The sequence below is a fragment of the Corynebacterium sp. KPL2838 genome (assembly GCF_040225455.1).
In the GTDB taxonomy this organism is placed as follows: domain Bacteria; phylum Actinomycetota; class Actinomycetes; order Mycobacteriales; family Mycobacteriaceae; genus Corynebacterium; species Corynebacterium rhinophilum.
In genome coordinates, this window is sequence record NZ_JBEHFT010000006.1 from 1 (window position 1) to 100324 (window position 100324).

Below are 100324 nucleotides of genomic sequence, written 5' to 3' on the forward strand. Positions count from 1 at the left end.
AAGTGAAATAATCCTAATACCAGCACGCCAGACCGGCTAAACATATAACTTCACCAACACATCCTGTCGTTTAGGCCGCAGGGCATGGGTTGGAGTCCGAGCTTGGCTACGCATTACACTGGCTAAGACAATAGATTTAAATAAGAAGGGTGTGGCACATCATGGCACGATTTATTGACCGCGTCGTCTTGCACTTGCAGGCTGGCGACGGTGGGCATGGCTGTGTGTCTGTCCACCGCGAGAAATTCAAGCCATTGGGCGGACCGGATGGCGGCAATGGCGGCCACGGTGGCGACATCGTTTTGGAGGTCTCTGAGCAAATCCATACCTTGATGGACTTCCACTACCGCCCGCATATTAAGGCCGAGCGCGGTGGCAACGGTGCCGGCGATATGCGCAATGGCGCGCGCGGTGAGGACCTGATTCTGGAGGTTCCCGCAGGTACGGTTGTGCGCACGGAAAAGGGTGAGACCTTGGCGGATCTCACCGTGCCGGGCACGCGTTTCGTCGCGGCCGAGGGCGGTTTCGGTGGCTTGGGCAACGCGGCGCTTGCGTCTAAGAACCGCAAGGCACCGGGCTTTGCGCTGCAGGGAGAGCCCGGCCAAGCTCATGATCTGGTGCTCGAGCTGAAATCCATGGCGGATGTGGGGCTTGTGGGATTTCCTTCGGCGGGCAAGTCCTCGTTGATCTCTGTGCTCTCTGCAGCCAAGCCGAAGATTGGTGACTACCCGTTTACCACCCTGCAGCCCAACCTGGGTGTGGTGGATATGGGCGATAGCTCCTTTACCATTGCAGATGTCCCTGGTCTTATCCCTGGCGCCGCCGATGGCAAAGGCTTGGGGCTAGACTTCTTGCGCCACATCGAGCGCACGGCCGTGCTGGCCCACGTCGTTGATACCGCATCCATCGAGCCGGGCCGCGACCCGGAATCCGATATTGAGGCGCTGGAAAATGAGCTGGCCAAATACCAGGAAGCGCTAGAAAGCGATACCGGCTTGGGTGACCTGCGCGAGCGCCCGCGCGTTATCATTTTGAATAAGGCCGATGTGCCGGAGGCAGAAGAGCTTGCGGAGTTCGTCAAGGATGACCTGAAGGAAAAGTTTGGCTGGCCGGTGTTTATCATTTCTGCGGCAGCGCGTAAGGGTTTGGACCCGCTGAAATTCAAGCTCATGGAAATGGTCACCGAACACCACAAGGCACAGCCTAAGCCGAAGCGGGATCCTTCCCATACCGTTATTCACCCCAAGGCCCAAGCGCATAAGAAAAACACCGGCAGCTTCGCAGACTTTAGCGTGCGACCAGACCCAGAAGTGCAGGGCGGATTCATCGTGGAAGGCGAAAAGATCGAGCGCTGGATCACCCAGACCGACTTTGAAAACGATGAGGCCGTGGGCTACTTGGCGGACCGCCTGGCCAAGGCCGGGGTGGAAGACGAGCTGCACAAGCAGGGCGCGGTGGAAGGCTGTCCCGTGACCATCGGCGGCATTACCTTCGAATGGGAGCCGATGACCGGCGGCGATCCCACTATGGCCAGCCGCGGCGAGGATGCCCGCCTCAAGGGCACTAATCGCGTGTCGGCTGCGGAGCGCAAGCGTGCTTCCCAAGCCCGGCGTGGCTTGGTTGATGAGCTCGACTACGGAGACGAGGAAGAGATCACCCGTGAAGGCGCTAACCGTGACCGGTGGCAGGGTTAGTCGTTAACTTCTAGGGAAGGGAAGTGGGGGCAATTCCACCGGATGATTGCCCCCAGTTCAGACGCATTATGCTGCGCACATGGGGGAAATGTGCCCCAATGAAGGGGGCGGGCGGCATAAGCTTTGTACACTATTGAGTTATGTCTGCTGATCAACAGAAAGAGCCCATTCTTCCGCTCCCCGTAGAGCCGTTTGATGGCCCTACCGCTGATACTCCGTTCCCCGAAGCCCTTGATGAAAACCCGATAGCCTCCGGGTTTGAATCCGAATTGCGCAACTCTATCGCTGAGGCCAAGCGCGTCGTTGTAAAGATTGGTTCCTCGTCGCTGACGGATGAGAATTTCCGCGTGGCGCAGGAAAAGATCGATCACATCGTTGATGCTGTCCACGCACGCATGGGACGCTCCGATGTCATCATCGTTTCCTCCGGTGCGGTTGCTGCCGGTATGGGCCCGCTCGGCCTGCACCAGCGCCCCACCGACCTCGCTACGAAGCAGGCCTCGGCGTCTGTGGGCCAGGTTCACCTAGCCTATGAGTGGGGCCGTTCCTTTGCGCGCTACCAGCGCACCATCGGTCAGGTGCTGCTTACGGCGTCCGATGCCGGGCACCGCGACCGCGCCCGCAACGCGCAGCGCACCATTGATCGCCTGCGCCAGCTGCGCACCATTCCCATCGTGAACGAAAACGACGCCGTTGCTACCTCGGAGATGCACTTTGGCGATAACGACCGCCTATCGGCCTTGGTCGCAAATTTGGTGGGCGCAGACGCGCTCTTCCTGTTCTCTGACGTTGATGGCCTCTATGACAAGAACCCGGCCGAGCCGGATGCGAAGTTCATCGACGAGGTGCGCACCGGTAAGGATCTTAAGGGCGTTGTTGCAGGCGATGGCGGCAAGGTTGGCACCGGCGGTATGGCCACGAAGGTCTCGGCCGCCCGCCTGGCCACCCGCGGCGGCATTCCAGTGCTGTTGACCTCCACCGATAATATTGGCCCCGCGCTTTCCGATGCCTCCGTGGGCACCGTCTTCCACACCCGCGAGGAACGCCAGCTTTCGGCCTGGAAGTTCTGGGCACTCTACTGCGCCGATACCGGCGGAGCCGTGCGCCTGGATGAGGGTGCGAAGGAAGCCGTGACCAAGGGCGGTACCTCCTTGCTTGCCGTGGGTATTACCGATGTCCGCGGTGAATTCAACAAGGGCGAGATCATCGATATCTTGGGCCCGAAGGGCGAGGTTATCGGCCGCGGTGAGGTCCGCTTCGATTCCGAGGAATTGAACGCGATCAAGGGCATGCAGATGAGCGAGCTGCCAGAAGATAAGCGCCGCTCCGTCGTGCACGCGGATTACCTTTCCAACTTCGCCTCGCGCATCTAGTCGCGTGCCGTACGCTGGTCCCATGAAGTATTTTATGGGACCAGAAACCTGGCAGCCGATGGTCGATGACTTAAGCGCTGCCGGCCACGAACGCGTAGAAAACCTCGAAGACGCAGAGGTCTATGTCAATAACACACCCAGCCCGCGCCGCATTCCAGAGATGCCGGACAATATTCGCTGGGTGCAGCATTGTTTTACCGGTGTAAACCAACTCATTGATGCTGGATTGATTACCTCTGAGGGATTGCCGTGGTGCAATTCCGCCGGTGCCTTTGCCAAGCCGGTGGCCGAATGCGCCTTGGGCCTCCTGCTCTCCCAGGCCCACCAGCACAAGGCCTTTACACAGGCCGGCACCTGGTCGGTGGCTAAGGAGCTGGATGAAGCGCAGGAGTGGATCTATGACCAGCAGGGGCCGAAGAAGGTGGCGATTTTGGGTGCTGGGGGCATCGGCAAGCAGCTCATTGCTCTGCTCAAGCCCTTTGGGGTCCACATCACCGCCGTGAATCGCTCTGGACGCCCCGTGGAGGGCGCCGATGAGGTGGTGGCCATGGCTGATGCCGCGCACGTGTGGGGCGAGGCTGATGTTATTTTCTGCATCCTGCCCGCCACGCAGGAAACGGAGGGGCTAATCGATGCCGCGAAGTTCCGCGCCATGAAACCGTCCGCGCTGTTTATCAACGTCGGGCGCGGCAGCACCGTGGTTACCGATGGCCTCGTGGATGCCCTGCGCGAGGGCGAAATTGCAGGCGCTGGCTTGGAAGTCGTGGACCCAGAGCCGCTTCCTGATGGCCACCCGCTGCTCTCCCTGCCCAATTGCACCATGACCCCGCACATCGGGGCGACAAAGCACGTGGCGCAGCACCACATGGGCGATATTTTCAATGCGAATGCCGCCGCGTGGGAGAAGGGAGAGTCCATGCCCACCCAGGTAGATCCGGAGGCGGGATACTAGAAAAATCAAAAGCCACGGACAGCGAAGGCTGAGTGCGTCGTGTGTGTACCGAAGAAAGGACGTACCGCCCACTGTCCGTGGCAAGTGAAATTAAAAGTTCAACGTGTTGAACTGCTATTAATTTAACACTTATCCCAGGACGACACAAGCACGATTACTAAGATGGTGGACATGCACCTAGAAGAACTCCCTACCCGTAGCCAGGACTACCTCAAGGTTCTGTGGGACTTATCGGAGCACTCCGGGGGTGCCCCAGTGGCGCTGAAGGATGTGGCGGGCCGCCTGGAACAAAAGGTGCCCACTGCCTCCGAGGCGATTAAAAAGCTCGCCGCCCAAGGTCTGGTGGAGCATGAGCGCTATCAGGGCGTCTCATTGAGCCCTGCGGGCCGCGAGCTGGCGATGCAGATGGTGCGCCGCCACCGGCTTTTAGAAACCTTCTTGGTAGAGACCCTGGATTATTCCTGGGACGAGGTGCACGAGGACGCCGACCGCCTCGAGCACGCCTGCTCCGATCGTTTTATTGGCCGCATCGATGCGCTGCTGGGGTCCCCCGACCGCGATCCACACGGCGATCCCATTCCCGATGTTGGCGGTGGCATCGAGGATCTCGGCACGCTCACGCTCGCCAGCGCCCCGCTCGATGCGCCCGTGACCGTGGAGCGCGTCTGCGATGAGGATCCAGGCCTGTTGCGCTACCTCGACCGCTTTGGGGTGGAGCTGGGCAATGAGCTGCGCGTAAGCGATAGCGTTGCCGGCTTATTGACGGTGCAGACCGAAGCTGGCGAGATGTCGCTGGCGGAGGTGGCCGCCCGCGAGATCACAGTCCGCCTGGCTTCGAACAATTAACCTGCGACGCAGTGCTGTGTTGCTGCGTCGCGCTGCGCCGTGCAGCGCCGCACGCTAGGAAACTGCCTTATAGGCCGTCATGCTGGCGAGGTAGAACACGCCGGCCACAATGGCGATGGTGCCGCCGGCCGAAAGGCTCAAGTGTGCGGCGATAAAAAGCCCGGCAACCGCGATGGTGATGCCAATGATGCCCGCCCCGATAAGCAGCGCCTCCGGGCGCGATACCCACGGGCGCAGACCCGCGGCCGGGGCCACGAGCAAGGCGATGGACAAGATGGTGCCGACGGCGGGGATGACGGCGGCCATCGTCAAGCAGATAAGGCCGAGCGTCAGGGCATCGTAAAGCCCGCTATGCGGGGACGTGGTGGGGTCGAAATACGCCTGGAAGAGGCGGCGCCGGCAGGCTAGTACCGCAAGCAAACAGATAATGACCAGGCCGGCTGCGACGGCGACATCGCGGTGGTTAACCGTAGTAAGCGAGCCCACCAGGAAGCTATCGACGTGCAGCGGCAACGGCTGAAACCAACGTAGCAGCAAAATGCCCAGCGCAAAGCCCAGAGTGAGCGTGGTGCCCGCCGCAGCGGTAGAGGATACGCCATGCACCCTGCCCAGGTAATGCATGAAAATCGCCAGCGGAATGCAGACCGCCACGGAGCCGAGCATGAGCCCATCGCTCAAGTTGGCGCCCAGCGCATTGGCTACGACGACGCCGATAACCGCGCCGGGAAAAGTGCCGTGAGAAAGGCTCTCTGCAAAAAAGACGCGGTTGCCCAGCACCATGAGCGTGCCCACCAGCCCGGAAAGGCAGCCCACCGCGATGGCTTCGAGGAATGGCAATGTTAAGACCCCCATATGCGCCTGCCTAAAAGTGCGAGCGGAACGGTTAGGGACAGCGACAGCGCGACGATGGCCTGCGGGGAAATCTGGTGGGAGGTTACCGAAAGCATGAGCCACAGGCCCACGCATACGGCTAGCACCGCGCCGACCAATGCCCACAGGAGCATCTGCACCGGGGTGCTGGCTAAGACGCGCCCGACCAGGCCTGGTACCACGACGAAACCCAAGACGAGCAACACGCCAATGGCGGAGCTCGCGGCGACGACGATTAGGCCCACCGCTACGTTGGCAGTGACATCGATTAGCCCCACGCGGATGCCGGTGGCGCGCGCGGATTCGCGGTCAAAGGCCACGGCTACTTGCGAGCGCCAGGTGGCCAGGATGAGCAGGGCGGCAACCACGCACAAGATGATCGAGGGGATCATGCGGTCAGTGGTGATATCGAGCAAGCGGCCAAACATAAGGGCCTCTAGCTGGCCGGAACGATCCCCTACGGCGAGGCTGATGACCACGCCGATGCCATACATCAAGGTCAGCACCACGGCGGTGCCGGATTCATGATCGTGGCCATCGCTGCCGGAATTAAGGCGCGCCAAAATGAGCACTGCGACGCCAGCAGCTATGGCGGCGCCGGGCAAGATGCCGGGAAAGCCCGCCACGGCCAGGCCAATGACGATGCCCGGGAATACCGAGTGGACCAGCGCCTCAACGCTAAATTCCATGCGGCGCAGGTTGACCACCACGCTGATCACCGCGCCGGTCAGGGCTACGCACAGCAAAAACAGGGCCGCGCGCTGCATAAAGGGAGCAGTAAGCAGAAGCGTCACATGTCCCCCTGAAATACCGACGTGGCCTCCAGGTAGCGCTCGACTGCATCCTCGGTATCAAGGACCTCGCTGTGACCGTCCACGATGAGCATTCCGGCATCGCAGGCGCGCTGCGCCAAAATGGGATCGTGGGTGGAAATGAGCAGGGCAACCCCGCTTTCCTTAAGCTTGGCGATGATCCCTAAAAGCACCTGCCTGCTATCTTGATCCAGGCCATTGAAGGGCTCGTCCATGAGTACGAGGTCTGGGTGTGCGGCGAGCGCGCGGGCGATAAATATGCGTTGGCGCTGCCCGCCCGAGAGCTTGTCCCAGCGCGTCTTCGCCTTTTCCGCCATGCCGACGAGCTCTAGCGCTTGGGTGATCTGCGGGCGCAGGCGGCGCATGCTGCCCATACGCTCCCACCACGAGGCCTTATTGAGCAAGCCCATTTCCACGACCCGGCAGGCGGTGACGGGGAAGGTGGGATCGCAGGTGTGGTGCTGGGGAACATATCCCAGCGTCGCCGTGCGCTCGTGCTTGCCGCGCAGGGTGGCAAGGCCAGCGATGGCCTTTAAGAGTGTGGACTTACCAGCGCCATTAGCCCCCAGCAGCGCGATGGCCTCACCTTCGTGGATGGACAAGGAGACATCGTCCACGATGGTGGTGGTGCCATAGCCGCAGGAGGCATGGGAAAGCTTTAAAAGCGGTGCACTCATTGCGCGGCGTCCAGGCTTTCTGGCAGATCGGCCACTTCACCGTCCCAGGCATCTACCAGGGTGGTGACGTTGTGGATGATGGAGCCGATGTAGGTGGCGCCGTCGCTATTTGGCACGCCCAAGGAATCGCCGTACAGGGCGTCTTCGTCCGTAATGGCCTTGACCCCAGCTGCCCGGGCGATGGCCTCGATGGACTTAGAGTTATTGGAGTTTTCCGCGAAGATGGCCTTGGCGCCGGAATCGCGGACCTCCTTGGCGGCATCCTCGATATGCGAGGAAGTAGCGTCCTGCTGGTTGTTGAAGTCCGTGAGCGCGGATCCGATGAACTCTACGTCATAGTCGTTGGAGAAGTAGCCGAAGGCATCGTGCGATGAAAAGAGCACGCGTTCCTGCTCAGGGACGGTCTCCAGGGACTCGGTGACCCATTTATCCAGCTCGTCGAGCTGCTTGGTGTATTTTTCACCGACTTTCTTCACGGATGGTTCCTTATCGGCCAAGGCATCCACGATGTTTTGTACCTGGATTTTGGCGTTCTTGGGGGAGGTCCATACGTGTGGGTCGTGGGTGAATTCTGGTTCCTCGCCGTCCTCGCCGGGGAAGGGCCACGGGCGAAGGTCTATCTTGTGGTTGGAATCGTCATCGCCTGCGGTGACGATAGTCTCGCCATCGAAGCCGGAGGACTCCACGGCGTTATCGAGAAAGTGCTCGAGGTCAACGCCGTTTTTAAAGAGGAAATCCGCATCCGCCATGGCACTCATCTGCTGCGGGGTCATTTCGTGTTCGTGAGCGCTGGCATTCGGCGCCAACAGACAGGTGAGATCGAGGGTGGTACCACTATCGCCCTCGGTGGTTTCCTTGCCGCTGGAATCCACCTTGTGCAGCGTCATGCCACCCTGAGCAATTTGAGTGAGGTAATCGCAGATCTGCGTGGTGGTGGCAACAGCCTTGATGGTCTGATCATCGCCCGAACCGGAGCCCGCGTCTGAATCGTTTCCGCCGTCATTCGTGCTGCAGGCGGTGAGGGCGAGCCCGCTCAGAGTCAGCATCAGGCCCAGCTTGGCCACGTTCTTTTTCATAAATGCTCCTTTTTGCAGTGAAACCTATCAAGCAAAGAATAAACATACCCAAGTATCCTTTTCAAGGTAATGAACATTAGGGTTTGAATTTGTGAGCTTTACTGCAGTTTCGGGTGAGGGAGGGGGAGGAGATTTCACTGCGTAGCCCGCACAATTGAGGAAAAGTGTGAGGTAAAAGACGGGCGGCTGAAAAACTCGGGCAGGTACGTTACTCTGGTATGACATGAGCAACACTGAACGCGAAGAAGTTCTGTCCAAAGCCCGTGCTGCTAAGGACGTTGCGCCCGTCGTGGCGCAGCTGTCCACGCCGCGCAAGAATGAAATCTTGCAGCGCGCAGCCGAAAATCTTATTGCCCACACCGATGACATCCTTGCTGCCAACCAGCAAGATATTGAGGCAGGCCGCGAGCGCGGCATGTCCGATTCCCTCATTGACCGCCTGACCCTGGACGCTGCCCGCGTCGAGGGCATTGCAGATGGCCTGCGTCAGGTCGCTGGCCTGCAAGACCCAGTAGGCGAGATCCTGCAGGGCCGCACCATGGATAACGGCATCCAGATGAAGCAGGTGCGCGTCCCGCTCGGCGTGATGGGCATGGTCTACGAGGCTCGCCCGAACGTTACCGTGGATGCTTTCGGCCTCGCCCTGAAGTCCGGTAATGTGCCGCTGCTGCGCGGTTCCAAGTCCGCGCGCAACTCCAATACCAAGCTGGTGGAGCTTCTGCAGGACACCCTTGCAGAGTTTGATCTGCCACGCGAGGTAGTCCAGCTACTGCCGTGTGAGACCCACGACTCCGTCCAAGACTTGATTACCGCCCGCGGCCTGGTGGATTTGGTTATCCCCCGCGGCGGCGCCAAGCTCATCGAGGCCGTGGTTACCGGCGCTACTGTTCCGGCCATCGAGACCGGTACCGGCAACTGCCACTTCTACATCGATGCCTCGGCCGATATGGACAAGGCCATCGACATGGTCATCAACGGCAAGACCCGCCGCACCTCGGTCTGCAACTCCACCGAGTGCGTGCTTATTGATGCCGCGCTTGATGATGCCACCAAGCTGCGCATCGTCCGCGCCCTCCAAGATGCAGACGTCACCGTCCACGGTGACGTTGACGAGCTCGAGGGCTTCGGTGCCACGGACGTTGTCCAGGCCACCGAGGAGGATTGGCGCGAAGAGTCGCTGTCCATGGACATCTGCGCCAAGGTGGTTGACGGCGTTGACGCTGCCATCGCGCACATCGCGGAATTTACCACCGGCCACACCGAGGGCATCGCGGCCCAGGATGCGGACGTCTTGGTTAAGTTCGGCAACGAGGTCGATGCCGCAGCCGTTATGCTCAACGCCTCCACTGCCTTCACCGATGGCGAGGTCTACGGCATGGGTGCAGAAATCGGTATTTCCACCCAGAAGCTGCACGCTCGTGGCCCAATGGCCCTGCCGGAGCTGACCTCTTCCAAGTGGGTCCTCCAAGGCACCGGTCACGTACGCCCATAAGAATATGCGTCTTTTTCCTCGCTCTCGCGCCGCCGCTGGTTTCGTAACTATCGCCGCCACGGCGGCGCTTGGCATGTCTATGCTCGCCCCTGCCGCGGCGGCGGGTCAGCCCCACCCGCAGGCCGAGACCTGTCCCGATTACGTTTTCCTTGCCGCACGCGGCTCGGACCAAAACGAGGAACACGGTGAGTATTTCGGCCCACAGCGCTACTCGGAACAGGGCGCGGAATCCAATGGTTATGAAGGTCCCAACCTCGCAGCGCTCTTCCACCTGGTAGAACAACGTCACCCCGGCACCATGGATAATGCCTACGTGCTGGCGCTGGATGCAGATGCATATCCAGCCTCGATGAACCTGCCACCGCTGGCCCAAGAGGGCGAAAACCTGCGCCCGCTGCAGCTGATGCGACGCCTGGGCGGAGTGCTGTTGGAGCACCCCTTGCACGAGTTGATCTATCAGGTCACCGTTGGCTTTGTGCAGAGCCTGCGCAGCGGCATGAACAACGCGCCGCGCGTGGTGGAGCAGTACGAAGAGGAAACGGGTTGCAGCCCGCGCTATATCACCGCTGGGTATTCGCAAGGAGCCATTATCGCCACCAGCGCGGAGCGCTACCTCGCGTCCAAGGACAAGCTCGCCGGGGCGATCTAACTGGGCAATCCCTTGCGGCGTCCCGGCGGCATGGCCGGGCCGATTCCGCGATATCTCATTCCTCACAGTGCCGCACTGTCGGCCGATCGCCGTATCGACTACTGCCTTGCCGGCGACTTCGTTTGTGATCTCAACCTGCGCAATGCCAAAGACGCCCTAGCCACAAAGGCCGCCCACCACGCGTCGTATTTCCGCGAAAGTGAGGGCGATGCGGCGGTGGAACAGGACAATGCCCGCGTGGCCGATACCGTGGCTGGCTGGCTTAACTCCCCAGCAGGGTAGCGGCTATACTCTCCAGCCATGACTAATTCCCAGCGCATTGGGATCATGGGCGGCACCTTTGATCCAATCCACAATGGCCACTTGGTCGCCGCCAGCGAGGCGGCGCACCGCTTTGCCCTCGATACCGTAGTCTTTGTGCCCACCGGCCAACCGTGGCAGAAGGCCTCCCGCGAGGTCACTGCCGCGGAGCACCGGTATTTGATGACCATGGTGGCAACGGCCTCCAACCCGCGTTTTACCGTCTCCCGCGTGGATATTGACCGCAAGGGCCCTACCTATACCATCGATACCCTGCGCGATCTGCGTGACCTTTTTCCGGGGGCCGAATTTTACTTCATCACCGGTGCGGATTCCCTGCAGTCCATCATGAGCTGGCATAACTGGGAAGAGATGCTGGAAATGGCGCATTTCGTGGGTGTTACGCGCCCAGGCTACGAGCTGAGTACAGACATGCTGCCGGCCGGCTCGCGGGAAGATATCAACCTCATCGATATCCCCGCCATGGCCATTTCTTCCACGGATTGCCGCGAGCGGGCCGCGCAAAACCGGCCGGTGTGGTACCTGGTTCCGGATGGAGTGGTGCAATACATCACCAAAAATAATCTCTACTCGGCGCAGCCGGATAAACCTTTATAGTTCAAGTTTGGGCACAATCGCGCCGAACGTGCAAGAATAGACAGCTAAAAGAGACTTCCTCACCAGACGCGAAAAGGGAATTTTTATACATTGTCTATTTCTGATCTCGCCCGCCGCATGGCGGCAACCGCGGCGCATGCCGCACAGGACAAGCTAGCTGGCAATATTGCAGCAATCGATGTCTCCGATGTCCTCGCCATCACCGAGGTTTTTGTGCTGGCTTCTGCTGATAATGAGCGCCAGGTCGGCTCCATCGTGGATGAGGTGGAGGACCAAATGACGGCCCAAGGCTTCGAACCACAGCGCCGCGAGGGCAACCGCGAAAACCGCTGGGTGCTGTTGGATTATGGCAATATTGTCATCCACGTGCAGCGCACCGATCAGCGCGAGCACTACGGGCTTGACCGCCTCTACCACGATTGCCCGTTGGTGGACATTGAGGGCATTGAGCCACCCGAGCGCCCTGGCGATTGGACTAATGGCGTTAACCCGCGCACCGTGGATTCCATTGATGAGCTGCCATTGGCGCAAAAGGCCCCTGGCGAGGACGAGGAGCTTTAACCCCACCATGAGCCGCCGCCTGATTCTGATCCGCCACGGACAAACCACCTACAATGCATCCGGCCGCATGCAGGGCCACTTGGACACTGAGCTTTCCGATGTCGGATATGAGCAGGCCCGCGCCGCCGCGCGCCTGCTCCGGGATCAGGGCGTGGTAAAAATCGTTGCCTCCGATTTGCAGCGCGCGCGAGAAACCGCGCGGGTGGTGGCAGAATCGCTCGGCCTGGACTTTTCTACGGATCCCCGCCTGCGCGAGACCAATCTGGGGCAGTGGCAAGGCAAGAGCTCTGCCGAAGTGGATGCAGAATTCCCTGGCGCCCGCGCAATCTGGCGCCACGATCCCACTTGGGCGCCGCCAGAAGGCGAGTCCCGCGTAGATGTGGCGCGGCGCGCACGCCCGGTCGTCGACGAGCTCATGCAGGAATTTTCCGGCTGGGATGACGGCGCCGTGCTCATCGTCGCCCACGGTGGCGCCATCTCCGCGCTGACGTGCCACCTGTTGGGTCTGGATCACGGCCAGTACGGCATTTTGTCCGGTCTGAAAAATACCCACTGGTCGCAACTGACCGCCCGCCCGGATTTCAATCCGGAAACCCCCGTGACCTCGCTGGAATTTACGCCGCAGACGGTGACGAGTGCGCAGTGGTACTTCGATGGCTGGAATATGGGTGGCGAGGTCACCGGTGATGGAGGGGCAGATACCTAGTGACCGTTCGCGTCATTACTGACTCCGCGGCCAGCCTGCCCCCAGAGATTGCTGAAGAACTCGATATCACCGTCATTGACCTGCACGTGATGGATAGCGAGGATAAGGGCGGAAAGCTTCGCACCACTTCGGGCCTGTCTTCCCTCGAATTGGCCGCCGCCTACGGCCGGGAAATGGAAAAAGCGCAGGATGATGGCGTGATCGCGATCCACCTGTCCAAAGAGCTTTCGTCCACGTGGTCGGCGGCGGTGGCCGCGGCAGGGGTTTTCCCCGATACGGTGCGCGTTATCGATTCCGGCTCGGCCGGCATGGTCATGGGCGCGGCGGCGATGGCGGCTGCCACTAAGGCGGCACACGGCGCGGCGCTGGAAGAATGCCACGCGGCGGCGCTAGACAGCATCGAGCGCGCGGCTACCTGGGTGTACCTGCATTCCACGGAGGACATGCGTCGCTCGGGCCGCATGTCCGCGGCCACCGCCATGCTGTCCACCGCGCTTTTAGCCACCAAGCCGATTATGTCCATCGTGGACGGCAAGCTGGAGCTGGTGGGAAAAACCCGCACGCAGACCAAGGGCTTTACCAAGGTGGTAGAGATCATCGCCGCCCGCGCCGCCGGGGAACCCGCCTTCATCGCCATTCAGCACAACCAGGCTGGCGAGGCGGCAGACAAGCTGCAGGGCCTCTTGCGCGATGCCCTGCCTGAAGGCACGTCTTTTATCACCACGCCCTTAACCGAGGTGCTTGCCGTGCACGCCGGCCCCTCCGCCATTGGGGTCTCTGCCGTATTTAGCTCCTAGGCCCTCGCACGCACGGGCGAAGCCCTACGGCCTGTGCGCCCCTGATTGTGGATAACTATCCCGCCAGGACCCGTTTGGTTGCCTCCTACAACGACTTATCCACAGCGCCTCTGCCCACGTTCTCGCACCGCACGCGGCGGCTTCCTAGCCTGTGGGCTATGGCGGCACCCAAGATCAGCGAACGACTCCGCGAATATACTCAACCCACCGGCGAGGAAGAACTCCTCCAGGTCGATTACCCGCGCCCGCGAGTGCGCATCAGCCGCTGGCAAGCCTGCGCGGTAGCCATCATCGTGGTGGTGGGCGTCATTATCTGGCTGGGCCTGAGCTCCCGCAATTCGGATGAGTCCGGCATGCCCGAACCCGCGGCGATGGGCAGTACCACCGCCGAGCTCAGCGCGGAGGCTAGCGAAATCGTCGTATCCGTCGTCGGCGAGGTTGCAGCACCTGGCCTGAAGACCCTCGAGCCCGGTGCCCGCGTCGCTGATGCCCTCGCGGTCGCCACGCCTTTGCCGGAGGCGGAGACCATGACGCTCAACCAAGCGCAGCGGCTTGCCGATGGCCAGCAGCTCCACATCCTGCCCCAAGGTGCTCCGCCCGACCCCGCGCTTGCCGATGCCCCCATCGCAGCACCCGCCGGCGGCGATAAAGTCAGCCTTAATTCCGCGACCGCCGCCGATCTCATGGATCTCAACGGGGTAGGGGAGGTCACCGCGGAAGCCATCGTCTCCTTCCGTGAAGAGCGCGGGGGATTTAAGGACGTCGAGGAACTCCTCGAGGTCAGCGGGATTGGTCCCGCCAAGTTTGCCAAGCTCAAAGATAGCGTGCAGCTGTAAGCAGAAGAGGCCACGCCGCGATGAAAGAACTCCGCCTGCTGCCCGGCGCCTTGACCGCATGGGTGGCGGTCATCGCGGTGCTGGTTTTCGGGCAGGGGTGGGCCGTGGCGTGCATCGGCAGTGTCGTAGGAATATGCCTGCTCGCCCGGCACTGGGGCCAAGCCATCTTTTGCGGCGTGCTTGCCAGCGCCGCCGCCTTCGTAGCAGGCGTGCGACAGGCGCGTGCGGCCGCCTTTGACTTTGGCCGCGAGATTACCGGCCGCGTGGTCACCGCGCCGACCCAAACGAGCACCGGCGGCTGGCTCATCCGGCTCGATGTCCCGGGCTACCCCGCGCAGCTTCCGGTCTTTAGCCCCGAGCCACTGAGCGTCCCTGCCGGAACGCAAGTCACGGCAGCGGTACAGCTTTCCGAGTCCGACCAACCCGGAGTCGGGAACGTGATAGCCAACGCCTCCCACCTGCGTATCGACGCGCCCCCTTCGGGCTTGGCCGGCTGGGCCGCGCGGGTGGCCGATAACTTCCGCGCGGTCGTACTAGAGGCGGTAGGCCCGAGCAGCCAGGGGCTCATCCCAGGCATGGTGCTTGGCGATACCTCCCTGCAAAGTCCCGCCGAGCGCGAACTCTACATCGATACCGGGCTATCGCACCTCAGCGCTGTATCCGGTGCCAATGTGGCCATCGTCTGTTCCTTTGCCGCCATCGTCTGCGCCGCCTGTGCGGCCGGACCGCGCACTAGGGTGGCGGTCTCGCTGGCGGCGCTAGCTACCTATGTTGTTTTGGTAGGCCTTGAACCATCGGTGCAGCGCGCGGCCGTCGCCGGGGTAGTAGGCCTGCTCGCGGTCCTGCAGTCTTCCACCATGGAACCCATCCACGCGCTCAGCCTCGGCATCCTCACCCTCCTTTTCGTTGATTCGGACCTCGCGGTGCACTTTGGCTTCGCGCTATCGTGTGCGGCGACCTTCGGCATCGTCATGCTAAGCCCGCTTATCTATTCGCAGCTCGCGGTCACCGGCTGGCCCGCCATCTTCCTGCGCGCTATCGCGGTGGCGATTGCCGCCGATATCCTCACCCTGCCGCTTATCGCCCTCATGTCCGGCGAGGTATCCGTCGTCTCGGTCCTCGCCAATGTCTTGGTAGCACCCGCCACCGCACCCATTACCGTGGTAGGGCTGCTCGCGGCCATCGCCGCGCAGCTAGGCCCCTTGAGCATCGTCGCCGCGGGATTATTAAAACTCATCGAACCCGCAGCGTGGTGGATCAATACCATCGCCCACGGCGTGGCTAGCCTGCCCGTGGTCACCATCACCGCCCACCCGCTATTTACGCTCCTCGCGTACGGATGGGTCATCGCCGGGCTGCTGTATTACCGGCCATGGCTGACCTTGGCGGGGGTTATCGCTTGTCTGGGTCTGTTTGCCGCCTAGCGCTAAAATGATGGACATGCCTCCCGTACACCTCATTCTCGGCGACGATGAATTCCTCACCGAACGCGCCCGCCACACCATTCACAAGGCCGCGGCCGAAGGCGAGGCCAATCGCCCCGAATTGATGATGCTCAAGGCCTCCGAGGTTTCCGAGGGCGAAATCCTGGAGGCCACCAGCCCGTCGCTGTTTGGCGATAACCGCGTCATCGTCATCACGGACTGCGAACGCGCCGGGAAAGAGGTAGTCGATATCATCCTGCGCGCCTGCGCCAATCCCGCGCCGGGCATGACCATGGTGGTGGTCTACTCCGTGGCCGCGAAAACGCTGAAGAAAAAGAAGAAGGCGCCCGAGCTAGTGGCGAAGCTGCGCAAGATTGCGGAGGTGCACGAGGTCTTTTCGCTCTATCCCAATGAGCTGGGGCAGTGGGCCACCCGCGAGTTTGCCTCCCATGGCGTTCGCCCCACCCCGGACGTCGTGCACGCGGTACTCGACGGCGTCGGCTCCGACCTCCGCGAGCTTGCCTCCGCCATCTCCCAGCTCGTGGCCGATACCGGTGGCAACGTGACGCAGGAAGCGGTGCGCAATTATTACGTCGGCGTGGCCGAGGTTGCCAACTGGGACATTGCCGATGCCGCCGTCGCCGGCCGCGTCGAGGCCGCCGTCTCCACCTGCCGGCGCGCCCTCCAGCTCGGCGCCAGCCCCGTGGCCATCGCTGCGGCCTTGGCCAATAAGGTCGGCGCCATCGCGCGCCTGTATTCCGCCCGCGGGGACCAGTACACACTTGCCAGCCAAACCGGGCTTGCCCCGTACGTTGTAAAAATGACCCAGCCCGTAGCCAGGCGCTGGACCGCCGATGACATCACCGCCGCCGTCATCCTCGTCTCCGAACTGGACGCCGCCGTTAAAGGCCAAGGTGGTGAGCCCGAATTCGCCGTTGAGGCGGCCGTAAAACGAGTCGCGGAATTGGCACGTTAAGCTAGAGCCCATGTCTGAGGAACAAGTGCAAGAACTCGCCGGTCGGCTCTTTGACATGGCGCGGGAGGGAAACCCGGATCTCCTGAACTATATTGACCAGGGCGTCAATATCAATCTGGTCAACCAAGACGGCCAGTCTTTTCTCATGCTTGCCGCCTACCACGGCCACGCGGATCTCGTTACCGCGCTGGCGGGCGCCGGTGCCGACGTGAACTTGCTCAATGATCGCGGCCAATCGCCCCTGGCAGGTGCGATCTTCAAAAAAGAAGACGCGGTTATCGATGCCCTCCTAAACGCCGGCGCCTCCGCTACCGCCGGCCAGCCAACCGCCATCGATTCGGCCCGCATGTTTGGCCGCGAGGATCTGCTCAGCCGCCTGGAAGGCGAGTCCGCGCAGTGAGCTGGACTTCCTTTTTCACCATTCTCCTGATGAACCTGGTGGGCGTGGCCTCGCCAGGCCCAGATATTATCCTGGTCACCCGCTATGCCACCAAGTCGCGCCGCCACGCCATCGCTGCGGCCGCGGGCATTCAAATCGGCGTGTTGTTCTGGTGCGGTGCCACGGTCTTTGGCGCGGCCGCCCTTCTGACCGCCTTCCCCGGAATCTTAGGGGCGGTCCAGGCCATCGGCGGCAGCTTCCTCGTCTTCATGGGATGGCGGGCGCTGCGCAGCGGCCTCGAACAGCGCACCAACCCGCCCGTTGATTTGGAGGACGCCGAGGCCAAACTGGGCCGGCTGCGCCATTCCTTCAAGATGGGGCTGGCAACGAACCTGTCCAATCCGAAGATCGTGTTGTTCCTCGCCGCCATGATCGCCCCGCAGCTGCCGGCATCCCCACCGTTGTGGTTGGCCATCGCCTTAACCCTGGCGCTGGCGCTATCGGCCTTCGCCTTCTTCCTCGTGGTGGCCACGGTGATTTCCACGAATGCGGTGCGCCGCAAGCTCATCGCTGCCGGTCCGTGGATCGATATCGGATCGGGCCTGTTCTTCATCATCGCCGGCGTCGCGCTCGTGGTCGCTGGTGTACAACAGCTCGTGGCTTAAAGCCCCGGCAGAGTCTCAGGTTCGCCCTCTGCCACCACACCCAGCGCCCACTGGATCCACCGCGCCACCGTCGAGGCCCTCCGCCTCGCCGTGCCAGCGCCCAGGCCGAGTCCTTCTATCGACGCCGCAATCTCGTGCGTCTCGGCCACCTTCCCGCGCCGCAGGCTCATCTCCAGAGCCTGGCGGAATACCCGCCGCGCCGCCAACGCGCGCAGCAGGGCAGCATTGCGCCCATCGCGCCGCGGCTGTGTGATGGCCTTTTCGCCGCGAGGGGTGAGCTGATAGTGGCCATCGGCAAGCGCCAGCAGCCCGAGATAGCAGGCCGCATTGGCATAATAGTCCGCCTGGCGCAGATGGAAATCGTACTGCTCGGCGATGTCCTCCTTGCTCATCGGCTGCTGCGCGATGAGCTCCACCAGGTTGACCACGCGCTCGAAGCTATTGGCCTGCGGGAAGGGAATCCCCGCCGGCTCCGGCTCGGCCTCGACGGAGCCAATAATGCCCAGCGCATCCTCCACGCTGAGGTGCGAAGCGCTAAGCGCGTAGCGGGCGTGGTCTACCAGCGCGATGCTGCGAAAATCCGCGGGATCGCTGAAATCGTACCGATACAGGTGGAAAATCCCATTCGAGTAGACCAAAAACACGGGCACCACGGCCTTGGATAGCCATTGCTGGAAGCGTCGGTACGGAAAATACAATTGCCGGATATTGAAATCTTCGGAGATGTGATTTTTCGCCTCCACCAGCACCAAATGCTCGAGCGATTCGAAGCCGCCGTCGATTTCCATCTGCGTGCGGTCGACCTTGACTTCCAGCCCCAGATCCGGCACTGGAATCGTCATTTCCAGCGACGACATGCGCCCGGCGACGGTGGCCTGCAATGGTTCGCATCCCAAGAAGTGCTCAAGCATGCCGCTTGCCGATGCCACATTTAACGCCATCGATTCCGAGTTCACGCTCTCGATGTCAAGGGTGTCAAGGCCGGCTGGCATGTCCAACGTGCGCACAGAACCCGACCCGGCGTGGGTGGGATCCGGGAACCGTTCGTACAGGTCCAATGGCCCGATGAAGTATTTGCTGCGGCTCACCGGGAGGATTCCCAGGCCCAGTTCCTTGAAAATCCACGGCCGCGAGGTAGAAAAATCGTGCTTGGCCATCAGTCGCGGTTCCCGGCCGGAAAGCTCCTTGAGCTCCTTGGCCGTGAGGTAGAAGTATCCGTTTTCTTCCAGCTCCTCGCCACACCCTGCGGCCATGATGCGCAGCCATCCCCAATCATCGAGGCCAAGCTTTTCGCCTGCTGGGACGCCGAAAAGCGCGCGAAGCTCCCGCTGCTCCTGGGTGCTCGGTGCTTTACTCATGGCCCACCTCGTAATTGCGCACGAGCACTTCATCTACCTTGCCGCGGCGTGATCCCACGGAATTGATGGCGCGGGTGGCCGCAACGGTGTCGATGGAATAATCCGCGTATAGGTCGCGGATGAACTCCGTGGCGGAATTGGACAGGAGGAATTTCACGCCGCGGGCATTGAGGTCATCGCACACCGCCTTCAAGCGCTCTTGCTCCGCGCGGTCAAAACCGCCCTTTTGATAACCGGTAAAGGAGCTGGTGACGTTGACCGGGTCATAAGGCGGATCGAAATAGACAAAGTCACCTTCACCGGCATCTGCTACCGCCGCAGCGAAATCGCCCTGCGTGAAGGTGATGTCATTGTCCCAAAAATATTGCTGGACCCCGCGCAGCGTATCCGCATCACAGATGGTGGGGTTCTTATAACGGCCAAAAGGCGCGTTGAATTGCCCCGCGGAATTTACCCGGTACAGGCCGTTATAGCAGGTTTTATTCAGATACAGCGTCCGCGCGGCGCGCTCTGTAGCAGATAGCGCCGCGAACCGTTCTGCATCGCGGTCTACCGCACGCAGCTGATAGAAAAAATCCGCGTCGTTCGGGTAGGTCGATACCAGGCTAATGAGTCCTTCGACGCCTTCGCGCACTACCTTATATAAATTGATGAGCTCCGAGTTGAGGTCATTGACCCGCGCTGCGGCCGGAGTGAGCGAAAATAAAACCGCGCCACCGCCGATGAAGGGTTCATAATAACGCCGCGGTGTCCCAGCGGGCAGGGCGGCGTGAATATGCGGCAAGAGCTGGCGTTTCCCGCCGGCCCATTTCACCAGAGGCTTGACGTTGTTCATTGGTCACCTATCTTAGCCGCCCCCGCAGACACGAACACCATCACCCTTTCGAACATACAAGCTCATAAACTAAGCGTTGCAGCGCAAAATATCACGGCGATCAAGCACCTGCTCCAGCGCCTGCTTTAGTGCTTGATTCGGCGTCTGGTTCGCCGTCGTGGGTTGGGAACGCCGCGTTGACATGCTGTAACTTCGGCGATTTAAGGAGGTTAGGGAAGCCTACCAAGGGTCGGTTTTCTTGGTGGGCAGAAAGACTATAAAGTGAAGAAAAATACCATATTTATGGGGTTGAATTGTTGGGTTTCCACGGGTTGAATATCGTGAGGAAGAGGGGAGAGAGTATGCCGCGCATTTCAGAGATCCGCGTCGCAGCGCTGCGGTTCGTCATTGACCGCGGGTATGAGGGGTTCACCATGGAAGAGCTTGCGCACGACGTCGGGATATCTCGGCGCACCCTCTTTAACTACGTTAAGGACAAGGAGTCAGCGGTACTCGGCCCGGAAGTTTCGGAAAAGTTCGACCAGCAATTGCAAAACTTCGCCGCTGGCCTGCCCACCGGCAGCCTGCGGGAGGATTCTGCAATAATGGCAAACGCGGAATTCGAGCACGCTGTGGGCAACGATCATTTCCCAGAAATCTCCCAATTGACCGCCCGGGCACTCTCCCAGGATGGGAAATTATTGTCCATGTACTGGCGCCGAAACGAGCGCGTCATGATGCACATCCGCCGAGCATTGCAAGCCCGCGAGGGGTGGAAGGCCTCGGATTCTCGGCTCATCCCGGCGGTCAATATCATCCACACGCAGTTTCAAACCGCCATCCAGACTTTTGTGGAAACCCATGGCCGGACATCATTGTCGGTGGCCTATGCAGATGCAGGCAAGATCTTCGAGGCCTACTTTGCCGATGATCTAGCCTAGGCCCATCACGAGCAATGAAAACGGCGCAATAAAAAATCCCCCGAACAAGCCGCTGCACGCAGGCAGCGCTTTGTTCGGGGGAGACAAGAAGGCTAGTTACTAGTCCATCTTGTTGAAGGCGGTAGCCAAACCGGACTTCTTGTTAGCAGCAGCATTGCGGTGGAAGACGCCCTTGGAAACGGACTTATCCAGCGCACGGGAAGCAACGCGCAGCTGCTTTTCAGCTGCAGCCTTGTCACCAGTCTCTACGGCTGCGTGGAACTTGCGGATCTCGGTGCGAACCGCGGAACGCACGCTCTTGTTGCGCTGACGAGACTTCTCGTTGGTCAGAACGCGCTTCTGCTTGGACTTGATATTAGCCATGAAAAATACCTCTTGATAATCGAAGATGATTGATTCAGAAACAAACCCGCCGGACGTGTCCCGCGATCCCCGCCAAGGGCGGGAAACCGCTCGGCGTTGGTATTCGAAGAGCGAACCCAAGGTCCTGCCCGCCCCGACCAACGCGCCCGGAAAGTAAGTAACTTGCAAATAATAGCAGCGCAACCGCGCACGAGCCAAGTCTGCGGGCGCCGCGCCGCAGAACTACGCCCAGTGATAGCGCGAGCGCAAGCGGTTGGCAATCCTTTCGAACCTGCGTTCTGGAAAAAGGATGCCCTGCCGGCGCACCTGCTCCTCGGAAACCTCCAATAAACGGTCCAAGCGCACCCAACAATTGCGCCCGGAGGCGTCCCATTCGCCGCAGCCGATTTCCAACCAGGCATCGTCAAGCGCATGCTCTGGGTTGGCGGAAATGAGCAGGCCGGTCACGGTGGTGCGGGTGCGCCCGACCACCAAGATAGCGCGCTCGCGGGGAGGGGACTGCTTGCCTTCCGAAGGCGTCCACACCCACACGACCTCGCCAGAATCGGCCTGGCCGTCCATATCGGGGGAGAAGAAGATGGAACGGGGGTGCGCCGCAGTGGCCTCGACCTGGATGGAGGCGGCCTTGCGCGGCTCGTGGCTCTGGGAGGACCTATCCAGCCCTAACTGGGAGTTGATGCGGTTGAGGCCGGAGTCCACGGGCTCGCGCTCGCTGATTCCGAGCGCCTCGCGCAGACGGGTGAGCATGCCGGAATTCATGTCGACTATTGTAGACGTATGTCTGAAAACTTTGCGGCCACGACGTTTACGGATCCCTCCCGGATCCGTAACTTCTGCATTATTGCTCACATCGACCACGGAAAGTCGACGCTGGCAGACCGCATCCTGCAGCTATCTAAGGTGGTTGCGGAGCGCGATATGCGTGACCAGTTCCTCGATAATATGGATATCGAGCGCGAACGCGGCATTACGATTAAGGCGCAGAACGTGCGCCTGCCGTGGGTGCCGCAATCTGGGGCATCGGCAGGCGAGCAGATCGTCATGCAGATGATCGATACCCCCGGCCACGTGGACTTTACCTACGAGGTCTCCCGCGCGCTCGAGGCGTGTGAGGGAGCCATCCTGCTTGTCGATGCCGCCCAGGGCATCGAAGCCCAAACCCTCGCCAACCTGTACCTGGCGATGGAAAATGACCTGGAAATCATCCCAGTGCTCAATAAGATCGACCTGCCTGCGGCCGACCCAGATAAATATGCGCTGGAAATCGCGAATATCATCGGCTGCGAGCCCGAGGAAGTGCTGAAGGTATCGGGCAAGACCGGCGAAGGCGTGGTTGAGCTGCTCGATAAGGTCTGCGAGCTGGTTCCGCCGCCCTCCTCGGAGCATGCGCCCGATGCGCCCGCGCGCGCGATGATTTTTGACTCCGTCTATGACACCTACCGCGGCGTGGTGACCTATATCCGCATGGTGGACGGCAAGCTCACCCCGCGCCAGAAGGTGACGATGATGTCCACCAACGCCAACCACGAGCTGCTGGAAATCGGCATAGTCTCGCCCACGATGCAAAAGTGCGAGGGGCTGGGCCCCGGCGAGGTGGGTTACCTGATTACCGGCGTGAAGGACGTGCGCGAGACCAAGGTGGGCGATACCGTCACCTGGTCCCACGGCGGCGCCGAGACCCCGCTGAAGGGCTACAAGGACCCTGAGCCGATGGTCTATTCCGGGCTTTTCCCCATCTCCCAGGCCGATTTCCCCGACCTGCGTGATGCGCTGGAAAAACTGCAGCTTAACGATGCCTCCTTGACCTTCGAGCCCGAGACCTCCGTCGCCCTTGGTTTTGGCTTCCGCTGCGGCTTCTTGGGCCTGCTGCACATGGAAATCACCCGCGACCGCCTGGAGCGCGAGTTCGGCCTCGACCTGATTTCTACCGCCCCGTCCGTGACCTACCGCGTGGTGGCAGAAGACGGCGAGGAAAGCTGGGTTCACAACCCCTCGGACTGGCCGGAAGGCAAGCTCAACGAGGTCTACGAGCCCATTGTCTCCATGACCATCATCGTGCCCGAGCAGTTCGTCGGCCCGACCATGGAGCTCTGCCAATCCAAGCGTGGCCAGATGGGCGGGATGGATTACCTGTCCGAAGACCGCGTGGAGCTGCGCTACACCATGCCATTGGGTGAAATCATCTTCGACTTCTTCGACATGTTGAAATCCCGCACCAAGGGCTACGCCTCGCTCAACTACGAGGAGGCCGGCGAGCAGCAGTCTGACCTCGTTAAGGTCGATATCCTCCTCAACGGCGACCCGGTGGATGCTTTCTCCGCCATCATCCACCGCGATTCCGCCCAGTGGTACGGCAATAAGATGACCAAGAAGCTAAAGGAATTGATTCCACGCCAGCAATTCGAGGTCCCCGTCCAGGCGGCCATTGGCACCAAGGTCATCGCCCGCGAAAACATCCGTGCTATGCGCAAGGATGTGCTGGCCAAGTGTTACGGCGGCGATATCTCGCGTAAGCGCAAGCTGCTGGAAAAGCAGAAGGCAGGTAAAAAGCGCATGAAGACCTTGGGTTCCGTGTCGGTGCCGCAGGAGGCCTTCGTGGCGGCGCTGTCGACGGATGCGGACGACTAGGCACTTCAGCTAACAATCGCCGTGGCGTCCGCTACCTAAACGCGAAGTTGAACTGCACCTAAAGGGCATTCCTGAGACTGGGAATGCCCTTTTTGAGTGTTTGCGGTTTATACTTTCGCGGCGTTTAATTTCGATTCGAAAGCGACCGATGACTCTTCGGCGAGTCACAGCCACTTTTTCCCTCTTTGTTTCACTTGTTTAACTTAAGCCGGAAAACAAGATGAAGTTTCGCTCTCGCGCTGTGACAGTGTGCGCCGTAGCCGCTGCAACGCCTTCTTTGCTCCCCGGTATCGCGCAGGCAGAATCCAAGACCCCCATCGATCACGTCGTGGTCATTTACTCCGAAAACATTACCTTCGACCACTACTTCGGTACCTATCCGAACCCGCTCAATGACGAGACGAAAAGTTGCAGGGAAGCGAGAAACCCGCCCCTAAGTTCACCGCCAAGGCTGATACCCCTAAAACGGATCATCTCGAAAACAGCGGAAGCCGAAGGACAACCCGAATTCCATCGATCCTTTTCGCATCGCGCCTGAACACGCCGTGACCACGGACCAGAACCATCACTACGCCGATGAGCAGGAAGCCTACAACGGCTGCAAGGTGGACAAGTTCCCGGGGACGGTTTCCACGGACATCGATAAGAGCAATGAGGGTGCCTTCGCACCCCCAGCATGACCAGGGATACTACGACGGCAATAGCGTGACCGGCATATGGAACTACGCGCAGAACTTCGCGCTGAACTCGATTTCTGACTCCGTTGCGGATGCCACCATGCACGACCCAGCCACGGGCGACCCGCAGAAAATCGAGGACGGCACCACCGCCACCGTGGTGGGCGACCCTGACCCGCCCACCTGCGCGCGATGGAAGCGTTTGCCGATGACACCCTGCAAGAAGAAAAATGTCACGGTGACCTTGCTTTACAGATTTGCGCCGATGAACGCGATACTGTTCTCCACGCGCTGCGCGATATTTTGCGCCATACCCGCGGCGATGTGGCAGTGCGCTGGCGGCAGAACGGTTATATGAATTCCCCGCGGCCGTCGGGTACGCAGCGCAATCATTTGGGGTTTAAGGATGGCATCGTCAATCCCGGCCCTGATGACTACGATTCGCTCGTGTGGGCCGGTTCGGATGAGCCCGATTGGGCTGCGGGCGGTAGCTATATGGCGGTGCGGCTTATTGCCATGTACACCGAGTTTTGGGATCGCATTTCCATCGCCGAGCAGGAGCAAATCTTTGGCCGCGACCGCGTAACCGGCGGCCCACTATCGGGCGGCGACGAGCACGCCGAACCAGATTACCTCGATGATGCCACCGGCGATGTGATTCCCACCGATGCCCACATCCGTCTGGCCAATCCTCGCACCCCAGAAACCGCTGACCAGTTGATGCTGCGCCGCGCTTATAACTATGACAATGGCGTGCGCGATAATGGCACCCTCGACGTGGGCCTGGTGTTTATCTCCTTCCAGCAGGACTTGAAGCGACAGTTCATCACGGTGCAAAAACGCCTCGAAGGCGAACCGCTGGCTGATTATATCCGCCCCTACGGCGGCGGCTATTTCTACGCACTTCCCGGCGTTGCCGATGATTCCGATTATTTCGGCCGCAGCCTCCTCGAAGCCTAAAATCCCGCTGCCCAGCTAATCTCTGGCCAACCACGCATTTGCTTCCACCGCAGTGCAAAGGGCGTGGCATTGCCTCGATCTTGCGAGAAGGCACACCAAAACGCACCACCACACAGGGCCCACGACACGCCAAACTGGCAACCGCTGGACCAGTGATTGCTAAAAGTGGTGGCAAGTTGAAGAGTGACAGCAGGCGGAGCGCCGCTTTCCAGGGGAGCACCTAGCCGGGCGGCGAGGCCCAGGGCGGGAGCCATTCGATGCGGCCGCGGTGGCGATGCAGGCGGCCACGCACCGGTGGGGCGTGCGGATCATCGTCATTGACGCCGTTGTGATAGGGACAAGCAATGGTCAGGTTGTCCATATTCGTCTCGCCGCCGTGTTTCCACGCCTGGAGATGGTGGACCTGGCATTTATCGGCAGGATAATTGCATTCTGCCCACGGGCAGGAGGGGTTTTCGGCGGCGGCCATCAGGCGCTGCTTTTCGGAAGCGAACCGGGAGGTCCTGTAGAGGTTGACTGGACCCTCGAAGGGGTGAATGAGGGTGATAAGGCCGACCTCGGCAAGCTTTTTCTCCACCAGCTTGGCCCCGGAAATTTCGGCACCATTGGTCATCTGCAGCGTGACCTCTTCGCCGCCGCCGCTTAAGATTTTATCCAGCTCATCGAGGTGGATGACGATATTGGTGCTAGCCACCGGGCGCGTGGCACCACCGCGGAAGAAGATGCGGTCGACGGCCTCGAGCGGGGAATCCTCCCCAATGGTGGAGTGCAGGTCGGCGATGAAATCGGAGTCACCGGTAATAGACAGCGTGGAGGGCCCGCCCTTGCGCCGGGTCATGCGCACCCCGCGCTGGGGCTGGCGGGGAGGATACATCTCCTTGAGGCGGGTGCGTGCCAGCTTGTCGATGTCCCCCGAAGTCCCACACAACTCTGCCCGCAGCGCCCAAGCATCCCGCTTCGTCTTGGTGCGGGAGACGTATTTTTCAATCAACTTGAGCGTGGTTAAGCAGTGCTTCGTCGCCCGGCACGTGCGCTGGCGGCGGGTGAAGGAGGTGGGGCTGAAGTAGGCATCGGCAAGCAGCAGCAATTCGCGCGATTCCTGCCGGGAAATGCCGAGCCGCCGCAGGTCCGCCTCGGCAAGGCCGAAGACCTCGCCGAGAAGCTCCATCGGCGAGGTTAATTGGCGGGCGTAGTCCTGCAAGCGGGTCATGCCTGCGAGGTTAAGCCACCGTCCACCCGCGAGAAAGCCCGCGACGCCCCGCCTGTGGATAACTCGCCCCACGCGTCACACCTGACGTCTCGCCGCCCATTCACCCTGTGGATAACCTGCGGTATTGTCGAATACGACAGCGAGTAAAGGAGCCCACATGACTGATCCCACGAAAATTGTTCGCCCCAACCACCCCGGACGTAAGTCCGTCCCGCGCCAGGCGCAGGAGTTGCCGCCGCTGCCGGTGACAAGGGCGCGCATCGGTAAGCAACCGGCGACGGAGATTTTTCAGGACATGGGCGAAAACATGGTGGAGGACCTGCAAGAAATTCGCCGCGATTTGCACCGCCACCCGGAAATCGGGCTGCACCTGCCGCGCACCCAGAAAAAGGTCCTTGAAGCACTCGAGGGCCTGCCTCTGGAGATTCATGTGGGGCAGGATCTCAGCTCCGTGGTGGCGGTGCTGCGCGGTGGCAAGCGCGGCGAGCGGCCGGTTTCGGTGCTGCTGCGCGCGGATATGGACGCGCTGGAGGTGCATGAGCAGACCGGCAGCCCCTTTGCGTCGATCAACGAATACATGCACGCCTGCGGCCATGACCTGCATACCGCGGGGCTGATTGGGGCTGCGCGCATGCTGTGTGAGCACCGCGAGGAGCTGCATGGCGATGTCACCTTTATGTTCCAGCCCGGCGAGGAAGGCCCGGGCGGTGCGCAACCGATGATCGAGGAGGGTGTGCTCGATGCCGCTGGCAGGCGCCCAATCGCCGCCTACGGCCTGCACGTCGGCCCGCAGGACCGGGGCACGTTCCACTATGTTCCCGGGCCGATGATGGCGAGCTCGTCCAACCTGACCATTACGGTGCTGGGCAAGGGCGGGCACGGTTCCCGCCCGCACGATGCCATTGACCCTGTCGCGGCGCTGGCAGAAATCCAGATGGCGCTGCAGACCGCGCTGACGCGTCGCTTCGATGCGCTGGAGCCCATCGTGATCACCGTGACCAACCTGTGGGCAGGCAATGGTGCGTATAACGCCATTCCGGATCGCGCGGCGCTGGGGGCGACGGTGCGCGTGCTTCGCGACGAAAAGATCGACGCCGTCCGCCAAATGATCACCGAGGTCTCCAGCTCGGTGGCTGCCTCGCACCGGTGCACCGCGCAGGTGGATTTCGAGGTGTTGTATCCCACGACTAAGACGAACCCGCGGGAGAATCAATTCGCCGCCACGCTGTGGGGGCAGATGTTTGGCGCGGAAAACATGCAGCCTTTCGAGGCCCCGATGATGGCCTCTGAGGACTTCGGCTATGTTCTCTCCCAGGTGCCGGGCACGTTTATGTGGATGGGCACGGCCAATCCCTCAACGCCCGAGAACCAGCGCGAGTGGAATCACTCGCCGATGATGCGTTTTGATGACTCCGTGCTCGGTATGCAGGCGGCGGCGCTCGCCGCCGTGGCTTTCGAGCGCCTGGCCACCGAAAACGAGCACCCCTCCGCACAGACCAAAGCCATGCGCGAGGCCGCCGGCGTGCAGAAATAATTCCGGCGCCGGCTTCGGTGGTTAATGCCGGCGGATAATGGCAGAGGCGAGGCCAATGAGCGCGATGGCGCCGACAATGATGGAGGCTACCGGCCAGTACTGCGGGAAGTACTTGAGCGTATAGCCAAAGACCTGGCCGTCATCGAAGTGCCGTGCCAAGGCGAAGGACATCCACCACAGCTTGCTGACTGCGAGCACCGCGCCCAGTACACCGGCGATGACCCGCCCGCGCCCGCGTAGAAATATGCTGGCGGCCACGAGTACGATACCGGCGATGGTGAGTGCGAAGAGCAGGGGAGTGTTCGTGCTAAGTGGTGAGCCGCGCAATAAGAATTCGTGGTCAATCTCGTGCTGCTCGATGAGGGTGTAGCCGTCGAGGACGACCTCGCTGGGAAGGCCCATTACTTCTCCTTATCCTCTGGGTCGTAGCCATCGGACCATTTACCAGTTTCGAAGTCATAGTCGACGTTTCGGCCGTCTTCGTCCGTGCGCTGGTACCACTCAGTATAGATAGCGGTCTGCGGCGGAGTCGAAGTCATGCCCGGCCCCGCGTCCGTCCTCGGCGTGCTGGACGGTGAACTCGAATTCATCGCCATGCTCTGCGATGCCGCGCATGACCGCATTGTCCATCGCCGAACGGGCATAGGTGCGGCGGATGAACATCGGATCAGAGCGCAAATCCTTGATGAACGCCACCATCATGGTCAGCAGCACGAGGCAGAAGGGCAGGGCGGCCAGAATGGTGAGGTTTTGTAGGCCAGTGAGCACGTCCTCGCCGCCGGTCAGCAGCATGACGATGGCGATGCCCATCATGCACAGGCCCCAAAAGATGACAATGAGCTTATTCGGGGTTGGGTCGCCCTTGGAAGACATGGTGCCCATGACCACGGAGGCAGAGTCAGCCGAGGTGACAAAGAAGACCGCGAGGATGACCAAAAGGATAAACGGGGTGATGGTGCCAAGGGGGAGATCCTGGAACATTGAAAAGAGCACCTGTTCATTGGAGGATTCACCGTCGAAGCCCTCTACACCGTCTTGGTTGAAGGAAATGGCGGTGCCACCAAAGATGGTAAAGGCCAACGCCAGAATGGCGGTGGGGGCGAAGATTGTCACGGCGGCGAATTCGCGAATGGTGCGGCCGCGGGAGATGCGGGCGACGAACATGCTCACAAAAGGCGTCCATGCAATCCACCAGGCCCAGTAGAACGCCGTCCAGTAGGACTGGAATTCAATGGTTTCATCGCCCCAGGACAGTCCCTTGGCCATCATGGGCAGGAATTGATCGATATAGACCACGATGCCCGAAGGAATCAGGTTCAGCAGCAATAGGGTGGGTCCGACCAAGAATACGAAGGCAATAAGCCCCAAGGTCAAGGTGATATTGAAATTGGACAGGTAGCGCACGCCGCGCGCGACGCCAGAGACCGCGGAGATGATAAACGCGCAGCCTAAGACGGCGATGACGATGATGAGCGCGGAATTGGTCATGGGTCCTGCGCCGCGAATGATGCTGACGCCTTGGCCGATTTGAATAGCAGAAAGCCCCAGGGTAGCGGCGGTGCCGAAGAGGGTGGCGATAAGCGCCATGACATCGATAAGCTTGCCCAGCGGGCCGTCCGTGGCGCGGGAGCCGAAGAGCGGCTGGAAGATGGAAGAGATGAGGGGAACGCGGCCGCGCCGGTAGGACGAATAGGCAATCGCCGCGCCAACCAAAGCATAGGCCGCCCACGGGGAAATGCCCCAGTGGAAGTGCGACTGGGCCATGGCTTGGTGCAATGCCTCGACGGAGTTACCGTTATCCACGGTGTGCGGAGGAGGGCTGAGGTAGTGCGATAGCGGCTCGGAGGGGCCGTAGAAGAAGATGCCGACGCCGATGCCGGCACCAAACATCATCGCTACCCAGCTGAAGTAGCTGAATTCGGGCTTTTCTGTATCCGTGCCGAGCTTGATGCGGCCGAGGCGGGAGAACCCGATATAGGCCATGGTCACGGTGGCCAGCAGCATGGTGATGTTCAGCAGCCATCCGGTATTGGTAATGGCCCAGTTAAAGGCGGTGGAGGAGGCGGCGGCCAGGTTATCGGGCATGGTAATGCCCCAAATGATGAAGGCTACGATGAGGACGGCGGTGATGGAAAATAGCGATTTATCCAGGCCGAAGCGGTTGCGTTGGTCCTCAACGCTGATGCCGGGCACCAGCCCGGGGTGCATATTGTGCGGGTAGAGCCCGACGGCGCTGCCCTTATCGTGCGGTTCGAGGGAGCGCTTATAGGCGCGGGAGGAAGAAGTCACGGTGTCCTTAGCTTGGCGGGAGTCGTGGCCTCAATTGTTCAGCACCGCAGCGCATTCCACAAGCTAGCGCTGTTGGGCATGCGCGGCGTGAATCTGCTTGACGATGCCATCTAGTTCTTCCCTGCTTGCCATCCTGAACGGGTGCGTGGAGCAATAGTCGAGCAAGAAATAGCCCGCGTGCTGGATGGCGATGTGCCGCTGCCACAATTCACGGGCGGTGGCGGGGTTATCGGCGGCGAGGGATTGCATGGCGCGGCGCTCGGATAGCAGCTCGTATTGCAGGTCGCGGCGGCTGGCAAGGACCTCTTCGGGGGTATTGATAAACAGCAGACCGAGCAGGGTGGACATGGATTCCATGGCGCGGGTTTGCAGGCGGTGCTGGTTGCGGATGGGTGCGGAGCGCTGCCAGAACCACAGTACGATGGTGGCCACGATGATGGAGATGAGGACCTCGCTGATGCGCGCCTGGATGGTGGGCCAGAGGGGGCGCTGGGCGGAATTGCCCATCAGCAGCGCGAGCGGGGTGGAAAAGATGACGCAGATGGCATAGTTCTTGGCCACGAAAATCTCTGCGCAGAATTGGCAGGCGGCGAGGGCGAAGAGCAAGCTCCATCCGGACACGCCGAAGTAATGGAAGACCGAAAACAGCATGACGCCGACGATGGATCCGAGCATGCGGTGGATGCCGCGGACGGTGCCGGCGACGTGGTCCGGTCCCCACTGCAGCATGAGGAAGGCGGAGACCACGCCCCAGTCCGGGCGGTCAAAACCTAAAGACAGGCTGACTACCGTGGTAATGGCGGCGGAGACCACGATCTTTTGCGTGGTCACCATGGCATGCGAGTCCCGCACCGCGGCGCGGTAGATGCGGTAGCGCCCGGTGGGGCGGGTGTGCGGGATGGCGGTGCGGTGCGGATCCACATCGGTGGCGTGGTCGGTAAGCAAATCCGAAGAGGATCCCAAATCCAACGCGCGGTTATGCGCGACGATGCGCCCTTGGGCCTGCAAGGTGCGATTCACCAAGCCCGCGGCGGCGGAGTTGATGATGCGGCCGCCGCGGATGATGCCGGCATCGGCAAGCGCTTGCCACGCCGTCGACAGCGCCGTTTGGGCCTGGTGGTGGCGGGCGAGGGAATCGTCCTCGCCGGAGACAAACGCGGCGGTGGCCTTCTCCAAGGCTGCGACGGCGCGGCGTTCGGGGCCGTGCACATCAATGAGCGCGGGCGCCATGCCCAAAAGCAGGCTGGCCAGCACACCGGTCAGGGACCAGAGGAACAGCTGGCTAACACTCGTATCCGTCCGCGCCAACATCACCGAACCGCCGCCGACCAAGACGAGGAAGAAGGCGCCCGGCGGCGGCAGGCGCAGCGCGTTCTGGGTAAAGCCGCAAAGCGCGGCGAGCAGGAGGGAATAAAGACCGGCGAGCAGCAGCCACCAGTGCCCGTGCCCGGGGACGAAAATGAGGTGGCCGACCAGCACACCCACGGTCGCCACGGTGGTCAGGGCCAAGCCTGCGGTGAGGATGACGCGGGGCCGGGTGCGAAAGGGGTGTCCCTCGCCGAAAATCACGGCGAAGGCGCCGGTGGCCAGCAGCAGGATGGCGTAGTCGTGGCCGGTGAGCATGGCGAAGGCGCCGGGAATCAGCAGCGCCAAGGCCGCGCGCAGGGCACCGGGCCAGCGCACGGAGGCGGTATTAAAGGCGGTCAGCAGTTGGGTGGTGCTGGGGCGTTGCGGGATAGGGTGGTCGGTGCTCACGAGCCTGCGGGACTCCTTTCGCTAGAAATGTTTACCGCAACCACCCTACGCCGCGCGAGCTTATTGCCCAGCGGCGGCGATGAGCCGGCGGGTGTAGTCGCTTTCTGGCGCAGACCACACGCGCTCGGTGGGTCCGTGTTCGACGAGCTCGCCGCGGTTGAGCACGGCGACCCTATCGCAGAGCCCGCGCACCACGGAGAGGTCGTGGGTGACAAACAGCAGAGTCAGCCCGCGGTCCTCGATGAGGCGGGCGAGCAATTCCAGCACCTGGGCCTGCACGGACATGTCGAGGGCGGAGACGGCTTCATCGGCAAGCAGGATATCCGGTTCGCCGCATAGGGCGCGGGCGATGGAGATGCGTTGGCGCTGCCCGCCGGAAAACTCGTGGGGATAGCGGTCGAGCGCCTCGCCGGAAATGCCCACTTCTTCCAGCGCGGCGGCGGCGCGCTCGCGCTGCTCGGCCTTGGACAGGCGCCCGGGAATGGCTTCGGCGATGGATTTCCAGATCTTCAGCCGCGGGTTCAGAGAACCTTGCGGGTCTTGGAAGACCATCTGCACGCGCCCATCCACGGTGCTGGTTCCAGAGGTCGGGGCATCCAGCCCTGCCACGATTTTTAGCAGGCTGGTTTTGCCGGAACCGGAGCCGCCGACGATGCCGAGCCGCTCGCCGCGGCGCACGCGGAGATCGATCCCCGCCAGTGCGGCTTGGGAGCCATGCTGCTTGCCGATGCCCTCCAGCATCACCACATCCTTCCCCTCACCCGCCGGGGTGAGGGCGAAGTCCGGCGGCTGCGAGGCCGAGACCAGCTCTTGGGTATAGGCGTGGCGCGGCTGAGTGAGCACCCGCTCGGTGCGGCCTTCCTCCACGATGTCGCCATCGCGCATGACCAGCACCCTCGGACACATGCGCTGGATGACGTTGAGGTCGTGGGTAATAAAAAGCAGTGCAGTGCCGCGTTGTTCGGTAACGCGTTCGATGACGCGGAGGACCCCGTCCTGCGTGGTGGCATCGAGGGCGGTAGTGGGCTCATCGCAGATGAGCAGGTCGGGGCTGCCTGCCATCGCCATGGCTAAGAGCACGCGCTGGCGCTGCCCGCCGGAGAGCTGGTGGGGAAATCTCGAGGCGAAGTCGGCGTCGAGATCGACTTCTTCTAGGGCCGCGGCGGTATCGTGCGCGCCGGCGTGGGTGAGCTGGGCGCTAATGCGCATTAAGGGGTCCAGCGCGCTCATGGGTTCTTGGAAAACCATGGCCATGGTCTTGCCGCGCAGCGGGCGGATGGCGGAATCCCGCGCGCCGATGATCTGGTGATCGGCCACGGTGACCTCGCCGGTGGCGGAAATCCCCGTGGGCAGCAGGCCCATGATGGACAGTGCGGTCAGTGATTTACCGGAGCCGGATTCGCCGATGATGCCGAGCTTTTCGCCCGCCTCGAGATCGAAGCTAAGCGGGCCGACGAGGGGGGATTCGGAGGCGCTGAGGTTGAGATCGCGCACGCTTAAAAGGCTCATCGCGTGGCTCCTTTCATGCGGGGGTCGAGGGCGTCACGGAGGGCATCGCTAAGCAGGTTAAAGCCCAAGACCGTGGCGGCGATGGCGAGGCCCGGCCACAGGGCTTGGAGGGGATCGGTGCTCAGCAGCGATTGGGAATCCTGCAGCATGCGGCCCCACGAGGCGGCCGGGGGAGGGGTGCCCAAACCGAGGTAGGACAGGCCCGCCTCCGCGAGGATGGCGAGGGCAAAATACACCGACGCCTGGACGATGATAAGGCCCGCGATATTCGGGAGGACATGGCGCACCGCCACCTTCCATCCCGGCACGGCGGAGATGCGGGCGGAGGCGATATAGTCCTGCGTGACCACCTGCAGCGTGCCTGAACGCGCCACGCGGGCAAAGGACGGGATGCCGGAAATACCGATGGCGATCATGGCCGTGAGCGTAGATGGGCCCCAGACCGCGCCGGCGATAATGGCGAGCAAGAGCGCGGGGAAGGCGATGACGACGTCGGCGCCGCGCATGACCACCGCTTCTACCCAGGTGCCGCGGCGCATGCCCGCGAGAATCCCCAGCGGGATGCCGATAAGCCCTGCGATGCCGACGGCGATAAGGCCCACGAAGACCGTGATTTTCGCGCCCGCCATGATGCGCGAGGCGGTATCGCGCCCGAAGCGATCCGTGCCCAGGATGTGATCCGCGGTGGGGCCAGACAGCCGGCTACCCGGCTGCGCGAGGGTGGGATCGTACGGCGTCCACACCAGCGATACGAGGGCGATTACGACGACCGCGCCGACGAGCACGGCACCTAGCCAACCAGAAAAACGCATTTTCATCGCGCGTCACCTGCCTTGATTCGGGGGTCGATGAGGCGGTAGGCGACATCGGTAAGCATGTTTACTGCCAGCGCGAAGGTGACCAGCAGCATGACGAGGGTCTGCACCGTGGTCAGATCGCGCACGGAGACCGCATCAAGCAGCATGGAACCCACGCCGGGAATGACGAAGACGGATTCAATGACCACGGCGCCTACCACCATCGAGGTCAATTGCAGGCCAGAGACCGTAAGCACCGGCAGGGCGGCATTGCGCAGGCCATGGCGGTGCAGGGCCTCCCGCGGGGAATCGCCCAGGGCGCGGGCGGTGCGGATATAGTCCTGGTCCATAACGTCGAGCACCGAGGAGCGCATATAGCGCGTAAGCATGGCACCCTGGACCAGGGCCAAGGCGATGACCGGCAGAATCAGGTGGCGCAGGAAATCGCCCACGCCGCGGTTGGGCGGAACCCAACCATTGGCCGGCAGCCAGCCCAGGTGGACTGCAAAGATGGCCACCAAGATGATGCCGACCAAGAAGCTCGGCACGGCGATGCCCAGCTGCGTTCCCGCAGAGACCAAGCCGGCAACCCGCGAATTGCGGTTGTGCGCCAGCCACATACCGATGGGAATCGCGCAGGCCAGCGCCAAGGCCATGGCCAGGCCGATGAGGATGAGCGTGACCTGCAGGCGGTCCACAACCAGCGGGGTGATGTCCTGTTGTGAGGACAGCGACTTGCCAAAATCGCCGGTGGCAAGGCCCTTCATCCACTCGCCGTATTGCGCGATGAGCGGCCGGTCGAGGCCGAGGTCTGCGCTGAGCTCGGCGATGGCGTCATCAGTGGCATTAACCCCCAACGCGACGCGCGCCGGGTTGCCGGGCACGGCGCGCATGAGCGCGAAGATGATGAGGGAGGCGAGAAAAAGCGTGAGCACGAAGCGCAGCAGCGGCCGGATTATGGCCTGTGCCCGAGAACTACTCATTGGTCCTCCTTGTCGTCGGTGAGATCGCGCAACACGATGGCGTCGGTGACCTGATCGGTGTGCAAGCCGCCGATGCCGTGGCGCGTTAGAACGACATTCGGCATATTCATCACGGTCAGCGCGCCGGCATCGGCCATGATTTGGTCCACAACCTGCGTCATGCGGCGGGGATAGTCTTCAGGCTTGGCGGTATCTGCCTTTTCGAGCAGCTCGCGCGTGCGGGCGGAATCGTAATTCAGGTAATAATCCGGGTTGCCAAAAAGCGCCGGGATATCGCGGGCCTCCACGTGGGAGATAATCGACATTTGGTAGTCCTTGGCACCGTGAACCTGGGCCAGCCACACGGCGGGGAACTCGGCGCTTTCGAGGGTGACGTCGAAGCCGACATCGGAAAGCTGCGAGTACAGCAACTCAGAGATGGCCTGCGCGTAATAAAGCGTGGGCACGGTGATGGTGAGTGGGGTACCCTCAGCGCCGGCATCGGCAAGCAGCGAGCGGGCCTTATCCGGATTGAAGTCGTAATAGTTCTTGCCCTCGAACCAAGGATCGGTGGGCGCCATGGGCGCGCCTCCGGTATCGGTGGCCATGCCGGACCACACGATGTCATTGGCCGCCTGACGGTCGACGGCGTAAGAAACGGCCTGGCGCACCCGCGGATCGTCGAAGGGGGCGCGGTCATTATTCATCGATAGCAAGACCTCACCATTGGTGGTGCCAACGTTGGTATCGATGGAATCATCTAGGGAATCGAGGATTTCGGGGTTGCCCACGCCCCAGACGACGTCCACACCGCCAGAACGCAGCGCGGTGACAGAGGAAATGGCATCGGGGAAATAGCGCACCGTGACATCGTGCTCAGACGGTGTGCCCCAGTAATCATCGCGCTTGTGCAAGGAGACGAATTCTGAGGGGGAAAATCCCGCCACCTCGTAGGGGCCGGTGCCGATAGGCTTCGCTGCAAGGTCATCCATGCCCTTAGGTGACATCATCGCGCCGATGGTGGTGCCCATGGACCACAGCCAGCGGTTAGAGGGCTTTTCCAGGCGCACCTTGAGGGTGTGGTCATCTACCGCGGTGGCGCTATCGACGGGATCCATGGCGGAGGAAATGCCGTTGGCCCAGTCATTTTTTACGTAATTAATGGAAAAGGCGGCGGTCTGCGCGGTGAAGGGATCGCCGTTGGAAAAAGTTACGTCATCGCGCAGGTGGAAAGTATAGGTCTTCGAATCTTCACTGATGTCCCAGTCCTTGGCCAAGCCTGGGGTGATGGAGCCATCTTCATCGATGCGTACCAAGGTCTCATAGACGTTATCCATCAACACCGAGGGCGCGGCGGCCCCACTGGTAGTGGTGAAGTCGAGCGAGGTGGCTCCCGAACTAGACGCCACCGTTAGGGCGGCGTCATTTCCGGAGGTATCTACCACCGCCGTATGGCCCGCTGAACAAGCTGTTACTGTACCCAGCGCTGTCGCCATCGCGAGACAGCCCAGTGCTGAGCGCGCACGAAAAAGTTTCATGAATGAAGAATAATGCGTGTGTTGTTCAACACAAAACGCCGTAAAACCATTCGAGGGGAGGCATATGTTGCCATAAATTAGGGCAATCCCAGCGGGTTGTTTTGCTGCGGATTCGGTGGCGCTGCGCGACCAGCGTTGAGGCCGAGGGTGGCCCAACGCGGCACTGTGTAGCGCAGCGAGGCGGGGTTTAGCGCGGGGTGCCCGCCACGTTGGCTGGATCGAGCTGCCAGCCTTCGGCAAGCACGTGCATGTTCTTAATGACATTCTCGTGCGAGCTGGACTGCAGGGAAATCATGAGCTCATCGGCCTTGGCGTGCTCTTGGAACTTCTCCAAGTATTCGGTGACTTCCTTGGTGGTGCCAACCGCGGAGTAGCGCAGCATGTCCAGGATTTGCTGGCCTTGGTAAGACTCGATGATTTGCTCTACCTGCTGGTCGGTCAAGTACTTGCCGCGGCCGGCGAAAGACTTCACGCGGTTGAAGCACACGCGCTCGTACTCGGCTTCTGCCTCTTGCATAGTATCGGCGGCAGTGACGTTTACTCCGGCGATGACGTAGGGCTCGCTAAACCGCTCGGAAGGCTGGAAGTTTTCCCGGTAGTAGGTGGTTGCTTCCTCGAGGTGCTGCGGGGCGAAGTGGGAGGCAAAGGCATAGGGGAGGCCGAGTTTTGCCGCGAGCGAAGCGCCGAACATGGACGAGCCTAGAATATAGATAGGAACGTTCGTATTAGCACCGGGAATCGCGCTGACCCCGGGGATATAGGCCTTGCCCTCGAGGTACGCATTGAGCTCTTTGACGTCTTCTGGGAAGCGCTCGGCGGACTGCCCATCGCGGCGCAGCGCACGGCCCAAGGTATTCATGTCCGTGCCGGGGGCACGGCCGACGCCCAAGTCGATGCGGTCTGGGTACATCTCTTCCAGGGTGCCGAATTGCTCAGCGATGACGTACGGCGAGTGGTTGGGCAGCATCACCCCGCCGGAGCCCAACCGGATGCGTTCCGTCTTAGCGCCGATGTGTGCGATGAGGACGGCGGGCGCGGAGGACATAATGGACTTCATATTGTGGTGCTCGGTGTACCACATGCGGGAATACCCCAGTTTTTCGGCTTCTTGGGCTAATTCCACCGACCGGTTAATGGATTGGGCGGGGGTTTCACCGTCATAGATGGTGCAAAAGTCCAATACGGAAAGTGGCGCGTGATCGGTCATGGGAAAATAATCCTTTTCTCGCGGGGATAGTACCTATAGTGCAACGGTACGCGGGGCGGGGCTATTCCGTCCTTTTTTGTGCGACCATGCGCATCCCGGCGACCCAAGCTGAGTTGCACCGCAGACAGAAACCCCGCCGCGGAACCCGAGGAATGCGGGCCCACGGCGGGGTGTGGAAGGAGAGGGGGATCTTAGCTCTTTGGCGATGCCGCTGCATCGAGCGGCGAGTCAACGACGGCATCGCCGTCAGCATCGGCAGCCGCAGTCACGGAGTTGGAGTGCTTCTCGCCGGCCTTGGTGGAGATATCGACAATCAGGCCAATGACGGCCGCGATGACGGTAGGTGCAATCCAGCCGAGATCCACCGCTTGGCCCGGCGCCAGCGACAAAATGGGATCCAAGGCGGCGGTGCCCCAACCCTGCGCGGAAATGACGGTCAGGGCGGACCAGATGACCGATACCCACAGGGCAAGGCGGTAGGTCCAGTAGAACACGACGGACCTCTTTACCACCGGCTGGATAAGCGTGAGCAGGATAAGGGAGATAGCCGGTGGGTACAGGAAGGTAATAAACGGCACCGCGATGGACAACACGGTGTCGAGGCCCTGGAAGGCGAAGAGGATGGACATCGCGGTAAAGATGCAGGCCCACAAGTGGTAACTCGTCTTCGGCACCAGCATCTCGAAGAACGCGGAGGTAGCGGTGATAAGGCCCACCGCGGTGGTCAGGCAGGCGAGGACAACGATGGCGGAGAAGAGGGCCTGGCCGAAGGTGCCCATGGTGAGATTGGCGGCCTCGGCAAGCAGCGGCGCACCGGATCCATAAGACTGGCCATCGGGCAAGGTCTGGCCCACCCAGGCGAGGCCCAGGTAGATGGCGGCAAGCAGGATACCGGCGACCAGCGCTGCGGTAATGGTGCCCTTCACCAGGGATTTTTGGGTTTTAAAGCCCTTAGAGCGCAGGGAACCCACGATGACGATGGAAAAGGCCAAGCCAGCGATGGCGTCCATGGTGTTATAGCCCTCGAAAAGGCCGGTGACCATGGGGGAAGAGACGTAATCTTCGGTGGGCATCTGGGGATCGCGCGGGTGATTCAGTGCCGCCAAAGTAATGAGGACGACCAGCAGCGCAACCAGGGCCGGGGTGAGGAATTTGCCCAGGGTATCGATGATGGAATTGGGTTTCCACGCCAGGCCCAGCGCGATAAGGAAGAAGACAGTATTGAATGCACCGCTGGCCATGGTGCCTTCCCAGCCCAACAGGGGAGTAATCGCCGTTTCCATGGATACCGCGCCAGTACGCGGGAGCGCGTAGAAAGCACCGATAGAAAGATAGGACAGGGCGGAAAAGACGACGCCGAAGATCGCGCCGCCATTTGCTCCTAAGTCACGGACGGAACGGCCGGAAATCGCGACCGCGATGATGGCCAGGACGGGCAAGAGCACGCCGGCGGCAAGGAAGCCCAGCACGGCGGGCCAGAAGTTGGTGCCGGCGGAAACGCCCACCATCGGTGGGAAAATGAGGTTGCCGGCGCCGAAGAACATCGAAAAGAGCATGAGCGAGGCAATGACAACGGTGGCCTTGCTCTTGGGGGTGCCTGAGGCAGTGGTGGTAGCCATCCTGGCTCCTTAACATTGCGTACTAAAACCATCAGCCGCGCCGAGAGCCGAGGTGGCGAGGGCGCGACCAGGAATGTGAATTCTGTAGCCCTATAGGGGCTATTCATGTAATGAGATATTACTGCCCACCTGTTGAGAAATCAAAGCATGGTGAAAATACAATAAATGCCCCATCGCGTGTGCGATGGGGCGAGGAGAAAGGGTGGCTGCGAACTAGTCGAGCTCGGCGAAGGCCTTTTCCATGCGGTCGAGTGCCTCGCTCAAGATTTCGCGGGAAGTGGCGAAGTTCAACCGGGCATGGCCTGGGCCGCCGGTGCCAAAGGTATCGCCCTCGTTGAGGGCCACGCGGGCGTTTTCGCGCAGCCACTTGGCAGGCTGGGGATTGCCGGCGATGGCGGTATCGGAAAAGTCCAGCCACAACAGGTAGGTGGCTTGGGGCTGCGTAGTCTTCAGTCCAGGGATGCGCTGCGGCAGTTCTTCTACCAGCCAGTCGCGGGTCTCGCGCAGGTACTCAATTTCCTCGTCCAAGAAGCCCCCGCCGTGGCGGTAGGCGGCCTCGGCGGCAAGCACGCCCAAGGTGCCGGTGCCGTCTTTGGCCACGCCGGTAAGCCCGTTCCACTTCTGGGCATCGGCGGCATTGGAAAAGATAATCTGCGCGCACTTGAGGCCCGCGGTATTAAAGGCCTTGGAGGTGGCGGTGACCGTAATGGTGCGCTGCGCTGCTTCCTCGCTTAGCGATGCCACCGGAATATGCTTTCCTTCATAAACCAGCGGGGCATGGATCTCATCGGCCAAGATGCGGCCATCGTATTTCTCCGCCAACTCCACCAACCCGCGGAGGTAGTCCTCCGACAAGACGTGGCCGTGCGGATTATAGGGGTTGGCCAAAAGAATCGAACCGGCGCCGTCTTTGAAGGCTTGCTCGATTTCATCTAGCTCGAGGCTGGTTTCGATCTTCTCGCGCCCCGCCGTGCGGGGGAGTTCGAGCAGCGGTGGGTAGGAGGGTACGGGCACGATGACGGGGGAATCATCGCGGGTAAAGTACTGCACGCCGAGCAAGAGGCCGCGGACGACATCGCCTATCCAGAAGATGTGATCGGCATTGGGGCGCCAGTCGTAGCGCTCCGCATAGAAATCGGCGACTGCCTCGCGCAGCCCCGAGGCCTTGGGGGAGGGGGTATAGCCGAAGGTTTCATTATCCACCATCTCCTGCAGCGCCTTTTTGACGGCGGGGGCGGTGGGGAAATCGGACTCCGCGATCCACAGCGGGAGGATGTCCTCATCAAAGACGGTCCACTTGCGGGTACCGCGGGCTTGCAACTCTTCTAGGCTAGGAAACTGCATGCACACAAGCTTAACGCTTTAAGCGCAGCAGTCCCAGTGGATTTATTCACTTTCTTCGCCGTGCTGGCTGTGGGAGTTGGTGCCGGTGACAAAGCCGTACTTTTTCAGCCGGCGGCGGTCCGCGGCGGAGCTGGATTGGGTGAGTTTGAGCAGCTCGGCATAAATGCCGCCGGATTGCGCGAGTTCGGCAGGCGAGCCCATTTCATCGATCCGCCCTGCCTCGAGGGTGATGATGGTATCGACATCCGCGATGGTGGATAGGCGGTGCGCGATAATCAGCGTGGTCCGGTCCTTCATCAGCTCATCCAGGCCGGCTTGGACGGCGCGTTCGGCCTTGGTATCTAGCGCGGAGGTGGCCTCATCGAGTACCAAGATAGGGGCATCTTTCAGCATGGCGCGCGCGACGGACACGCGCTGTTTCTGCCCGCCGGAAAGTTTTAGCCCGCGCTCGCCGATGACCGTGTCATAGCCATCCGGGAAGGCCTCAATGAAGTCATGGGCATTGGCGCGCTTAGCGACGTCCACGATTTCTTCCTCCGTGGCCCCGGGCTTGCCATAGGCAATATTGTCGCGGATGGTGCCCGAAAAGAGGTAAGACTCTTGGAAAACCACGCCAACAGAGGCGCGCAAGCGAGACGCAGTGAGGTCATCGACGCGGTGGCCCAGCACATCGAGGTGGCCAGCCGAGGGGTGATAAAGGCCCAGCAGCAGGTTGACCAGGGTGGATTTACCGCCGCCCGATTCGCCCACGAGCGCGACCTTCTGGCCCTCGTGGGCGGTAAAGGAGATGTTGTTGACGACGGGCTTTCCTTCTTCATAAGCAAAGGAGACATCATCAAAGGCAAAGACCGGCGCGCCGGGCGTTGGCTCTAATGGGGTGATGGGGGTGAGGTTGAGCTCGGGGGTGCCGGAATCCGTGATGGCGGCGACCAGCTCGCGTGGGGCGGTGGGCTCCAAGTCTTCTTCCATGACCTTGAAGTAGTCGCGTGAACCGGCGATAGCGCGCTGGGCCGTATCGATCATCCAGCTCATCATGAATACGGGCTGTTTGGCCATGGTGACCATTTGCAAGAGCATGACCATATCACCGATGGAAAAGTGGCCTTCGAGGGTGCGCCAGAAAATGACCGCATAGATGCCCAAAAAGATTATGGCCATGGCGATGCCGCGGAAGGTATCCATCATGTGCCACCAGCGGGACTGCGGCCGCGTGGTGTCAACAACGGTGCCATAGCGCTGGGCAAAATGGTCCAGCTCGCGGGATTCGGCGACGAAGGATTTGGTGACTTTGACCTGGCCTATGACCTCAGCAAAGCGACCATTGGCTTGGTCGATGTTTTCGTTTTTAATGGCCTCAAATTTTTGCCAGCGCTTCGAAGTCAGCGCGGTTAGCCACATATAAATGGGGAAAAGCAGCGCCAATAATATGGTCAGCGGCCAGTAATACCAAGCGGTAATGGCTAATACCGCGATGGTCTGGATGATCATCGTGAAAAAGTTATTGGCAAAGGACTGGATAAACTGCGTGATATTCGCGATGGAGCGATCCAGCCGGGCAATGATCGTGCCGGTGACCTGATTATCGTAATAACCCTGCGGCAGCGCCAAGAGCTTGGCAAAGTAGCGATTGGATAAAATCTGGCGCAGGCGCGAGACCATGACATCGCCGATATAGCTGCCGACATTCCGGAATAAAGCATTGGCGGCATCGGCCAGGAAAAGGGCGAGGGCTAGGAAAAGGACGGCACGGAGGGCATCGCCAAGCGGCTCATTTGCTTGTAGCGCCTCAACGATAATGTCGGTGGCTTCCCTGGTAAGGAAGGGTGAAATCAACGCAAGGACGGCAGTGACCGTCGCTGCGAGCAAGACGCCGAGATAATAAGGCCACAGGGCAGAAGCGCTGCGGGTAATGCGTACGAGGGATTTCATGGGGGGATGCTCAATTCAAAGACGCGTGGAGGGAGAGTACCTTAAAGAGACAGTTCAGTATGCCACAAGCCACGGCGCGCAGCCCAGATGCATACCTTGGGCGGGCTTTCGGCTAAAGTATCTGTGCAGAAATAAAGTTATCTTCGCGTGCAAAGGATCCATCCACGGTGAAAATTTCTCACACTTTAGGCGCAGGCGTGGTCAGCCTTCTCGCCGTGACCCTGGCCGGATGCAGCATTCTCCAGCCGGAAGAGACCGGGTTGGGGGACAATATCACCGTCTCCAGTTCGGAAGAAGCGCCTTATCAAGCGGAAGACACCGACGATAAGGAAGTTACTTCCAACTTGGCGAGCCCGGTGAAAGATGCCGGCCTCGGCGTCAGCTGGGAGCTGCAGGGGGTTTATACGGATAGTAATTCCGGCGGTTCCGTGGTGACCATTTTGCTCAAGAATGAAAACGAAATGGCCCTGCCCACCGATGCTTTCGACGACCCCGTCCTCGAGCGCGCCGACGGAAATGGCGGTTGGTCTAAGGTAAAAGCCCTGCCGTTTGACGAGAACTCCGCGCCTGGCGTGGAACCCCCGGGCCTCGATCACCCGCTGGGCGCGGGTGCCGCGGTTAACCTGCAATATCGTTACGATGTCGCACCGGGCAACCTCTGGAATGCCCGCCTACACATTGGAAACGTCACGTGGGTGGGGGATCTGAACCTATGACGGAACGGGTAGTCCTGGCGGGTGCTGATGGAAAAGCCATTGGTACTGCCCTCAAATCCGAGGTGCATACCACCGACACTGCCTTGCACTTTGCCTTTTCCGCGTGGGTTACCTGCCAAGGAAAAGTACTCATCACCCGTCGGGCGCTGAGCAAACAAACCTGGCCCGGCGTGTGGACCAATTCCTTCTGCGGGCATCCTGGTCCGGGGGAGTCGACTGCCGATGCCGTCATTCGCCGCGCCGAATTCGAGTTAGGGATTCCGGCAGACGCGCTGTCCAACCTGCGCGAGGTGCTGCCCACCTTTTCCTACCGCGCGGTAGACTCCTCCGGCCTTGTGGAAAATGAAATCTGCCCCGTCTACTGCATAGAGCTCGATTCCCAGGCGCAGTGGCAGCCGAACCCGGACGAGGTCGACTCCTGGGAATGGGTCGAGCCAACCCGCCTCATCGCCGCAGCCGATGCCGTGCCGGCGGTATTTAGCCCGTGGATGTGCGAGGAACTGGCGGAAGCTGACTTGCGCACGGCGCTTCAGGCGTAGGTGTAGCAGCAGTTAGTCCTCTTCATAAAACGCCGCGGCCACGTAATCCAGGGTGGCATAGGCAATGCGCCGATCCCCGGTATCCAAATCAAATTCGAGCACGCGGTGGTCGCTGCCATAGCGGGGGAAGCCCGGTTCGCCTGTGGTGGCGAAGTGGCAGAGCCACTCATTTAGCTCGCAGTCGGTGCCGAAGAGCGGGTAGAGCTCATCGCAGTGCAGCGCCGGCTTAAGCTTCCTCGTAAACTCCATCATCCAGGTAGGCCCCGGAGCGCCGGAGGCTACCTGCGCCGTCCAGCGGCGAACGAGGGAATCGCCTATCATCCGGCCCATGAGGCGGTCCGGGTCCACGTACTGCGCGAGCTGGCGCCATTGCGTGTAGCGCCCGTGTGGGAAGCCGAAGCGCTGGGAAAGGTAGTTACAAATAAACTTGCCCAGGGCCATATTATCGATGCGCTTGCCGGCTGGAAGATCGTAAAACTCATCCCGGGTGGAGCTCACCACGATGGGGATATCCGCCAATTCAGATGCCTGCATTGGTGCCGGGCCGAGGGCCAAGTCATAGCGGTGCTTCTTGCGGAACTTTTTGTAGCCCTTTTCTAGTGCCTCGGGCGACAGCGATTCCAGGGCATTGGGCTCGATGGGTACCGAGAGGCACCTGTGCAATCCCGCCACGCGGTGCTCAAAGGTATCGCGGGGATAGGCAGGCGATAGGGCGAGGACGCGCCGAAAAGCACCGCGGTAGTGATCGCGCCGGGCAAGCCATAGGCTAATCGCCGCACCGGCGGATTGGCCTACCAGGGTGATATTCGTTTTATCCCCGCCAAAGGATTCGATATTGTCCTGTAACCACTCCAAAGCCAGCACGCAGTCATCGATGCCGCGGTAGCGGTCCGCTTCATCGTCAGCAAAGCGAGCAAAACCGGCCAGGCCCACGCGGTAGCCCACCCGCACCTGGATGATGCCCTTGCGGGCCGTCACCGTGCCTGGCACCCGCTCGTCCTCATGCGAGCCGCCTTCAAAGCTTCCCCCGTGGATATAGACCACCACGGGGCAATCCGCAGCGTTGTCGGGGGCGGTGATGCTGAGTGCTACCTCATCCGGTTGCGGTGTGCGTGCATCCTGGTCGAGGGGTTTTTCCAGCGGTCGCGCTGGGGCAAAGCGGCTAGGTATTTCGCAAAAGCGCAGCGAATGAAAATAGGAGAGGCCATCGCGGCTAAAGCCGGTGATACGTCCAGATGGGGTGGCAATGGTGACGGGTATCTGTGCGCTCGACATACCTGCCAGATTACCGTGGGGCAGTAATATAAGGACCCATGGAGTGGTTGACTGACGTGAGCAGCGCATTTTCGCAGTTCCTGGTGCAGGCGCCCGTGTGGGTACAGATGATCATCGTGGTCATCATCGTGGTTCCCATCATGATTGGCCTGGCCTGGTGCCTGATGTGGGCCGTGGACCGCAGCGCCGTCCTAATTTCCCAGTTTCGCAATCGCGGCACTACAGTAAAAGACCATGGCTGAACAACATTCGGAGGGCGCGGGCGATAACGCAGCGAGCGGCGACGTGCCTGGCGCCAGCTCGGATAGGATCCAGCCGGTAGATCCCCGCGAAGGCCTGTGGGATCCAGAGCGCAAAAAAGATGAGCGCGCCGCAACTACGCCGGTTGTCGGCACCTCCCAGCCCGTTCGCCGCAAACGCTCTCTGCCTAAATCCCGGGTCTCGCTCACGCTGTGGTCCATGATTGCGTTGGTTCTCATCGTTGCGCTAATCGGCAGCCTGTGGCCCTAGGGCAAATTGGTGGATTACTCCAATAAATGGACCGCTTTGGTGCTATAAGCCCTGAATAATTACCACTTCGATCGTGGGTGAAACGCGTTGATTCGCCATCCGGTTGGTACAGTAGGCAGAGATTATTATTAGCTGTGCGAAAGGATATCGCGTGACCCTGCAACAAGTGCACACCCCGGCGGAATTTACCATTGAGCCGGGGGAGACCTGCCTCACCGCCCTGATGGATACCGCGAAGAAGCGCCCGCACGGCGTCATGTTTACCCGCCCAGCTAATTATGAGTGGGTCAATGTCACCGGTAAAGAATTTATCGATGAGGTCTTTGAAGTAGCCCAAGGCTTAATCGCGCTAGGCGTGGAGCAGGGTGACCGCATCGCCCTGATTTCTGCTACCCGTTACGAATGGTCCCTGCTGGACTATGCTATCTGGGCCGCCGGTGCGGCATCGGTTCCGGTTTATCCTTCCTCGTCCGCCTCCCAGGTGCGCTGGATTATCGAGGATTCCGGGGCGGTGCTGGCGATTACCGAAACCCGCGAGCACTCCGAATTGGTTGAAAACCTGGTCCTGCAAGACGATGGGGAACCGAATCTGAAGGGCTCGCCATCGCAGCTGCGGCGCGTATTGGAGATTAATTCCTCCGCCATCGATACCTTGAAATTTGAAGGCCGCAGCGTTGGCACCGACGAGGTGTCTGCCCGCATCGCCGCCACCAATACCGATGACCTGGCCTCCTTGGTTTATACCTCCGGCACCACCGGCCGCCCGAAGGGCTGCATCCTGACGCACCGGAACTGGCTCTCGGAAGCTAGGGCGCTGACCACCAACCCCATCGGCGTCTTCGCCGTGCCGGGCAGCCATACGCTGACATTTTTGCCCTTGGCCCACGTCTTTTCCCGCGCCGTATCGATTGCCGTGGCTATTCGCGGTGCCTCGCAGAACCACTGGTCCGATTTTTCCACCATCTCCATCGAGTTCGCCCGCTCTCGCCCCAACGTGATTTTGGGCGTGCCGCGCGTATTTGAAAAGGTCCGCAACTCTGCGGCCTCAAAGGCAGCGGATTCTGGCATTAAGAGCTTCCTTTTTGAGCAATCCGAAAAGATCGCCATCGAATACTCCAAGGCACTCGATACGCCGGACGGCCCAGACCGCCTGCTGAAAATTAAGCACAAGCTCTTTGACAAGCTGGTCTATTCCACCATCCGCCAGGGCGTGGGCGGCAATGTTCGGTACTGCATTACCGGTGGCTCCGCGATGGGCCACGATTTATTGCACTGGTTCCGCGGCATCGGAGTTCCCGTTTATGAAGGCTATGGCTTGACCGAGACCGCTGCGGCCGCGGCCGTGGACTACTTGGACCAATCCATTGGTACCGTCGGACCGCCGCTGGGCGGGGTGACCATGCGTATTAACGATGACGGCGAAGTCTGTATCAAGGGTGGCATGGTCTTCCAAGGGTATTGGAATAACCCCGAGGCCACGGAGGAAGCCTTCGAGGATGGCTGGTACAACACCGGTGACTTGGGGGAAATCGACGATGATGGCAAGCTCACCATCACCGGCCGCAAGAAGGACTTGATTGTCACCGCGGGCGGCAAGAATGTATCGCCTGGCCCGATGGAGGATATTCTGCGCGGCCACCCCCTGATTTCGCAGGCCATGGTCGTAGGCGATGGCAAGCCGTTCGTGGGAGCACTAATCACCTTGGACCCGGATATTCTCAAGCGGTGGAAATTGGACCACAATATCCCAGAAAACCGCTCCATGAGCGATATCGCTACCGATGCCACCCTGCGCGCCGAGGTGCAAGACGCCGTCAACAAGGTGAACTCCACGGTCTCCCACGCGGAGGGCATCAAGAAGTTCTACATCCTAGAAAGCGACCTTACTGAGGATGAAAATGAGCTCACCCCAACGATGAAGGTTAAGCGCAACGTGGTGGCCCAACGCTACGCCAGCGCTATTGAGCACATTTACAAGCGCTAGAAAGAGTCCAAACGGGTACACCCGGGGATTTTATTCCTCGGGTGTTTTCCTTCTTGCAGGTCAAAAAGGACGCAAGCGCGAACCTGCCATAAACCTGTGAAACGCTTCGGAGTGTCGCGCTCTCGCGGTGGGCGATCTGGCATAGAGTCATGAGTCGTCGCCGAAAACCTCAACCTCTACTAGAGGTTAGAAAAAGAAAACCGCGGAAGGAGTGGCTCGAAGCCTATGCAGAAGATCGCCGCCGAGCTGCGTCACCGCGAGCTCACCCAGGAGATTTATAATATCGGCGACGAAGTCGCGGAATACCTCGAGCACCTTATTGAAGCAATCGAGGATTGGGATGAGGAACTGTCCATGGATTGCCTGGCAGAACTCGGCGATATCGTCGACGATGCCCGCGTGGACTCGGGGCGCTGCGTGGGTGAGCTAATTGGGCTTCGCCAAGCGCTAGTGTCCGGCGTGCGTTCGGGAACCATTTCTGCCGCTCCCTCCGGCGCGAATGATGCGGAGGAGCCGGAGCAGCTCACCCCGCGCCTATTGGATGAGCGCTATCCCATTGCCAAGCCTATCGTCGTGCACGAACTGGCAGAAGCGCTGCGCCAGCGCACGCAGGCGGTAGCAGATTACCTCCGCGAGGTCGTGGAATACGTGCTGGCGCAAACTGATGCCGTCGCCCGCAACCTCGACATGGTGTCCCTGCCGCACCTTTATAAGTGCACAGGGGAATCCGCGCTCATCGCTGTGCAGGCATGGAAGCATACCGTGCTCGATACACACCCGGCGTACGTGCGCTCCATGCGCGGGCATAACCCGCCGCAATTTCTGGAAGAACGCGCCCGCATTGCCGCGGTCGTGGAAAAGGTCCGCGCCAAGCGCGAGGCAGCCCGCAGGGCCACAACTGCATAGATTTATTAGACTTCCTTGCTTAAAGCAAGGGGATTTTAGCGGCCACCGAGATTCCCTCTCTCGGTGGCCGTCGCATTTGTATATGACCACCCCGCGATTTTGCCGACAGCTTCGCCGCCTGTGAAAGCTCAGCGTCGGGACCGCTGGGCGCGTACCGCGTTCTGGCGCGCAGAGATAGTGGCCGTGACCTCAGAGATGAAGCGTCCCGGGTGCTGTACTAACTGGCGCGGGGAAATCCGTATGACGGTAAAACCCGCATCGTGCAGGCGCTTTTCGCGGGATTGGCCGGTTTGGTCCCGCGGCTTCGTTGGCATCGTGGTGGCCGCGGCGTCGTCTGGCCGCCCAACGGCTGTGGAAGAGGCCCCGGCCGTATGGTCATCATCCGGATCGGTGAAGTCGATGATGTAGGTCTTATTGATGCATAGCTCCGCGGTGATGCCGGGAAGGGCGGTGTACTGGACCTCGAAAAACATGGGCCACGGAAAATCCGCCTGGATGAGCAGGGCCCGGGCATAGGAGGCAAAAGGAGACGGGGAGGTGGCGCAGCTGTGGTGGATCACGTCCCGGACGACCGCGCTATTGCGCACCCTGCCCATCCGCGCGAACTCCTGCCTGAGTTTCTTCTTCGTTATCCCTGCCCGCAAGGCAGAGTCGGCGGCAATGAGGCCTTCGCGAAAACCGTGGAATCGGGCGATATCGATCACGGCCCGGGCTGGCGAAACGGTGCGGGCGCCATGCACCAGCATCGGTTCGGGTAATTTCGTTTTGCGGTAAAAGCGTTCTGGATGGCGCCGGTCCTTATTTGGCAAAGAGTTATGGGGAAGGGCCATTTCCACCTTTTCTTCCGCGGAGGCAAGCACCCATAGCCCGTGGACGCGGGCGGCGGACTTAGAGATGAGCACCGCGGTATAAGCGCTGCGGGCGGCGGCGATGGCGCGCAGGCGCAGCTGGGAGGATAGGCTCAAACCGTGGTAATGGTCGCGGTGTACCGCGATGCGGGGTGCGAGCTTGAGGTAGGTGCCGTTATCGAGGTCGCGGCCGAAGGTGGGATGGTTGTGCCGGATGGAAGGAATATTAGTTAGTGCTTTGCTCATGACCCCGAGCACATATGAGGCGCACGATGCCTGCTACCCGAATGCGCGCGAGGCTGTGGAGTTCTCGTTGAATCTTCACTAAGTGTGAACCGTGGTGCTCGAGTGGCGCCACGAGCTTAAGTTATCCACACCCGCGCTATGGGTGGGTTGCGCGACTGAGCTCGATTAGTACGAATCGATTACCAAGCTAGCGGCATGCTCGCGCAAATAATCTCGAAGGTAGGGCAGGGCAAAGTCTACTTGGCCACTGGCTGGTATCTCGATTAATTCCGAGTCAAGCAAGCGGCGGCGGTAATTGGATGCATATTGCGAGCTTTTTCCTAGGCGGGCCGTGATATCACTCATGGATGAGGGGCCATTGTCTTGCGCCATATGGAGCAGGAATGTCCGATCGATGGGGGAAAGCTCCGCTAGGGCGGGCTCATGGACTAGCTGCCCTAGCTTTCGTCGTGCTTTGGAAATGCCTTCCTGCGCAGCTTCCACCGAAATCGTATTGTCTGTTCGGTGGCGGAAAGCCCATAGGCCGACGAGCTGAATCATAAAGGGGTATCCCTGGCAAGCGGATACGGCAGAATTCAGCGCGTCCTTGTCCCAATTAACCTCTGTTTCTTCTACGGGAGCCTTGAGTGCCTTCCGGACGTCCGTATCCGCCACTCGGTCCAATTCAATACGGTTCGCACGGCGGAGAAAAGTGACAGGATTAGAGTCATCCTGGCTGGCTAAAAGCGGTTTAATCGAGGAAGGGATCCCTGCCATGACTACAGCAATATTTTCCCCTTCTCGCACGAGGTGCTGGATGGTAGCGCCAAAATCGATGACCTCATCACTGCGCTGGTGGTGCATTTCATCCAACGTAATGAGCACCCCGGTGGGCTCGCCGTGGGAAATCCGGTCGAGTTCGCGCTGCGCATGGAGAAGGTCTTTCAAAGCCCTTCTTAAGGGATAAGATTCCGCGGATAATGTCCTTGGATCCCATTCCATCCCGATGCCTAATTGAAAAAGGTGCAGGTTGAAACCTTTTAGCGCTGTGCGGTTGAGTTGAAGGGTATTAATAATTTCAGCTCGGAGCCGCTCTGCAAAACCGGCAGATGCCGTGTCATTAAGGATGCGCCAACCGCGATCTGACGCGGTGTCTTCGAAAGCATTGAGCAACACCGTCTTGCCGATACCGCGTGGACCCACGACGAGAGAAATACGTTCATGGGATCCGGGGCCATCGTCCAAGGCATAAGCGAACTCCTCAATGGAGTCTTTACGGCCAGCTAGGTAGGGAGGCGTGGCTCCAAGCGTGGCGGTAAACGGATTCTTCCGGTGGGTCATAGCCCAAGTGTAAAACACCGCGCTTGTGTACGCTTGTTTATCTTTTGAATTTTGTTTATAAAACTATTAGGTGCCGAAACCAACGGGACTGGTTGGTTTCGGTGAGGACGCTATACCGCAGGGGGAGGGGTGACCTTGTCCAGCTGCTCGGTAATCTGCGGCCACAGCTGGCCCATGATGTCATCCCAGGTAAGGATCCACACGGCCTTGTCTTTGTCCGCTTTGCCTACGACCACGAGCTGCTCATTGCGGGAGCGCATGTGATCGAGAGTCTTTTGCACGGTGGTAGCAGAAGAGACGGAAATCGGGTCGCGGGAAAACTCGAGGACTGGGGTATCGGGATTGGCCAAGAGGGTATCGCGCACGTGCACCACGCGGGGCACGCGGGAATCCTTGGGGAAGACGAGCACGCGCATAATGTTTTTGCGCAGGACGAGCTCTTGGAGCTGTTCCACCGTGGCATCGGAAGGCAGCGGCACTACCTCTGAGCCGTGGGCGCGCGCCATGGCGCCTACCGTGGAGTTCTCGAGCTCGATGACATCGGAAATCTGATTGGCGGAATTATCGTCAAGCGCGCCGGTCTCGCGGGAGTGCTCGACCAAGGTGCGCAGCGTCTCGGCATCGTAGCCGGCAGCACCGGCGCGATCGACCGGTCTCTCACCCGTCATGGCCACCAATTTATTGGCCATCGTGTTAATCCACTTCAACAGCGGACGGAAGACCCACACGAACCCACGGGCGGGGATGGCGATGACCTGCAGGGCGGATTCTGGGTGCGCGATGGCCCAGGACTTGGGCGCCATTTCGCCCAGCACCAAGTGCAGGAAGGTGACGATGAACAGGGCGAGGATGAAGCTGGCGACATCGGCAATGCCCAGCGGCAGGCCAAGGGCCTCCAGCGGGGCCATCAAAAGGTGATGGACCCAGGGCTTGGTCACGGCACCGAGCACGAAGGTGGCGGCGGTAATGCCCAATTGCGCGCCCGCCAGCATGATGGTCAGCTCATTGAGCGAGCGCAGGCCGGCGCGGGCGGTGCGCGAGGATTCCGCGTTTTCTTCAAGCCGGTTGCGGCGCGAGCCCATGAGGGAAAACTCGATGACCACGAAGAAGCCGGAAGCCGCAATAATGAGCAGCGTGACGATGAGGTTGAACCACCACGTATCGGTCATTATGCCTCCTCCTCTTCTTCTTCTTCGCTGTCATGAACGTATTCCTCAATAAGTTCGATGGCCAGGGAGGATGGCACGTGGCGGTCCACGTCATCCACGCGCATGCGGATGGAGCGGGTGGGTGCTTCATCCTGATCCACCCAGTCATCCGGCTCTGCCTCCAACGCGATGGTGTGGACCTCGCCTACCTCCGGCAGGGCACCGGCGTGCGCGATGAGCAGGCCGGCGATGGTTTCGAAATCGCCCTCTGGAAGATCGTGGCCAATGGCGCGCTCGATTTCATCCAGCGGCGTATCGCCATCGACCAGCCAGTGGGATTCGTCCTGCTCGGTGATTTCTTCGGTTTCCTCGAAATCGTGCTCATCGGTGACATCGCCAAGAATCTCTTCGGCCAAGTCCTCCATGGTGACGATGCCGACGAATCCGCCGTACTCATCGATGACGCAGGCCAGCTTTTGTTCCTCGCCGCGCAATTCATCGACGACATCGGGAAGCGGCATAAGCTCCGGAACCACCAGGGGCTCGCGCATGATGGCGGTGGCGCTGGTGGCGGCAGGGAGATCGGATCCCAGGACATCGAAAAGATGCACTACGCCGATGGGATTGTGCTCATCATCGATGACGGGGTAGCGAGTGTGGTTTTCAGACATTAATTCGCGCACCTCGCCCAAGGTGGTGCCGGGGTCGATCACGTCCACGCGGGAGCGGGGGATCATGGCGTGCTCGACGTCGTGCTCGGGAAAGTCGAGCAAACGGTCCAAAACCATATAAGTATCCTCATCCAAGACGCCGGTTTCGTGCGAGGAATCGACGATGGATTCGAGGTCATCGGCAGTAGCAGAAGAGTCGACGTCTTCTACCGGCTCGATGCGAAAGAGCTTCAAAATTGCATTGGAGGAATACTCGAAAAAGCGGATGAGCCAGCCGAAAATGCGCAGGTACCACTGCGTGGATGCGGCCAGGCGCAGCGCCGTTTTCATGGGCGCGGCGATGGTGTAGTTCTTGGGGAAAAGCTCCGCAAAGAGCATCGTGGCGATGGTGGAAATAAATAGCGCCGCGATGGTGCCGATTGCCACGGATACGCCGGTGGGGATGCCCACGCCGCCGAGCAGCACGCCCAGGCCCTGACCCACCAAGGGCTCTGCCACATAACCAATGAGCAGGCCGGTAATAGTAATGCCCAGCTGCGCACCGGAAAGCATGAAGGAGGTGCGCTTGGTGATGTCGAGCGCGCGCTGGGCGGATTTATCACCTTCAGCGGCCATGGACCGCAATTGGGTGCGGTCCACGGACATGAATGAAAACTCTTGCGCCACGAAGTAGGCGTTCGCGACGATGATGAGCCCGATGACGACAAAGCCTGCCAGGATCATCACAATAGCCGATAACATGAGTTACTCCCCACCGCCTATAAGGTGGCGGGGACATCGACTGGGAGGCTCCACTGAAGGTACCTTTCTATACGCGGGAAGTTGGCAATATACTACATGTTTAACACCCATTTCGGCCATTTTGTTCCCTGCCTATTAGGGTTTGATTCATGACTGAACCATTCGGGCTGTATATCCACGTTCCCTTTTGCGCCACCCGCTGCGGCTATTGCGATTTCAATACTTATACCCCCGGCGAGTTGGGCAGCCCGCGCGATCTCACCGGCCCGTACCTCGATGCCTTGGACAAGGAGCTGGAGATGGCGGCCAACCGCGTGGGGCGCCCCGCGGATACGGTCTTCATCGGCGGCGGCACGCCCTCGCTCCTGGGGGGTCAGGGCCTGAGCCGCATTCTGGATACGGTGCGCTCTACCTTTGGGCTTAGCCCAGGCGCCGAGGTCACCACCGAGTCCAACCCGGAGTCCACCTCGCCGGAGTACTTTGCCGCGCTTGCCGATGCCGGCTTTAACCGCATCAGCCTCGGCATGCAGTCCGCCTCGCACAGCGTGCTCCAGGTGCTCGAGCGCGCCCACACCCCCGGGCGCGCCTTCGACGCCGCGCGCGAGGCCCGTGCTGCCGGCTTCCAGCACGTTAACCTCGACATGATTTACGGTACGCCCACCGAAACCGACGATAACGTCCGCGAGACCTTGGACCGCGTGCTCGAGACCGGCGTCGACCACGTCAGCGCGTACTCGCTCATCGTAGAAGACGGCACCCGTATGGCCCGCAAGGTGAATAAGGGACTGTTGCCCGCTCCGGATGAAGACGTGCTGGCCCGGCGCTACGAAATGATTTCCTCCACTCTGGAAAACGCCGGATTCGAGTGGTACGAGGTCTCCAATTGGTCGCTGCCCGGCGGAGAATGCGAGCACAACCGCATTTATTGGGTGGACGGCAACTGGTGGGGCGCAGGTCCGGGAGCGCACTCCCACCTAGGTGACGAGCGCTTTTACAACGTCAAGCACCCCAACCGCTATATCCAAACGATAGGAAACGGTGAGCTGCCCATTAAAGACAGCGAAACCTTGACGGGGGCCGATCGCCACATGGAAAAGGTGATGCTCGGCCTGCGCCTGCGCGAGGGCATCCCAGAATCCTGGCTCGATGCCCACGCAGCCCCTGCATTGGAGGGATTCATCGACCGCGGCCTGCTCGAGCGTGCCGGCCAGCGCGTGCGAGTGACCAAACCTGGGCGCCTGCTTGCCGATGGCATTGTCTCCGATCTCCTCATCGCCGAAGAGTCCTAGCCGCCGTTAGAAAGTTCTTATATTTGCCCCTGAACCACCAAAACCTCTTATATTCCCCTCTGGACCAGCAAAACCCTTTATATATCCCTCTGAACCACCAAAACCCCTTATTCGGGCTTATTCTTGTTAGACTTTTAAGGTTGGCACTGGATTTACGCTGTATTTATAGAGAGACGCCGGTACATCGACTTAAACTAACCCGCAGAGAATAGGAGCGTTGAGAAGTGTCCACCTCAACTGATGCCCGCCGCAAGGAGGTCCTGCGGGCCATCGTTGCGGATTACATTGCCTCCCAAGAACCCGTCGGTTCCAAAACGCTGGTAGAGCGCTACCGGCTGGGCGTTTCTTCCGCGACCATCCGCAATGACATGGCTGTGCTGGAATCTCAGGGTCTGATTTCGCAGCAGCATGCCAGCTCAGGGCGCGTTCCCACGCAGCAGGGCTACCGGCAGTTCGTTGATTCTCTCCACGAGGTCAAGCCGCTTTCTACCCCGGAGCGCAAAGCGATGCTGAACTTCCTGGAAGGCGGGGTAGACCTCGAAGATGTGCTTCGCCGCTCCGTGCAGCTTTTGGCCCAGGTCACGGAGCAGGCGGCCGTGGTGCAGCTGCCCAATTTGAAGGTCTCACGCGTCAAGCACTGCGAGGTGGTCACGCTATCTCCGGTGCGGGTGCTGCTCGTGCTGATTACGGATAATGGCCGCGTGGATCAACGCAACGTGGAACTGGATGAGGTCATTGACCAAGACCAGACGTATCGCCTGCGGGACATCGTCAATAATGCGCTAGTGGGCAAGACGCTTACTGATGCCTCCGTGGAGCTCGCCCACCTCGTCGATGACGCCCCTCTAGATATCCGCCACCACGTGCTCAAGGTGGCGACCACGCTCATTGAAACCTTGGTGGAACAGCCTTCCGATCGCCTGATTATGGCGGGCACCTCCAACCTCACCCGCGTCGCCCGCGAATTCCCAGAAGGCCTGCCCAAAATTATCGAGGCCTTAGAAGAACAGGTCGTCGTCCTGAAATTGTTGGCGCGGGTGCCGGATCTGGGCAATGTTTCCGTGGTGATTGGAGACGAAAACGAAGAGGATCAACTGCGTGATGCCTCCGTCGTGGCCGCCGGGTATGGTTTTGGAACCGGGGGACAGGCGGCGACGCTGGGCGGCCTTGGTGTGGTGGGGCCGACGTTTATGGACTATTCGGGAACAATCTCTAAGGTCTCTGCTGTTGCACAATACGTAAGCGAAATTTTGGCCGGCGAGTAGTGCGGGTAGACTAGCCGGTCGCTACATAAATTTTTGCAAGGTAATACCAACAAGACGATCGAGAAGGAATATCTCTAACAGTGGCTCGTGACTATTACGGCATCCTCGGCGTTGATAAGGACGCAACGGACCAGGAAATTAAGAAGGCGTACCGCAAGCTGGCCCGCAAGTATCACCCGGATGTGAACCCGGATGATGAGGCAGCGGCGGAGAAATTTCGTGAGGCCTCGGTAGCCCAAGAAGTTTTGCTGGATCCGCAAAAGCGCCAGATCGTCGATATGGGCGGCGATCCCATGGAGCAAGGTGGCGGTGGCGGCGCCGGTGCCAGCGGATTTAGCGGCTTCGGCGGCGGAGGCTTAGGCGATATCTTCGCCGAGTTCTTCGGCGGTGGCGCCGGCGGCGGATCCCGGGGACCTAAGTCGCGCGTGCAGCCTGGCAACGACGCCCTCCTGCGCACCCGCATTAGCCTGGAAGAGGCCTATACCGGCCTAAAGAAGAAGGTTACCGTTGATACCGCGGTGCTGTGCGATTCCTGTGGCGGTACGGGCTCGAACTCCAAGTCCAAGCCTGTTACCTGCGATAACTGCAATGGCATGGGTGAAATCCAGGAGATGCAGCGCAGCTTCTTGGGCAACGTGATGACCAGCCGCCCGTGCCCGAAGTGCCAGGGCTTTGGCGAAATCATTGAGGACCCCTGCAACCAGTGCGCCGGCGATGGCCGCGTGAAAAAGCGTCGCGATCTTACGGTCTCTATCCCGGCCGGCATCAACGATGGCATGCGCATCCGCATGGCCTCCCAGGGCGAGGTTGGCCACGGCGGCGGGCCCGCAGGTGACCTTTACGTGGAGGTACACACCCAAGAACACGAGGTTTTCCAGCGCAATGCGGATGACCTGAACGTCACCGTGCACGTGCCGATGATCGATGCTGCGCTGGGCACCAATTTCACCATCGACCAGCTCAACGGCGAAGAGCTCACCATCGATATCGAGCCGGGCACCCAGCCAGGCGAGTCCATCAAGGTCGAAGGCGCGGGCATGCCACGCCTGCGCACCGATGGCTACGGCAGCCTGTTTGCCCACGTGGACGTGGTCGTTCCCAAGGACTTGGACCGCAAGAGCCGCGAGGCGCTGGAAAAGATCCGCAATACCCGCGATGAGGGCGCCCGTGTGCGCACCGCCAGCGACGGGCAGGAAGACTCCTTCTTTACCCGCCTGCGCGATAAGTTCCGCCGCTAATGTCGCTGCCCGTCTTCATCCACCCGGATCTCTCCGCCACCCAGGCCGGAGACAGCATCACGCTGTCGGGGCCCGAGGCGCGCCATGCCGTGACGGTCAAGCGGATGCAACAGGGGGAGAAGCTAGCGCTTATCGATGGCACCGGCATCCGCCTCACCCTCACCGTCACCGAGACCTCGGGCAAGGACCACTTAGCCGGCACCGTCGAGTCCGTTACCCACATCCCCGAGCCGAATCCGCGGGTAACGGTGGTGCAGGCGATTCCCAAATCCGAGCGCGCCGAGCTTGCTGTTGACCTGGCTACCCAAGCTGGGGCGGATGAGATTATCGCCTGGCAGGCGGATCGCTGCGTGGCTAAGTGGGATGGGAAGAAGGCTCCGAAGGCCGTCGCCAAATGGCAGGCCGCCGCTGAAGCAGCCGCAAAGCAATCCCGGCGAGACCGCATCCCGCAGGTTCGCGGTCCGCTGACCACCCGCCAATTGGTTGCGGAACTGGCAGAGCGCGCAGAATCCGCGAGCGTGCTAGTCCTGCACGAGGAAGCCACCGAATCCATCCGCGAGGTGGACCTGCGCGGCGAGGTCTTCCTCTTGGTCGGCCCCGAGGGCGGCATAGGGGAAGAAGAGCTGACAACACTGTGCGAGGCCGGGGCCGTTCCCATCAAATTGGGCCCAGAGGTTTTGCGCACCGCCAGTGCGGCGATGGTGGCTTTGGCGGCTATCGGCATGCGGACTGAGCGCTGGTAGCCTATTAGACGTGCCTATCATCACCAAGAAATGTGAGATCGATTCCGCGTATGTCAGCAGCGTTTTGGGCAGCGCGGACGATAACCTCCGCGTGCTCAATGACCGCCTTGATGCGGACCTTTTTGCCCGCGGCAATATTGTCACCGTCACCGGCCCCGATTACGAGGTAGCCCGCGCGGCGAAGATCCTCGACGAGCTCGAGGCCATCGCCAGGCGCGGCCATGCCGTATCCACCGATACGGTCAAGCACACCATGGACATGGTGGCCGTGGAGGCGCCGCAGTCGGTAGCGGCGGCGATGGCGGCGGACATCGTCAAGCGCCGCGGCAAGTCGATCCGTCCCAAGACGGTGGGGCAATCCGAATATGTGCAGGCCATCGATAATAATACTGTGGTCTTTGGCATTGGCCCGGCCGGTTCAGGAAAGACCTATCTGGCGGTGGCGAAGGCCGTGCAGGCCCTGCAAAATAAGCAGGTCTCGCGCATTATTCTTACCCGTCCGGCGGTTGAGGCGGGCGAAAACCTGGGCTTTTTGCCGGGTACGCTCAATGACAAGATTGACCCGTATCTGCGCCCGCTTTATGACGCGCTGCGAGACATGCTCGATCCAGAGATGATCCCCAAGCTTATGGATGCCGGCATCATCGAGGTCGCCCCGCTGGCGTATATGCGCGGGCGCACGCTCAATGATGCATTTGTCATCCTTGATGAGGCGCAAAACACCACGCCGGCGCAAATGAAGATGTTTTTGACCCGTCTTGGCTTTGGTTCCACCATCGTGGTCACCGGCGATATCTCCCAGGTGGATCTCCCGCGCGGCCAGATTTCCGGTCTGCGCATCGTGCGGCGGATCCTCAATAACGTGGATGATATCCACTTTGCGGATCTCAGCGCCCAAGACGTGGTGCGTCACCAGCTGGTGGGCCGCATCGTGGATGCTTATGATTCCTTTGATAATAAAAAGGCTGCGGAATACGAAGGGGAATAAGTGAGTATCGAATTTCTCAATGAGTCGGGTTTTGATGGCGTCAACGAGGAGATGCTGATCGATGTCGCCTCCTATGCCTTCGGCGCCATGGATATCAACCCCGATGCGGAATGCGCCATTACCTGCGTGGACCTGAAATCCATCGAGGATCTGCACATCCGTTGGATGGACTTGGAAGGCCCTACCGATGTGATGAGTTTTCCCATGGATGAGCTCACCCCCGGCGCCACTTCTGGTGGCGGGCGCCCCGATGCCGCCGATCCGGGACCTGCCATGCTTGGCGATATCGTATTGTGCCCCGAGTTTGCCCTCCGCCAGGCCGATGCCGCCGGGCATTCGCTCGGACACGAGCTCGCGCTATTGACGGTGCACGGCTGCCTGCACTTGCTGGGCTACGATCACGCCACCGCAGCGGAAGAAAAGGAAATGTTTGCCCGGCAGAATGAGCTGCTGGCGGATTGGTACGATGACCTCGCCGCTCGCGGGAAAAGCTACCAGCCAAAGCCCTCGGGCCCGAAGGCCTTTCCGGATGCCGCCGAGCGAGCCCGCCTCGATGAACAGGTACCCGGCGGCGGAATTCCGGCCATCGGGGAGCCACGGGACGAGGAACCCCACGAATAATTTCGCCCCTTCCTTTGTCTCTGTGCACAGTCAGTAGCACAATGGATAGCTATGACTATCCTTTCCATTCAGTCTCACGTCACCTACGGCCACGTGGGAAATTCCGCGGCCGTCTTTCCTCTCCAGCGCGCCGGCCACGAGGTGTGGCCCGTGCACACGGTGAACTTCTCCAACCACACGGGATACGGTGACTGGGGCGGACCGATGATTCCGGCTAGTGATGTCACGTCGATCATCGATGGCATCGAAAAGCGCGGTGCTTTTGAAAATATCGACGCCATCCTTTCCGGCTACCAAGGCGGCTCCGATATTGCCGATGCCATCGTGGACACCGTTCGCCGCATCAAGGCCGTCAACCCCAAGGCGCTCTATGCTTGCGACCCCGTGATGGGTAATGCGAAGTCGGGTTGCTTCGTTTCCGAAGAAATTCCGCCACTGCTGCGTGACCGCGTGGTGCCCGTGGCCGATATCATCACCCCGAACCAATTTGAGCTGGGCTATCTGACCGATACCGAGGTCAGCACCTTGGACCAGACCTTGGCTGCGGTGAAGAAGGCGCAGGAAATGGGTCCGAAGACGGTATTGGTTACCTCCGTAAAACGCCCGGAAACCCCTGCGGATCAGATCGAGATGCTCGCCGTCGATGGTGAGCGCGCTTTCTTGCTCTCGACCCCGCTGTTGCCGGTTAAGCGCAACGGCTCTGGTGACGTGACCGCGGCGCTGTTTACTGGCCACTACGTTGAAACCCATGACGTGAAAGAGGCGCTGCGCCGCACCGCATCTTCTGTCTACGAGCTTCTGCGTACGACGTATGAAGCGGAATCCACCGAGCTGCAGCTCATTCAGGCCCAGGATGCTTTTGCTCACCCGAGCATGCAATTCCAAGCGGAGGAGCTCTAAGGCTGCCCCAAGAGGGGATGCGGTCTGTAATTCGAGACAAGCACGTCGCTTTTCTGGTGAATACGTGAGGTTCATCATATAGAGTGATAGGTGTAACTTAATCAACGACGTGATTGGAGTCCCGTCTTGTCCAGCACCGGAAGCATCAGCGCATCCCCCGACGGCCTGTTGATGGCCCTTATCCAGTACCCAGTTCCCGTAGTCAATACCCCAGAAGACGTTCAAGCAAACGTCGATGAAATCTGCCGCATGGTGGCCTCGACCAAGGCGGGCTACCCAGACTTGGATCTCATCGTCTTTCCGGAGTATTCCTCTTCGGGACTGAACACCAAGATTTGGTCCTACGATGAATTCCTCATTGGGCTCGATGACCCCAAGGTGGACCAGTACAAGCAGGCTTGTAAGGATAACGACGTCTGGGGCGTCTTCTCCATCATGGAACCCAACCATGAGGAAGGAAAGCCCCCGTTCAACACGGCGATTATCATCAACTCCGACGGTGAGATTGCACTGCACTACCGTAAGCTGCAGCCATGGACCCCCATCGAGCCGTGGTACCCAGGTGACCTGGGCATGCCGGTGTGCGATGGCCCCAAGGGCTCCAAGCTTGCAGTCAATATCTGCCACGATGGCATGTTCCCAGAGCTCGCCCGCGAAGCGGCGTATAAGGGTGCCAATGTCTACATCCGCATCTCGGGTTATTCCACTCAGACCCAAGACCAGTGGATCATGACCAATAAGACCAACGCCTTCCAGAACCTGATGTATACGGCATCGGTGAACTTGGCGGGCTATGACCAGGTCTTTTACTACTTCGGTGAAGGAAATGTCTGCAACTACGATGGCCACATGATTTCTGAGGGTCACCGCAACCCGGGCGAAATCGTCACCGCAGAGGTATTCCCAGCGTTGGCTGATAAGGCGCGCATCAACTGGGGCCTAGAAAACAACATCTTCAACTTGGGCAACCGCGGCTATGTCGGTTACCCAGGCGGAAAGACCGAAAACTACCTCACCTGGGTCGAAGACCTTGCCAAGGGCGAGTACAAACTGCCATGGTCCGATGATGTTCGCATCAAGGACGGCTGGAAGTACTACCCGGACGGACCGCAGCTTGGCCCGCTCCCGGATGAATTCAAGAAATAGACACACGGCTATTAGCTACTGAAGGCCCCGCACCCTCGTTCATTTTGGGGGAGCGGGGCCTTCGGGCTGGTGTTGACCTGATAGGAACATCAAAAGGTCAACGTCCTCAGGTATATCTGAGCGCGATTTGCTACATTTCAGGCGCGAATATGCTCAGTCATTGCAGTGGACCTATAGCATCTGCGAATAGGACGGCGGGGTACAGTTTCGGGGCTCCGCTCTAGAGGCCTTCCCCTTGTGTTTCCAAGGGCGTTCCCGCGAGAGAACCTTCGTCATAGAATTCTGGTGACGCTCCACCCTGCGGCGGTCCCGAATATGGAGCGCCGCCGTTGCAAAGCTCTGGCCATTCGTCTGGATAAAGCAAGTGCCCATTAAGGCCACCGCATACTCCTTCCGCGCGCACGGAACGCTGGAGTGCAGGGGTATTGCACAGTTCGGTTTGGTGCGAAGAGCCATCAGAAAATCTCCCGAATGCGCCAAGGCCGATTTCGCAGTACAGTAGCTCAGGCTCCGTCGCGGCCGCTTGCGGTTGTGCGCCTGATTCCTCAGTTGCTACTTGGGTTTCTGGTTCTGTTGGGGTTTCGGAGGTCGGCTCTTGCGTGGTGGATTGTGCAACGCTGCTCGAAGAGGACTCACTAGGTGAGCTAGATGTTGAACTAGTAGAAGTACTGGTGGATTCCTCTTCGGAAGGCGAAGTACCAGCAACAGGGGATGAACAGGCACTAAAAGAAATGGTGAGAAGAGCGCCCAGGAGCAGTAGGGGAGACTTGGTTGGCATGGCGGAGTGCCTTTCAGGAAGCGGTGAGAAATACACCGAGGAGGAGAGAACGGTCTTAGCTTAGCCTGCCGATTTGTTAGTGCGTGAAACAATCGGAGATTTTGGTGCGGTGGGCTATCATTGCAGGTAATGAGTTCTGATATTGATGCACAGTTTGATGCGGCATTCGAGGGCCTGCCAGATGACCCCGATGATGCAGCTCCGGAAGCCGCCGGGGAGAAGGCAGCTCCGTTAGATTATTCGCAGTACACGGATACCCCGGAAGGATTCCGCTCTGGATTCGTATCCTTTGTGGGCCGCCCGAATACGGGGAAATCCACGCTGACCAATGCGCTGGTGGGCCAAAAGATCGCCATTACCGCGGACCAGCCGGAAACGACTCGCCACACCATCCGGGGCTTGGTTCACCGCGAGGATGCACAGGTCGTCGTGGTGGATACGCCGGGCCTGCACCGCCCCCGCACCTTGTTGGGCGAGCGGCTTAATGAAGTGGTCAAAGAAACGTATGCGGATGTGGATGTCATCGGATTGACCATTCCGGCAGATGAAAAGATTGGTCCGGGTGACCGGTGGATCTTGGACAATGTGCGCTCGATTGCGCCGAAGACCCCCATCATCGGCATCGTGACCAAGCTGGATAAAGCGTCCAAGGACCAGGTGGGCGCGCAGCTTTTGGCCTTGCACGAGCTCTTGGCGCAAGAAGATCCAGAGGCAGTGGTGATTCCGGTTTCTAGTAAAAAGGGCGTGCAACTGGATGACTTGGTGCAGGTCATCGTAGAGCATTTGCCGGAGGGCCCGAAGTTCTATCCGGACGATCACATCACTGATGAGGGGCAAGAAAAGCGCATTGAAGAACTCATCCGTGAGGCCGCACTATCTGGCTTGAAGGCGGAGCTACCGCACTCGGTTGCGGTGCAGATCGATGAAATGCTGCCTTCGCGCACGCGTGAGGGAGTGCTGGACATTCACGCCATCATGTACTTGGAGCGCCAAGGTCAAAAGCGCATCATCGAAGGTAAAGATGGCCTGCGTTTCCGCCGCATCGTGGGCAATGCCCGTAAGGAAATCATGGAGCTATTGGGCCAGAATGTGTACCTGGACCTGCGCATCAAAGTACTGAAAAATTGGCAGTCAGATGCCAAGTCGCTGGGCAGGCTCGGGTTCTAAAAGGCTATGCGCGAAAATTATCGCGACCGCGCCGTGGTCATTCGCTCCTATGATTTTGGGGAAGCAGACCGCGTAATCGTACTTCTCACCCAAAACCATGGGTTGGTGCGTGCGGTGGCCAAGGGCGTGCGCCGGGCAAAATCCCGTTTTGGATCGCGGCTGCAGCTCTTCGTCAACCTTGACGTCCAACTGTATGTGGGAAAGAATTTGGCCACGATTTCCCAGGCGGATACGGTGAATTATTTTGGCGCGCGCCTGATTGAAGACTACGAGCGTTATACTGCTGCCTGCGCGGTCTTGGAATCGGCCGAGCGGCTCATCTACGCGGATGGCGACGGCGACCCCTACCTCTACAATGCAGTCGTGGCTGCGCTCGAGCAATTGCAAACCGAGGAGCCGACGCAAACGCTTGATGCATTCTTATTGCAGGCCATGGCGCATGCCGGGTGGGCGCCGAGCCTTTTTGATTGCGCCCAGTGCCAGCGCCCCGGCCCGCACCACGCCTTTCACCCGGCCGTCGGCGGCGCCGCCTGCCACGAATGCCGGCCACCAGGTGCTGCAGAGGTGGATCCGGAAACCCTCCACCATTTGTGGCTTTTGGCACATGGCTACCCGACGAATCCGACGAATGCGCAGCGGCAGGAGGGGCATCGGCTAGCGCGGGCGCACCTGCAGTGGCACATGGAGCGAAATGTGTCCGCATTACAGGTGATGGAACAGTAAACTGTAGTCCGTGATTACCCCAGATCCTTCTCGTCGCCTGACCCCGCCGAATATCCCGGAAGAGCTGCTGCCGCGCCATATTGCGTTGGTGATGGACGGCAACGGCCGCTGGGCCCAGGAAAAGGGCATGAAACGCACGGAGGGCCACCGCAGGGGAGAGGCGGTGCTTCTCGATGTCGTCGATGCCTGCCTCGCCGCCGGTGTCCCGTACCTTTCGGCATATGCCTTTTCCACTGAAAACTGGCGGCGCAGCCCTGAAGAGGTGCGCTTTTTGATGGGCTTTAATCGCGACGTGCTGCGCCGGCAGCGAGAGTGGCTCAATGAGCGCGGTGTCCGCGTGGTGTGGGTGGGGCGTCGTCCGCGCCTGTGGCGCTCGGTGATTAAGGAACTCGAAACCGCCGAAGAATTGACCAAGAATAATACAAAAATGACGCTGGCCATGTGCGTTAATTACGGCGGCCGGGCGGAAATGGTCGATGGCGTGCGCCAGATTGCGGAAAAGGTCGCCGCTGGTGAAATTCGCCCGCGCGATATTAAAGAAAGCACCATCGCAGAGCATCTCTATGATCCCGGCATGCCGGACGTGGACCTATTCTTGCGGCCTTCCGGTGAGAAGCGCACCTCGAACTTCCTGCTGTGGCAGTCCGCCTATGCCGAGATGATTTATCAGGACAAGCTATTTCCTGATTTCACCCCGGAGGACCTCTTCGCCGCCATTGAGGAATATGCCCGCCGGGATCGCCGCTTCGGTGCTGTGAAGTAGGGAAGTAGTAGCTAAGTAAGGCGCGCGAGACTACCGTGCGGTGACTACTGTGCGGCCGCGCACTGCGAGCACACGCCGAAGATCTCCGCGTCGTGGCCGGTAAGCTCGAAGTTGTACTCGGCGGCTACGGCCGAAGCCCACTTTTCAATGGGTCCACCATCGATTTCTTCGGTGCGGCCGCATTTGGTGCATACCAAGTGGTGGTGGTGCGCATCGGTTTCGCAATGGCGGTACAGGGTCTCGCCATTGGGCATGTGTAGTGCATCTACGGCATCAATATCGGAAAGAGATTGTAGGGTGCGGTAGACAGTGGTGAGACCGACTTTTTCTTGCCGCTCTTGGAGCTGGTGATAAATTTCCTTGGCGGAGGCGAACTTGTCGATGTCCCGCAGGACCTCAACAACCGCGGTGCGCTGTTTAGTATTGCGCGAGCCGAGCTTGGGGATACTCTCATGAATGGACATGACATTCATATTATCAACTCTTTTTCAACAAGCGCTATAATAAATCGTCTTTATATGCAGACCGGTTATTAAGAGGCGATTTTCGCGGCGTCTTCCAAAAGCGTTAAAACCTCCGGTGCGACCAGAGAATAGGTCACCTCGCGCCCATTGCGCTCGGAGCTGACAATCCCTGCCTGCTTAAGAACTCGCAGGTGCTGGCTAATCAGCGGCTGGGACTTCCCGGTGGCCTTTACCAGCTCGTATACGTAATGGTCGCGCTCCGCCAGGCGGGTAATGATGGAAATGCGCAGCGGGGAATCGAGGGCCGCGATAACGCTTGCGGCCGCAGAGTTATTAAATGCTAATTGAACGGTCGTCATAGGGAGTGGGCACCTTCAATACGGTATCTATTATCTGTCGACCACTACTATATTACCTCAAGTTGGTCATTACCTGTACATTAACCGATTTAAATTTGCACCCCCTGATCTCACTACTGATGGGGGATAAAGGTTAGACTGAATGAGATTGTCACGACTGTCCCCTACCAGAGGAGTCCTTTACAACCATGGCATCCCTTATCGATACCGTTGTTAATCTGTGTAAACGCCGCGGCTTGGTCTACCAGGCGGGTGAGATTTACGGCGGTTCCCGCTCCGCTTGGGACTATGGTCCTCTTGGTGTGGAGTTGAAGGAAAACATTAAGCGCCAGTGGTGGCGCCACATGGTCCAATCTCGCCCCGACGTCGTAGGTGTGGATACTTCCGTCATCCAGCCGCGCCAGGTGTGGGTCTCCTCCGGCCACGTGGAGGTCTTTACTGATCCTCTAGTGGAATCCCGCCACACCGGTAAGCGCTACCGCGCCGACCACTTGCTCGAGGCCTACGAAGAAAAGCACGGCCACGAGCCAGAAAATGGCCTGGCTGATATCAACGACCCGGAAACCGGCCAGCCAGGTGACTGGACCGAACCGAAGGCCTTTTCTGGCCTGCTGAAGACCTTCCTGGGTCCGGTCGATGACGAGCAGGGTCTGCACTACCTGCGTCCCGAGACCGCACAGGGTATCTTCATCAACTTCAAGAACGTGATGACCTCCTCGCGCATGAAGCCGCCATTCGGCATTGCCAATATTGGTAAGTCCTTCCGCAACGAGATCACCCCGGGTAACTTCATCTTCCGCACCCGCGAGTTCGAGCAGATGGAGATGGAGTTCTTCGTCAAGCCTGGCGAGGACGAAGAGTGGCACCAGTACTGGATTGATGACCGCTACAAGTGGTACACCGACCTGGGCATCAAGGAAGAAAACCTACGCCTGTACGAGCACCCCAAGGAAAAGCTGTCGCACTACTCCAAGCGCACCGTGGACGTGGAGTACGCCTTCGGCTTCAAGGGCTCCAAGTGGGGCGAATTGGAAGGTGTGGCCAACCGCACCGACTATGACCTTTCCGTCCACGACAAGGGCTCTGGCGAGGACCTGTCCTACTATGACCAGGCCAATGATGAGCGCTGGATTCCCTACGTCATCGAGCCAGCCGCTGGTCTGGGCCGTTCCATGATGGCCTTCCTGGTAGATGCCTACGACGAGGAAGAAGCGCCGAACGCTAAGGGCGGCACCGACAAGCGCGTGGTTCTGCGCTTGGACCGCCGCTTGGCGCCCATCAAGGTTGCCGTCCTGCCGTTGTCCAAGAAGGAAGAGCTCTCCACTCCGGCCCGCGAGCTGGCGGATAAGCTGCGCGCCTACTGGAACGTGGACTTTGACGTCTCCGGTGCCATCGGCCGACGCTACCGCCGCCAAGATGAGGTGGGTACGCCCTTCTGCGTCACCTTCGACTTCGATTCGCTCGAGGATGACGCCGTGACCGTGCGCGAGCGCGACACTATGGAGCAAGAGCGCGTAAAGATTGAGGATCTTGAGTCCTACCTCGCAGCGCGCCTGATTGGGTGCTAAGAAGATGCACTACACCAGCTGGGATCGCTCCGAGCGCGACAAGCCCGTCCTCCTCGTTGAGGAGGGCCCGGAGCGCCTAGGCGTCTTTGCGGAACATTCCGCGGAGGTGGATGGCAACTTTTGGCGCGTCGAGGTCAGCGATTTGGGGGCTTCGGCCACGCTTGATGATGGCTCCGTCTACCGCCTCGCCGGCCGTCTCGGCCGCGCCAAGCGCCTTGAAGCCTCGCTCAATGGCCGCACCTTTCATTACGTCAATGAAAACAGTGGCGATTGGATCATCGATGACGTCGATGACAATAAAGTGGCGCAGTTTTCCGCTAAGAACTCCGGTGTGCGCAAGGCCATTTTGGAATTCGAGGAGGATGCGAAAGGCTTGAGCACCGCCGAGATCGCCGGTCTCAGCTGGTTTACCCGCGCCATTTTGGAAAAGAACACCAAAAACTCCGCGTGGGTATGGATCATCACGCTGGTATTGGCTTCCATCGTCGCCTTGCTGGCGGTGTTCATTTTCTAATGGCGGAAACGATGCCGTGGCGGTGGAACGGTACTACGCTGCGCGATGCGCGCGGAACCGACATCGCTTGGGTGCGGGACGGGGTACTGACCATTGCTGGCGCGCTCTCTGGGGATCCCACACAACCAGATACGCTTTTTGACGTGGAGACTTCGCTAGACGGGACAACCGCCTCCCCGCGCTTTTTCCTGCGGGCCCAGCCGCGTGCCAGCCGCAGCGCGGACTCCGGCACCGCAAAGCAATGTGAAGTCTCGCAAGCGGGATTGACCGTCACGCGTTTGCGCGCTACCTGCGGAGATGCCCACTACCTTTTGGAGCGGTCCGCTATCTTTGGCAAGCAGCGCCGTATACTCGCCCTTGACGGACAACAAGGTAATGCGGAGGGCACCGAAGTTGCCCGTCTTACCCCGCGGGGCAGTGGCCTGGAAGTATCGGCCTCCAATTCCAGCGGGCACGGCTTGCCGGACGTGGATGCGGTGGTGCTGAGTTATGGCTGCCTGCTTGTCGATGCCACACCACGCATCGTGCGCGGTTAAGTACCGACCAAGCCGGTCTTCTAAGCCGGCGGTCTAGAAGGAGCCGCTCTGGAAGGCGCCGCTCTAGAACGAGCCGCCGCGGAAACCGCCTCCGCCACCGCCGCCGGAGAATCCTCCTCCACCGCCACCGAAGCTACCGCCGCCTCCGCTGAAACCGCCGCCGAAGCCGCGGCCACCGCCGCCAAGGATTTGGCCTAAGACCATTCCGGTGATGATATTTCCGGCAGCGGAACTCGTCTGCTGGCGTTGTTGCTGGCGGCGATACTCGTCAGAATCATCCTTGGCCCGTTGCAAGGCGGTTTGCGCTGCGGCAACGGCTTCGCGGGAGGATTGCAACGCGCCGCGGATATCGCTGCGTTGGGTGTGCAGGGCTTGGGCGTGGAGACGTTTGGCATCGGCAAGCGCGGTGCGGGCGCCGGAACCAACGATGCGCCCGCGCGAGGAAATGAGATCCTCAGCGGCCTGAATATTAGATTCTGCCACCGACATTTGCTGGTGGAAAAGCTCGAGCTGGCGCGCGTGGGTGGAAGTCTTTTCCCGCACGCGGTCGAGGCCCTCATCCAGTTCGGTATCGATGTTCGTAAGGGCGGTGTGCTGGCCCAAGGGATCCGTATCGCCCTGCTGCTTGGCGTCAGTAACCGCAGCAGAGGCGCGCTGCAGAAGATCCTCGAGGGCCTCCCAATCCGCCTGGGTCCCCTGGGACTTGCCTTGACGCTCTAGCTCGCGGGCTTCCTCTATTTCGTCCTCGACCTCAGTGATGAGCGCGCCCAAATTGCGGCGCGCGGAGGAGATATTCTCCTCAGCGTGCTCTACACCGGTCAGGAGCCTATCGGTGACCTCCGTGGCGTGCTCGATATCGCGGATAAGGCCCACGAGTGAACCCTGCTTCCCAGCCGGCTGGCCCTGCACCTTGCGGGCTTGGTCCAGGAGCTTTTCCGCCTCATCGAGGGAGGCACTCGCCAATTCAGGGTTATCCGCAATGGAGGATAGGACCTCTGCGGAGTAGTCCTCTTGGAGCTTTGTGAGGGTACCTTCGGCGCCCGGCAAGCGAGTGCGCAGCCCGACGGTGCGCTGGGTGAGCTCGTCCAACTTGGAGTCACTTTGTAGCAGCAGGTCGCGCATCTGGGCGAACTCTTCTGCCTGGCTATCTAGGGCATCATCGGCCTGGCCGCAGGTAGAGACGATTTCTACTAGCATTTGCCGGCGCTCGGCTTGGGATTCTGGTACCGCATCATCGAGGCGCTGGCGAATCTTGAAGGCTTTTTGCAGGGTAGAGGTGGAATGATTCATCGCCTTGGTAAACGGGCGGGTGCGCTCCGGTCCGAACTCAGATAAAGCGATATTGAGCTCTTCCTTGCCGCGGCGGATGGATTCATCCGTGGAGACCAATTCTTCCTGGGCCAACTTATCCAGGGTATCTAGCGGCAGCCGGTTTAATTGGTCGGTATCTTCTGGCGCAATCTCGCGGGCAGACTCTAAAGTCTTAGCCTGATTCTTTTTTGTATTGCGGCGAGAGTAGTACCAGACGCCACCGCCTGCAGCGATGATGGCGGCGGCGCCACCGCCCAGCCAGGCTATGCCGGAAGAATCGGAGGAGCCGGAGGTGCCAAGGGCGGCATCGGCAAGCGCGATCGCGGAAGCGCCGTATTCCTCTGCGGATAGCTTGCTGTAGGCGGCATCATACATCTGATCCAGGCGGCCCTCGGGCCATTGATCGCCGGTCTGCACGCCCACTTGGCGCTCGTTCACACCAACGACGTAGGCCGCGGAATTCGGGCCCTTCTCGTTGACGATGCTGCGGGCATAGCTTTCCGGATCAGTGCCAAGATCGTTTGCGAAGACAACAAAGATAATGAGCGACTGGTCTTTTTGCAGCTGGGTGATCTTCTCATTGATCTCCCTAAGTTCCTCGGTGCTTAAGACCCCTGCCTCATCATTTACCCTGTCTGTCACCGCCGCCGTATCCGGGGCTTGGGCGATGGTAGTGGTCTCCGCGGCTAGGGCCTGGCCTGCGCCAATGGAGGTGCAGCCGAGCAAAAATGCCGCGATGGTAGCGCGGCCGATTCGTGCACTAAGATTCATGCCCACAACCATACCTGCCCGAACGCCCAATCCGGAGAACCTCCTTCGCAGGCAGTAGGGTGGGAAGCATTGTGAAATACGTCGTTGTTTTAGGCACCGCGCAATACGATGGCCGCCCCTCCCGCATCCTGGCCGGGCGCCTGCGCCATGCCGGGGAGCTGGCCATTTCCCGCGGCCTGCCAGTGATTACCGTGGGCGGACAGCTGCCCGGGGATCGGTTTACCGAGGCCGGGGTTGCCCGCGATTATCTGCGCGAGCACTTCCCTGAGCTCGAGGTATCCGCCGTGGAGGAAGGTCTTGATACGCGCGAGTCCTTAGCTGCGGTTATCGATGCCCACGGCCTTGCCGATGCCATCATCGTCACCGATCCCTTGCATAGGTTGCGCACGTGGGGCATCGCCAAGCAGGAAGGGCTCGATGCCTCGGTTTCGGGCACGCCCTATTATCCCGCCCGGCGCTTTTCCAAGCCCTGGTGGCGCTACCTCGCGCACGAATGCGGCGGGCTGTTTTATCTCGGGCTGGCCAGCATTGTTTCTCCCCGGTGCGCGCGTGCCTGGAAAAGGCGCCTGTACCGCATTGAGCTGATGCTGCGGCCGAATCAGAAGCTGCGGCACGAAACGATGCAAAATAAAGACGCAGACCGCACGCAGGGGGAATAGACTAAAACGCCGTGCCTTACTCTTATGCTGCAGCTGATTTTTCCCGGCTGGCCGAAGAACGGCCCAAGGGATCCACGATTAGCGATATCGAAGAACACCGCGGGGTATTCTCCCGCGACCGCGCCCGCGTCTTGCACTCGGCTGCGCTGCGGCGATTGGCGGATAAAACCCAGGTCGTAGGCCCACGCGATGGCGATACCCCGCGCACTCGCCTAACTCACTCGCTCGAAGTAGGCCAGATTGCCCGCGGCATCGGTGCAGGTCTTGGGCTTGATCCGGATCTCTGTGACATGGCCGGGCTCACCCACGATATTGGCCACCCGCCCTATGGCCACAATGGTGAAAATGCGCTCAATGAAGTGGCACAAGGCGGTTTCGAGGGAAATGCGCAAACACTGCGCATCCTGACCCGCCTCGAGCCCAAAGTCCTAGTCGAGGACGCCGATGGCACCGCCCATAGCTTCGGTCTCAACCTCACCCGTGCTGCGCTCGATGGGGCCTGCAAATACCCTTGGACTAAGACCAATCTGGATGGCACCATCAACCGCAAATACGGCGCTTATGATGAGGACGCGGACCTATTAGCGTGGCTGCGCGAAGGCCACAGCGATAACCGTAAGTGCATCGAGGCCCAGGTCATGGACTGGTCCGATGATATTGCCTATTCCGTGCACGACGTGGAAGACGGCATTATCTCCCAGCGCATTTCCTTGAACGTGTTGTGGGATTTGGTGGAGCTAGCCCACCTTGCAGAAAAGGGCGCCGAGGCCTTTGGCGGAACCGCCGATGAACTCTTGGAAGCTGCCGATAGCCTGCGCAACCTCGATGTCATCAATGCTCTTGGCAATTTCAACTACACCCTGCGCGATTATGCCAAGCTGAAAAAGATGACCTCTGAGCTGGTGGGACGCTATGTGGGCGCCACCATCGGTGCCACCTCGGAGGCGAATGCCGAGCTCATCAGTTCCAATAAGCTTGGCCGCATGCACGGTGACCTGCGCGTTCTTCCCTTGGCGCAGGCAGAGGTCAAGCTTTTAAAGACGATCGCCGTGCTTTATGTAATGGATGAACCAGCGCACTTAGCGCGCCAAGACCGCCAGCGCGAGCGCATTTACCGCGTCTACGATTACCTCGTGGCCGGTGCGCCCGGTTCGCTCGATGCCACCTTCCGCCTGTGGTGGGAGCAGGCCGATACCGACGCCGCTCGCGACCGCGCCATCATTGATCAGATCGCTTCCATGACCGAATCCCGCCTCGAGCGACTGGCCCGCCGGAGCGCTGACCTTTCGGGGTTCTTGGGCTAATAGCATATGGGCCGTGGGCTCGGTCAGATGGCTCCGGCAGCGGCCTTTCTCTAAAAGTGCAACCTCCGCTGCTATTTTTGAGGCGAAAAAGTGATAATTGAGGGCGCACGATGCTCAGTTATTGCAGAGGACCTATAGCATCCCGAAATGTCAGCATCTGCGGAGTAACAGCATCCGCGGACTAGCTATTAGCGTGCGAGCCTAACGCCTTCATCTTGGACAACGGCGGCGATGGCCGCGAAGTCATCCAATTCCATTTCCATATTGGCAGCCACGATGGTGGATACTTCATTCTTACGCAGGAAGTTAGCTAGATCCTCTAGGCTGCGCGGGCCACAATCCACACATCCATGGGTGCGTCCTAAGGCATTGAAGAAATCCGTACGGGTACGGATGGGTTCCGTAATTAAAATGCGGTGCACTATTAATCCTCTGCGTCCGGGATAGAACAGAATGTTTGGTAATGGTCATCGGTGTAGTACCACACATCGGGATCGACTTCGGTGCCGCCGCCGGTGACGATGCGCCTCGATCCGCGATGATTACTGCCAGGGGTTTCTACCGTGTGCTCGCGGTAATAGTCCTGCGCCTGCTGGGGGAGGACGCCTTCATAATTGCCAAAATGGGAATTGTCTTTGTCGGGATAGTCATAAGGGCCGCCGGCGAGAATATCGTCTGCGGTTTCTTCGGCCTCGCTGGGAAGGGAAGAAATTGCGCAGGTCTCGTCCGTTGACGTTGCATCCTCGTTACCGCCGAGGTCGAAGCCAAAATAACTAGCGCCTGCGACGATGGCGAGTCCACCAAGGGCCACTGGAAGCGATTTCTTAGACGCTTTGGACTTGGACATGCTCCTTATTGTTGCAGGAAATATCTCCAAAACATAAACGTCCACCGCGTCAAGAGCAATATCCAAAATTGCCCCGTCCCGGGGGTGGGAATACTCGGCGAAAGGCTGCCCCACATGTGGGTAAAACACGGTGATTCTGTGTACTTGTTGAGCGGGACAACCCAATGCGACCATCCTGGCTTTGGCGGTTGAGCATTCGATAAATGGGCGGGGTAGTCTGTAGCCATGGCAAAGGGCAGAATTCCGGACAGTGATATCCAAGCTATCCGTGAACGCGCGCCTTTAGAAGAAATCGTGGGCGAATATGTGCAGCTCAAACCTGCCGGGCATGATTCTTTGAAGGGGTTGAGCCCTTTCAAGGATGAAAAGACGCCGTCCTTCCACGTCCGCCCGCAGCGCGGTTATTATCACTGCTTTTCCACCGGTAAAGGCGGCGATGTATTCAGCTTCCTAATGGAAATGGAACAGGTCTCTTTCCCGGAAGCCGTGGAAGCCGTGGCGCAGAAAATCGGCTACCACATCAACTATCAGGGTGGCTCGACCGGTGCCCGCAATGAGAAGCCGGGTACGAGGCAGCGGCTAATCGCGGCGAATAAAGCGGTGCACGAGTTTTACCGGAAGCAGCTGGAAACCCCAGAGGCGGCAACGGCGCGCAATTTCTTGCTGGACCGCGGGTTTAGCCGTGAGGTTATTTATGATTTCGAGTGCGGGTACGCTCCGGAAGGTTGGGACACCGCCACAAAGCACCTATTGCGCATGGGTTTTTCCTTTGAAGAGCTAGAGGCAGCCGGCATTTCCAAGATGGGAAAGCGCGGTCCCATTGACCGTTTCCACCGCCGGTTGCTGTGGCCTATTAAGGATCTTTCCGGCAACGTCATTGGCTTTGGTGCGCGCAAGCTCTTTGATGATGACAAGCTGGGTAAGTACATGAATACGCCCGAGACCATGCTTTATCACAAGTCCAAGGTGCTCTTTGGGTTGGATTTGGCCAAGCGCAATATCGCAGAAGGCCACCAAGCTGTGGTGGTGGAAGGCTATACGGATGTGATGGCCATGTACGCGGCAGGCATTAAGACTGCCGTGGCCTCGTGCGGTACGGCCTTCGGTGGGGAGCACCTGCAGGTGCTGCGCCGGCTCATGCTGGATGATTCCTATTTCCACGGCGAGCTCATCTACACCTTCGATGGTGATGAGGCGGGACAGAAGGCCGCGATGCGTGCCTTTGACGGGGAACAGAAATTTACCGGACAATCCTTCGTCTCCGTGGCCCCAGACGGCATGGACCCGTGCGATCTGCGCCTTGAAAAGGGCGATGCCGCGGTGCGCGATCTGGTGGCAGACCGCATCCCCATGTTTGAGTTCGTCATTCAGTCAGTAATTGCTGATTTCCGGATCGATACGGCCGAAGGCCGCTTGCAGGCTTTGCGGCGGGCGGTGCCCATCGTCGCGCAAATCCGTGACCAGCCCCTGCAGCGGGAGTACGCCCGCCGACTTGCCGGCTGGGTGGGTTGGAATGATCCGGAAGAGGTGCTGCGCCAAGTGCGCGCGGAGGCAAAGAAGCCGAAGAAGGCAGACAAGCCTACGATTCGGCGCTTTGAAAATGCACAGCCGCAGCCGGCGCAGCAGGATGTGCCCATGATCCATCCGCCCAGCCCAAAGGAGACCCACCTGTGGCCGCAGCGGGAGGCGCTGAAATTGGCCTTGCAGATGCCAGAGGTCGTTGGCTCGTATTTTGATGGCATTACTGCCGATGCCTACACCAACGACGCCTACCGCATCGTGCGCCAAGCGATTTCCGCTGTGGGCGGGGCAGACAAGGGAGCCACCATGTCCGGAGTGGATTGGATTGCCGCCGTTGCCGGGGAAATGCAGGATCTTACGGGAAGGAATTTCGTCTCCGAGCTGGCAGTCGAGGCCATCCTGCCCACGGACGTGGGCGCAGAAAAATATGCGGACTCGGTGCTCTCGCGGCTGCAGGAAACCGTCGTGGGAGATCAGATTGCGCAGCTGAAAGCCCAATTGGGCCGAATGCGGCCAACCGATGATGAGGCCGGTTATAACTCCGTATTCGCAGACCTCATTGCCCTGGAGCAGGCACGCCGCGAGCTCAATGATCGCGCCTTTCGCGGTACACCAGGTATATAAAATCCCCGGGCAGGCACTCGAGCGCTCGTTCAGGTGCTGCCCGGGGAAGGGCTAACGGGGAAAGGTTTTAATCCTCATCGGGTTCATAAATCCGGTCTGCCTGTGGAGCCTGGTTCCCGCGAGCCTTGCCTTTGCCACGGCGTTTTTCGGAAAGGTCATGGATTTCGCGCATGCGTGGCTCTGGATCCAGGCGGTTGGCTACCATCTTGCGCGCGGAGCGCACCGCAGATTTGGTGGCGGGGGAGTTGACGGTCTTTTGATAGGCGCTTTTCATTTGGTGGTAGCGCTTGCGGCCCGCCTTGGTGCCAAATACGTACCCTGCGGCGGCGCCGAAGACGAATTGGATCATTATTGACTAATTCCCCTTTATTCTATGCGAGCAAAAGTTCTTCTCTAGCTTACCGCGTATGTACGCTTTCGCGCCGAAATCGCCCGCTGGAACCGCCTTCCTGTTTTCATTGGCACCTATTCGCGCTAGGTTGAGTTAATGAGTCTTCATCAGCAGCGAGATTCGGCCATGGCCGCCGCAGTGGCATTTGCCGCGCTCGCCACTGCGGGCTTGTCCGCGCCTGGTGCTGAACCGTCCGAGGAAACACGGTTCTGGGTGGAGCAGGCTGGGGACATCGATTAGCTTGAGCGGTCATATAACTATTTGTTTAAAAAAGCGCTGAATAAGGTTAGTGCGCAGTTCATACTTCCTTAACGTTAGCTGGTTAGTGTGCAGAGGAAATCACTTCTAGCTGAAAGTTGCGATATATGACCCGTATTTTCAATCGTGGTGTTTCGCGTCGAGTACTTGCTCTCGGAGCGGCCGCCAGCTTCACCGTTGCTTCCTTTGCACCCGCTGCGCAGGCGGGTGAGCTTTCGTCCAAGGTGCCGCAGGTACAGGGTTCTAGCAGTGGATCCAGCATTGGCCCTTCTCCTGTGCAGCACCCAGGCGCGCCGGTTCCTCAGCCCTTTGGTGCGGACTATCTTGTGGGCTTTGAATCCGATATTTCGTCTTACCAATTTGGCAACTATTGGCAGGTTGTCCGCGGTTTTGACCAGATTAAGCACCAGCCAGAGGTCCTTGAAGAAAACATGGATAAGGTAGTGGCCATTAACAATGCGGCTGCCGATGACCCTGAGCTGATTGCCCGAGCACAATCCGATGCGAAGGCAAGTTCCGGTGGGATGCTAGAAGCCATTTCGGACTCCATGGGGGAGAGCCTGGGCGGTGCATTCCGCGAGGCATTGGCAGAGCATCGACTGCCAAAAACACAGTACCTGCTGGGCAATGGCTACGCCGCCCGTGCAGGTGGACTGGCTAGCTCCACCTTCGCAGAAAAGTACTACTTCCGTTATGACCGCCCATTCGTGCAGGCACCCGATGCTATTAACCGCTACGAAGACGAGTCGAAGGATCTCTATTCCACCTCGCCGGCTTTCCCCTCCGGGCACACTAACCAGGCAACGTGGATCACCACTTTGATGGCCTCTATGCTTCCAGAGGTAGGCCCGCAATTAATGCTGCGCGGCGCCGAAGCAGGAAACCACCGCGTCGTTCTGGGTGTGCACTACCCCTTGGACGTCATTGGTGGCCGCATGACTGGTCAAGCTGCGGCGGCGGATCGTTTGAACGATGACCGCATGCGCGATGCATTGCAGCAGGCTGCGCAGGAAATTCGTGAAGAGATTCAGTGGCGTACGGGCAAATCTGTAGAAGAACTCGTCGCACAGGATAGGGCCGATGGCAAGGAATACCGGTCCACTACAGATGCTGTAGACGAATACACGGATTTCTTGGATTATGATTTCACTCCAAGCAATCCGACGGATGCGCCGATGGTCGTTCCGCAGGCCGCCCCGGTACTACTCGCCGCTTCACACCCGAACCTGACACCGGAACAGCGCGCCGAGGTGCTACGCCAGACCGCACGTCCTGCCGGCAATCCATTGGATTGGCAAGGCAAGGACGGCTCCTGGCAGCGGCTTAACGTGGCCCGCGCCATGGCGGCGCAAGTCAACGTTAATGCAGATGGCAGCGTGAGCGTCCAAGGCTAGCTTGGTCGCCCGTCCCCCCGATACCGCCTAGGCCCTCACTGCGAGGACTAGGCGGTTTCGATTATGGCTGCAAGGCCCTGGCCGCCGCCGATACACATCGTGACTAGCGCGCGCTTGCCGCCGGTGCGGCGCAGGTGGTGCGCGGCGGTAACCACGATGCGGGCACCGGTCGCGCCCACCGGGTGGCCCAGCGAGATGCCGGAACCGTTGGGGTTGAAGCGAGGATCTTCGGGGGAGATGCCCCACTGATCTAGTACCGCGAGGGCTTGGGCGGCAAAGGCCTCATTGAGCTCGATGAGGTCGAGGTCATCGAAGGTGAGATCGAGGCGGTCCATGACCTTGCGGGTGGCCTCAACTGGGGCAATGCCCATGCGCTCTGGTTCAACACCGGCCAGCGCCCAGCCCTTCACGGCCACCATTGGCTCGAGGCCGAGCTCGTCGGCTTTTTCACGGGTGGTCACGAGCACGGCGGCTGCGCCGTCGTTCTGGCCGGAGGCGTTACCCGCGGTCACCGTGGCTTCGTCGTCCTGCTTGCCCATCACTGGGCGCAGCTTGGACAGCTTTTCCACGCTAGAATCAGCGCGCACGTGTTCATCCTTGTCCACGATGATGGGATCCCCCTTGCGCTGGGGGACGGAGACGGGGACGATTTCGGCATCGAAAAGCGCCTGCTCTTGCGCACGTGCGGCGTTGTGGTGGGAACGCACCGCAAGCTCATCTTGGTCCTCGCGCGACAGGGAACGCTCGCGGCGGAGGTTTTCGGCAGTTTCGATCATGCCGCTGGGGATGGGGTGGTTTTTGCCACCGGCGGTTTCGCGGGCCTCCTGGAGGCGATCGCGAAAGACCATGTTTCCGCCCTTAGCGCCCCAGCGAATGTCACTGTCCACGGTGTATTCGGTGCGCGACATGGATTCGGCGCCGCCTGCGATGACCACCTCGGCTGCGCCGGTGGCGACGTGGGCGGCGGCGGTGACGATGGCTTGCAGGCCGGAGCCGCAGCGGCGGTCGAGCTGCATGCCGGTCACGGAGACTGGCAGGCCTGCATCGAGTGCGGCGACGCGGCCGAGGGCAGGCGCAGCCCCGTTGGGGGAGGCTTGGCCGAGGATAACGTCATCGATGATGTTCGGGTCGATGCCGGATTCTTCCACGATGGTGGATACCACCAGGCTGGCCAGATCCTGGACGGGGACGGATTTCAGCGCGCCGCCGTACCGGCCGACCGGGGTGCGCTTGGGGTAGCACAGGACTACGTCTTGGGTTTGCATGGATTCTCCTTAGGAAATTTCGGTAGTAGTGAGTTCGTGGGAAATGGCCGCGCACGTAGTGAGGAGCTCCGGGAGGATCTGCGCGGTGAGATCTTGGGTGGAATACACGGAGGTCTGGGTGGAAATGTTGATGGCCGCCACTGCGCGTCCGGTGCGATCCCGGATGGGAACGGCGATGGAGCGCAGGCCGATTTCAAGCTCTTGGTCCACGATGACCCAGCCGCGCCGCCGCACCTCGCCGAGCCGGGCCCGCAGCGCGTCCTGGGATACCAGGGTATGCGGGGTGACCTGTTCGAGCGGGGCGGTGGTGGCGAAATACTCATCCAGCTCCGCCGGCGTTAAGTCAGCGAGTAGCACCTGGCCCATGGATGTGGCGTGCGCTGGGAAGCGGGTACCGATGGTGATATTGGTGGACATGATGCGGTGTGCTGCGGCGCGCGCGATATAGACAACGGTGTCGCGGTCGAGCACGCTGACGGAGCAGGACTCATCGAGTTTGGTGGATAACTCCCTCAAATGGGGCTGGGAAATATCCGGCAGTCCCAAGCTCGATAGATACGAATAGCCCAGTTCCAAAACGTGCGGGGTGAGCCAAAACACTGAGCCATCGGTGCGGGCATAACCTTCTGCGACAAGCGTGTGTAGAAAGCGGCGCGCGGTGGCGCGTGCTAGGCCTGTGACCTCGGCAACCTGGGCCAATGTCTGTCGCGGTCGTTCGCCATTAAATGAGTGAATGACATTGAGTCCGCGGGCTAGAGATTGCACTACGGGGGTATCTGCCACGGTGTGTCCTCCAAGGTATTTTTAGGGTTAAGTGGCCCAGGTCTCTTAAGTGTACCCGATTATGTTCGCATTCTGAACCCTTGTGCTGTCTGTGAACCGCACGTAGTCTAAGGCCCATGTTGAATAAAGTCATAGCCTCAGTAGAGGAGGCCGTCGCGGATATCCCGGACGGTTCCTCCATCGCGGTGGGCGGATTCGGCCTTGTGGGTATCCCAGCGCAGCTCATTGCCGCGCTGCGTTCTCAAGGCGCGAGCGACCTCACCATCATTTCCAATAACCTCGGTACGGACGATTTTGGCCTGGGCCTGCTGCTCAAGGATCACCGCATCTCCCGCTCCATCGGTTCCTACCTGGGAACCAACAAGGAATACGCGCGCCAGTACCTGGAGGGTGAGCTCACCGTCGAGTTCACCCCGCAGGGCACCTTGGCAGAGCGTTTGCGCGCCGGTGGTGCAGGCATTCCAGCCTTCTACACCAAGGCTGGCGTGGGCACGCCGCTTGCCGATGGCGATATCCCCACCCGCTACAACCCCGACGGCACCATTGCGGATACCTCCGCGCCGAAGGAAACCCGCGAGTTCAACGGCGAGCTATACGTCATGGAAGAATCCCTCAACCCGGACTTCGCCTTCGTTCACGCCGCTCGGGCGGACCGCTTTGGCAACCTTGCCTTTAATAAGACCGCTCAGAACTTCAACCCCGATGCGGCCAAGGCTGCCGATATCACCATCGTGCAAGCAGAACAGCTGGTAGAAGCCGTTCCGTCCGCAGAGGTGGATGTGCCCGGAATCTACGTGGACCGCGTAGTGGAAGTGGGCAAGCAAGAAACCGGAATCGAATTCAGGACGGTGAGCAAGTAATGACCTGGTCACGCGAAGAAATGGCGGCACGCGCCGCACAAGAACTGGACAATGGTGGCTACGTCAACCTGGGCATCGGCATGCCGACGCTCATCCCCGGCTACCTGCCAGAGGGCCGCGAGGTGGTCCTGCACTCTGAGAACGGAATCTTGGGCGTTGGTGCCTACCCTGAAGAGGACAAGGTGGATCCGGAGCTAATCAATGCCGGTAAAGAAACCATTACCGAAGCCCCTGGTGCATCCTTCTTCTCCTCGTCCGAGTCCTTTGCCATGATCCGCTCCCGCGCCATCGATGTTGCGGTGCTCGGCGCCATGGAGGTATCCCAGTTTGGCGACCTAGCCAACTGGATGATCCCCGGCAAGATGGTCAAGGGCATGGGCGGTGCGATGGACCTAGTGCATGGAGCCAAGCGCATCGTGGTGATGATGCAGCACGTATCCAAGCACGGCGATTCCAAGATTCTGGCGGAGTGCCAGCTGCCGCTGACCGGCGCTCGCTGTGTGGATCTGATTATCACGGATCGCGCCGTATTCACCGTGGACGAGCTTGAGGGCCTGACGCTTATCGAGGTCGCCGAGGGCGAAACCGAGGAGTCCATCCGCGAGGTTACGGACGCACCCTTTAAGGTAGCGCTCGACTAATTAGTTGTGGACGTGAAAAATCGCCGCTTCCCGGGAAAGGCTGGGAAGCGGCGATTTAGTGTTCCGTGAGTGGATTAGACATCGCGCAGGTCTACGCCCTTGGTTTCAGGCAGGATGTACATGCTGATAAGCGTCAGGATGCACAGTGCGACGACGTAGAAGCCGGAAGCCCAAGTAAGGCCGTGGGCCACGAACCACTGGTAGATATACGGTGCGGTACCGCCGAAGACGGCGACAGACAGCGAGTAGGCCAGGCCGATGCTGCGGGTGCGCTGGGCGGTGGGGAAGACCTCGGACATGATGGAGGACAACAGCGCGCCGCCGGCAGCAACGATGACTACGCCGATGGTGGAGGCCACCAGCAGGGTCCAGGGGCGATCGTCGATGAAGTTCATCAGTGGAATCTGCAGGATGGCTAGGCCAATGGCACAGATATAAATGACGGGTTTGCGGCCGATCTTATCGGACAGGCTGCCCCACAGCGGGAGGGCGATGAGACCAGCGGTCTGTGCGGCCACGGTGACCCAATAAGCACCCTGAGTGGACATGCCCTCGTGGCTAATGGCGTAGGTGGAAACATAGGAGGTCCACGTGTAGTGCGAGGCTGTAACGCCGGAGACCATACCCACGACGAGCAAGATATTCTGCCATGCCGGGCGGGCAACTGAAGCCGGCTTTTCCGAGTTCACGGACTTCTTGGTGCGCTTCGGGGCCTCAACGGTGGGCTCGGCGCTATCGATTTCCTGGAAGTGATCCGATTCCTTCATGTGGCGGCGCAGGTACAACGCTATCAGCGCAGCGACGGCACCCAAGAGGAACGGAATGCGCCAGCCCCAAGCACCAATCTGCTCGTCCGTCAGGACCAGCGAAATGCCGCCGCCTAGGACGTAGGCGATGACTGAACCACCGAAGATGGAGACATAGACCATGGAACCCCAGCGGCCGCGGTGGGCGTTCGGGGCGATCTCGGGGATGTAGCTGTTAGCGGCTGCGGATTCACCTCCGTGTGCAAAGCCCTGCAGCACGCGGATGAAGAGCAGACCGACGGAGGCCCAGATGCCAATGGATTCGTAGGTGGGCAGCAAGCCGATGAGGACGGAGGCGCTGGCCATCATGATGATGGTGGTCATCAAGACGGTCTTGCGGCCGCGCTGGTCAGCGATGCGGCCAAAGATGATGCCGCCCAGCGGGCGGACCAAGAAGCCAACGGCGAAGACACCGAAGGTGGCAAGCAGTGCGGAAGCAGGATCGCCTTTGTCGAACATCGCCGCGGCGATGAATGGGGCGAAAACCGCATAGGAGCTCCACTCGTACCATTCAAGGACCTGGCCGGTCAGGCTGGCTGCGAGGGATTTGCGGTCCGTTTTGGTTGAGCCCGATGGCGAAGTGGGTGTGGGGCTCGGCGGGGCGGTAGAAGTCAATGTTCCTCCTAGGGGTAGGTCCGAAATATTGAAGAAGATATTACGCACATCACACTTCGATTAGTCCACGATGTGGACCACGAAAATCCCGGCACTATCGAGGTGGATTTGGTTACTGACTAGAAACTGCATGTCGTCCACCACTTTTTAGGGGAGGGGGCCGAAAAAACTTCGCGTTCGCTAAGTGAACAGTAGTGCGCACTGTGACCCCGTATAGGGGTATTTGGGCAAATCCTTTGCCGTGACGAGCTTGGAATTCGCAGGAAAAGGACATTTCTGGCCGGATTTCCAGCACCGAGAATTTAGGTGTGGTGTAGCGTGTGAGCCACGACACGGAAGGTTTTCGAAGAGTCTTGAACCACCAAAGTGAACCATCACTGTGAACCAACCGAGTCTTTCCGGAGCCACACCCTAAGGAGGGATTTATGACTGCTCTTAGTCCCGAGGAACTAAGCACAGAAGGCCTCGCCGAAATCATGGCCGCGGGCGGACGCCCAGCCGATAGCGAGCGCAAGATCAACATCATCGATACCACCCTGCGTGATGCGCACCAGAGCATCTGGGCCACCCGCATGACCACGAGCCACATCCTTTCGCTGTTGGATGACATCACCAACGCTGGTTTCGAGCACGTGGACTTGGTAGCGCCCATCCAGTTCGACGTCTCCGTGCGCTACCTCAAGGAAGACCCGTGGGAGCGCGTTCGCCTCGTGCACGAGAACGCCGCGCCGGGCACCAAGTTTCGCGCCCTCATTCGTTCCAAGAACCTGGCTTCTTTCGACTTCCTGCCGGATGACGCCATCTTGAACTGGACCGAGCGCCTCTACGCCAATGGCTTCCGTGTGATCGGCTCCTTCGATGGCTTGAATGACATCGACAACATCGACCAGGGCCTCAAACTGGCCAAGGAACTCGGTGCCGAAACCTTCGGCGCATTGTCCTACTGCTTGAGCCCAGTGCACACCGATGACCTGTACAAGCGGAAAGCCACGGAGCTGCTCGAGCGCACCGATGTAGACCGCATCATGCTGAAGGACGCCGGCGGCCTGCTTACTCCGGACCGTTTGAAGACCCTCATCCCGGCGATCCGCAGCTCCATCGGTGACGTACCGCTCGAGGTTCACACCCACTCGCTGACCGGACTGTCGCCGCTTTCCTACCTCTTCGCGGCGGAATTGGGCGTGGATTCCATCCACACCTCCATCGCTCCTCTGGCTAATGGCCCGGGACAGCCGGCCACCCAGGCCTTGGTGCGCGACCTTCGCGCACTGGGTTACACGGTGGACGTCGACGATGAGCGCATCGATTCTGCCAGCGAGCGCATTCAGGAAATTGCCGATACGGAAGATAAGCCAGTAGGCGTTCCGCGCGCATTCGATGGCCTGCACTACATGCACCAGCTACCCGGCGGCATGCTTACCAACTTCGAATCCCAGCTGGAAACCGCTGGGTTGGGTGACCGCTTCGAAGAGCTGCTGTACGAGGTAGCTCGCGTGCGCGAAGAGCTCGCATACCCCATCATGATTACGCCGTTTGCCCAGTTCGTGGGTACCCAGGCCGTCATGAATGTGATGACGGGTGACCGTTACTCCGTGGTCCCGAATGAAATTAAGAAGTACGCCTTGGGTTACTACGGCGAGCCGCTCGCCCCGCTGGACCCAGACGTGCTGGAGAAGATCATGGCCAACGGTTCCTCCGAAATCACGGAGGAAATCCCAGAACTCAAGCCGGTTCTGCCGGATTTGAAGAAGGCTCACCCGGACGAGGACATCGACACCCTGCTGCTGCGCGTGATGTTCGCCGGCAGCCAGGTCGATGAGATGAAGCGCTTTGTGGCCGAAGGCCGCGGCGGCGAGGGCGAAGGCGTCAAGGGCGGCGTCCTTACCTCCCTGGTACAGCAAATCTACGACTCTTCCGATACCACCGACTTCCACCTCAAGACTTCCGACTTGGAAATCAACCTCACCAAAGGAGAAAAGTAATCATGACTGATTCCACCAACTTGCACGACCTGAAGTCCCTGCTGAAGTGGGCCAACCTTTCTGATGACATCCAAGAGCTGCAGATTAAGTACGGCGATGTCGAGCTCGCGATGTCCCGCACCCCGGGCGGCCTGAACCGTCCGGCGCCGGCTCCGGAAGCCGCTCCGGCCGCAGCTCCAGCAGCAGCACCAGCACAGGAAGCCGCACCGGCTTCCGCGCCTGCCGCTGAGCCTGAGTCCAAGCCTGCTCCTGCACAAGAGGAAGCACCGAAGGAAGAGCCAAAGGCTTCCGGCTCCGGTGAGCCGTCCGCAGAGGGCGAGACCGTTAAGGCTCCCATGGTCGGTACCTTCTACGCTGCTCCGAAGCCGGGCGCAGATCCGTTCGTCAAGGTCGGCGACGAGGTCGAGGTTGGCCAGGTGCTGTGCATCGTCGAGGTTATGAAGCTGATGAATAACATCGAGTCCAAGGTTGCCGGCACCGTGAAGGAGATCCTCGTTGATAACGAGGACGCCGTGGAGCACGGCCAGCCCATCATGGTCATCCAGCCGAAGTAATCGACCTGGAGGAAAATATGTCAGATCTATTAGGTAGCGTGCTCATTGCTAACCGCGGTGAGATTGCGCTTCGCATCATTCGCGCCTGCAAGGAATTGGGCATCAAGTCCATCCTTACTTATTCCGAAGGCGATAAGGACTCCTTGCCGGTAAAGCTCGCCGATCAAGCAGTCTGCATCGGCCCAGCGAATGTTTCCAAGAGCTACAACAGCCCTGAGCTGGTTATTTCTGCCGCTATGGCGTACAAAGCGGATGCCATTCACCCTGGCTACGGCTTCTTGTCCGAAAAGCCGGACTTTGTCCGCATGGTGGAAGAAGAAGAGATCGGCTTTGTTGGCCCTTCGGCTGAACACATCGGCTTGATGGGTGACAAGATCGCAGCTAAGCGCATCGCTAAGTCCGCCGGTGTTCCCACCGCGCCGGGCTCCGATGGCGTGGTCACCGAGTTCGACGAGGCGCTTGAGGTTGCCCGCGAGACCGGCTTCCCGCTGCTGATTAAGGCTGCCGCCGGTGGTGGTGGACGCGGAATGCGCGTCGTGGAATCCGAGGACACGCTGGAAAAGGACCTCAACGAGATCATGAACGAGGCAGAGTCCGCGTTCAATGACCCGTCGGTCTACATCGAGCGCTTCTTGACGGATATCCGCCACATCGAGATCCAGGTGCTGGCCGATGGCGAAAATGCCGTCGCCCTGGGAGAGCGCGACTGCACTTCGCAGCGACGCAACCAGAAGCTCATTGAGGAAGGCCCTTCGCCGGTGCTGACTGATGAGCTGCGCCAGGAAATGCAGGAAGCCGCGATTAACCTGTGTAAAGAGGTGAAGTACAGGAACGCCGGAACCATCGAGTTCGTCTTCGATAACACCGAGGATAAGTTCTACTTCATCGAGATGAACACCCGCATCCAGGTGGAGCACCCCGTAACGGAGATGATCACCGGTGTGGACCTCATCAAGGAGCAGTTGCGCATTGCCTCCGGGCAGAAGTTGTCCATCACCCAGGATGATGTGGAGATTCGTGGCCATGCCATCGAGTGCCGCATCAACGCCGAGGATCCGAACCAGAACTTCGCGCCGCGGCCGGGCAAGATCGAACACTACCGCGTGCCAGGTGGTTTTGGTGTGCGCATGGATACCCATATCGAAACGGGCTACACCATTCCGCCGTTCTATGACTCCATGGTGGGCAAGCTCATCGTATGGGCAGAAGACCGCGATGAGGCCATTACCCGTATGCTGCGCGCCATCGACGAGCTGCAGGTAGAAGGCGTTGTCACCACGGCGCCATTCCAGGCCATGCTGTTGGACAGTGAAAAGTTCCGCAGCGGCGAGTTCAACACTGGTTATGTTGCCAAGCTGCTGGAAGGTACCGACTCCATCCCTACGGATGACTAAACCCGGCTCCTTCTAGCGAGAGAGTGCAGGTTCCGCTTTGTGCCGGCCTGCACTCTTTTGCATTTTAAGTCTCTAAAATTACATCTCTATGTCACGCCTAGTCCCAGGCTTTGCTTAGACCCAAACCTGTGGGGAAGGAAAAACAATGTTGGTTATCGCCGCCATGCTGGTCGGCGCCATCGTCCCGGCGCAAACGGCCATTAATACGCGTCTGCGCGAGTCCGTGGGCTCGCCCATCGCCGCCGGGTTCTTCTCCTTCATTATCGGCTTTGCCGTCTCCGCCATCCTCGCGCTCATTGTCACCGGTGATGCGATACCGGACCTAGCGCTGGCGGCTGCGCAACCGTGGTGGGTGTGGCTCGGCGGCTTTATGGGCGTGGCCTTCATCGTGGGAAATATCCTGCTCTTCCCGCGCATCGGCAGCGTAGAGACCGTCATTCTTCCCATCTTGGGCCAGGTAACGATGGGCCTAATTTATGACCTGACCGGCCTTTTTGAATCGCCGTTGGTGCCGGTCGGCCCGCTGCGCGTCCTCGGCGCGCTTATCGTTGTGGGCGGCATCGCCTTGGTATTAGAAATAGGCCGGGGTGCCGTCACTACGCGTGCGCAAGCCACCGGGCTTTCGCTGTGGCTGTGGCGTGTCTTCGGTGTGCTCATCGGCATGGGCTCCGCCACCCAAACCGCCGTCAACGGCTACCTGGGAGGTGCGTTGCATAGCCCCATGCCCGCCAGCGTCATTTCCCTGGGCGTTGGAGTGATTCTATTGGCCCTGCTCACCCTGGGGTGGAAGGCTCCCCGTCGTGCCCTTTTGAGCGGTATCGCACCCGGGCCTTGGTGGATGTGGCTCGGCGGTGTGCTCGGCGCGCTCTTTGTGGTGGGAGGCGCGACGCTGTCGCCCATGATCGGCACCGGCACGACGGTTATCGGCTCACTGGTGGGCTCAATCATTTGCGGCCAGGTCATTGAGTCGTTGGGCTGGGGCAATGCCGAGCGCGGCCTGCCGCCGGTACACCGCATCATTGGCTTGGTCTTGGTCATCATCGGTGTGATTATGGTGCGCGCCCTATAGGGAGGTGCTGCGCTTGCCGATGCCCCAATTTTCCCAGCCCAGCTTCCTCGCTCGAGCAGCGTATGGGAGCTGGGTTTATTGCCGCCAGCGCTCCAAGGTGAGCTTGGGGCTTAGCGCGCGGGAGACGCACGGGGCGAAGGCCCCATCGGCATACATTTTCGCGTCATAGACGGAATCGCGGTGATCTGGTTCGCCGTCGACCACGCGCATGATGCAGGTGCTGCACGTGCCTTCCAGGCAGCGCGATTTTACGGGTAGATCGAGTTCCTCAAGGACCTCTAGGACCGTCTTATTCTCTGGGATTTCTACTGTCTCGCCGCAAAATTCTACTTCGAACGGGCCGTCGCCGGCTCCGGCGTTTTTCTCACCGGACAGTGCTTTTAGATCGGGGTGGAAGTTCTCCCAGTGAAAAGCGTGCTCGGGTAAATACTCGAGCGCGACTTCTTTGGCGGAATCCATGAAGCCTTGCGGGCCGCAGACATAAAAGGCCGTCTCCTTCGGCGCTTGGCCCAGCAGATGCCGGTAGATATCTGCCTGCTTTTCGCGTGATCGGCCAAAGGCCTCAATGAGCTTATCGCCGCAGGTTTCGCGCAATTGCTCGAGCAGCACCGCCTGGTGTTCATCGCGTGCGAAAAAGAGCACGATATACGGCTTGTTCTCGCGCTCGAGGGATTGGGCCATCGAGAGCATGGGGGTAATGCCCACGCCGGCGCCAACCAAGACGTAGTAGCCGGCGTGTGCCACGAGCTCGAAGTTATTAAATGCCTGCGAGATTTCAAAGCTATCTCCGCAGCGCAGTTTGAGCATCGCAATCGATCCACCCGTGGAGTTTTCCTCCCGCTTTACCGCGACGCCGTACGTTGGCCGTTTTTGTTGGCCAGCGGCAGGAGTAGAGGAATCGGTCAGCTCAAAAACCGAGTATTGCCGGGTAAGTATCTCGCCATTTGCTCCCGGGAGGGTGATATCGACGTGGCAACCGGGGGAGTATTCAGCAAGCGGAGCATCACCGTCCAGCGAAAATTCGATGACCGCAAGGTCATCGGCTACGGCGGTGACGTTTTGCACCGTGGCGGTGGTGGAGGGGGCATCGGCAAGCTGGGGTGCGGGTTGGGAAGGAGAACTAGGCATAGGGGTGAATAGACCTCGCTTTCGTGGCTGTGGTTCATTGCCAATTCACTGTATGTAATGCACGTCATGGTACAGCCTAAAGGGAGATACAGGTTACAAAAGTGTTCGCATAGCGGACACGTGTGCGTTTAGTACACCTATATGGGGTGAGCAGGCAAAAGGTTTGCAAAATCTGCCAAGGTTGCCATTTTTACTATTTGCGCAGGAGAGGATAGGTGCTGCGAAGGCGGGTGTAGCGGCGGTTCTGACGCCCGGTAATTTCCCGGAAAATTGGATACAAAATTCATTGCAGTGGAGGGCAATGTCTCTATAGGCTTACGGGCACAGCTAAATGGTGAACTAGACCACATACTCAGGAAATGTGTGTGGTGTAGCACCAAGATTGGAAAGGTTGTTCACTCCCCATGACTGCTCCTACCGAAACTCGGACGGAACCAAAGGTTCTGCCCATGTCCGATAATCCCTATGAGGATTTCCGCTACTTCTACCGCGATGGCATGGATCTCCGCCCATCGCCGAAGCGCCGCGTGGACAAGCCCGGCTGGTCCACCTTGCGCCACAATATCTTTGACCACTGGCACACCGTCCACGATGAGTGGGAAGGTTACGACACCCCGCAAACGCGTTTGCTCGATGATCACATGTGGCAAACCGATGAGCAGGGTGCCGCTTTGGCGGAGTCCTTCCGCCGCGATGGCGCAAAGGAATCGCGCGCCAAATTTGAGCAGGCGCTGAATGAAGGAATCGAGACCGTTGAGGATCCATCACCGGAATTGGTGGCCTTCTTCGAACAGGTCGATAAAATCCCAGACTGGATCGACCTCGAAGCCGCTGAGCGCGGGCGCGTAGCCTATTACAACGCCACCCCGAGCGCGGACCTTCTCACCTTCAACTTTGGCTACTGGGCCACCACCATGGAAGACCGCACCTCTGCGGCCACGGGTGAGACTGGGATGTTCGAGTTCAAGGCGATGCAACGTGCACTGGAGACCTCCAAGTTCTTCGTGGACTTGGGCAAACAGGACGTCTTTGACCGCTTTGGGGAAGGCCGCAAATCCGCAGTCCATGTCCGCCTGCTGCACGCCCAGGCAAACCGCGGTCTGGAAAAGCTTTGGGGCAAGGAGCACTACAACGAATTCGGTCGGCCGATTGGCTCCAGCTTCCTGGTCTCCGGCGAAGGTTGGTTCGCGCTCATGCCGCTGGCCATCGACGAGCTTTTCGGACGCCCCCACTCCGGCCAGGACTGGGACGACGTCGCCCAGTACTGGGCATATGTGCTGTACATGATGGGCGGGGAAGAGCGCATCATTCCTAAGACCGGCGATGAGATGCGTAAGATGACTGACTTCATCTACGCAAACGGCGGGCGTTCTTCGACGTACCACCAGCGGGTGGCTACGGCACTGATGTCCATCGTGGAACAGATGAATCCGGACCTTCCACTAGAAATGTTGGGCTCGCTGGCCACGCTGGTGGGAGAAGAGGACACCAAGTTCATGGTGGAAGGAACTCGCTGGGCCGATATGGACTTTTCCCAGGCGGCCAAAGACTTCGAAGCCAAGGCGCGCGCGGAGGCAAAGGAAGCCCGCGAAGCCGATGAAAAACCTGGCGCGGAGGAATACAAGAAGCGCAACGCCGCGCAAGGTCGCCCGCTGTGGATCAATGCGCTGGAAGAAGTGCAAGAGCACATCAATAACCATGAGCCAGACGTCAAGGCCGAGTGGACCCTGCACGATGACTCCAAGGAAGCCCACCGGAACTAGCCTCTGCGCTTGCTGCTAGTTACCAAAGCTTAATAGTAAGAAAGGGAATAAAACACAATGACTGCTCCCACAGATACTTCTGACGTTGCCAACACGTCGCAGGCGGAACCAAAGGTTCTGCCCATGTCCGATAATCCCTATGAGGATTTCCGCTACTTCTACCGCGATGGCATGGACCTGCGCCCGGCGCCGAAGCGTCGCACCGCGACGCCAGGCTGGTCGGAGCTTCGGCACAATGTCTTTGACTCCTGGCACACGGTAGAAGATGAGTGGGCAGGCTACGACAGCCTGCAAACCAAGCTTCTCGATGACCACATGTGGCAGACCGACGAGACCGGCGAAAAGCTGGCGGAGGCCTTCCGCCGCGACGGTGCCAAGGAATCGCGCGCCAAGTTTGAGCAGGCGCTCAACCACGGCATCGAGACGGTAGAGGACCCGGCCCCGGAACTGGTGGACTTCTTTAAAGAGGTAGACCGCATTCCGGAGTGGCTGGATCTCGAGGCCGCAGAGCGCGGCCGCGTGGCCTACTACAACGTCACACGCACCTCAGAGGTTCTGGCTATTGCCTTCGCGTACTGGGCCACCACGATGGAGGACCGCACGTCGGCGGCCACGGGTGAGACCGGGATGTTCGAGTTCAAGGCCATGCAGCGCTCTATTGAAACTGCGCAATTCTTCACGGACTTGGGCAAGAAGGACGTCTTTGACCGCTTCGGTGAAGGCCGCAAGGCTGCCGTGCGCGTGCGCCTGCTGCATTCCCAGGCCAATCGCGGTTTGGAGAAGATGTGGGGCAAGGAGCACTACAACGAATTCGGCCGGCCAATCGGCTCCAGCTTCCTGGTCTCCGGTGAGGGATGGTTCGGGATGATGCCGTTGGCCATCGACGAGCGCTTTGGCCGCCCGCACTCCGGCCAAGACTGGGATGATGTGGCCCAGTACTGGGGATATATCCTTTATATGATGGGTGCTGAAGAGCGGCTTATCCCCAAGAACGGCGATGAAATGCGCAAGATGACGGATTATATCTACGCCAATGGCGGATATTCTTCCACCTACCATGAGCGCGTTGCCACCGCGTTGATGAGCATTCTCGAAACCATCCACCCGCTGGTCCCCAATGTGGCTTTGGGTGCGCTGACCACCATCTGCGGTGTGGAAGACACCAAGTTTATGGTCAAGGGCACGCGTTGGGAAAAGGTGAACCTTAAGCCGTGGGCCCTGCTCTATCAGGGGGCAGCGCGGGCAGAGGCCAAGGTTGCCCGCCTGCGGGACAAGCTGCCGGGTGCGCAAAAAGCAAAGATTAAGCGCGCTAATAAGAATAAGCCGCCATGGTCCGATGTCACCGCGGTGATTAAGGCGCACATCGCGAAAAACGAGCCAGAGACCAAGTCCGATTACACGCTGCACGATGACTCTAAAGAAGCTCGCAGCTAACCCATCTCCACAACATTCTCAGAGGAGAACACCATGACCACCAATATGTCCCTAGGCACCGTAGGCGAGTGGCCTGCCGGTCGCGGCGATAAGGAAGAATTCATCGCCTCCTTTGGCAAAGAGCGCGCCGACCGCTACCACGAGGCTTTCTGGAAGATGGACCCAGTAGCCGATGCGCTATTTACTAGCGGCCACACCGTCAAAGAAATCATGCCTAACCTGCGCGATGCCCTCGCGCGCGGTACAGCCAACGACGAGACTTTCCCAGAGGTTGCTGCCCTCATCGAGGATATGACCAAGGCCCTCGACGGCATCGATGCAGAGAAGTTGGAGCGCGGGCGCCGCGTCTACTTGTCCATCCCGCCGCTCAGCCACGGCCTGGCGCTGGGCCCGGGCTCGCTGGTCCACACCTATTCCACCCCGGCGATTGCAGACTTGCTGGTCAATACCGGTGAGCTTACTGATGGCGCCGTCAAGCGCCTTGCCTACACCACCAACTGGACCTATTCGCTCTACCTGCCGGATGCCCTGCAGCCTGGTGGTGAGGGTTTCATGCACACCGGCATGGTGCGCGCCATCCACGCACACGTGCGGCGCGTGCACACCCGCAAGGAACTGGACTACTCCCACTACGGTGCGCCGATCAGCGAGTTCGACATGCTGCGCACCTGGTTCGACTTCACCTATATTCCGTACGCGGGCCTGCGAAACATGGGGTGGAAGCTCACCGCGGAGGAAGAGAAGGACGCGTTCTACCTGTGGAAAATTGCCGGGCGCATGCTGGGCATTTCTACGGACCTTTTCGAAGGCGAAGATGGGGTAGAGGCTTCCCAGGAAACCATGGACGCCATCCATACTGTCGACGGCGAGATCAACGAGTCGGCCCGCAAGCTTGTCGACGCCCTCATACACGGATTCGTCGTCAATGCTAAGGAACTCACGGGTATGCCCGATGACACCTTGGCGGACTGGACCGCTGCACACGTGCGCATCATTCACGGCGATGAGGTCGCCGATGCCTGCGGCGTGGACAACTCCGTGATGCGCCCCATCCTGGAAATGCAGGCTCCGCTGGTGCAAGAGCGCTTTGACCTCCTCCGCCAAGATCCGGAGGCGCTCGAGGCGGAAATCCAGAAGAATGAGGAGGCGGTGCGCCAGATGCTCACCCGCGATGCCACCTATATGAAGCAGGATGAGGGCATCAAGATGAAGGACGGCTCGGTCGTCGCGGCCTCCTAAAAGAATCCCCATTTTCATGGGTGACACGTCAATAGAACTTGAGTATTCTTGTGGGCAGGCGCACACGAAGCGTGTTCGCCACCACAGTGATTCCAAGAAACCAATTAGAAAGGGATCCATTAATGTCTAAGGATTTTGCGGTAACTAACCCCGCTACCAATGAAGTAGTAGAGAAATTCGACACCCTTACCAATGAGCAGGTGCAAGAGGTTCTGGCTAAGTCCAACGAGGCTTTCCAGACCTGGCGCGAGACCCCAATTGAGGAGCGCGCCAAGATTGTGTCCCGCGCAGCGGAGCTGCTCAAGGAGCGCAAGGGCGAGTTAGCTCAGATTGCCGCACAGGAGATGGGTAAGTCCACTCCAGAAGGCGAGTGGGAAATTAACTTCTCCGGCGACATCCTGCAGTTCTACGCAGACAACGCCCCAGAGCACAACAAGGACCAGCCGGTTGACGTGCCAGGTGGTAAGGCCACCCTTCGTCGCCTGCCAATTGGTACCCTGCTGGGCATTATGCCGTGGAACTACCCCTTCTACCAGGTTGCCCGCTTCGCCGGCCCTAACCTGATGAACGGCAACTGCATTATTTTGAAGCACGCCGAAATTACCCCGAAGTCTGCTGCAGTCATCGAGGAAATCTTCCGCGAGGCTGGTTTGCCAGAGGGCGTATACATTAACGCTTACGCAAACCACGAGCAGATTGAAGAGATCATCGCAGACAAGCGTGTCCAGGGTGTATCCCTGACCGGTTCCGAGCGCGCTGGTGCCGCTGTTGCTGAGATCGCCGGCCGCAACCTGAAGAAGGTTGTGCTGGAGCTTGGCAGCACCGACCCTTACATCATCCTGGATGCAGCCGATGTCACCAAGGCTGCCGAGGAAGCTTGGGTCAAGCGCATCGAGAACGTCGGCCAGGCTTGTACCTCCAACAAGCGCATCATCGTCATGGATGACATCTACGACGAGTTCGTTGATGAAATGGTCCGCATTGCTGAGGGCATGAAGCAGGCTGATCCAACCGAGCCGGGCGACAACCAGTACTACCCAATGTCCTCCCGCGATGCAGCAGAGAACTTGGACAAGCAGGTCAAGAACGCTGTGGACAACGGCGCTAAGGTTCGCACCGGCGGCAACCTGCACGAGACGGCTGCGTACTACGAGCCGACCGTGCTTACCGATGTCCCAGTTGGTTCCGACTCCTACTACGAAGAGTTCTTCGGCCCAGTAGCAGAGATCTACAAGGTTTCCTCCGAAAAGGAAGCCGTAGAGCTGGCCAACAACTCCAACTACGGCCTGGGCGGTGCCGTCTTCTCCGATGACACCGAGCGCGCCACCAAGGTTGCTGACCAGATCGAGACCGGCATGATTCACGTCAACCTGGGCCAGTACTTCTCCCCAGTACTGCCATTCGGTGGCGTTAAGAACTCCGGCTTCGGCCGCGAGCTCTCCGTCTTCGCACTGGATGAGTTCGTGAACAAGCAGTACCTCTACATCAACGACTAATTGTTCGTTGACGCTCGCTCAGCGCTCCCTGAGCCTGCAGTGAGCGCATAGAGTGCAGTAGAGAAGGGGCCTAGCCTTGAATGGCTAGGCCCCTTTTGGCTGTCCGCATTGCTGGTTTTAGCTCTGTGCATCCGCCGCGACCCTCTGAACTCCGAACTCAAGTTGCTTCGCACATACGAAAAATCCCGCTCAGCGCGATGCTGGGCGGGATGTACTGTGCTCCTCCAACTGGGCTCGAACCAGTGACCCTTCGATTAACAGTCGAATGCTCTGCCAACTGAGCTATGGAGGAATATTCATGTTGTACTTCGAACGTGTCGTTCTCTGTGCAACGAGAATTAACTATATAGCCTAACGCCGTTTTCACACAAATCGCCTGGTTAGCAGGAAAAATAGGGCTGTGGAACGTGGGGTGAGGGGGAGGAGACATCGGCAAGCGCATTGCTTGTGCGTTCCTATGTTGGAACCAAGACCTGGAGTTTGGCCGAGTCCCGCTAATTTTCCCTTTTCCTGAACACCGTTCAATACGTCCGGTACCCTCAGATTATGACTTATTTCTCAGTGCGAATGCGGTCTGATTCCGCAGGCCAGCACATTTCGGGAGCAGAGCGAATTGTCAGGGAACACGAGGTTCCGGCGGTCTGTGCGGCGTTATCCGAGCGTGCTTTGGCGCACCCGAAGGGAATGGCGGAAAATACCTTCATCACCGTGGAGGCTTTGACTGAGTCCGATATTCTGCACGTCCCTTCCGTAGGAGTAAAAGAAGAAGCGGTGCAATCGCCCTCGCAGGCTAGGGACGTCATCGAGGAACTATTGCGCCCCATGACCGCTCATTCCCAGGTAGTCATTGAAGAGACGTTTACCGCTAGGAATATGCGCGGTGCGATGCTGATTGCAGCCGATACAGGTAAGCGCTGCGAGCCAGACGCACAGCGCGGCGTCCGCGTGAGCCACATGGACGCGCACAATGCTCAAGACGCGGCTTTCAAAGGCAAGGACGCGGCCCGTGAGGCCATCGTTCTTGCGAGCAAGGTAGCCGCGCACCCCGATGTTCTAGCAGAGGTCTGTGTGTCTGATGACCCGGCCTATACCACCGGTTACGTCTGCATAGATGACACGTACCACCGCCTTCCACGCATTAAAGAGCCTGGATCGGATGAGGGAGCGCGGGCCTTCATCATCAAACCAGGCGCCGATATTGAAGCGTTGATTGATTATCTGGAAAACCGCGCCGTACTCGTGGATTTTGGGGCAGAAAAGTGAACGAGAGCCTAGAACAAGTCGCATCTGCGCGCCTGGACAAGTGGCGAGAAGACGGCCTGTGGCGCAGCCCTTCGGTTTTTGGAAGTGGACAAGTGCCGGAAAGCTCCTTGCGGACGGCCGCCGGGAAGACAGCCAAAGACGCGGTGCTCTTTAGCTCGTCGAATTACCTGGGCCTGGCAGAGCATCCGGAGATTAAAAGCGCCGTAAAGGACAGCGTTGATCACTACGGCGCAGGTTCAGGCGGCTCGCGACTGACCACCGGTACGTCTGAATTACACGTTGCGGTAGAGGCTGCTGCGGCCCGGCTGACTGGGTATCCAGACTCGGTGTTCTTTGCCACCGGGTATCAGGCCAATCTATCGACGTTGCAGGCGTTGGCCTCGCCCGAGCTCACCATTATTTCCGATGCGCGCAACCACGCCAGCATCATCGATGGCTGCCGGCTCGCAAAGGCGAGTGGCTCCTCCCTCTTCGTTACGGCGCACCGCGATACCTGCGCTGTGGAAGATGCCTTGGCTAACAGGACCACCAAGTATGCCTTGGTTATTACCGATGGCCTCTTTTCCATGGACGGGGTGCTTGCACCCTTGCCTGAGCTATCGCGGGTGGCGCGCAAATACGGCGCCTGGCTTATGGTCGATGATGCTCATTCATTCGGCACCGTCGGTGACCGCGGCTTTGGCCTCCCAGAATATTTCGGCGTCCAGCCCGATATCCAACTTATTACCGCTAGCAAGGCGCTTGGTGCTGAAGGCGGGCTCGTTGCAACGAGTAAGCCGGTGGCGCAGCTCTTGCGGCAACAAGCCCGGTCCTTCGTGTTTTCGACCTCGCCCACGCCAGCCACCTCTGCCGCTGTGCTTGCGGCGCTAAAACTCATTGAGTCTGATCCCAGCCTGATTAGCCAACTGCAGGACAATATTTCTTATTGGCACAACACACGCGGTACTACGCCACAGCAAGGGCCCATTATCCCCGTGCACGTGGGCGATGAGGCCGCCGCAATGGACGCTAGCGCTGCACTGCTGGATCGTGGATTTATCGTCCCGGCAATCCGGTGGCCAACTGTTGCACGTGGCGCTGCGATACTCCGCGTTACCCTCATGGCAACCCATACGCGGGCGCAGATCGATGCTCTCTGCACAGAACTTGAACAGTTGGGTTTATAAGTAAAACGCTAGGTGAGTGCGTCCAAGGAACGAGGCCCTCGTCGCATACACTGGCAGGCATTATGAGCAGCTTCATTATTGACTATTCGTGGCTCCGCGAGCTGGTGCTGTACGGGCGTGACGCCGAGCTATCCGCTGCAATTACCGGTAACTGGGACATTATTGAAGCCATATGGGACTTGGAGGAAAAGCACGCTATAGAAGATGATTCCAGTTTCTTTGGCGGCGATAATTGGACCGCGCGCTTTGTGTCCGGCCTCGACGATGGCGGCCCCTTGGACGTGGGGCTATTGGACGAAGAAGATACTTCAGTGATGCTCGAGCTCTCCGTTACCGGTGACGATGAAGAGACAATGGAACACGCGCTTACCGATGCCACCGAGACCATCACCTGGCATTTCTCCGACTGGGGTTTCGAAGACATCGAGTGGACCGCGATGCCTTGAGAAAAGGAGGTTCCGCCAGCGGGAACGGAGATACTCGATGGCGGTTGATCGTTGGTGAAGAACCCCAGGAAATATGGCTACTGCTCTATTGAAAATTGTCAGCGGGACCAGTTAAGCTTTCACTACGACGAGCCGGATACCGGAACGTTGTCGCCTGGAGCCGCGTAGGCTCCAGAGCTTTATTTGGGGCTTCCACATGCGTTCATGACCTAGTGGTGGGGCCGAGGCTATTACTGGCGGAGGGGCCCAAAATAAAAATTTAATCCGTGTTCGTCTTGCTGTTACGAAGTAAGAGGAATACGATGATAACTATCAGAGGTGATAGTCCGCTTTGGAGAAGTCGGGTTATTGCTACTAGAGAAAAGGCGTGTTTACACGCGATTTGAGGGTTCCTGCCTGCTTGGCGGGGACCCTCAAATAATGTGGGGAGAGGATCTAGTTTGAGAGCGAGCTCTCGAGATGTTCTAGGTTTGGTTGACAAGAGCGAGACCACGAAAACTGGGTTCGCGATTCAACGGTTGTAGAACTTTTAGATCCTATGACGCCTTTCTTTCATTCAGTCAAACTTCGAAGAAACGTCTGACTTGAAGGATTATTTAGGTGTATTTCTGAAAGAGCTCGATAAGATACCCAAGTCAAAAGCTAGTGGAATTAATGGCAGAACTGAATTTATTTCTACGAACGCGAATGAGCTTGAAGAATGTCTCAAAAATTCACTTAATGAAATGAATATGCACTATCTGCAACGTGCGTTGAAAAAATTAGATCGTGCGATTAACAGCCGTTTTGGCGAGGATAAGCAGTACAGGCATATAGATAGTTCTCTCATTGCTATTTCAAGAAGTCTTGTAGATAATGGGCGGTCAGCGCGGCAAACCTTGCGTTCTTTTAGTGCCCGTTTGGGAGAGCTTTCAGTATTAGGTCCACAAAATTTTATTGCTGTACTGAAACAATTAATGCTGGAAAAACAGCAGGAATATGAGGTTGCTATCGTCTTGGATGGCACCCATAAAATAGATAGATTTGAGAAACTGCCAGAAGAAGTTCGGACACGCATCAAAATCATCAGGAAAGGGCGTGAACGCTGGTTTTCTGAGGCAGATACGAGCCTGCTTAAAAGTTTTTGTAAGAAACACTGGGGCAGTGTTATCAAACCAAAGGCACGGAGAAGCCAGGCTAAAACTCCAGGTTGTGTAATCGCAATTGTGAAGGTTGAAGCTTGGGACGAAGATGGCGCTCGCGAAAAAGCTTTAGTCTTGGCGGATCAAATTGTAGATCTAGTGAATGTCGCGAATCGGGGTAAGCGGATTGGCGTCAAGCGCAAGGTACTTGTTCTTTACGTATTAGCGAACAGGCAGACTAGGAAGCAAGGTGACACCAGGGTTCATGATGAGCTCCAGCCGTTGCCCGTTAATTCTTATTCTGCAATTTCGAATTCGCTTCGTTTCGCTTCGCGTCTAAAAACAGAACGATCGAAAACTGTTAGTGTCCTTTTCGCCTGGATTGCTCTTGAAAGCTTTTTCTCTGGCAGTACTGATGCTCAGAAGAAGGTCATTGAGAAAATCTCATTATTAGGTTCAAGAGCGGCATCGAGAGGTATAGTCCTGGATTGTCGGAAGATGCTTAGAGTCGAACTTTCGAACATGAATAATGAAAAAGATGATGAGAAATTAGGCGTTAGTGAAATAACGAAGGTCCGAAACCTCAACCTGTTTGATTTTCACCAGTACCTCATCAAAAATACTGACGATTTTGCCGAGCTGAGACCGTATCTTTCTCCGCTGGCGTACTGGCGGTTCCGTGAGGCTGCCAAAAAGTATAACTCGGGCGATTCCGTTAGCGCCCATATCGTGGAGATTACAGAGAATATTGAATGGGCGCTTACCCGCATGGCGCATTATCGTAACCAAACAGTCCATTCCGCCCGGACGGAGAACACAGCTGAAACAGCTCTAGCACCTCTTGGGGCTGAGATCATTGATTTTACTCTTGAAGTAGTTTCCATTCTTGATAAGCAAAAGCCGGCTAACTTCCAGCTTGCTATTGAAGATTACGCGGAGAAAATCCGAGATCAGATAAATGAATGGGGAAAAGACAGCGGGCAAAGTCCTCAATTACTCGGGGAACGAGATGAAAGCGAGTATCGCGACACTGCGCCCTGGTCAAGTCCCGTGTAGTGGTGTAGCCGTTTGTGCTTTCGGCTCGGTATTCAGTTCTGTGTTTGAGGTCAGGCGGTT

Annotated in this window: 95 protein-coding genes, 1 tRNA gene and 1 pseudogene; 61 read left to right on the forward strand and 36 right to left on the reverse strand. The window is 59.5% G+C overall.

Features of this window, described 5'->3' with window-relative positions; genetic code table 11:
• The first annotated feature begins 161 nt into the window (after window positions 1–161).
• The 4 genes from obgE (at window position 162) to ABRP98_RS03330 (ending at window position 4865) form a co-directional block, all read left to right on the forward strand.
• Entirely contained in the window at window positions 162–1694 is a 1533-nt protein-coding gene (obgE, locus tag ABRP98_RS03315) for a GTPase ObgE (protein WP_023023539.1), read from the forward strand.
• A 140-nt stretch (window positions 1695–1834) separates the two neighbouring features.
• Complete coding sequence (proB, locus tag ABRP98_RS03320; RefSeq protein WP_284770221.1) at window positions 1835–3067, forward strand: glutamate 5-kinase; 1233 nt, start codon at window positions 1835–1837, stop codon at window positions 3065–3067.
• A gap of 22 nt (window positions 3068–3089) precedes the next feature.
• Window positions 3090–4019, forward strand: a complete 930-nt coding sequence (locus ABRP98_RS03325; protein ID WP_349857481.1) for a D-isomer specific 2-hydroxyacid dehydrogenase family protein — start codon at window positions 3090–3092, stop codon at window positions 4017–4019.
• Between the two features lie 171 nt (window positions 4020–4190).
• The gene (locus tag ABRP98_RS03330; protein ID WP_349857483.1) at window positions 4191–4865 is read left to right on the forward strand and encodes a metal-dependent transcriptional regulator; all 675 of its coding nucleotides are present in this window, start codon (window positions 4191–4193) and stop codon (window positions 4863–4865) included.
• A gap of 54 nt (window positions 4866–4919) precedes the next feature.
• On the opposite strand, the gene ABRP98_RS03335 is transcribed toward ABRP98_RS03330, so the two are convergent.
• The 4 genes from ABRP98_RS03335 to ABRP98_RS03350 are packed head-to-tail and all read right to left on the reverse strand — an operon-like array spanning window position 4920 to window position 8300.
• Window positions 4920–5717 carry a metal ABC transporter permease gene (locus tag ABRP98_RS03335; RefSeq protein WP_349857485.1) on the reverse strand — a complete coding sequence of 266 codons (798 nt, stop codon included), beginning with the start codon at window positions 5715–5717 and terminating at the stop codon, window positions 4920–4922.
• Complete coding sequence (locus tag ABRP98_RS03340; protein ID WP_284770225.1) at window positions 5705–6529, reverse strand: metal ABC transporter permease; 825 nt, start codon at window positions 6527–6529, stop codon at window positions 5705–5707. Before ABRP98_RS03340 ends, ABRP98_RS03335 begins: the two co-directional genes overlap by 13 nt.
• A complete protein-coding gene (locus tag ABRP98_RS03345) occupies window positions 6526–7224 on the reverse strand; it encodes a metal ABC transporter ATP-binding protein (protein WP_284770226.1) in 699 nt (232 codons plus the stop codon). The genes ABRP98_RS03340 and ABRP98_RS03345 overlap by 4 nt, the downstream gene beginning before the upstream one ends.
• Window positions 7221–8300 carry a metal ABC transporter substrate-binding protein gene (locus ABRP98_RS03350; RefSeq protein WP_349857488.1) on the reverse strand — a complete coding sequence of 360 codons (1080 nt, stop codon included), beginning with the start codon at window positions 8298–8300 and terminating at the stop codon, window positions 7221–7223. Before ABRP98_RS03350 ends, ABRP98_RS03345 begins: the two co-directional genes overlap by 4 nt.
• 223 nt (window positions 8301–8523) lie before the next feature.
• Here ABRP98_RS03350 and ABRP98_RS03355 point away from each other — a divergent pair, with 223 nt between their 5' ends.
• The 12 genes from ABRP98_RS03355 to ABRP98_RS03410 all read left to right on the forward strand — a co-directional run bounded on the left by ABRP98_RS03355 (window position 8524) and on the right by ABRP98_RS03410 (window position 17703).
• Window positions 8524–9792 (forward strand): glutamate-5-semialdehyde dehydrogenase, encoded by a 1269-nt coding sequence (locus tag ABRP98_RS03355; RefSeq protein WP_239268691.1) that lies wholly within the window; start codon window positions 8524–8526, stop codon window positions 9790–9792.
• 4 nt (window positions 9793–9796) lie between these two features.
• The gene (locus ABRP98_RS03360; protein WP_349857489.1) at window positions 9797–10441 is read left to right on the forward strand and encodes a hypothetical protein; all 645 of its coding nucleotides are present in this window, start codon (window positions 9797–9799) and stop codon (window positions 10439–10441) included.
• A 12-nt stretch (window positions 10442–10453) separates the two neighbouring features.
• Window positions 10454–10723 (forward strand): hypothetical protein, encoded by a 270-nt coding sequence (locus ABRP98_RS03365; RefSeq protein ID WP_349857491.1) that lies wholly within the window; start codon window positions 10454–10456, stop codon window positions 10721–10723.
• A gap of 18 nt (window positions 10724–10741) precedes the next feature.
• On the forward strand, window positions 10742–11359 hold the full coding sequence (nadD, locus tag ABRP98_RS03370; RefSeq protein WP_284782299.1) for a nicotinate-nucleotide adenylyltransferase: 618 nt from the start codon (window positions 10742–10744) through the stop codon (window positions 11357–11359).
• 90 nt (window positions 11360–11449) lie between these two features.
• Complete coding sequence (gene rsfS, locus ABRP98_RS03375; RefSeq protein ID WP_349857492.1) at window positions 11450–11920, forward strand: ribosome silencing factor; 471 nt, start codon at window positions 11450–11452, stop codon at window positions 11918–11920.
• Window positions 11921–11927: 7 nt separating this feature from the next.
• The gene (locus ABRP98_RS03380; RefSeq protein WP_284852270.1) at window positions 11928–12626 is read left to right on the forward strand and encodes a histidine phosphatase family protein; all 699 of its coding nucleotides are present in this window, start codon (window positions 11928–11930) and stop codon (window positions 12624–12626) included.
• On the forward strand, window positions 12626–13423 hold the full coding sequence (locus tag ABRP98_RS03385) for a DegV family protein (RefSeq protein ID WP_349857493.1): 798 nt from the start codon (window positions 12626–12628) through the stop codon (window positions 13421–13423). The genes ABRP98_RS03380 and ABRP98_RS03385 overlap by 1 nt, the downstream gene beginning before the upstream one ends.
• A 158-nt stretch (window positions 13424–13581) precedes the next feature.
• Complete coding sequence (locus ABRP98_RS03390) at window positions 13582–14259, forward strand: ComEA family DNA-binding protein (protein WP_349857496.1); 678 nt, start codon at window positions 13582–13584, stop codon at window positions 14257–14259.
• 20 nt (window positions 14260–14279) lie between these two features.
• On the forward strand, window positions 14280–15683 hold the full coding sequence (locus tag ABRP98_RS03395; protein ID WP_349857498.1) for a ComEC/Rec2 family competence protein: 1404 nt from the start codon (window positions 14280–14282) through the stop codon (window positions 15681–15683).
• Between the two features lie 7 nt (window positions 15684–15690).
• Window positions 15691–16659, forward strand: a complete 969-nt coding sequence (gene holA / locus ABRP98_RS03400) for a DNA polymerase III subunit delta (RefSeq protein WP_349857499.1) — start codon at window positions 15691–15693, stop codon at window positions 16657–16659.
• 10 nt (window positions 16660–16669) lie between these two features.
• Complete coding sequence (locus tag ABRP98_RS03405) at window positions 16670–17059, forward strand: ankyrin repeat domain-containing protein (RefSeq protein ID WP_349857501.1); 390 nt, start codon at window positions 16670–16672, stop codon at window positions 17057–17059.
• Window positions 17056–17703, forward strand: coding sequence for a LysE family translocator (locus ABRP98_RS03410; protein WP_284770237.1), 648 nt, complete (start codon window positions 17056–17058; stop codon window positions 17701–17703). The genes ABRP98_RS03405 and ABRP98_RS03410 overlap by 4 nt, the downstream gene beginning before the upstream one ends.
• On the opposite strand, the gene ABRP98_RS03415 is transcribed toward ABRP98_RS03410, so the two are convergent.
• Together ABRP98_RS03415 and ABRP98_RS03420 are read right to left on the reverse strand one after the other, a co-directional pair.
• A complete protein-coding gene (locus ABRP98_RS03415) occupies window positions 17700–19061 on the reverse strand; it encodes a type II restriction enzyme (RefSeq protein WP_349857503.1) in 1362 nt (453 codons plus the stop codon). The two genes, ABRP98_RS03410 and ABRP98_RS03415, sit on opposite strands and share 4 nt — an antisense overlap.
• The gene (locus ABRP98_RS03420) at window positions 19054–19896 is read right to left on the reverse strand and encodes a DNA adenine methylase (RefSeq protein ID WP_349857505.1); all 843 of its coding nucleotides are present in this window, start codon (window positions 19894–19896) and stop codon (window positions 19054–19056) included. Before ABRP98_RS03420 ends, ABRP98_RS03415 begins: the two co-directional genes overlap by 8 nt.
• Before the next feature lie 341 nt (window positions 19897–20237).
• On the opposite strand from ABRP98_RS03420, the gene ABRP98_RS03425 reads away from it, so the two are divergent.
• The gene (locus ABRP98_RS03425) at window positions 20238–20816 is read left to right on the forward strand and encodes a TetR/AcrR family transcriptional regulator (protein WP_349857507.1); all 579 of its coding nucleotides are present in this window, start codon (window positions 20238–20240) and stop codon (window positions 20814–20816) included.
• 99 nt (window positions 20817–20915) lie between these two features.
• Here the strand turns inward: ABRP98_RS03425 and rpsT are convergent, their stop codons facing one another.
• Both rpsT and ABRP98_RS03435 read right to left on the reverse strand, forming a co-directional pair.
• Window positions 20916–21179, reverse strand: coding sequence for a 30S ribosomal protein S20 (gene rpsT / locus ABRP98_RS03430; RefSeq protein ID WP_023023493.1), 264 nt, complete (start codon window positions 21177–21179; stop codon window positions 20916–20918).
• A gap of 222 nt (window positions 21180–21401) precedes the next feature.
• A complete protein-coding gene (locus ABRP98_RS03435) occupies window positions 21402–21938 on the reverse strand; it encodes a type II toxin-antitoxin system PemK/MazF family toxin (RefSeq protein ID WP_349857508.1) in 537 nt (178 codons plus the stop codon).
• A gap of 18 nt (window positions 21939–21956) precedes the next feature.
• Between ABRP98_RS03435 and lepA the strand changes: the two genes are divergently transcribed.
• The 4 genes from lepA to ABRP98_RS03455 all read left to right on the forward strand — a co-directional run bounded on the left by lepA (window position 21957) and on the right by ABRP98_RS03455 (window position 25444).
• The gene (gene lepA / locus ABRP98_RS03440; protein WP_349857510.1) at window positions 21957–23807 is read left to right on the forward strand and encodes a translation elongation factor 4; all 1851 of its coding nucleotides are present in this window, start codon (window positions 21957–21959) and stop codon (window positions 23805–23807) included.
• A 220-nt stretch (window positions 23808–24027) separates the two neighbouring features.
• Entirely contained in the window at window positions 24028–24345 is a 318-nt protein-coding gene (locus ABRP98_RS03445; protein ID WP_349857512.1) for an alkaline phosphatase family protein, read from the forward strand.
• A 7-nt stretch (window positions 24346–24352) separates the two neighbouring features.
• A complete protein-coding gene (locus tag ABRP98_RS03450; protein ID WP_349857514.1) occupies window positions 24353–24487 on the forward strand; it encodes a hypothetical protein in 135 nt (44 codons plus the stop codon).
• Between the two features lie 189 nt (window positions 24488–24676).
• Complete coding sequence (locus ABRP98_RS03455) at window positions 24677–25444, forward strand: Dyp-type peroxidase (RefSeq protein WP_502878781.1); 768 nt, start codon at window positions 24677–24679, stop codon at window positions 25442–25444.
• 220 nt (window positions 25445–25664) lie between these two features.
• Here the strand turns inward: ABRP98_RS03455 and ABRP98_RS03460 are convergent, their stop codons facing one another.
• The gene (locus ABRP98_RS03460) at window positions 25665–26654 is read right to left on the reverse strand and encodes an HNH endonuclease signature motif containing protein (protein ID WP_502878782.1); all 990 of its coding nucleotides are present in this window, start codon (window positions 26652–26654) and stop codon (window positions 25665–25667) included.
• 157 nt (window positions 26655–26811) lie between these two features.
• Between ABRP98_RS03460 and ABRP98_RS03465 the strand changes: the two genes are divergently transcribed.
• The gene (locus ABRP98_RS03465) at window positions 26812–28188 is read left to right on the forward strand and encodes a M20 metallopeptidase family protein (RefSeq protein ID WP_288748394.1); all 1377 of its coding nucleotides are present in this window, start codon (window positions 26812–26814) and stop codon (window positions 28186–28188) included.
• Window positions 28189–28209: 21 nt separating this feature from the next.
• On the opposite strand, the gene ABRP98_RS03470 is transcribed toward ABRP98_RS03465, so the two are convergent.
• The 11 genes and pseudogenes from ABRP98_RS03470 to ABRP98_RS03520 all read right to left on the reverse strand — a co-directional run bounded on the left by ABRP98_RS03470 (window position 28210) and on the right by ABRP98_RS03520 (window position 43137).
• Complete coding sequence (locus tag ABRP98_RS03470; protein ID WP_349857516.1) at window positions 28210–28590, reverse strand: cell division FtsX domain-containing protein; 381 nt, start codon at window positions 28588–28590, stop codon at window positions 28210–28212.
• Window positions 28590–30396: pseudogene (locus tag ABRP98_RS03475) on the reverse strand (BCCT family transporter). The gene ABRP98_RS03470 and the pseudogene ABRP98_RS03475 overlap by 1 nt, the downstream one beginning before the upstream one ends.
• A gap of 144 nt (window positions 30397–30540) precedes the next feature.
• Window positions 30541–32232, reverse strand: coding sequence for an FUSC family protein (locus tag ABRP98_RS03480; RefSeq protein WP_349857518.1), 1692 nt, complete (start codon window positions 32230–32232; stop codon window positions 30541–30543).
• Between the two features lie 60 nt (window positions 32233–32292).
• Entirely contained in the window at window positions 32293–33741 is a 1449-nt protein-coding gene (locus ABRP98_RS03485; RefSeq protein WP_349857519.1) for an ATP-binding cassette domain-containing protein, read from the reverse strand.
• Entirely contained in the window at window positions 33738–34559 is an 822-nt protein-coding gene (locus tag ABRP98_RS03490; RefSeq protein ID WP_349857521.1) for an ABC transporter permease, read from the reverse strand. The genes ABRP98_RS03485 and ABRP98_RS03490 overlap by 4 nt, the downstream gene beginning before the upstream one ends.
• The gene (locus ABRP98_RS03495) at window positions 34556–35521 is read right to left on the reverse strand and encodes an ABC transporter permease (RefSeq protein ID WP_349857523.1); all 966 of its coding nucleotides are present in this window, start codon (window positions 35519–35521) and stop codon (window positions 34556–34558) included. The genes ABRP98_RS03490 and ABRP98_RS03495 overlap by 4 nt, the downstream gene beginning before the upstream one ends.
• The gene (locus ABRP98_RS03500) at window positions 35518–37038 is read right to left on the reverse strand and encodes an ABC transporter substrate-binding protein (protein WP_349857525.1); all 1521 of its coding nucleotides are present in this window, start codon (window positions 37036–37038) and stop codon (window positions 35518–35520) included. Before ABRP98_RS03500 ends, ABRP98_RS03495 begins: the two co-directional genes overlap by 4 nt.
• 187 nt (window positions 37039–37225) lie before the next feature.
• Complete coding sequence (locus ABRP98_RS03505; protein ID WP_284784790.1) at window positions 37226–38245, reverse strand: LLM class flavin-dependent oxidoreductase; 1020 nt, start codon at window positions 38243–38245, stop codon at window positions 37226–37228.
• A gap of 191 nt (window positions 38246–38436) precedes the next feature.
• Window positions 38437–39864 carry a branched-chain amino acid transport system II carrier protein gene (gene brnQ, locus ABRP98_RS03510; protein WP_349857528.1) on the reverse strand — a complete coding sequence of 476 codons (1428 nt, stop codon included), beginning with the start codon at window positions 39862–39864 and terminating at the stop codon, window positions 38437–38439.
• A 213-nt stretch (window positions 39865–40077) separates the two neighbouring features.
• Window positions 40078–41208, reverse strand: coding sequence for a MalY/PatB family protein (locus tag ABRP98_RS03515; RefSeq protein ID WP_284770256.1), 1131 nt, complete (start codon window positions 41206–41208; stop codon window positions 40078–40080).
• A gap of 42 nt (window positions 41209–41250) precedes the next feature.
• Window positions 41251–43137 (reverse strand): ABC transporter ATP-binding protein, encoded by a 1887-nt coding sequence (locus ABRP98_RS03520; RefSeq protein ID WP_349857530.1) that lies wholly within the window; start codon window positions 43135–43137, stop codon window positions 41251–41253.
• Window positions 43138–43304: 167 nt separating this feature from the next.
• Between ABRP98_RS03520 and ABRP98_RS03525 the strand changes: the two genes are divergently transcribed.
• Window positions 43305–43853 carry a hypothetical protein gene (locus ABRP98_RS03525; RefSeq protein ID WP_349857532.1) on the forward strand — a complete coding sequence of 183 codons (549 nt, stop codon included), beginning with the start codon at window positions 43305–43307 and terminating at the stop codon, window positions 43851–43853.
• Window positions 43850–44392: an isopentenyl-diphosphate Delta-isomerase gene (gene idi, locus ABRP98_RS03530; RefSeq protein ID WP_349857534.1), complete on the forward strand. Its 543-nt coding sequence runs from the start codon at window positions 43850–43852 to the stop codon at window positions 44390–44392. Before ABRP98_RS03525 ends, idi begins: the two co-directional genes overlap by 4 nt.
• A 12-nt stretch (window positions 44393–44404) precedes the next feature.
• On the opposite strand, the gene ABRP98_RS03535 is transcribed toward idi, so the two are convergent.
• Entirely contained in the window at window positions 44405–45667 is a 1263-nt protein-coding gene (locus ABRP98_RS03535) for a carboxylesterase family protein (protein ID WP_284770260.1), read from the reverse strand.
• 56 nt (window positions 45668–45723) lie between these two features.
• On the opposite strand from ABRP98_RS03535, the gene ABRP98_RS03540 reads away from it, so the two are divergent.
• The 4 genes from ABRP98_RS03540 (at window position 45724) to ABRP98_RS03555 (ending at window position 49067) form a co-directional block, all read left to right on the forward strand.
• Window positions 45724–45909 carry a hypothetical protein gene (locus tag ABRP98_RS03540; protein ID WP_232215134.1) on the forward strand — a complete coding sequence of 62 codons (186 nt, stop codon included), beginning with the start codon at window positions 45724–45726 and terminating at the stop codon, window positions 45907–45909.
• Complete coding sequence (locus tag ABRP98_RS03545; protein ID WP_349857536.1) at window positions 45902–46177, forward strand: hypothetical protein; 276 nt, start codon at window positions 45902–45904, stop codon at window positions 46175–46177. Before ABRP98_RS03540 ends, ABRP98_RS03545 begins: the two co-directional genes overlap by 8 nt.
• A gap of 151 nt (window positions 46178–46328) precedes the next feature.
• Window positions 46329–48161 (forward strand): AMP-dependent synthetase/ligase, encoded by a 1833-nt coding sequence (locus ABRP98_RS03550; protein WP_349857538.1) that lies wholly within the window; start codon window positions 46329–46331, stop codon window positions 48159–48161.
• Between the two features lie 225 nt (window positions 48162–48386).
• Window positions 48387–49067 carry a hypothetical protein gene (locus tag ABRP98_RS03555; protein ID WP_005284226.1) on the forward strand — a complete coding sequence of 227 codons (681 nt, stop codon included), beginning with the start codon at window positions 48387–48389 and terminating at the stop codon, window positions 49065–49067.
• Window positions 49068–49195: 128 nt separating this feature from the next.
• Here ABRP98_RS03555 and ABRP98_RS03560 read toward each other — a convergent pair whose 3' ends face one another.
• From ABRP98_RS03560 to ABRP98_RS03575, 4 genes are all read right to left on the reverse strand, one after another.
• Window positions 49196–50161, reverse strand: coding sequence for a hypothetical protein (locus ABRP98_RS03560; RefSeq protein ID WP_349857540.1), 966 nt, complete (start codon window positions 50159–50161; stop codon window positions 49196–49198).
• A gap of 165 nt (window positions 50162–50326) precedes the next feature.
• Window positions 50327–51481, reverse strand: coding sequence for a DUF8462 domain-containing protein (locus ABRP98_RS03565; protein WP_349836169.1), 1155 nt, complete (start codon window positions 51479–51481; stop codon window positions 50327–50329).
• A 110-nt stretch (window positions 51482–51591) separates the two neighbouring features.
• Window positions 51592–52650 (reverse strand): CNNM domain-containing protein, encoded by a 1059-nt coding sequence (locus tag ABRP98_RS03570; protein WP_284784812.1) that lies wholly within the window; start codon window positions 52648–52650, stop codon window positions 51592–51594.
• Window positions 52650–54041 carry a hemolysin family protein gene (locus ABRP98_RS03575; protein WP_349857541.1) on the reverse strand — a complete coding sequence of 464 codons (1392 nt, stop codon included), beginning with the start codon at window positions 54039–54041 and terminating at the stop codon, window positions 52650–52652. The genes ABRP98_RS03570 and ABRP98_RS03575 overlap by 1 nt, the downstream gene beginning before the upstream one ends.
• A 149-nt stretch (window positions 54042–54190) precedes the next feature.
• Here ABRP98_RS03575 and hemW point away from each other — a divergent pair, with 149 nt between their 5' ends.
• From hemW to ABRP98_RS03630, 11 genes are all read left to right on the forward strand, one after another.
• Window positions 54191–55330, forward strand: a complete 1140-nt coding sequence (gene hemW, locus ABRP98_RS03580; protein ID WP_349857543.1) for a radical SAM family heme chaperone HemW — start codon at window positions 54191–54193, stop codon at window positions 55328–55330.
• Window positions 55331–55554: 224 nt separating this feature from the next.
• Window positions 55555–56595: a heat-inducible transcriptional repressor HrcA gene (gene hrcA, locus ABRP98_RS03585; RefSeq protein WP_023023433.1), complete on the forward strand. Its 1041-nt coding sequence runs from the start codon at window positions 55555–55557 to the stop codon at window positions 56593–56595.
• Between the two features lie 80 nt (window positions 56596–56675).
• Complete coding sequence (gene dnaJ / locus ABRP98_RS03590; protein ID WP_284784818.1) at window positions 56676–57833, forward strand: molecular chaperone DnaJ; 1158 nt, start codon at window positions 56676–56678, stop codon at window positions 57831–57833.
• Window positions 57833–58576 (forward strand): 16S rRNA (uracil(1498)-N(3))-methyltransferase, encoded by a 744-nt coding sequence (locus ABRP98_RS03595; RefSeq protein ID WP_284852249.1) that lies wholly within the window; start codon window positions 57833–57835, stop codon window positions 58574–58576. Before dnaJ ends, ABRP98_RS03595 begins: the two co-directional genes overlap by 1 nt.
• A 10-nt stretch (window positions 58577–58586) precedes the next feature.
• The gene (locus tag ABRP98_RS03600; RefSeq protein WP_284770271.1) at window positions 58587–59564 is read left to right on the forward strand and encodes a PhoH family protein; all 978 of its coding nucleotides are present in this window, start codon (window positions 58587–58589) and stop codon (window positions 59562–59564) included.
• On the forward strand, window positions 59565–60185 hold the full coding sequence (gene ybeY, locus ABRP98_RS03605; RefSeq protein ID WP_284852248.1) for an rRNA maturation RNase YbeY: 621 nt from the start codon (window positions 59565–59567) through the stop codon (window positions 60183–60185).
• A 51-nt stretch (window positions 60186–60236) separates the two neighbouring features.
• Window positions 60237–61085: a pyridoxal kinase PdxY gene (pdxY, locus tag ABRP98_RS03610; protein WP_349857545.1), complete on the forward strand. Its 849-nt coding sequence runs from the start codon at window positions 60237–60239 to the stop codon at window positions 61083–61085.
• A 126-nt stretch (window positions 61086–61211) separates the two neighbouring features.
• Window positions 61212–62231: a formamidase gene (locus ABRP98_RS03615; protein ID WP_005284191.1), complete on the forward strand. Its 1020-nt coding sequence runs from the start codon at window positions 61212–61214 to the stop codon at window positions 62229–62231.
• 907 nt (window positions 62232–63138) lie between these two features.
• On the forward strand, window positions 63139–64176 hold the full coding sequence (gene era, locus ABRP98_RS03620) for a GTPase Era (RefSeq protein WP_284784821.1): 1038 nt from the start codon (window positions 63139–63141) through the stop codon (window positions 64174–64176).
• 6 nt (window positions 64177–64182) lie between these two features.
• Entirely contained in the window at window positions 64183–64899 is a 717-nt protein-coding gene (recO, locus tag ABRP98_RS03625) for a DNA repair protein RecO (protein WP_302525056.1), read from the forward strand.
• Between the two features lie 10 nt (window positions 64900–64909).
• Window positions 64910–65662 carry an isoprenyl transferase gene (locus ABRP98_RS03630; protein ID WP_284782357.1) on the forward strand — a complete coding sequence of 251 codons (753 nt, stop codon included), beginning with the start codon at window positions 64910–64912 and terminating at the stop codon, window positions 65660–65662.
• A 44-nt stretch (window positions 65663–65706) separates the two neighbouring features.
• On the opposite strand, the gene ABRP98_RS03635 is transcribed toward ABRP98_RS03630, so the two are convergent.
• Both ABRP98_RS03635 and ABRP98_RS03640 read right to left on the reverse strand, forming a co-directional pair.
• Window positions 65707–66126 carry a Fur family transcriptional regulator gene (locus tag ABRP98_RS03635; RefSeq protein WP_034658244.1) on the reverse strand — a complete coding sequence of 140 codons (420 nt, stop codon included), beginning with the start codon at window positions 66124–66126 and terminating at the stop codon, window positions 65707–65709.
• 68 nt (window positions 66127–66194) lie between these two features.
• Window positions 66195–66485: an ArsR/SmtB family transcription factor gene (locus tag ABRP98_RS03640; protein ID WP_349857547.1), complete on the reverse strand. Its 291-nt coding sequence runs from the start codon at window positions 66483–66485 to the stop codon at window positions 66195–66197.
• A gap of 188 nt (window positions 66486–66673) precedes the next feature.
• On the opposite strand from ABRP98_RS03640, the gene ABRP98_RS03645 reads away from it, so the two are divergent.
• The 3 genes from ABRP98_RS03645 to ABRP98_RS03655 are packed head-to-tail and all read left to right on the forward strand — an operon-like array spanning window position 66674 to window position 69103.
• Complete coding sequence (locus ABRP98_RS03645) at window positions 66674–68053, forward strand: glycine--tRNA ligase (protein WP_284796377.1); 1380 nt, start codon at window positions 66674–66676, stop codon at window positions 68051–68053.
• Window positions 68054–68057: 4 nt separating this feature from the next.
• Window positions 68058–68567: a hypothetical protein gene (locus tag ABRP98_RS03650; protein WP_284784828.1), complete on the forward strand. Its 510-nt coding sequence runs from the start codon at window positions 68058–68060 to the stop codon at window positions 68565–68567.
• Window positions 68567–69103, forward strand: coding sequence for a hypothetical protein (locus ABRP98_RS03655; RefSeq protein WP_284852244.1), 537 nt, complete (start codon window positions 68567–68569; stop codon window positions 69101–69103). The genes ABRP98_RS03650 and ABRP98_RS03655 overlap by 1 nt, the downstream gene beginning before the upstream one ends.
• A 63-nt stretch (window positions 69104–69166) precedes the next feature.
• Here the strand turns inward: ABRP98_RS03655 and ABRP98_RS03660 are convergent, their stop codons facing one another.
• Entirely contained in the window at window positions 69167–71185 is a 2019-nt protein-coding gene (locus ABRP98_RS03660; RefSeq protein ID WP_349857550.1) for a TPM domain-containing protein, read from the reverse strand.
• Between the two features lie 71 nt (window positions 71186–71256).
• Here ABRP98_RS03660 and ABRP98_RS03665 point away from each other — a divergent pair, with 71 nt between their 5' ends.
• Window positions 71257–71844 (forward strand): YdcF family protein, encoded by a 588-nt coding sequence (locus ABRP98_RS03665; RefSeq protein WP_349857552.1) that lies wholly within the window; start codon window positions 71257–71259, stop codon window positions 71842–71844.
• 11 nt (window positions 71845–71855) lie between these two features.
• Entirely contained in the window at window positions 71856–73148 is a 1293-nt protein-coding gene (locus ABRP98_RS03670) for a deoxyguanosinetriphosphate triphosphohydrolase (protein ID WP_349857554.1), read from the forward strand.
• Window positions 73149–73336: 188 nt separating this feature from the next.
• On the opposite strand, the gene ABRP98_RS03675 is transcribed toward ABRP98_RS03670, so the two are convergent.
• The gene (locus tag ABRP98_RS03675; RefSeq protein ID WP_284782361.1) at window positions 73337–73570 is read right to left on the reverse strand and encodes a hypothetical protein; all 234 of its coding nucleotides are present in this window, start codon (window positions 73568–73570) and stop codon (window positions 73337–73339) included.
• Window positions 73571–73572: 2 nt separating this feature from the next.
• On the reverse strand, window positions 73573–73995 hold the full coding sequence (locus ABRP98_RS03680) for a guanyl-specific ribonuclease (RefSeq protein ID WP_349857556.1): 423 nt from the start codon (window positions 73993–73995) through the stop codon (window positions 73573–73575).
• Window positions 73996–74220: 225 nt separating this feature from the next.
• Between ABRP98_RS03680 and dnaG the strand changes: the two genes are divergently transcribed.
• A complete protein-coding gene (dnaG, locus tag ABRP98_RS03685) occupies window positions 74221–76140 on the forward strand; it encodes a DNA primase (RefSeq protein ID WP_349857557.1) in 1920 nt (639 codons plus the stop codon).
• Between the two features lie 67 nt (window positions 76141–76207).
• Here the strand turns inward: dnaG and ABRP98_RS03690 are convergent, their stop codons facing one another.
• Window positions 76208–76489, reverse strand: a complete 282-nt coding sequence (locus ABRP98_RS03690) for a hypothetical protein (RefSeq protein WP_023023385.1) — start codon at window positions 76487–76489, stop codon at window positions 76208–76210.
• Window positions 76490–76627: 138 nt separating this feature from the next.
• Between ABRP98_RS03690 and ABRP98_RS03695 the strand changes: the two genes are divergently transcribed.
• Both ABRP98_RS03695 and ABRP98_RS03700 read left to right on the forward strand, forming a co-directional pair.
• Window positions 76628–76771 (forward strand): hypothetical protein, encoded by a 144-nt coding sequence (locus tag ABRP98_RS03695; RefSeq protein ID WP_284770288.1) that lies wholly within the window; start codon window positions 76628–76630, stop codon window positions 76769–76771.
• A 125-nt stretch (window positions 76772–76896) separates the two neighbouring features.
• Window positions 76897–78183: an acid phosphatase gene (locus tag ABRP98_RS03700; RefSeq protein WP_284784837.1), complete on the forward strand. Its 1287-nt coding sequence runs from the start codon at window positions 76897–76899 to the stop codon at window positions 78181–78183.
• A 47-nt stretch (window positions 78184–78230) separates the two neighbouring features.
• Here ABRP98_RS03700 and ABRP98_RS03705 read toward each other — a convergent pair whose 3' ends face one another.
• Window positions 78231–79448, reverse strand: a complete 1218-nt coding sequence (locus ABRP98_RS03705; RefSeq protein WP_284770290.1) for an acetyl-CoA C-acetyltransferase — start codon at window positions 79446–79448, stop codon at window positions 78231–78233.
• A gap of 9 nt (window positions 79449–79457) precedes the next feature.
• Window positions 79458–80231 (reverse strand): IclR family transcriptional regulator domain-containing protein, encoded by a 774-nt coding sequence (locus ABRP98_RS03710; RefSeq protein ID WP_349857559.1) that lies wholly within the window; start codon window positions 80229–80231, stop codon window positions 79458–79460.
• 116 nt (window positions 80232–80347) lie between these two features.
• On the opposite strand from ABRP98_RS03710, the gene ABRP98_RS03715 reads away from it, so the two are divergent.
• Together ABRP98_RS03715 and ABRP98_RS03720 are read left to right on the forward strand one after the other, a co-directional pair.
• Entirely contained in the window at window positions 80348–81091 is a 744-nt protein-coding gene (locus tag ABRP98_RS03715) for a CoA transferase subunit A (RefSeq protein ID WP_005284143.1), read from the forward strand.
• The gene (locus tag ABRP98_RS03720; RefSeq protein WP_349857561.1) at window positions 81091–81732 is read left to right on the forward strand and encodes a 3-oxoacid CoA-transferase subunit B; all 642 of its coding nucleotides are present in this window, start codon (window positions 81091–81093) and stop codon (window positions 81730–81732) included. Before ABRP98_RS03715 ends, ABRP98_RS03720 begins: the two co-directional genes overlap by 1 nt.
• A gap of 74 nt (window positions 81733–81806) precedes the next feature.
• Here ABRP98_RS03720 and ABRP98_RS03725 read toward each other — a convergent pair whose 3' ends face one another.
• On the reverse strand, window positions 81807–83153 hold the full coding sequence (locus ABRP98_RS03725; protein ID WP_284796368.1) for an MFS transporter: 1347 nt from the start codon (window positions 83151–83153) through the stop codon (window positions 81807–81809).
• Window positions 83154–83578: 425 nt separating this feature from the next.
• Here ABRP98_RS03725 and ABRP98_RS03730 point away from each other — a divergent pair, with 425 nt between their 5' ends.
• The 4 genes from ABRP98_RS03730 (at window position 83579) to ABRP98_RS03745 (ending at window position 88152) form a co-directional block, all read left to right on the forward strand.
• A complete protein-coding gene (locus ABRP98_RS03730) occupies window positions 83579–85135 on the forward strand; it encodes a hydroxymethylglutaryl-CoA lyase-like TIM-barrel protein (RefSeq protein WP_284796367.1) in 1557 nt (518 codons plus the stop codon).
• A gap of 2 nt (window positions 85136–85137) precedes the next feature.
• Window positions 85138–85689 (forward strand): acetyl-CoA carboxylase biotin carboxyl carrier protein, encoded by a 552-nt coding sequence (accB, locus tag ABRP98_RS03735; RefSeq protein ID WP_349857563.1) that lies wholly within the window; start codon window positions 85138–85140, stop codon window positions 85687–85689.
• A gap of 17 nt (window positions 85690–85706) precedes the next feature.
• Window positions 85707–87083, forward strand: a complete 1377-nt coding sequence (gene accC / locus ABRP98_RS03740) for an acetyl-CoA carboxylase biotin carboxylase subunit (protein ID WP_349857565.1) — start codon at window positions 85707–85709, stop codon at window positions 87081–87083.
• Window positions 87084–87228: 145 nt separating this feature from the next.
• Complete coding sequence (locus tag ABRP98_RS03745; protein ID WP_023023362.1) at window positions 87229–88152, forward strand: DMT family transporter; 924 nt, start codon at window positions 87229–87231, stop codon at window positions 88150–88152.
• 75 nt (window positions 88153–88227) lie between these two features.
• Here ABRP98_RS03745 and ABRP98_RS03750 read toward each other — a convergent pair whose 3' ends face one another.
• Window positions 88228–89280, reverse strand: a complete 1053-nt coding sequence (locus ABRP98_RS03750) for a PDR/VanB family oxidoreductase (RefSeq protein WP_349857567.1) — start codon at window positions 89278–89280, stop codon at window positions 88228–88230.
• Between the two features lie 404 nt (window positions 89281–89684).
• On the opposite strand from ABRP98_RS03750, the gene ABRP98_RS03755 reads away from it, so the two are divergent.
• The 4 genes from ABRP98_RS03755 to ABRP98_RS03770 all read left to right on the forward strand — a co-directional run bounded on the left by ABRP98_RS03755 (window position 89685) and on the right by ABRP98_RS03770 (window position 95212).
• On the forward strand, window positions 89685–91043 hold the full coding sequence (locus tag ABRP98_RS03755; protein ID WP_349857569.1) for an oxygenase MpaB family protein: 1359 nt from the start codon (window positions 89685–89687) through the stop codon (window positions 91041–91043).
• 57 nt (window positions 91044–91100) lie between these two features.
• Window positions 91101–92477, forward strand: a complete 1377-nt coding sequence (locus ABRP98_RS03760) for an oxygenase MpaB family protein (RefSeq protein WP_349857571.1) — start codon at window positions 91101–91103, stop codon at window positions 92475–92477.
• Window positions 92478–92510: 33 nt separating this feature from the next.
• The gene (locus tag ABRP98_RS03765; RefSeq protein WP_349857573.1) at window positions 92511–93716 is read left to right on the forward strand and encodes an oxygenase MpaB family protein; all 1206 of its coding nucleotides are present in this window, start codon (window positions 92511–92513) and stop codon (window positions 93714–93716) included.
• 122 nt (window positions 93717–93838) lie between these two features.
• Window positions 93839–95212 (forward strand): NAD-dependent succinate-semialdehyde dehydrogenase, encoded by a 1374-nt coding sequence (locus ABRP98_RS03770; RefSeq protein ID WP_284853548.1) that lies wholly within the window; start codon window positions 93839–93841, stop codon window positions 95210–95212.
• 219 nt (window positions 95213–95431) lie between these two features.
• Here ABRP98_RS03770 and ABRP98_RS03775 read toward each other — a convergent pair.
• A tRNA-Asn gene (locus ABRP98_RS03775) sits at window positions 95432–95504 on the reverse strand.
• A 254-nt stretch (window positions 95505–95758) separates the two neighbouring features.
• On the opposite strand from ABRP98_RS03775, the gene ABRP98_RS03780 reads away from it, so the two are divergent.
• From ABRP98_RS03780 to ABRP98_RS03795, 4 genes are all read left to right on the forward strand, one after another.
• The gene (locus ABRP98_RS03780) at window positions 95759–96475 is read left to right on the forward strand and encodes a 6-carboxyhexanoate--CoA ligase (RefSeq protein ID WP_349857575.1); all 717 of its coding nucleotides are present in this window, start codon (window positions 95759–95761) and stop codon (window positions 96473–96475) included.
• Window positions 96472–97641, forward strand: a complete 1170-nt coding sequence (locus ABRP98_RS03785) for an aminotransferase class I/II-fold pyridoxal phosphate-dependent enzyme (RefSeq protein ID WP_349857577.1) — start codon at window positions 96472–96474, stop codon at window positions 97639–97641. Before ABRP98_RS03780 ends, ABRP98_RS03785 begins: the two co-directional genes overlap by 4 nt.
• Before the next feature lie 62 nt (window positions 97642–97703).
• Window positions 97704–98087, forward strand: coding sequence for a hypothetical protein (locus tag ABRP98_RS03790; RefSeq protein WP_349857578.1), 384 nt, complete (start codon window positions 97704–97706; stop codon window positions 98085–98087).
• A 584-nt stretch (window positions 98088–98671) separates the two neighbouring features.
• The gene (locus ABRP98_RS03795; RefSeq protein ID WP_349857580.1) at window positions 98672–100264 is read left to right on the forward strand and encodes a hypothetical protein; all 1593 of its coding nucleotides are present in this window, start codon (window positions 98672–98674) and stop codon (window positions 100262–100264) included.
• Window positions 100265–100324 lie beyond the last annotated feature (60 nt).

Excerpts from the sequence above, each read along its gene's own strand:
- obgE (WP_023023539.1), top strand. The coding sequence starts at position 162 with ATGGCACGATTTATTGACCGCGTCGTCTTGCACTTGCAGGCTGGCGAC.
- proB (WP_284770221.1), top strand. The coding sequence starts at position 1,835 with ATGTCTGCTGATCAACAGAAAGAGCCCATTCTTCCGCTCCCCGTAGAG.
- ABRP98_RS03325 (WP_349857481.1), top strand. The coding sequence starts at position 3,090 with ATGAAGTATTTTATGGGACCAGAAACCTGGCAGCCGATGGTCGATGAC.
- ABRP98_RS03330 (WP_349857483.1), top strand. The coding sequence starts at position 4,191 with ATGCACCTAGAAGAACTCCCTACCCGTAGCCAGGACTACCTCAAGGTT.
- ABRP98_RS03335 (WP_349857485.1), bottom strand. The coding sequence starts at position 5,717 with ATGGGGGTCTTAACATTGCCATTCCTCGAAGCCATCGCGGTGGGCTGC.
- ABRP98_RS03345 (WP_284770226.1), bottom strand. The coding sequence starts at position 7,224 with ATGAGTGCACCGCTTTTAAAGCTTTCCCATGCCTCCTGCGGCTATGGC.
- ABRP98_RS03350 (WP_349857488.1), bottom strand. The coding sequence starts at position 8,300 with ATGAAAAAGAACGTGGCCAAGCTGGGCCTGATGCTGACTCTGAGCGGG.
- ABRP98_RS03355 (WP_239268691.1), top strand. The coding sequence starts at position 8,524 with ATGAGCAACACTGAACGCGAAGAAGTTCTGTCCAAAGCCCGTGCTGCT.
- ABRP98_RS03360 (WP_349857489.1), top strand. The coding sequence starts at position 9,797 with ATGCGTCTTTTTCCTCGCTCTCGCGCCGCCGCTGGTTTCGTAACTATC.
- nadD (WP_284782299.1), top strand. The coding sequence starts at position 10,742 with ATGACTAATTCCCAGCGCATTGGGATCATGGGCGGCACCTTTGATCCA.
- ABRP98_RS03380 (WP_284852270.1), top strand. The coding sequence starts at position 11,928 with ATGAGCCGCCGCCTGATTCTGATCCGCCACGGACAAACCACCTACAAT.
- ABRP98_RS03390 (WP_349857496.1), top strand. The coding sequence starts at position 13,582 with ATGGCGGCACCCAAGATCAGCGAACGACTCCGCGAATATACTCAACCC.
- ABRP98_RS03395 (WP_349857498.1), top strand. The coding sequence starts at position 14,280 with ATGAAAGAACTCCGCCTGCTGCCCGGCGCCTTGACCGCATGGGTGGCG.
- holA (WP_349857499.1), top strand. The coding sequence starts at position 15,691 with ATGATGGACATGCCTCCCGTACACCTCATTCTCGGCGACGATGAATTC.
- ABRP98_RS03405 (WP_349857501.1), top strand. The coding sequence starts at position 16,670 with ATGTCTGAGGAACAAGTGCAAGAACTCGCCGGTCGGCTCTTTGACATG.
- ABRP98_RS03415 (WP_349857503.1), bottom strand. The coding sequence starts at position 19,061 with ATGAGTAAAGCACCGAGCACCCAGGAGCAGCGGGAGCTTCGCGCGCTT.
- ABRP98_RS03420 (WP_349857505.1), bottom strand. The coding sequence starts at position 19,896 with ATGAACAACGTCAAGCCTCTGGTGAAATGGGCCGGCGGGAAACGCCAG.
- ABRP98_RS03425 (WP_349857507.1), top strand. The coding sequence starts at position 20,238 with ATGCCGCGCATTTCAGAGATCCGCGTCGCAGCGCTGCGGTTCGTCATT.
- rpsT (WP_023023493.1), bottom strand. The coding sequence starts at position 21,179 with ATGGCTAATATCAAGTCCAAGCAGAAGCGCGTTCTGACCAACGAGAAG.
- ABRP98_RS03435 (WP_349857508.1), bottom strand. The coding sequence starts at position 21,938 with ATGAATTCCGGCATGCTCACCCGTCTGCGCGAGGCGCTCGGAATCAGC.
- lepA (WP_349857510.1), top strand. The coding sequence starts at position 21,957 with ATGTCTGAAAACTTTGCGGCCACGACGTTTACGGATCCCTCCCGGATC.
- ABRP98_RS03445 (WP_349857512.1), top strand. The coding sequence starts at position 24,028 with ATGAAGTTTCGCTCTCGCGCTGTGACAGTGTGCGCCGTAGCCGCTGCA.
- ABRP98_RS03455 (WP_502878781.1), top strand. The coding sequence starts at position 24,677 with ATGGAAGCGTTTGCCGATGACACCCTGCAAGAAGAAAAATGTCACGGT.
- ABRP98_RS03460 (WP_502878782.1), bottom strand. The coding sequence starts at position 26,654 with ATGACCCGCTTGCAGGACTACGCCCGCCAATTAACCTCGCCGATGGAG.
- ABRP98_RS03465 (WP_288748394.1), top strand. The coding sequence starts at position 26,812 with ATGACTGATCCCACGAAAATTGTTCGCCCCAACCACCCCGGACGTAAG.
- ABRP98_RS03470 (WP_349857516.1), bottom strand. The coding sequence starts at position 28,590 with ATGGGCCTTCCCAGCGAGGTCGTCCTCGACGGCTACACCCTCATCGAG.
- ABRP98_RS03485 (WP_349857519.1), bottom strand. The coding sequence starts at position 33,741 with ATGAGCCTTTTAAGCGTGCGCGATCTCAACCTCAGCGCCTCCGAATCC.
- ABRP98_RS03490 (WP_349857521.1), bottom strand. The coding sequence starts at position 34,559 with ATGAAAATGCGTTTTTCTGGTTGGCTAGGTGCCGTGCTCGTCGGCGCG.
- ABRP98_RS03495 (WP_349857523.1), bottom strand. The coding sequence starts at position 35,521 with ATGAGTAGTTCTCGGGCACAGGCCATAATCCGGCCGCTGCTGCGCTTC.
- ABRP98_RS03500 (WP_349857525.1), bottom strand. The coding sequence starts at position 37,038 with ATGAAACTTTTTCGTGCGCGCTCAGCACTGGGCTGTCTCGCGATGGCG.
- ABRP98_RS03505 (WP_284784790.1), bottom strand. The coding sequence starts at position 38,245 with ATGACCGATCACGCGCCACTTTCCGTATTGGACTTTTGCACCATCTAT.
- brnQ (WP_349857528.1), bottom strand. The coding sequence starts at position 39,864 with ATGGCTACCACCACTGCCTCAGGCACCCCCAAGAGCAAGGCCACCGTT.
- ABRP98_RS03515 (WP_284770256.1), bottom strand. The coding sequence starts at position 41,208 with ATGCAGTTTCCTAGCCTAGAAGAGTTGCAAGCCCGCGGTACCCGCAAG.
- ABRP98_RS03520 (WP_349857530.1), bottom strand. The coding sequence starts at position 43,137 with ATGAAATCCCTCGTACGCATTACCCGCAGCGCTTCTGCCCTGTGGCCT.
- idi (WP_349857534.1), top strand. The coding sequence starts at position 43,850 with ATGACGGAACGGGTAGTCCTGGCGGGTGCTGATGGAAAAGCCATTGGT.
- ABRP98_RS03535 (WP_284770260.1), bottom strand. The coding sequence starts at position 45,667 with ATGTCGAGCGCACAGATACCCGTCACCATTGCCACCCCATCTGGACGT.
- ABRP98_RS03545 (WP_349857536.1), top strand. The coding sequence starts at position 45,902 with ATGGCTGAACAACATTCGGAGGGCGCGGGCGATAACGCAGCGAGCGGC.
- ABRP98_RS03555 (WP_005284226.1), top strand. The coding sequence starts at position 48,387 with ATGCAGAAGATCGCCGCCGAGCTGCGTCACCGCGAGCTCACCCAGGAG.
- ABRP98_RS03560 (WP_349857540.1), bottom strand. The coding sequence starts at position 50,161 with ATGAGCAAAGCACTAACTAATATTCCTTCCATCCGGCACAACCATCCC.
- ABRP98_RS03565 (WP_349836169.1), bottom strand. The coding sequence starts at position 51,481 with ATGACCCACCGGAAGAATCCGTTTACCGCCACGCTTGGAGCCACGCCT.
- ABRP98_RS03570 (WP_284784812.1), bottom strand. The coding sequence starts at position 52,650 with ATGACCGATACGTGGTGGTTCAACCTCATCGTCACGCTGCTCATTATT.
- ABRP98_RS03575 (WP_349857541.1), bottom strand. The coding sequence starts at position 54,041 with ATGTTATCGGCTATTGTGATGATCCTGGCAGGCTTTGTCGTCATCGGG.
- hemW (WP_349857543.1), top strand. The coding sequence starts at position 54,191 with ATGACTGAACCATTCGGGCTGTATATCCACGTTCCCTTTTGCGCCACC.
- ABRP98_RS03595 (WP_284852249.1), top strand. The coding sequence starts at position 57,833 with ATGTCGCTGCCCGTCTTCATCCACCCGGATCTCTCCGCCACCCAGGCC.
- pdxY (WP_349857545.1), top strand. The coding sequence starts at position 60,237 with ATGACTATCCTTTCCATTCAGTCTCACGTCACCTACGGCCACGTGGGA.
- era (WP_284784821.1), top strand. The coding sequence starts at position 63,139 with ATGAGTTCTGATATTGATGCACAGTTTGATGCGGCATTCGAGGGCCTG.
- recO (WP_302525056.1), top strand. The coding sequence starts at position 64,183 with ATGCGCGAAAATTATCGCGACCGCGCCGTGGTCATTCGCTCCTATGAT.
- ABRP98_RS03635 (WP_034658244.1), bottom strand. The coding sequence starts at position 66,126 with ATGTCCATTCATGAGAGTATCCCCAAGCTCGGCTCGCGCAATACTAAA.
- ABRP98_RS03640 (WP_349857547.1), bottom strand. The coding sequence starts at position 66,485 with ATGACGACCGTTCAATTAGCATTTAATAACTCTGCGGCCGCAAGCGTT.
- ABRP98_RS03645 (WP_284796377.1), top strand. The coding sequence starts at position 66,674 with ATGGCATCCCTTATCGATACCGTTGTTAATCTGTGTAAACGCCGCGGC.
- ABRP98_RS03650 (WP_284784828.1), top strand. The coding sequence starts at position 68,058 with ATGCACTACACCAGCTGGGATCGCTCCGAGCGCGACAAGCCCGTCCTC.
- ABRP98_RS03655 (WP_284852244.1), top strand. The coding sequence starts at position 68,567 with ATGGCGGAAACGATGCCGTGGCGGTGGAACGGTACTACGCTGCGCGAT.
- ABRP98_RS03660 (WP_349857550.1), bottom strand. The coding sequence starts at position 71,185 with ATGAATCTTAGTGCACGAATCGGCCGCGCTACCATCGCGGCATTTTTG.
- ABRP98_RS03680 (WP_349857556.1), bottom strand. The coding sequence starts at position 73,995 with ATGTCCAAGTCCAAAGCGTCTAAGAAATCGCTTCCAGTGGCCCTTGGT.
- dnaG (WP_349857557.1), top strand. The coding sequence starts at position 74,221 with ATGGCAAAGGGCAGAATTCCGGACAGTGATATCCAAGCTATCCGTGAA.
- ABRP98_RS03690 (WP_023023385.1), bottom strand. The coding sequence starts at position 76,489 with ATGATCCAATTCGTCTTCGGCGCCGCCGCAGGGTACGTATTTGGCACC.
- ABRP98_RS03695 (WP_284770288.1), top strand. The coding sequence starts at position 76,628 with ATGAGTCTTCATCAGCAGCGAGATTCGGCCATGGCCGCCGCAGTGGCA.
- ABRP98_RS03700 (WP_284784837.1), top strand. The coding sequence starts at position 76,897 with ATGACCCGTATTTTCAATCGTGGTGTTTCGCGTCGAGTACTTGCTCTC.
- ABRP98_RS03705 (WP_284770290.1), bottom strand. The coding sequence starts at position 79,448 with ATGCAAACCCAAGACGTAGTCCTGTGCTACCCCAAGCGCACCCCGGTC.
- ABRP98_RS03715 (WP_005284143.1), top strand. The coding sequence starts at position 80,348 with ATGTTGAATAAAGTCATAGCCTCAGTAGAGGAGGCCGTCGCGGATATC.
- ABRP98_RS03720 (WP_349857561.1), top strand. The coding sequence starts at position 81,091 with ATGACCTGGTCACGCGAAGAAATGGCGGCACGCGCCGCACAAGAACTG.
- ABRP98_RS03730 (WP_284796367.1), top strand. The coding sequence starts at position 83,579 with ATGACTGCTCTTAGTCCCGAGGAACTAAGCACAGAAGGCCTCGCCGAA.
- accB (WP_349857563.1), top strand. The coding sequence starts at position 85,138 with ATGACTGATTCCACCAACTTGCACGACCTGAAGTCCCTGCTGAAGTGG.
- accC (WP_349857565.1), top strand. The coding sequence starts at position 85,707 with ATGTCAGATCTATTAGGTAGCGTGCTCATTGCTAACCGCGGTGAGATT.
- ABRP98_RS03745 (WP_023023362.1), top strand. The coding sequence starts at position 87,229 with ATGTTGGTTATCGCCGCCATGCTGGTCGGCGCCATCGTCCCGGCGCAA.
- ABRP98_RS03750 (WP_349857567.1), bottom strand. The coding sequence starts at position 89,280 with ATGCCTAGTTCTCCTTCCCAACCCGCACCCCAGCTTGCCGATGCCCCC.
- ABRP98_RS03755 (WP_349857569.1), top strand. The coding sequence starts at position 89,685 with ATGACTGCTCCTACCGAAACTCGGACGGAACCAAAGGTTCTGCCCATG.
- ABRP98_RS03760 (WP_349857571.1), top strand. The coding sequence starts at position 91,101 with ATGACTGCTCCCACAGATACTTCTGACGTTGCCAACACGTCGCAGGCG.
- ABRP98_RS03765 (WP_349857573.1), top strand. The coding sequence starts at position 92,511 with ATGACCACCAATATGTCCCTAGGCACCGTAGGCGAGTGGCCTGCCGGT.
- ABRP98_RS03770 (WP_284853548.1), top strand. The coding sequence starts at position 93,839 with ATGTCTAAGGATTTTGCGGTAACTAACCCCGCTACCAATGAAGTAGTA.
- ABRP98_RS03780 (WP_349857575.1), top strand. The coding sequence starts at position 95,759 with ATGACTTATTTCTCAGTGCGAATGCGGTCTGATTCCGCAGGCCAGCAC.
- ABRP98_RS03790 (WP_349857578.1), top strand. The coding sequence starts at position 97,704 with ATGAGCAGCTTCATTATTGACTATTCGTGGCTCCGCGAGCTGGTGCTG.